This window comes from Methylibium rhizosphaerae (genome assembly GCF_006386545.1).
In the GTDB taxonomy this organism is placed as follows: Bacteria; Pseudomonadota; Gammaproteobacteria; order Burkholderiales; family Burkholderiaceae_C; genus Pseudorivibacter; species Pseudorivibacter rhizosphaerae.
In genome coordinates this window covers 56,285-167,502 of record NZ_SWAR01000006.1, presented here as the reverse complement: position 1 = coordinate 167,502, position 111,218 = coordinate 56,285, and the positions used below count along the sequence as shown (strand labels likewise).

General features: G+C 69.8%; 107 protein-coding genes (2 of these 107 running past the window's edge). 38 read left to right on the top strand and 69 right to left on the bottom strand.

Going from position 1 to position 111,218, the window contains the following annotated elements; all coding sequences use genetic code 11:
- The 3 genes from bla to ahpF form a co-directional block, all read left to right on the top strand.
- Positions 1–378: the end of a class A beta-lactamase gene (bla, locus tag E8D38_RS07305; RefSeq protein ID WP_140627366.1), read on the top strand. 510 nt of this gene lie to the left of the window's left edge; the window shows 378 of its 888 coding nt (coding positions 511–888); its start codon lies off the left edge, out of view; it ends in the stop codon at positions 376–378.
- A 164-nt stretch (positions 379–542) separates the two neighbouring features.
- Positions 543–1,106: an alkyl hydroperoxide reductase subunit C gene (ahpC, locus tag E8D38_RS07300; protein ID WP_140627364.1), complete on the top strand. Its 564-nt coding sequence runs from the start codon at positions 543–545 to the stop codon at positions 1,104–1,106.
- Positions 1,107–1,285: 179 nt separating this feature from the next.
- Complete coding sequence (gene ahpF / locus E8D38_RS07295) at positions 1,286–2,857, top strand: alkyl hydroperoxide reductase subunit F (protein ID WP_140627362.1); 1,572 nt, start codon at positions 1,286–1,288, stop codon at positions 2,855–2,857.
- 118 nt (positions 2,858–2,975) lie between these two features.
- Here ahpF and E8D38_RS07290 read toward each other — a convergent pair whose 3' ends face one another.
- From E8D38_RS07290 to E8D38_RS07275, 4 genes are all read right to left on the bottom strand, one after another.
- Complete coding sequence (locus E8D38_RS07290; RefSeq protein ID WP_342779516.1) at positions 2,976–3,821, bottom strand: tetratricopeptide repeat protein; 846 nt, start codon at positions 3,819–3,821, stop codon at positions 2,976–2,978.
- Complete coding sequence (gene ku, locus E8D38_RS07285; RefSeq protein WP_140627360.1) at positions 3,818–4,741, bottom strand: non-homologous end joining protein Ku; 924 nt, start codon at positions 4,739–4,741, stop codon at positions 3,818–3,820. The genes E8D38_RS07290 and ku overlap by 4 nt, the downstream gene beginning before the upstream one ends.
- Before the next feature lie 93 nt (positions 4,742–4,834).
- Positions 4,835–7,381 carry a DNA ligase D gene (gene ligD, locus E8D38_RS07280; RefSeq protein ID WP_246099388.1) on the bottom strand — a complete coding sequence of 849 codons (2,547 nt, stop codon included), beginning with the start codon at positions 7,379–7,381 and terminating at the stop codon, positions 4,835–4,837.
- A 62-nt stretch (positions 7,382–7,443) separates the two neighbouring features.
- Entirely contained in the window at positions 7,444–8,130 is a 687-nt protein-coding gene (locus tag E8D38_RS07275; protein ID WP_140627356.1) for an alpha/beta hydrolase family protein, read from the bottom strand.
- A gap of 105 nt (positions 8,131–8,235) precedes the next feature.
- Between E8D38_RS07275 and lhpI the strand changes: the two genes are divergently transcribed.
- Positions 8,236–9,210, top strand: coding sequence for a bifunctional Delta(1)-pyrroline-2-carboxylate/Delta(1)-piperideine-2-carboxylate reductase (lhpI, locus tag E8D38_RS07270; RefSeq protein WP_246099387.1), 975 nt, complete (start codon positions 8,236–8,238; stop codon positions 9,208–9,210).
- A 158-nt stretch (positions 9,211–9,368) separates the two neighbouring features.
- Positions 9,369–10,037, top strand: a complete 669-nt coding sequence (locus E8D38_RS07265) for a response regulator transcription factor (protein WP_140627355.1) — start codon at positions 9,369–9,371, stop codon at positions 10,035–10,037.
- A 12-nt stretch (positions 10,038–10,049) separates the two neighbouring features.
- Here E8D38_RS07265 and E8D38_RS07260 read toward each other — a convergent pair whose 3' ends face one another.
- The 5 genes from E8D38_RS07260 to phnC form a co-directional block, all read right to left on the bottom strand.
- A complete protein-coding gene (locus tag E8D38_RS07260; protein ID WP_181178969.1) occupies positions 10,050–11,063 on the bottom strand; it encodes a lysyl oxidase family protein in 1,014 nt (337 codons plus the stop codon).
- A gap of 93 nt (positions 11,064–11,156) precedes the next feature.
- Entirely contained in the window at positions 11,157–11,534 is a 378-nt protein-coding gene (locus tag E8D38_RS07255; RefSeq protein WP_140627351.1) for a hypothetical protein, read from the bottom strand.
- A gap of 231 nt (positions 11,535–11,765) precedes the next feature.
- A complete protein-coding gene (phnE, locus tag E8D38_RS07250) occupies positions 11,766–12,575 on the bottom strand; it encodes a phosphonate ABC transporter, permease protein PhnE (RefSeq protein ID WP_140627349.1) in 810 nt (269 codons plus the stop codon).
- Between the two features lie 17 nt (positions 12,576–12,592).
- Positions 12,593–13,573: a phosphonate ABC transporter substrate-binding protein gene (phnD, locus tag E8D38_RS07245; protein WP_140627347.1), complete on the bottom strand. Its 981-nt coding sequence runs from the start codon at positions 13,571–13,573 to the stop codon at positions 12,593–12,595.
- Between the two features lie 42 nt (positions 13,574–13,615).
- The gene (phnC, locus tag E8D38_RS07240; RefSeq protein ID WP_140627344.1) at positions 13,616–14,467 is read right to left on the bottom strand and encodes a phosphonate ABC transporter ATP-binding protein; all 852 of its coding nucleotides are present in this window, start codon (positions 14,465–14,467) and stop codon (positions 13,616–13,618) included.
- Between the two features lie 297 nt (positions 14,468–14,764).
- On the opposite strand from phnC, the gene E8D38_RS07235 reads away from it, so the two are divergent.
- The 4 genes from E8D38_RS07235 (at position 14,765) to E8D38_RS07220 (ending at position 17,673) form a co-directional block, all read left to right on the top strand.
- Complete coding sequence (locus E8D38_RS07235) at positions 14,765–15,634, top strand: NUDIX hydrolase (RefSeq protein WP_140627343.1); 870 nt, start codon at positions 14,765–14,767, stop codon at positions 15,632–15,634.
- A 222-nt stretch (positions 15,635–15,856) separates the two neighbouring features.
- The gene (locus tag E8D38_RS07230; protein ID WP_140627341.1) at positions 15,857–16,423 is read left to right on the top strand and encodes a cytochrome b; all 567 of its coding nucleotides are present in this window, start codon (positions 15,857–15,859) and stop codon (positions 16,421–16,423) included.
- A gap of 34 nt (positions 16,424–16,457) precedes the next feature.
- The gene (locus E8D38_RS07225; RefSeq protein WP_140627339.1) at positions 16,458–17,039 is read left to right on the top strand and encodes a YceI family protein; all 582 of its coding nucleotides are present in this window, start codon (positions 16,458–16,460) and stop codon (positions 17,037–17,039) included.
- Between the two features lie 70 nt (positions 17,040–17,109).
- Complete coding sequence (locus tag E8D38_RS07220; protein ID WP_140627467.1) at positions 17,110–17,673, top strand: YceI family protein; 564 nt, start codon at positions 17,110–17,112, stop codon at positions 17,671–17,673.
- Between the two features lie 43 nt (positions 17,674–17,716).
- Here E8D38_RS07220 and E8D38_RS07215 read toward each other — a convergent pair whose 3' ends face one another.
- Entirely contained in the window at positions 17,717–18,121 is a 405-nt protein-coding gene (locus E8D38_RS07215; RefSeq protein ID WP_140627337.1) for a hypothetical protein, read from the bottom strand.
- 188 nt (positions 18,122–18,309) lie between these two features.
- Here E8D38_RS07215 and E8D38_RS07210 point away from each other — a divergent pair, with 188 nt between their 5' ends.
- Together E8D38_RS07210 and E8D38_RS07205 are read left to right on the top strand one after the other, a co-directional pair.
- A complete protein-coding gene (locus tag E8D38_RS07210; RefSeq protein WP_140627335.1) occupies positions 18,310–18,915 on the top strand; it encodes a YceI family protein in 606 nt (201 codons plus the stop codon).
- Positions 18,912–19,832, top strand: a complete 921-nt coding sequence (locus tag E8D38_RS07205) for an MBL fold metallo-hydrolase (protein ID WP_140627333.1) — start codon at positions 18,912–18,914, stop codon at positions 19,830–19,832. Before E8D38_RS07210 ends, E8D38_RS07205 begins: the two co-directional genes overlap by 4 nt.
- A 10-nt stretch (positions 19,833–19,842) precedes the next feature.
- Here the strand turns inward: E8D38_RS07205 and E8D38_RS07200 are convergent, their stop codons facing one another.
- From E8D38_RS07200 to E8D38_RS07190, 3 genes are read right to left on the bottom strand one after another with little or no spacing between them, the layout of a single operon-like run.
- Complete coding sequence (locus E8D38_RS07200) at positions 19,843–20,931, bottom strand: hypothetical protein (protein ID WP_140627331.1); 1,089 nt, start codon at positions 20,929–20,931, stop codon at positions 19,843–19,845.
- An 18-nt stretch (positions 20,932–20,949) separates the two neighbouring features.
- Positions 20,950–21,444, bottom strand: coding sequence for a hypothetical protein (locus E8D38_RS07195; protein ID WP_140627329.1), 495 nt, complete (start codon positions 21,442–21,444; stop codon positions 20,950–20,952).
- Positions 21,441–22,046, bottom strand: a complete 606-nt coding sequence (locus E8D38_RS07190; RefSeq protein ID WP_140627327.1) for an RNA polymerase sigma factor — start codon at positions 22,044–22,046, stop codon at positions 21,441–21,443. The genes E8D38_RS07195 and E8D38_RS07190 overlap by 4 nt, the downstream gene beginning before the upstream one ends.
- Before the next feature lie 820 nt (positions 22,047–22,866).
- On the opposite strand from E8D38_RS07190, the gene E8D38_RS07185 reads away from it, so the two are divergent.
- The gene (locus E8D38_RS07185; RefSeq protein ID WP_246099386.1) at positions 22,867–24,498 is read left to right on the top strand and encodes a DUF1800 domain-containing protein; all 1,632 of its coding nucleotides are present in this window, start codon (positions 22,867–22,869) and stop codon (positions 24,496–24,498) included.
- Positions 24,499–24,639: 141 nt separating this feature from the next.
- A complete protein-coding gene (locus tag E8D38_RS07180; RefSeq protein ID WP_140627323.1) occupies positions 24,640–26,070 on the top strand; it encodes a DUF1501 domain-containing protein in 1,431 nt (476 codons plus the stop codon).
- Between the two features lie 77 nt (positions 26,071–26,147).
- On the opposite strand, the gene E8D38_RS07175 is transcribed toward E8D38_RS07180, so the two are convergent.
- Positions 26,148–26,993, bottom strand: coding sequence for an SDR family oxidoreductase (locus E8D38_RS07175; RefSeq protein ID WP_140627321.1), 846 nt, complete (start codon positions 26,991–26,993; stop codon positions 26,148–26,150).
- Between the two features lie 76 nt (positions 26,994–27,069).
- Between E8D38_RS07175 and E8D38_RS07170 the strand changes: the two genes are divergently transcribed.
- The gene (locus E8D38_RS07170; protein WP_140627319.1) at positions 27,070–27,507 is read left to right on the top strand and encodes a winged helix-turn-helix transcriptional regulator; all 438 of its coding nucleotides are present in this window, start codon (positions 27,070–27,072) and stop codon (positions 27,505–27,507) included.
- Here the strand turns inward: E8D38_RS07170 and E8D38_RS07165 are convergent.
- The 4 genes from E8D38_RS07165 to E8D38_RS07150 form a co-directional block, all read right to left on the bottom strand.
- Complete coding sequence (locus tag E8D38_RS07165; protein ID WP_140627317.1) at positions 27,419–28,675, bottom strand: acyltransferase family protein; 1,257 nt, start codon at positions 28,673–28,675, stop codon at positions 27,419–27,421. The genes E8D38_RS07170 and E8D38_RS07165 overlap by 89 nt on opposite strands.
- A gap of 76 nt (positions 28,676–28,751) precedes the next feature.
- On the bottom strand, positions 28,752–29,459 hold the full coding sequence (locus E8D38_RS07160; protein ID WP_140627315.1) for a LytR/AlgR family response regulator transcription factor: 708 nt from the start codon (positions 29,457–29,459) through the stop codon (positions 28,752–28,754).
- Positions 29,447–30,571 carry a sensor histidine kinase gene (locus E8D38_RS07155; RefSeq protein ID WP_181178968.1) on the bottom strand — a complete coding sequence of 375 codons (1,125 nt, stop codon included), beginning with the start codon at positions 30,569–30,571 and terminating at the stop codon, positions 29,447–29,449. The genes E8D38_RS07160 and E8D38_RS07155 overlap by 13 nt, the downstream gene beginning before the upstream one ends.
- A 106-nt stretch (positions 30,572–30,677) precedes the next feature.
- On the bottom strand, positions 30,678–30,983 hold the full coding sequence (locus E8D38_RS07150) for an NIPSNAP family protein (RefSeq protein ID WP_140627310.1): 306 nt from the start codon (positions 30,981–30,983) through the stop codon (positions 30,678–30,680).
- 136 nt (positions 30,984–31,119) lie between these two features.
- On the opposite strand from E8D38_RS07150, the gene E8D38_RS07145 reads away from it, so the two are divergent.
- The gene (locus tag E8D38_RS07145) at positions 31,120–31,533 is read left to right on the top strand and encodes a TraR/DksA family transcriptional regulator (RefSeq protein ID WP_140627308.1); all 414 of its coding nucleotides are present in this window, start codon (positions 31,120–31,122) and stop codon (positions 31,531–31,533) included.
- A gap of 6 nt (positions 31,534–31,539) precedes the next feature.
- Here E8D38_RS07145 and E8D38_RS07140 read toward each other — a convergent pair whose 3' ends face one another.
- Together E8D38_RS07140 and metE are read right to left on the bottom strand one after the other, a co-directional pair.
- Complete coding sequence (locus E8D38_RS07140; protein WP_140627306.1) at positions 31,540–31,989, bottom strand: response regulator; 450 nt, start codon at positions 31,987–31,989, stop codon at positions 31,540–31,542.
- Between the two features lie 107 nt (positions 31,990–32,096).
- Entirely contained in the window at positions 32,097–34,424 is a 2,328-nt protein-coding gene (gene metE / locus E8D38_RS07135; RefSeq protein WP_140627304.1) for a 5-methyltetrahydropteroyltriglutamate--homocysteine S-methyltransferase, read from the bottom strand.
- 98 nt (positions 34,425–34,522) lie between these two features.
- Here metE and E8D38_RS07130 point away from each other — a divergent pair, with 98 nt between their 5' ends.
- From E8D38_RS07130 to E8D38_RS07120, 3 genes are all read left to right on the top strand, one after another.
- Positions 34,523–35,434 carry a LysR substrate-binding domain-containing protein gene (locus E8D38_RS07130; RefSeq protein ID WP_140627302.1) on the top strand — a complete coding sequence of 304 codons (912 nt, stop codon included), beginning with the start codon at positions 34,523–34,525 and terminating at the stop codon, positions 35,432–35,434.
- 120 nt (positions 35,435–35,554) lie between these two features.
- On the top strand, positions 35,555–36,991 hold the full coding sequence (locus tag E8D38_RS07125) for a sensor histidine kinase (protein ID WP_140627301.1): 1,437 nt from the start codon (positions 35,555–35,557) through the stop codon (positions 36,989–36,991).
- Between the two features lie 56 nt (positions 36,992–37,047).
- Positions 37,048–37,893, top strand: coding sequence for a LytR/AlgR family response regulator transcription factor (locus E8D38_RS07120; RefSeq protein ID WP_140627299.1), 846 nt, complete (start codon positions 37,048–37,050; stop codon positions 37,891–37,893).
- Between the two features lie 33 nt (positions 37,894–37,926).
- Here E8D38_RS07120 and E8D38_RS07115 read toward each other — a convergent pair whose 3' ends face one another.
- The 13 genes from E8D38_RS07115 to E8D38_RS07055 all read right to left on the bottom strand — a co-directional run bounded on the left by E8D38_RS07115 (position 37,927) and on the right by E8D38_RS07055 (position 53,424).
- Positions 37,927–39,834, bottom strand: a complete 1,908-nt coding sequence (locus E8D38_RS07115; protein ID WP_140627297.1) for a putative bifunctional diguanylate cyclase/phosphodiesterase — start codon at positions 39,832–39,834, stop codon at positions 37,927–37,929.
- Positions 39,831–40,406, bottom strand: a complete 576-nt coding sequence (locus E8D38_RS07110; RefSeq protein ID WP_181178967.1) for a YfiR family protein — start codon at positions 40,404–40,406, stop codon at positions 39,831–39,833. Before E8D38_RS07110 ends, E8D38_RS07115 begins: the two co-directional genes overlap by 4 nt.
- Positions 40,407–40,413: 7 nt before the next feature.
- Entirely contained in the window at positions 40,414–42,438 is a 2,025-nt protein-coding gene (locus E8D38_RS07105) for a TonB-dependent receptor plug domain-containing protein (protein ID WP_140627293.1), read from the bottom strand.
- 168 nt (positions 42,439–42,606) lie between these two features.
- On the bottom strand, positions 42,607–43,752 hold the full coding sequence (locus E8D38_RS07100) for a Gfo/Idh/MocA family protein (RefSeq protein ID WP_246099385.1): 1,146 nt from the start codon (positions 43,750–43,752) through the stop codon (positions 42,607–42,609).
- Positions 43,753–43,756: 4 nt separating this feature from the next.
- The gene (locus E8D38_RS07095) at positions 43,757–44,764 is read right to left on the bottom strand and encodes a sugar phosphate isomerase/epimerase family protein (protein ID WP_140627291.1); all 1,008 of its coding nucleotides are present in this window, start codon (positions 44,762–44,764) and stop codon (positions 43,757–43,759) included.
- 31 nt (positions 44,765–44,795) lie between these two features.
- Entirely contained in the window at positions 44,796–45,761 is a 966-nt protein-coding gene (locus tag E8D38_RS07090) for a substrate-binding domain-containing protein (protein ID WP_140627289.1), read from the bottom strand.
- A gap of 61 nt (positions 45,762–45,822) precedes the next feature.
- Positions 45,823–46,839: an ABC transporter permease gene (locus E8D38_RS07085; RefSeq protein ID WP_140627287.1), complete on the bottom strand. Its 1,017-nt coding sequence runs from the start codon at positions 46,837–46,839 to the stop codon at positions 45,823–45,825.
- Positions 46,817–48,307, bottom strand: coding sequence for a sugar ABC transporter ATP-binding protein (locus tag E8D38_RS07080; RefSeq protein WP_140627285.1), 1,491 nt, complete (start codon positions 48,305–48,307; stop codon positions 46,817–46,819). Before E8D38_RS07080 ends, E8D38_RS07085 begins: the two co-directional genes overlap by 23 nt.
- Positions 48,308–48,326: 19 nt before the next feature.
- Positions 48,327–49,559 carry an ROK family transcriptional regulator gene (locus E8D38_RS07075; protein ID WP_140627464.1) on the bottom strand — a complete coding sequence of 411 codons (1,233 nt, stop codon included), beginning with the start codon at positions 49,557–49,559 and terminating at the stop codon, positions 48,327–48,329.
- A 135-nt stretch (positions 49,560–49,694) separates the two neighbouring features.
- Positions 49,695–50,402: a lysoplasmalogenase gene (locus tag E8D38_RS07070; protein WP_181178966.1), complete on the bottom strand. Its 708-nt coding sequence runs from the start codon at positions 50,400–50,402 to the stop codon at positions 49,695–49,697.
- Between the two features lie 331 nt (positions 50,403–50,733).
- Complete coding sequence (locus E8D38_RS07065; protein ID WP_140627281.1) at positions 50,734–52,008, bottom strand: ABC transporter substrate-binding protein; 1,275 nt, start codon at positions 52,006–52,008, stop codon at positions 50,734–50,736.
- Positions 52,009–52,135: 127 nt separating this feature from the next.
- Positions 52,136–52,441 carry a hypothetical protein gene (locus E8D38_RS07060; RefSeq protein ID WP_140627279.1) on the bottom strand — a complete coding sequence of 102 codons (306 nt, stop codon included), beginning with the start codon at positions 52,439–52,441 and terminating at the stop codon, positions 52,136–52,138.
- Positions 52,442–52,446: 5 nt separating this feature from the next.
- Entirely contained in the window at positions 52,447–53,424 is a 978-nt protein-coding gene (locus E8D38_RS07055; RefSeq protein ID WP_140627277.1) for an AraC family transcriptional regulator, read from the bottom strand.
- A gap of 77 nt (positions 53,425–53,501) precedes the next feature.
- Between E8D38_RS07055 and E8D38_RS07050 the strand changes: the two genes are divergently transcribed.
- Complete coding sequence (locus E8D38_RS07050; protein WP_140627275.1) at positions 53,502–54,716, top strand: MFS transporter; 1,215 nt, start codon at positions 53,502–53,504, stop codon at positions 54,714–54,716.
- 23 nt (positions 54,717–54,739) lie between these two features.
- Positions 54,740–55,771: an NADP-dependent oxidoreductase gene (locus E8D38_RS07045; RefSeq protein ID WP_140627273.1), complete on the top strand. Its 1,032-nt coding sequence runs from the start codon at positions 54,740–54,742 to the stop codon at positions 55,769–55,771.
- A gap of 86 nt (positions 55,772–55,857) precedes the next feature.
- Here E8D38_RS07045 and cspE read toward each other — a convergent pair whose 3' ends face one another.
- The 5 genes from cspE to E8D38_RS07020 form a co-directional block, all read right to left on the bottom strand.
- Positions 55,858–56,067 carry a transcription antiterminator/RNA stability regulator CspE gene (cspE, locus tag E8D38_RS07040; protein WP_140627462.1) on the bottom strand — a complete coding sequence of 70 codons (210 nt, stop codon included), beginning with the start codon at positions 56,065–56,067 and terminating at the stop codon, positions 55,858–55,860.
- A 119-nt stretch (positions 56,068–56,186) separates the two neighbouring features.
- Positions 56,187–56,453 carry a translation initiation factor IF-1 gene (infA, locus tag E8D38_RS07035; protein ID WP_140627271.1) on the bottom strand — a complete coding sequence of 89 codons (267 nt, stop codon included), beginning with the start codon at positions 56,451–56,453 and terminating at the stop codon, positions 56,187–56,189.
- A 4-nt stretch (positions 56,454–56,457) separates the two neighbouring features.
- Positions 56,458–56,823 carry a hypothetical protein gene (locus tag E8D38_RS07030; protein ID WP_425462758.1) on the bottom strand — a complete coding sequence of 122 codons (366 nt, stop codon included), beginning with the start codon at positions 56,821–56,823 and terminating at the stop codon, positions 56,458–56,460.
- Positions 56,824–56,990: 167 nt separating this feature from the next.
- Positions 56,991–59,039 carry an ATP-dependent helicase gene (locus E8D38_RS07025; protein WP_140627269.1) on the bottom strand — a complete coding sequence of 683 codons (2,049 nt, stop codon included), beginning with the start codon at positions 59,037–59,039 and terminating at the stop codon, positions 56,991–56,993.
- Between the two features lie 159 nt (positions 59,040–59,198).
- Positions 59,199–60,029, bottom strand: coding sequence for a M90 family metallopeptidase (locus E8D38_RS07020; RefSeq protein WP_140627266.1), 831 nt, complete (start codon positions 60,027–60,029; stop codon positions 59,199–59,201).
- Between the two features lie 235 nt (positions 60,030–60,264).
- Here E8D38_RS07020 and E8D38_RS07015 point away from each other — a divergent pair, with 235 nt between their 5' ends.
- The 7 genes from E8D38_RS07015 (at position 60,265) to E8D38_RS06985 (ending at position 68,181) form a co-directional block, all read left to right on the top strand.
- The gene (locus E8D38_RS07015; protein WP_140627264.1) at positions 60,265–61,434 is read left to right on the top strand and encodes a hypothetical protein; all 1,170 of its coding nucleotides are present in this window, start codon (positions 60,265–60,267) and stop codon (positions 61,432–61,434) included.
- Positions 61,435–61,556: 122 nt separating this feature from the next.
- Positions 61,557–62,003: a hypothetical protein gene (locus E8D38_RS07010; protein WP_140627263.1), complete on the top strand. Its 447-nt coding sequence runs from the start codon at positions 61,557–61,559 to the stop codon at positions 62,001–62,003.
- A 93-nt stretch (positions 62,004–62,096) separates the two neighbouring features.
- A complete protein-coding gene (locus E8D38_RS07005) occupies positions 62,097–62,312 on the top strand; it encodes a hypothetical protein (RefSeq protein WP_140627261.1) in 216 nt (71 codons plus the stop codon).
- 13 nt (positions 62,313–62,325) lie between these two features.
- On the top strand, positions 62,326–63,861 hold the full coding sequence (locus E8D38_RS07000; protein ID WP_140627259.1) for an alkaline phosphatase D family protein: 1,536 nt from the start codon (positions 62,326–62,328) through the stop codon (positions 63,859–63,861).
- Between the two features lie 50 nt (positions 63,862–63,911).
- Positions 63,912–64,883, top strand: a complete 972-nt coding sequence (locus E8D38_RS06995) for an AEC family transporter (RefSeq protein WP_140627257.1) — start codon at positions 63,912–63,914, stop codon at positions 64,881–64,883.
- Positions 64,850–66,295, top strand: a complete 1,446-nt coding sequence (locus tag E8D38_RS06990) for a hypothetical protein (protein WP_140627254.1) — start codon at positions 64,850–64,852, stop codon at positions 66,293–66,295. Before E8D38_RS06995 ends, E8D38_RS06990 begins: the two co-directional genes overlap by 34 nt.
- 269 nt (positions 66,296–66,564) lie before the next feature.
- Positions 66,565–68,181 (top strand): hypothetical protein, encoded by a 1,617-nt coding sequence (locus E8D38_RS06985; RefSeq protein ID WP_140627252.1) that lies wholly within the window; start codon positions 66,565–66,567, stop codon positions 68,179–68,181.
- Between the two features lie 30 nt (positions 68,182–68,211).
- Here the strand turns inward: E8D38_RS06985 and E8D38_RS06980 are convergent, their stop codons facing one another.
- Positions 68,212–69,822: a peptide chain release factor 3 gene (locus E8D38_RS06980; RefSeq protein ID WP_140627250.1), complete on the bottom strand. Its 1,611-nt coding sequence runs from the start codon at positions 69,820–69,822 to the stop codon at positions 68,212–68,214.
- Positions 69,823–69,938: 116 nt separating this feature from the next.
- Here E8D38_RS06980 and E8D38_RS06975 point away from each other — a divergent pair, with 116 nt between their 5' ends.
- On the top strand, positions 69,939–70,325 hold the full coding sequence (locus E8D38_RS06975) for a DUF488 domain-containing protein (protein WP_140627248.1): 387 nt from the start codon (positions 69,939–69,941) through the stop codon (positions 70,323–70,325).
- A gap of 99 nt (positions 70,326–70,424) precedes the next feature.
- On the opposite strand, the gene E8D38_RS06970 is transcribed toward E8D38_RS06975, so the two are convergent.
- The 3 genes from E8D38_RS06970 to E8D38_RS06960 form a co-directional block, all read right to left on the bottom strand.
- Entirely contained in the window at positions 70,425–72,500 is a 2,076-nt protein-coding gene (locus E8D38_RS06970) for a primosomal protein N' (RefSeq protein WP_246099384.1), read from the bottom strand.
- Between the two features lie 345 nt (positions 72,501–72,845).
- Positions 72,846–73,949 (bottom strand): uroporphyrinogen decarboxylase, encoded by a 1,104-nt coding sequence (gene hemE, locus E8D38_RS06965; protein ID WP_140627246.1) that lies wholly within the window; start codon positions 73,947–73,949, stop codon positions 72,846–72,848.
- A gap of 12 nt (positions 73,950–73,961) precedes the next feature.
- Positions 73,962–74,741, bottom strand: coding sequence for a hypothetical protein (locus E8D38_RS06960; RefSeq protein ID WP_140627245.1), 780 nt, complete (start codon positions 74,739–74,741; stop codon positions 73,962–73,964).
- A 135-nt stretch (positions 74,742–74,876) separates the two neighbouring features.
- Between E8D38_RS06960 and E8D38_RS06955 the strand changes: the two genes are divergently transcribed.
- From E8D38_RS06955 to E8D38_RS06940, 4 genes are all read left to right on the top strand, one after another.
- Positions 74,877–75,479, top strand: coding sequence for a LemA family protein (locus tag E8D38_RS06955; protein WP_140627244.1), 603 nt, complete (start codon positions 74,877–74,879; stop codon positions 75,477–75,479).
- Between the two features lie 36 nt (positions 75,480–75,515).
- Positions 75,516–76,412 (top strand): TPM domain-containing protein, encoded by an 897-nt coding sequence (locus E8D38_RS06950; protein WP_219851672.1) that lies wholly within the window; start codon positions 75,516–75,518, stop codon positions 76,410–76,412.
- 2 nt (positions 76,413–76,414) lie between these two features.
- Positions 76,415–76,918 carry a TPM domain-containing protein gene (locus E8D38_RS06945; RefSeq protein WP_140627242.1) on the top strand — a complete coding sequence of 168 codons (504 nt, stop codon included), beginning with the start codon at positions 76,415–76,417 and terminating at the stop codon, positions 76,916–76,918.
- Positions 76,919–77,031: 113 nt separating this feature from the next.
- A complete protein-coding gene (locus E8D38_RS06940; protein WP_140627240.1) occupies positions 77,032–77,613 on the top strand; it encodes a DUF3617 domain-containing protein in 582 nt (193 codons plus the stop codon).
- 90 nt (positions 77,614–77,703) lie between these two features.
- On the opposite strand, the gene E8D38_RS06935 is transcribed toward E8D38_RS06940, so the two are convergent.
- The 14 genes from E8D38_RS06935 to E8D38_RS06870 form a co-directional block, all read right to left on the bottom strand.
- On the bottom strand, positions 77,704–78,120 hold the full coding sequence (locus tag E8D38_RS06935; protein WP_140627238.1) for a F0F1 ATP synthase subunit epsilon: 417 nt from the start codon (positions 78,118–78,120) through the stop codon (positions 77,704–77,706).
- 99 nt (positions 78,121–78,219) lie between these two features.
- Positions 78,220–79,632 (bottom strand): F0F1 ATP synthase subunit beta, encoded by a 1,413-nt coding sequence (gene atpD / locus E8D38_RS06930; protein ID WP_140627236.1) that lies wholly within the window; start codon positions 79,630–79,632, stop codon positions 78,220–78,222.
- Between the two features lie 69 nt (positions 79,633–79,701).
- Positions 79,702–80,583: a F0F1 ATP synthase subunit gamma gene (gene atpG / locus E8D38_RS06925; RefSeq protein ID WP_140627234.1), complete on the bottom strand. Its 882-nt coding sequence runs from the start codon at positions 80,581–80,583 to the stop codon at positions 79,702–79,704.
- 29 nt (positions 80,584–80,612) lie between these two features.
- Positions 80,613–82,166: a F0F1 ATP synthase subunit alpha gene (gene atpA / locus E8D38_RS06920; protein WP_140627232.1), complete on the bottom strand. Its 1,554-nt coding sequence runs from the start codon at positions 82,164–82,166 to the stop codon at positions 80,613–80,615.
- 95 nt (positions 82,167–82,261) lie between these two features.
- Positions 82,262–82,795, bottom strand: a complete 534-nt coding sequence (locus E8D38_RS06915) for a F0F1 ATP synthase subunit delta (RefSeq protein WP_140627230.1) — start codon at positions 82,793–82,795, stop codon at positions 82,262–82,264.
- Positions 82,796–82,797: 2 nt separating this feature from the next.
- Positions 82,798–83,268: a F0F1 ATP synthase subunit B gene (locus E8D38_RS06910; RefSeq protein ID WP_140627228.1), complete on the bottom strand. Its 471-nt coding sequence runs from the start codon at positions 83,266–83,268 to the stop codon at positions 82,798–82,800.
- A 53-nt stretch (positions 83,269–83,321) separates the two neighbouring features.
- Entirely contained in the window at positions 83,322–83,570 is a 249-nt protein-coding gene (gene atpE, locus E8D38_RS06905) for a F0F1 ATP synthase subunit C (protein WP_140627225.1), read from the bottom strand.
- Between the two features lie 55 nt (positions 83,571–83,625).
- Complete coding sequence (gene atpB / locus E8D38_RS06900) at positions 83,626–84,510, bottom strand: F0F1 ATP synthase subunit A (protein WP_140627223.1); 885 nt, start codon at positions 84,508–84,510, stop codon at positions 83,626–83,628.
- A 12-nt stretch (positions 84,511–84,522) separates the two neighbouring features.
- On the bottom strand, positions 84,523–85,041 hold the full coding sequence (locus E8D38_RS06895; protein ID WP_140627221.1) for an ATP synthase subunit I: 519 nt from the start codon (positions 85,039–85,041) through the stop codon (positions 84,523–84,525).
- Positions 85,042–85,164: 123 nt separating this feature from the next.
- Complete coding sequence (locus E8D38_RS06890) at positions 85,165–86,076, bottom strand: SMP-30/gluconolactonase/LRE family protein (protein WP_140627219.1); 912 nt, start codon at positions 86,074–86,076, stop codon at positions 85,165–85,167.
- Entirely contained in the window at positions 86,073–86,930 is an 858-nt protein-coding gene (locus E8D38_RS06885; protein WP_140627217.1) for an aldose epimerase family protein, read from the bottom strand. Before E8D38_RS06885 ends, E8D38_RS06890 begins: the two co-directional genes overlap by 4 nt.
- A 54-nt stretch (positions 86,931–86,984) precedes the next feature.
- Complete coding sequence (locus E8D38_RS06880; protein WP_140627215.1) at positions 86,985–87,791, bottom strand: HpcH/HpaI aldolase family protein; 807 nt, start codon at positions 87,789–87,791, stop codon at positions 86,985–86,987.
- A 12-nt stretch (positions 87,792–87,803) separates the two neighbouring features.
- Positions 87,804–88,313, bottom strand: coding sequence for a GNAT family N-acetyltransferase (locus tag E8D38_RS06875; RefSeq protein WP_140627212.1), 510 nt, complete (start codon positions 88,311–88,313; stop codon positions 87,804–87,806).
- 70 nt (positions 88,314–88,383) lie between these two features.
- Entirely contained in the window at positions 88,384–89,064 is a 681-nt protein-coding gene (locus tag E8D38_RS06870) for a cytochrome b/b6 domain-containing protein (RefSeq protein ID WP_181178965.1), read from the bottom strand.
- 216 nt (positions 89,065–89,280) lie between these two features.
- Here E8D38_RS06870 and E8D38_RS06865 point away from each other — a divergent pair, with 216 nt between their 5' ends.
- Positions 89,281–89,739, top strand: coding sequence for a c-type cytochrome (locus E8D38_RS06865; RefSeq protein WP_181178964.1), 459 nt, complete (start codon positions 89,281–89,283; stop codon positions 89,737–89,739).
- A gap of 101 nt (positions 89,740–89,840) precedes the next feature.
- Here E8D38_RS06865 and E8D38_RS06860 read toward each other — a convergent pair whose 3' ends face one another.
- From E8D38_RS06860 to E8D38_RS06850, 3 genes are all read right to left on the bottom strand, one after another.
- Positions 89,841–90,455 carry a thioredoxin family protein gene (locus E8D38_RS06860; protein WP_140627210.1) on the bottom strand — a complete coding sequence of 205 codons (615 nt, stop codon included), beginning with the start codon at positions 90,453–90,455 and terminating at the stop codon, positions 89,841–89,843.
- 28 nt (positions 90,456–90,483) lie between these two features.
- On the bottom strand, positions 90,484–92,619 hold the full coding sequence (locus tag E8D38_RS06855) for a protein-disulfide reductase DsbD family protein (protein ID WP_140627208.1): 2,136 nt from the start codon (positions 92,617–92,619) through the stop codon (positions 90,484–90,486).
- Between the two features lie 100 nt (positions 92,620–92,719).
- A complete protein-coding gene (locus E8D38_RS06850; protein WP_140627206.1) occupies positions 92,720–93,439 on the bottom strand; it encodes an alanyl-tRNA editing protein in 720 nt (239 codons plus the stop codon).
- 247 nt (positions 93,440–93,686) lie between these two features.
- Between E8D38_RS06850 and E8D38_RS06845 the strand changes: the two genes are divergently transcribed.
- Together E8D38_RS06845 and E8D38_RS06840 are read left to right on the top strand one after the other, a co-directional pair.
- On the top strand, positions 93,687–96,185 hold the full coding sequence (locus E8D38_RS06845; protein ID WP_181178963.1) for a polysaccharide biosynthesis/export family protein: 2,499 nt from the start codon (positions 93,687–93,689) through the stop codon (positions 96,183–96,185).
- Between the two features lie 12 nt (positions 96,186–96,197).
- Positions 96,198–97,406, top strand: a complete 1,209-nt coding sequence (locus E8D38_RS06840; protein ID WP_140627202.1) for a GumC family protein — start codon at positions 96,198–96,200, stop codon at positions 97,404–97,406.
- 19 nt (positions 97,407–97,425) lie between these two features.
- Here the strand turns inward: E8D38_RS06840 and E8D38_RS06835 are convergent, their stop codons facing one another.
- From E8D38_RS06835 to E8D38_RS06810, 6 genes are read right to left on the bottom strand one after another with little or no spacing between them, the layout of a single operon-like run.
- Entirely contained in the window at positions 97,426–98,103 is a 678-nt protein-coding gene (locus E8D38_RS06835; protein ID WP_140627200.1) for a VOC family protein, read from the bottom strand.
- Positions 98,104–98,114: 11 nt separating this feature from the next.
- Positions 98,115–98,954 (bottom strand): PhzF family phenazine biosynthesis protein, encoded by an 840-nt coding sequence (locus E8D38_RS06830; protein ID WP_140627198.1) that lies wholly within the window; start codon positions 98,952–98,954, stop codon positions 98,115–98,117.
- A gap of 1 nt (position 98,955) precedes the next feature.
- Complete coding sequence (locus E8D38_RS06825) at positions 98,956–100,134, bottom strand: aminotransferase-like domain-containing protein (RefSeq protein WP_140627196.1); 1,179 nt, start codon at positions 100,132–100,134, stop codon at positions 98,956–98,958.
- Positions 100,131–100,850, bottom strand: a complete 720-nt coding sequence (locus E8D38_RS06820; RefSeq protein ID WP_140627193.1) for an aspartate/glutamate racemase family protein — start codon at positions 100,848–100,850, stop codon at positions 100,131–100,133. Before E8D38_RS06820 ends, E8D38_RS06825 begins: the two co-directional genes overlap by 4 nt.
- Complete coding sequence (locus tag E8D38_RS06815) at positions 100,850–101,803, bottom strand: DMT family transporter (protein WP_140627191.1); 954 nt, start codon at positions 101,801–101,803, stop codon at positions 100,850–100,852. Before E8D38_RS06815 ends, E8D38_RS06820 begins: the two co-directional genes overlap by 1 nt.
- Positions 101,800–102,411 (bottom strand): LysE family translocator, encoded by a 612-nt coding sequence (locus E8D38_RS06810; RefSeq protein WP_140627449.1) that lies wholly within the window; start codon positions 102,409–102,411, stop codon positions 101,800–101,802. Before E8D38_RS06810 ends, E8D38_RS06815 begins: the two co-directional genes overlap by 4 nt.
- A 141-nt stretch (positions 102,412–102,552) precedes the next feature.
- Here E8D38_RS06810 and E8D38_RS06805 point away from each other — a divergent pair, with 141 nt between their 5' ends.
- Together E8D38_RS06805 and E8D38_RS06800 are read left to right on the top strand one after the other, a co-directional pair.
- The gene (locus tag E8D38_RS06805) at positions 102,553–104,004 is read left to right on the top strand and encodes an aminotransferase-like domain-containing protein (RefSeq protein ID WP_140627189.1); all 1,452 of its coding nucleotides are present in this window, start codon (positions 102,553–102,555) and stop codon (positions 104,002–104,004) included.
- Positions 104,005–104,079: 75 nt separating this feature from the next.
- Complete coding sequence (locus tag E8D38_RS06800; RefSeq protein WP_140627187.1) at positions 104,080–104,850, top strand: hypothetical protein; 771 nt, start codon at positions 104,080–104,082, stop codon at positions 104,848–104,850.
- Between the two features lie 100 nt (positions 104,851–104,950).
- On the opposite strand, the gene E8D38_RS06795 is transcribed toward E8D38_RS06800, so the two are convergent.
- On the bottom strand, positions 104,951–106,831 hold the full coding sequence (locus tag E8D38_RS06795; RefSeq protein WP_140627185.1) for an ATP-binding cassette domain-containing protein: 1,881 nt from the start codon (positions 106,829–106,831) through the stop codon (positions 104,951–104,953).
- 53 nt (positions 106,832–106,884) lie between these two features.
- Here E8D38_RS06795 and E8D38_RS06790 point away from each other — a divergent pair, with 53 nt between their 5' ends.
- Positions 106,885–107,247: a DUF805 domain-containing protein gene (locus E8D38_RS06790; RefSeq protein ID WP_181178961.1), complete on the top strand. Its 363-nt coding sequence runs from the start codon at positions 106,885–106,887 to the stop codon at positions 107,245–107,247.
- A gap of 7 nt (positions 107,248–107,254) precedes the next feature.
- On the opposite strand, the gene gshB is transcribed toward E8D38_RS06790, so the two are convergent.
- From gshB to E8D38_RS06775, 3 genes are all read right to left on the bottom strand, one after another.
- Entirely contained in the window at positions 107,255–108,199 is a 945-nt protein-coding gene (gene gshB, locus E8D38_RS06785) for a glutathione synthase (RefSeq protein ID WP_140627180.1), read from the bottom strand.
- A gap of 20 nt (positions 108,200–108,219) precedes the next feature.
- Complete coding sequence (locus tag E8D38_RS06780; RefSeq protein WP_140627178.1) at positions 108,220–109,398, bottom strand: benzoate/H(+) symporter BenE family transporter; 1,179 nt, start codon at positions 109,396–109,398, stop codon at positions 108,220–108,222.
- Between the two features lie 95 nt (positions 109,399–109,493).
- Positions 109,494–111,218: the 3' portion of a potassium transporter Kup gene (locus tag E8D38_RS06775; protein WP_140627176.1), read on the bottom strand. 162 nt of this gene lie beyond the right edge of the window; only the last 1,725 of its 1,887 coding nucleotides appear in the window; the start codon falls outside the window, past its right edge — the gene reads right to left on this strand; the stop codon is at positions 109,494–109,496.

Below are 111,218 nucleotides of genomic sequence, written 5' to 3'. Positions count from 1 at the left end.
GAGCCGGCGCTCAACAGCAACATCGCAGGCGACCCGCGCGACACCTCCAGCCCGCGCGCAATGGCCAGCACCACCGCCCGGCTGTTTGCCGCCGATTCGCCGCTGACGGATGCATCCCGCGAGCAGTTGCGCCGGTGGATCGAGGCCGCCAGCACCGGGTACCGCCGCCTGCGCGCCGGCCTGCCGGCCGACTGGCGGGTGGGCGACAAGACCGGCACCGGCGCCAACGGCTCGGTCAACGACGTCGCGGTGGCCTGGCCCGCCGGGCGGCAGCCGCTGGTGCTGGCCGTCTATCTGAGCGGGTCGAGCCGGCCGATGGCCGAACTGGAGGCGGCGCATGCCGAGGTGGCGCGGCAGGTGGCGGTCACCCTGGGTTGAACCGGCGCCGGCCGGCACTCACCTTGCCGGTCACGGATCCAGGGGCCATAGAAGCTGCCAATCGGTGCGACCTGCGATTCCAATCGCCAGGCCGCCGGTTGATGGGCACAATGGCACCCGTTGTTTCCATCGCTTTCCGCAATCAACCCAACGAGAGAAGCCACATGTCGCTGATCAATACCCAAGTCCAGCCGTTCAAAGCCCAAGCCTTCCACAACGGCAAGTTCGTCGAAGTGACCGAGCAGACCCTGAAGGGCAAGTGGTCCGTGCTGATCTTCATGCCGGCCGCCTTCACCTTCAACTGCCCGACCGAAGTGGAAGACGCCGCCGAGCACTACGCCGAGTTCCAGAAGGCTGAAGCCGAGGTCTACATCGTCACGACCGACACGCACTTCTCGCACAAGGTGTGGCACGAGACCTCCCCGGCCGTGGGCAAGGCCAAGTTCCCGCTGGTGGGCGACCCGACCCACGCGCTGACCAACGCCTTCGGCGTGCACATCCCCGAAGAGGGCCTGGCGCTGCGCGGCACGTTCGTGATCAACCCCGAAGGCGTGATCAAGACCGCCGAGATCCACGACAACGCGATCGCCCGTGACGTGAAGGAAACCCTGCGCAAGCTGAAGGCTGCCCAGTACGTCGCCAAGAACCCCGGCCAGGTGTGCCCGGCCAAGTGGAACGAAGGCGCCAAGACCATCGCTCCGTCGCTGGACCTCGTCGGCAAGATCTGATCGAGCAGTGACGCAAACCCGGGCCGGCTTGATGCCGGCCTCGCCGAAAGCCCTGCCCCGGCCGCACCGGGGCAGGCCTCTCAGGCCTCGTTGAAAGCGCCCGCGGCCGTGCCGGCGGGTGCTTTCGAGGGGGTCGGAACGACCTCGCCCGAATAGAAGCACCGAAAGGACACGACGCCATGTTGGACGCCGCCACCAAGACCCAGCTCCAGGCCTACTTCGAGCGCATCAGCCAGCCGATCGAGCTGGTGGCCAGCCTCGATGATCGTCCGGCCTCGCAGGAAATGCGCGAGCTGCTGGAAGAGATTGCCGCCATCGCGCCGGCCAGGATCAGCGCGCGCTTCGACGGCGATGACACCCGCCGCCCCTCGTTCAGCATCAGCCGCGCCGGCGCCGGCATGGGCGTGCGCTTCGCCGCCATCCCGATGGGCCACGAGTTCACCTCGCTCGTGCTCGCGCTGCTGCAGGCCGGCGGCCACCCGCCCAAGGTCGAGGCCGACGTGATCGAGCAGATCAAGGCGCTCGACGGCGACTTCGTCTTCGAGACCTACATGTCGCTGACCTGCCACAACTGCCCCGACGTCGTGCAGGCCTTGAACCTGATGGCGGTGCTCAACCCGCGCGTGCGCCATGTCGCCATCGACGGCGGCCTGTTCCAGGCCGAGGTCGAGGAGCGCCAGATCATGGCCGTGCCGAGCGTCTATCTGAACGGCCAGCCGTTCGCCTCCGGCCGCATGGAGCTGGCCGAGATCCTGGCCAAGGTGGACACCGGCGCCGCCAGGCGCGAGGCCGCGAAGCTCTCCACCAAGGAGCCGTTCGACGTGCTGATCGTGGGCGCTGGCCCCGCTGGCGCCGCGGCCGCGGTGTATGCCGCGCGCAAGGGCATCCGCACCGGCATCGTGGCCGAGCGTTTCGGCGGCCAGACGCTGGACACGCTGGGCATCGAGAACTTCATCTCGGTGAAGGAAACCGAAGGCCCGAAGTTCGCTGCGGCGCTGGAGGCGCACGTGCGCGCCTACGAGGTCGACGTGATGAACAACCAGCGCGTGGCCGGCCTCGAAGCCGCGCCGGAGCCCGGCGGCTATGCCACCGTGAAGCTGGCCAACGGCGGCGAGTTGAAGGGCCGCTCGGTCGTGCTGGCCACCGGTGCGCGCTGGCGCAACGTCAACGTGCCGGGCGAGCAGGAATACAAGACCAAGGGCGTGGCCTATTGCCCGCACTGCGACGGCCCGCTGTTCAAGGGCAAGAAGGTGGCGGTGATCGGCGGCGGCAACTCCGGCGTCGAGGCAGCCATCGACCTGGCCGGCATCGTGGAGCACGTGACGCTGATCGAGTTCGCCGACCAGCTGAAGGCGGACGCGGTGCTGGTGAAGAAGCTGCACAGCCTGCCGAACGTGAAGGTGCACGTGAACGCGCAGACCACCGAGATCGTCGGCGACGGCCAGAAGGTCACCGGCCTGCGCTTCAAGGACCGGGTCACCGGCACCGAGCAGCAGATCGAGCTGGCCGGCGTGTTCGTGCAGATCGGCCTGGTGCCCAACACCGAATGGCTCAAGGGCACGCTCGAACTCAGCAAGCACGGCGAGATCGTGGTCGATGCGCGCGGCGCCACCAGCCTGCCCGGCGTGTTTGCCGCCGGCGACGTGACCACGGTGCCCTACAAGCAGATCATCGTGGCCAGCGGCGAGGGCTCGAAGGCGGCGCTGTCGGCGTTCGACCACCTCATCCGCACGCCGGCGCCGGTGCAGTAAGCCGAGGACCCGGCACCGCTCCCGGACGGCCCACCCTGCGCGGGCCGTTCCCCTTGCAGCCCGGTAGCACTCACCTGGTCTCGCATGACGCGGCTGAGGCCAACGCACCAGCGCCGCCCTACCGCTGCAACCTCCGGTATTCCGAGTAGTGCCGGATCGCCTTCGTGGCATGCCCCAGCTGCTCATGCAACCGCGCGGCATTGAAATGCGCGTCGGCGAAGTCGCGCTGCAGCCGCAGGCACTGCTCGTAGGCGGCCAGCGCCTCGTCGAAACGCTTCGCGTCCTCCAGCGCCACCGCCAGGTTGAAGTGCAGCAGCGGCTCGCCGGGGTGGTGGCGCAGTGCCTGTTCGTTCAACCCGATCGCGTCCTTGCAGCGGCCGGCGTCGCACAGCATCACGCCCAGGTTGAGCACCGGGTCCACGTCGGCCGGGTCGGCCTCGATGGCGCAACGGTAGGCACGCTCTGCGCCTGCGAGATCGCCCCGGCCTTCGAGCGCGACGCCGTCGTCGAACCAGTCTCGCGCGGACCTCGGTGCCGCGGCTGATTCGCGAGACAGGAAGCTCACCGCCGCGGCGCCGTCCTTCGGCGACGCAGGCTTCACCTCGAAGTCCATCAGCAGCTGGCCGGAATCGGCCCGCCACTGGGCACCGCCTTCGCGCACCGCCACCTCGCTGCCGACCGCGCTGATGCGCAGGCCGGTCAGCGGCAGCTCGGCCGGCAGCGTGCTGCGCAGCCGCTTCAGGGCGCTCACGATCTTGCGTGGAGCGATCTGCGCGCTCTGCAGGCTGTGCGCGGTGCGCAGCAGCACCACGTCCTGGAAGGTGAAGCGGTACTCGCGCCGCGGGCCGCGGCTGGGGGTCACGAAACCTGCGTCGATGAGGCCGCCGATCACGGCCTTGGAGATGCCGAGCATCGACTGGATGTCGCGCAGGCTGTAGGTCTCCATCCGCTGGGGCGGCGTCACTTCCTGGCACGGGCGCGCGCGGGCGCGGCTTCAGCGGCGGCAGGCGCGCCAGCGGTGGCGCGCTTGGCGCCCTTGCGCTCCTTTGGCGCCTCGGCCACGACCTCCGGCTCCCTGGCCTTGGCCGGCGCCGGCGCGGCGGCCTTCTTGCCCTTGAGGCTGGCCCGCAGCGCTTCGGTCAGGTCGATGATCTGGCCGCCACCGCCCTCGTCGGCACGCGGCTCCGCCTCGACGATGGCCTTGCCCTCGATCTTCTTGTCGATGGCGGCGAGCACGCGCTGCTTCTCGTCGTCCTTGAATTCCTCGGGCTCGTAGGTGTCGGCCGAGATCTGGTCGATGAGCTGCAGCGCGAGCTGCAGCTCGGGCTTGGCGATGTCGGCCTTCTCGATGTCGAGCTCCTTCATCGAGCGCACCTCATCGGCATAGAGCAGCTGCTGCAGGATCAGGCCGTCTTCACCCGGGCGCACCTGCACCACGTACTGCTTGCCCTTCCACACCCACCGCGCCAGTGCGCAGCGGCCGCTCTCGCGCATGGCCTGCATCAGCAGGCCATAGGGCTTGGCGCCGCGCTTGTCGGGCGCGAGGTAATAGGCCTTGTCGTAGTAGATCGGGTCCACCGCCGCCAGCGGAATGAACGAGATGATGTCGATGGTGTGACGCGCGGATTCCTCCAGCGCCTTCAGCTCGTCGGAGGTGAAGGTGACGTAGCGGTCCTTGTCGAACTCGTAGCCCTTGATCATCTCGGCACGCTCGACCACCACGCCTTCCTTGAGGCACACGTACTGCTGCTTGAGCCGCGAGCCGCAGTTGTGCAGCAGGTTGAAGTGCACGCCGCCCGAACTCTCGGTGGCCGAATACACCTTCACGGGAATCGACACGAGGCCGAAGCTGAGCGACAGCGTTGCAATGGAGCGAGCAGCCATGGGCGCGACCTTCCTTGCGGGCAAACCGACCGGCGGGGGGACCGAGATTACGCCTCTCGCAGGGCAATTGCCAAGCCGGGTCGGGCCGGCAGCCTACGGCCTGTTGCTGAAATCCAGCAGCGCCATGGCCTTGGCCAGCGTCTGCCGCGACCGCCAGTAGTCGGCCCACGGGTCGCTCTTCTGGAACGACAGGTATTCCCGCGCATTGCCGATGTTCCACTGCGCGCCGCTCTTCAGGCCGCCCAGCTGGTCCCAGGCGATGGGCATCGAAACGCCCAGGCCGGGGCGTGCCCGGGCCGAGAACGCGGCCACCGTCGTGGCACCGTGGTTGTTGCGCAGGTAGTCGACGAACACCTTGCCCACCCGGTTGGCCGCACCGGCCTTGGCCACGAAACGCGAGGGTACGGTGCGCGCGAGATGCTGCACGACCGCCTGCGAGAACGCCTTCACCGTGTCGTAGTCGAGCTTGGGCGCGATCGGCACCACCACATGCAGGCCCTTGCCGCCGCTGGTCTTGAGCCAGGCCTTGAGCCCCAGCTCGGTGAGTAGCGTGTGCGTCAGCACCGCCGCCTCCTGCACGCGCTGCCAGGGCACGCCTTCGCCGGGGTCGAGGTCGAACACCATGCGATCGGGCTCGCCGATGCGCCGGGCCGTCGAGTTCCAGGTGTGGAACTCGATCACGTTCATCTGCGCCGCGTTCACCAGCGCTTCGGCCTCCGGCACTTCGAGCAGCCCCGCATGGCCGGGCCACAGGCCGGGGTCGAGCTCGCGCAAGCCGGGGATGCTCAGTTTGTCATCGTGCTTCTGGAAAAAGAGCTCGCCGCCCACGCCGGTGGGGCCGCGCAGCAGCGAGCAGGGCCTCCCCTTCAGGTGCGGCAGCATCCACTCGGCGATGCTTTCGTAGTAGCGCACGAGGTCGAGCTTCTTCAGGCCGGTGGCGGCGTCGATCACGCGCTCCGGGTTGGTGACCTTCACGCCGCTCACCCGGTGCTTCGCCGCACCGAGCGCCGCCAGCACCGGCTTCGTGTGCTCGCGCCGCACCTGCCGCGCCGGCTTGTCGATGCGCAGCCCCTGGAACACCGCATGGCGCACGCTGCCGTCGGGGGTCCAGCCCGAGAAGCTGACCTCGGCCACCAGCTCGGGCGTCACCCAGCGTTCCTTGCCCAGCGTGCGGCGCGGCCAGCGGCCCGGCTCCACGCTGCCGGCCGGAAAGGGCGACTGCTTAGACTCCAGCCGGACCAGGCGCTTGTGCAGGTCGGCCGAGACGCTGGCCGTCCAGCCGCTGCCCACATTGCCGGCGTACTGCAGCAACTGGCCGGTGTCGTCGTAGTAGCCCAGCAGCAGCGACCCCACTTCGCGCGAGCCGCCCTCCCGGTCGACGAAGCCGCCGATCACGAACTCCTGCCGCTCGTGTGTCTTGAGCTTGAGCCAGGTCTCGCTGCGGCCGCAGGTGTACGGCGCGTCGGCGCGCTTGGCCATGAGTCCTTCGAGGCCGAGCTTGGCGGCCGACTGCAGCAGGCTGGCCGGGTCGGCCGCGAAGTCGGCCGAAAAGCGCAGGCGCGCAACGTCGTTCGCATCGAGCCACTGCCGCAGCCAGGCGCGCCGGGCACGCAGCGGCGTGTCGCGCAGGTCCTGCCCGTCGAAGAACGGCGCGTCGAACAGGAAGTACTCGATGGATTCGGTGCGCGAGCGGTCGAAGGCGTTCTGCAGTGCGTTGAAGTCGGGCGTGCCGTCGTCTCGCAGCACGGTGATCTCGCCGTCGAGCCAGCTCGAGCGCAGGCCCAGCGACTCGAGCGTCGCGGCCAGCGGCTTCATCTTCGCGGTCCAGTCGTTGCCGTTGCGCGTGTACAGCTTGACGCGGCCGCGCGCATCGAAACGCGCGAGCAGCCGGTAGCCGTCGAGCTTGAGCTCGTAGATCCAGTCGCCACGCTCGGGCGGTGACTTGGCCAGCGTGGCGAGTTGCGGCTCCAGGGTCTCGGGCAGCGTGTCCATCGGCCGCGCGCCGGGCAGCTCGGTGGCCGAGGCGACCTGAAGCGCAGGCGGCGCGGCATCGCCCCCGCTGCCGCGCGGCTCGCGGGCCTCCAGCAAGCCGAGCGGCTTTTCGATCACGCTGTCGGGCAGGGCCGCGATCACGTCGTACTCGGCCAGCGGCCGCGCCCACGCGTCTCGCTTCTTGAAGAGCATCCACGGGTCCTGGCGGTCGCCGGGCTTGGCAATGCGCACCAGCTCCCACAGCCCGGCGAGCTTTTCGCCATGCAGCCTGAAGACCAGCTTGCCGGCGCGCAGGCCTTCGCGAGGGTCGCCCACCGGCTCCCAGGTACCGCGGTCCCACACGATGACCGTGCCGGCACCGTACTGCCGCGGCGGGATGGTGCCCTCGAAACCACCGTAGGCCACCGGGTGGTCTTCCACGTGGATGGCCATGCGCTTTTCCTTAGGGTCGAAACACGGCCCCTTGGGCACCGCCCAGCTCAGCAGCACGCCGTCGAGCTCGAGACGGAAGTCGTAGTGCAGCCGCGAGGCCCAGTGCTTCTGGATCACGTAGCCGAGGGCACCGTCGGTGCGGGCCGAGGTGTCGGCCCGGGGCTCGGGCGTCACCTCGAAATTGCGCTTCGCGTTGTAGCGCAGCAGCGCATCCATGTCGGGCTTGGGCCGCGCGCGGCTTGCGGGCGTCTTGCGGGGCGCGGTGGCCGGCATGCGGGTCAGGCGCGCGGCAGCTGGTCGATCCAGCGCACCAGCGCATCGAGGCCGTCGTTCAGCACGTCGGCGTCGTTGCGGCCGGTCCTGGCCGGCACATGGAAGGAATGGTCGGCCTCGGGCGCCACCTCGAGCGTGGCCCGCGGCGCGAGCCGCTCGACCAGCGCGGTGACCAGAGCAAAGTCCGCCAGCTCGTCGCGTGTGCCCTGCCAGAACCACATCGGGCAGGACACCTGCTGCAGGTGGTCGGCGCGTTCGGTGGCGGGCTTCTTCGCCGGGTGCAGCGGAAAGCCGAGGAAGGCCAGGCCGATCACACCCGGCAGCGGCGCTTGCGCCTGGGCCTGCGAGGTCATGCGGGCCCCGAACGACTTGCCGCCGGCTACCAGCGGCAACCCCGGCAGCAGGCGCTGCGCTTCGCTCACTGCGGCACGCACGGCGGCATGCGCCAGCGCGGGCGTGTCGGGACGCTTCGAGCCGCGTTCCATGTAGACGAACTGGTAGCGCAGCGTGGCCACCCCGCGCGCCGCGAGCCCTCGGGCCGCCGCCTCCATGAAGGCGTGGGTCATGCCGGCACCGGCACCGTGGGCCAGCACGTAGCCGGCGCGGGCTTGCGGCGGATGCATCAGCAGTGCCGAGACCTGCTGCGTTGCATCGACTTGCAGGCGCAGGGGCTGCGCGACGATCGAGGACATGGGCGTGCGGCGGGCAAGAGACAGGGCGAGGACGGGCGTTGAAGTCTGGATGCAAATCGCCTTTCGGTCTACCCTGCCTGCCCAGCACAACCCCGCGAGGCGGCCGTGAGCTCACCCCTGTTCATCGATGCCCGGGCCGTGGCGGCCGCCCTGCCCTGGGGCCGCCTGATCGACGCGCTGTGGTCGGCCTTCCGGAACGCGGACGACACCACCGTGCCGCAGCGCCTGCACTACTCTTTGCGCGACCCATCGGAACAGCCTGCGGTGCTGCTGCTGATGCCGGCGTGGCATGCGAGCCTGGGCGTCGGGACCAAGCTGATGTCGGTGTTCCCCGGCAATGCGCGGCTGGGCCTGCCTTCGGTGCAAGGCCTGTACGTGCTGATGGACCCTCGCAACGGCCGCCCGCTCGCGGTACTGGACGGCGGCGAGCTCACCGCACGACGCACCGCTGCAGCATCGGCGCTGGCCAGCCGCTACCTCTCGCGGCCCGACAGCCGCTGCCTGCTGATGGTGGGCACCGGCCGGCTCGCGCGCCACCTGCCGCTGGCGCATGCGCAAACGCGCCCCATCGAGCGCGTGCTGGTGTGGGGTCGCTCTGCGCTGCAAGCCGAGGCCACCGCCCAGGCACTGACGGCGCAGGGCCTGCGCGCGCAGGCGGTGCGCTCCCTGGCCGAGGCGGTGCCGCAGGCCGACATCGTGAGCTGCGCCACCCTGGCGGCCGAGCCGCTGGTGCGCGGCGAATGGCTGCGGCCCGGCACCCACCTGGACCTGGTGGGCGCGTTCACGCCGGCCATGCACGAGACCGACACGCGGGTGTTCGCCCGGGCCGACGCGGTGTGGTGCGACACGCGCGAGGGCGTGCTGTCCGAAGCCGGCGACCTGCTGCTGGCCATCGCGGCGGGCAGCTTCAGCCCCGACCGCATCACGGGGGACCTCGCCCGGCTGTGCCGCGGGCACGTCGCCGCACGCACGGACGCGGCGCACATCACCGTGTTCAAGTCGGTCGGCATGGCCCTCGAAGACCTCGCGGCCGCCCGCCTCGTGGTCGACAACCACACCACCGATACCGCCACGCCCTGAGCGCCCCGCGAAGGCGCCCCCCTGAACCGACGTTGACAGGCTGCCGCCCCGGGCTTAGAACCGTACCCAGTTCGTGGGTATCCTTCCCATTTCCCGACCCTGGCTCATCCGGCCGACGTGCCGGCGGATGCGGCTGTTTGCCTCCTGGGTGGTGCTGGATGAACGCAGAAAGAGAAGCCAAGCCGTATCAGGTGCTGCTGGCCTCGGCGCGGCCCGAGCTTGCGGCCGCGTGGCGCCGGCAGCTGGACGCCGAGCCGGGCATCACGCTGCAGGCTGCGTCTGCCGGCGACGGCCGCGCACTGGTGCACCACCTCGCCAACGGCAGCTGCCCGGACGTGCTGCTGCTCGACCACACCCTGCTCGGCCAGCTGGGGCCGGCCGAGCTCGACGCCATGCAGCGCCGCCTCGAGACCCTGCGCGTGCTGCTGCTGTGCGACGAACCCGGCGTCGCCTGCGCGGCCACGGTGCTGCGCCACCGCTTCCATGGCTACCTGCCGACCGAATGCCCGCCCGGGCTGTGCGCGAAGGCGATCCGCACGGTGCGCCACGGCGACATCTGGCTGCCGCGCGCGCTGCTGGCCCAGGCGCTTGCCGAGCTGCTGCACCTGCACCCGGCTCCCCAGCCGCAGCAGCCCGACGACGGGCCGCTGCGCAGCCTCACCCGGCGCGAGCGCGAGATCGTCGAGCACCTGCGCCGAGGCTGCACCAACAAGGAGATCGCGCTGGCGCTCGGCATCATGGAAGACACCGTGAAGAAGCACCTGCAGAGCGTGTTCTCCAAGCTGGGCGTGCACCGCCGCACGCTGGTGGCGATGGGCTCGCAGTAGCCTTTGGCGGCGTCATGGCTGCACTGTGAATGCATCGGGCAGCACACTGGTGCCCACGCGCAGGTTCCACACCGGGTCGCGCCCGCCCTTGCGCTTGGCAGGCACCGTCACCGTGGCGGTGATCAGGTCCACCGTGTCGGAGTCCGAAGCCAGCACGACATTGCTCACCTCCGGCCGCGGCCCGTTGCCGCCCTCGAAGCTGACCGCCATGCCTTGCGCAAAGCCGTAGCCCGAGATGGTGACCTGCACCGTCTGGCCGATGCGCGCGGCATTCGGCGAGATCGAAGTCACGGCGGAGCAGCTGCCGCTCGCATCGAGCACGGTCACGCTCGAGGGCTTGCGGATGTTGAGCAGCACGCACGACACGTTGTCGTTCTCGTTGCTCTCGACGATCAGCTTCTTCGGGTCGAGCTCGATGCGCAGCCGGTACACGCCGTCGGCGTTGTCGGTGAAGTCGATCTCCTGGCCGGCGAGGTGGGCGCCATAGGTGTCGCCCCAGCCGACCGAGATGCCCTGGATCTGGTTGCCGCAGGTGGTGTAGACGGCACTCGAGGGCGCCCCCGGCAGCGAGCCGTTGATCTTGGTCGTGTCCATCACGCAGAAGGTGGTCTTGGTGCCCAGCCGTTCAGAGCCGCCTGGCGCGTTGACGGGCTGCAGCGAATAGGTCGCGTAGTCGTCGAAATGGATGTGGTTGTGCCCGGCGTGGTAGGTGAAGGAGCCGGCATAGCTCAGCACCGGGGCACCGCCGTTCACGTACACCCGCTGGTAGACCTTCTGCTTGGGCGGGTCCGAGCCGGTGACCACTTCACCGGCCACCAGTTCCAGAGGGCCGGTGCCGGCGTTCCAGCCGGTGGTGGCCAGCCGCAGCAGCGTCTGGCCCGCGCCGTCGGTGACCAGCGAGATGTTGGACGCCGGCAGCGGGATGAGATTGGGCGGCATCGTGACGCCGGTTTGCGCCAGGGCGCCGGAGGCAAGGCAGGCGGCTGCGGCGGCAAGGGCCGCGTCGCGCATCCAGGACGCTTTCATGCAGGGTTCCCTCTCCTTTGGACTTCCGTGCCGGCGCGGCGATGACGCCTGTGCAGGCTCCATCGCTGCGCCGGGTTGCAAGCGCGACCGCGGCTACTTGCAGACTTCCTTCTTCGGATCGCAGGGCGGCGGGGGCGGCGGCTCGGTGGTCTCGCAGGTGAAGTGCGACAGCACCAGCTTGCCCGGCAGGTTGGTCGAGGCGCCCAGCAGCGTGCCGGAGGCGGTGCAGTAGAAGTGCTGCATGTTCGCGTTGACCGCCGATGCCGACGTGGTGCAGGTGTTGCCCGAAGACCAGGTCGCGTTCAAGGTGCCCGGCGCGGCACCGCCGGTCTGGTTGTTCACGAAGTGCCAGGTCCCGGTGAAGCCGCCACAAGACTGGCCGCTCAGGTTGCTCAAGTTCGCAGCTCCCGCTGTGCTGGCGGCACCTACCGCCGCCACAGCCGAGAAGAGCCAGTACAGGTTCTTCCTCATGCCCTCTCTCCTGATGCTGTGTCGGCCCGGCCTCATGAAGGTGCCGGAGCCGATCAGTCCAAGGCAGCGCGCGCCGCTGCCGAACGACCCGCGCTGCGCTCTGTCGAGTCGCTGGCGCCTGGTTGTTACAAGATGTCAGGGCAAGGGTGTGCGGGCAATTCCACTAAAGGGGAACACCCTCCGGATGCGGGGTGCGCATCAGGTCGGCCAGCAGGCCTAGGGCAGTGGCGCTCACACCAGCCGCTTGCGCAGCCATGCCGACCCGATGTCGATGAGCGACACGCTCACCACCAGCATCAGCAGCACCGCGGCCGTTTGCGCGTATTCGAAGCCGCGGATCACTTCCCACAACACCATGCCGATGCCGCCGGCGCCGACCATGCCCACCACCGAGGCCGAGCGCACATTGGCCTCGAAGCGGTAGAGCGCATAAGAGATCCACAGCGGCAGCACCTGCGGGATCACGCCGTAGACGATCTCCTCGAGCGGATGCGCGCCGGTGGCCCGTATGCCCTCGACCGGCTGCGGATCGATGGCCTCCACCGCCTCACTGAACAGCTTGGCCAGCGTGCCGGTCGTGTGCACCCACAGCGCCAGCACGCCGGCGAACGGCCCGAGCCCCACCGCCACGACGAACAGCAGCGCGAACACCATCTCGTTGATGGCGCGGCAGCCGTCGAGCAGGCGGCGCACCGGCTGATGCACCCACCACGGCGTGATGTTCCCGGAGGCCAGCAGCGCCAGCGGCACCGAGCACAGGATGGCCAGTGCGGTGCCCCACAACGCGATCTGCAAGGTGACCACCAGCTCGGCCAGGTGGTGGCGCCAGTCGCGGAAGTCGGGCGGGAAGAAGCCGTGGGCGTATTGCGCCATGTTGCCGGCGTCGCGCCACAGGTCGAGCGGGCGCATGTCAGCGCCTTGCCAGGAGGCGGCGAGCAGCGCCAGCAGGAGGCCCCAGGCGAGCAGCGTCGCGACCGGCGTGCGCGGCGGCGACGCCACCGCGGTCGCCGTCGCGGGCGAGGTCGGAGTCGATGCGTTCACGGCCTGGCCAGCGGTGATCACTGCGACCTGGGCGCCTGCCGCGCAAGCTCGGCCAGGCGCGCGTCGATCTCGGCGAGCTTCTGCGACTTCTCGGCGGCGGCGAGTGCCGCATCGGCCTCCACCTTGCTGCGCTCACGGGCCAGCTCGAGCTGGCGGATCGCGAACAGCTGGCCGTTGTCCGACGCGGTGAAGCCGGAGTAGGTGAGCGTCTTCAGGATCTCCTTCTCGCGCGCGTCCTTGCCATAGGCCAGCAGGAAGTCGCGCAGCTTGCGCTTCACCTCGACGTCGAGATCGCGGCGCCACACCAGCGGATCGCTCGCGATGAGCGGGCTGCGCCACACCTCGCGCAGCTCGGCCGCCTTCTCGGGCATCTTCATCTTCATCCGCTCGACGCCGTCGCTGGCCACCGTGGCCACGTCGACCTGCCGGTTGGCCACCGCCAGGATGTTGGTCTCGTGGTTGGCCCGGACCATGCGCTTGAAGTCGCGCGTGGCGTCCACCTTGTTCGCACTGAAGGCGTAGAAGCCCGGCACCAGCGTGCCGCTGGTGGAGTTGGGATCGCCGAAGCCGAGCGTCAGCTCCTTGCGGCTCCTGATCACGTCGTCCAGCGACTTCAGCGGGCTGTCCTTGTGCACGATCATGAGGCTCCAGTAGCCCAACGATCCGTCCACGTTCACCACCTTGGCGAACACCTCGCCCTGCGCACGGTCCACCGCTTCCATGGCCGACTTGTTGCCCATCCAGGCCAGCTGGACCTTGTTGAAGCGCATCGCCTCGATGACGCCGGCATAGTCGGGCGCGAAGAAGGTGTTGACCTTGAGGCCGGTCGCCTTGTGCATGTCGTCGAGCAGCGGCTGCCATGCGCTCTTCAAGTTGGACGACGACTCGGTGGCGATGATGCCGAAGTTGACTTCGCGCACCAGGGCCGCGGCGGGCGGGATGGCCCAGGTCGCGGCGGTGACGGCCAGCACATGGGCGATGACGGAACGGCGGTTCATGAAGGCTCCTTCGAGGCAACGACGGAAAGGGCAGGCCGCAGGTCAGGCGGCATGCAGCAGGGGCGCGGCAGCCGGCGGTCCGGCTTCGGCGCCATCGGCGCCGCTGGTGTCGTGGCTGCCGAACAGCTCGTCGCTGCGCGTGCCGTACAGCGCGCGCAGCCGCTCGGCGGACAAGGCCTGCGTGGGTCCGTCGAAGACCACCTCGCCAGCGCGCAGGGCGATGGTGCGCGGGCAGTAGGCGAACGCGTAGTCCACCTGGTGCAGCGACACCAGCACGGTGACGACCAGCTCCCGGTTCACTTCGGCCAGCAGGGACATCACCCGGCGGCTCGCCTCGGGGTCGAGCGAGGCGATCGGCTCGTCGGCCAGGACCACCCTGGCGCCTTGGACCAGCGCGCGCGAGATGGCGGCACGCTGCTGCTGGCCGCCGGACAGCGTGGAAGCGCGCTGCCATGCGCAGCCTTCGATGCCCACCCGCTGCAGCGCCTCGAAGGCGCGCCGTCGTTCGGCCGCGGGGAAACGCTGCGCCAGCGTGCGCCACAGCGGCAGGCGGTGCAGGGCGCCGGCCAGCACGTTGGTCATGACGGGCAGGCGATCGACCAGGTTGAACTGCTGGAAGATCGTGGCCACCTCGGCCCGCAGGGCGCGCACTTCGCGCGAGAGCTGGCCCCCGGCCTGCACCGGCCGGCCGAGCACCTCGATGCGCGAGACGCTGCCCGCATCGGCGCGGTGCAGCCCGCTCAGGTGACGCAGCAGGGTGGACTTGCCGGAGCCCGAGGCCCCCAGCAGCGCCACCATCTCGCCCGCCCGCACCGAAAACGACACGTCGCGCAGCGCTGCCCGGGCGCCGAAATGCTTGCGCAGCGCATCGACCTGGATCACGGCATCGCTCATGACAGCCCCTCGTCCGGCCGGTACGCCGGCCGATCCCCCGGGGGGATGCGGGCCGGCTTGGGAGCGGCCCGGCGCTCGGCCCGTGATGTCCAGGTTGACACAGGGTGTCTCATGTCGGTTCGCCTCCAGCCACCATCCGGCAAATCATCTAGATGACGCGTGACGTCGCCGTGACGTCGCCGTGACGTCGCCGTGACGTCGCCGTGACGTCGCCGTGACCCGTCCATGACGCGGGCATGACGCCGGCGCGAGATCGGCCGCCCATGCAGAATGACCGCCCCGATGGAGCGCCAACCGATGCCGACAACGAAGACCCGCTGGCCCGCCCTTGCGGCCGCCCGATCGCATGACAGGACCCGGCTGCCCTTCGTGATGGGCGGGACGGTGGTCGGCTCGGTGGCACGTGCACAGGTGCAGGCGCTGGCTGCCTTCGCACAATGGCTGCACATCGAGCCCGACCGCATCACGCTCGCCTGCACCGCCGAGACACGCGACGAGACGCTGGCCGGCATCAACCTGGCGCTGCGCGACGCCGGCCACATCGTCGCGTGGCGCGACGAGACCTATGCGGTCGTCCTGCAGCATGGCGAGCCGCCGCGCGCCCTCGTCGAACGTGCGGCGTCGCGCTTCTGGGGCATGCTCACCTTCGGAGCGCACTGCAACGGCTACGTGGCCGGCGAAGGCGGCCGCCCCACGCACCTGTGGATCGCCCGCCGGTCCTTCGACAAGCCCACCGACCCGGGCCTGCTCGACAACCTGGTGGGCGGCGGCGTGCCGTGGAACCAGACGCCCTTCGAGACGCTGGTGCGCGAGGGCTGGGAAGAAGCTGGGCTCTCCCCAGCGCAGATGCGCGAAGCGCGTCCCGGCAGCGTGCTCGAGCTGCTGCGCGACATCCCCGAAGGGCTGCAGCACGAGCACCTGTTTGCCTTCGACCTCCGCATGCCGCCCGAGGTGCGACCGGTCAACCAGGACGGCGAGGTGTGCGAGTTGCACCGCATGCCGGTGGACGAGGCGATCGAGCGCGCCGCCGGCGGCGAAATGACGGTGGACGCCGCGCTCGTGACGCTCGACTTCGCATTGCGGCATCGGCTGCTGCCGCCCGACGAGCATGAGGCGCTGCATGCCGCGCTGCAGCCACTGCACCTGCGCCCTGCGTCGTCCGGCTGACCGAGTCGCTCGATGCCGCCGACCGCCGGCGGTCGCGTTTTGAACGCCGTTCGTCCGCGACGTTCAAGCCGTTTGAACAATCGCCTCAAGCCGGCTGAACTCTCCGCACCGACCTCAACACTAAAGTGCCGCTTTACGGGACTGCGTCCGTCTCGCGGCGGCCCTCGTAGATGCAGTCGACCCGCACAGCGGCCTTGCAACAACTTTCAACAACCGACTCCGATGGCTTCCATCCCGACCCAGAGCAGCAAGCGCTACGGCGGCATCGCGATCGCCTTCCACTGGCTGCTCGCCCTGGCCATCATCGGAGCGTTCGGCGTCGGTCTGTACATGACCGGGCTGCCGTTTTCGCCGGCGCGGCTGAAGCTCTACAACTGGCACAAGTGGGCCGGTGTCACCATCCTGGCCCTGTCGGCGGCGCGCCTGCTGTGGCGCCTGGCCAACCGGCCGCCCGCGCTGCCGGCGCATGTGGCAGCCGGCATGCCGGCCTGGCAGCGCAATGCCCATCACGGCACCCACTTGCTGCTGTACCTGTTCTTCTTCGCGGTGCCGCTTTCCGGCTGGGCCTACAGCTCGGCCGCAGGCTTCCCGATCGTGTGGTTCGGCATGTTGCCGCTGCCCGACTTCGTGTCGCCCGACAAGGCGCTGGCCGAGGTGCTGAAGCTTGCGCACCACTACACCGCCTATGGCCTGGCGGCCCTGGTGGTGCTGCACGTGGCGGCCGCACTCAAGCACCAGTTCGTCGACCGCGACGGCCTGCTGCTGCGCATGTGGCCCGCCCGCGGCTGACTCGACCAACCGAAACCTGCCTCCAAGGATTCCGATGAAAACCCTCTCGACCGCGTTTGCCTCCGTTGCCGCAGCCGCCGTGCTGGTGGCCGCCGGCCCTGCCTGCGCCCAGACCCCCGCCAGGCTGGTGCCGGCCCAGAGCGAGATCGTCTTCGTGAGCAAGCAGATGGGTGTGCCGGTCGAAGGCCGCTTCAAGAAGTTCGATGCGCAGATCGCCTTCGACCCGAAGAAGCCCGAGACCGGCAAGGTGGCGTTTTCCATCGACCTCGGCAGCGCGGCGCTGGGCGCTCCCGAGACCGAAGCCGAACTGGTGAAGCCCACCTGGTTCAACGTCCCCAAGTTCCCGCAGGCCACCTTCCAGTCCACCGCCATCAAGAGCGTGGGCCCGGGCAAGTTCGAAGTGGCCGGCAAGCTCAGCATCAAGGGCAATGCGCGCGACCTGGTGGTGCCTGTGGCCCTGACGCAGGCCAATGGCGGCAGCACGGCGGTCGGCAGCTTCGCCATCAAGCGGCTCGATTTCAAGATCGGTGAAGGCGAATGGGCCGACACCTCGATGGTGGCCAACGACGTGCAGGTGAAGTTCAAGCTTGCGCTGACCGGCCTGGGTCCGTTGTGACCCGTTTCGTTCCTGCTGTTCCCCTCAACCCGAGTCACTCAACCAGCACTCACCCAAGGAGCCCCCAGTGATCCGTACCCTCGCCGTCTCCGCCGCACTCGTCGCCACGTTCGGCAGCGCCCAGGCCAGCACCTATGCCATCGACCCGACGCATACCTTCGTGACCTTCGAAGTGCCGCACTTCGGCACGTCCACCAACCGCGGCCGCTTCGACAAGAAGGAAGGCACGGTGCAGTTCGACCGCGCCGCCAAGACCGGCAAGGTGGAGCTCACGCTCGACACCACCTCCATCAACACCGGCACCGGCCCGTTCGACGGTCACCTGAAGAGCAAGGACTTCTTCAACGTCGCCGAATACCCGACCGCCAAGTTCGTGGCCGACAAGTTCGTCTTCAGCGGCGACAAGGTCAGCGAAGTGACCGGCATGCTCACCCTGCTGGGCAAGACCAACCCGGTCACGCTGAAGGCCAGCAACTTCAACTGCTACCAGAACCCGATGCTCAAGCGCGAGGTCTGCGGCGGCGACTTCGAGACCACCATCGCCCGCAGCCAGTGGGGCATGGGCTGGGGCCTGAACATGGGCATGCCCGACGCCGTGAAGCTGATCGTGCAGGTCGAGGCGGTCAAGCAGTAACGCCAGTCGCCCCCCGGTCGCCCGTCGGCCGGGGGATGCATCCTCAGCGGTTCGTCAGCAACGCGAGGTATTCCGGGTATTGCGGCGACGGCAGCGTGTCGGCAAAGCCGTCCGGCGGCAGTCGCCGCGCTGCGGTGGCCTCGGCCGCCTCATCGAGCGTGCGCTGCAAGGCGGCGCGGGCGCTGGCCTGCTGCTGCACGATGACGGCATGGCTGGACACCCGCTTGAGCTGCAGCCGTGCGGCGGCCAGGTCGTGCTGCAACTGCTCAATCTGGCGCTTGGCCTGGTCGAGGTTGCGGCTCACGTTCTGAAGCTGCTGCACATGCCGGTGCTGCTGACGCGAGAGGCTGCGGCCGTGCGTGCGGCGCTGCCACCACCATTGCAGGACCATCAGGGCCAGGCAGGCCAGACCCAACAGGGTGGCCCACTCGATCGATAAGCGAGACATCGTGCAGCCCTCCTCGAAAAACCGCCGCGGCGCAGCAATTGCATCCAAATGTATCTGCGGACCGGCTCGGGGTCCTGGTGCTTTGTCACGCTTGCCGCCCCTGCGCGGGGCATGACACCCGACCGAGGGGGCGACGCCTGCGCGCGGAGCGCCCCGTCATGCGCCATCCACCCGTGAAAATGCCGCCCATGCCTGCTGCCGCCCGACGACGCTTCACCCTCCCCGCCGCCTGGGCCCTCGCGCTGCTGGGCGTGGCCCCGCAGGTCCATGCAGAGCCGGTGAGCTACGGCCTGGACCTGACCCACACCTTCGTGCATTGGGAGGTGCTGCACATGGCCACCTCCACGTCGCGCGGCCGCTTCGACAAGCTCGAAGGCACCGTGAGCTTCGATCCGAAGGAAAAGTCCCTCGACATCGGCATCACCGTCGCCACCGATTCCATCAGCACCGGCTCGGCGCCGTTCGACGCGGTGCTCAAGGGCGCGAGCCTGCTGAACACCAAGGAACACCCGCAGGCCTGGTTCGTGGCGCGCCGCGCCACCTTTGAAGGCGAGATGCCGAAGCAGGTGCACGGCGAATTCACGCTGCGCGGCGTGAGCCAGCCGCTCACCCTGCGCGCCACCCGCTGGCGCTGCGGCCTGAACCCGCTGTTCCAGCGCGAGGTGTGCGGCGGCGACTTCGAGGCCACGCTCAAGCGCAGCGACTTCGGCATGACGCTCGCGCTGCCGCTGGTGGCCGACGAGGTGAAGCTGCTGGTGCAGGTGGAAGGCATACGCGGGGGTGTGCCGCAGTGAACGTTCCGGCGTTCCAGGGGCTTGCGGTCTTCGAGCGCGGCTGGCTGTCCTCGAACAACCTGCTGGTGCATGACGACGACGCAGGCGCCCTGCTCGTCGACACCGGCCATTGCGTGCACGCCGCGCAGACGATCGAGCTGCTGCGCCGCGCCCTTGGCGACCGGCCGCTCGGCCGCGTGGTCAACACCCACCTCCACTCCGACCACTGCGGCGGCAATGCGGCGATCGAGCGGGCCTTCGGCGTGTCGGCCCACGTACCGCGCGCCTCATGGGAAGCGGCCAGCCGCTGGGACGAGAACGCCCTCTCCTACCGCGCCACCGGGCAGCTCTGCGAGCGCTTCTCGCCGTGCGCCGGCATCGCGCCGGGCGACATGCTGCAGGCCGGCACCCGTCGCTTCGAGGTGATCGCCGCTCCCGGCCACGACCCCGAGTCGGTGATGCTCTTCGATGCGCAACACGGCCTGCTGGTTTCGGCCGACGCGCTGTGGGAGAACGGCTTCGGCGTCGTGTTCCCCGAGCTCGAGGGCGAACCGGCCTTCGACGACGTGGCCGCGGTGCTCGACCTGATCGAGCGCCTGCCGGTCCAGTGGGTCGTGCCGGGCCACGGTGCGCCGTTCTCCGACGTGGCCGGCGCCCTGCAGCGCGCCCGGGCGCGCCTGGCCGCACTGCGCGCCGACCCGGCGCGGCATGCCCGCCATGCGGTGAAGGTGCTCATCAAGTACCACCTGATGGAAGTGCGCGAGCAAGCGCTGGCCGAGCTGCTCGACTGGTGCGCAGGCACGCCGCTGCTGCTGGGGGTGCATGAGCGGCAGGGCCCGCGGGAAGCGCCGCGCGACTGGAGCCGGCGTTTCGTCGACGAACTGGTGCAGGGCGGCGCGCTGGCCTCCGACGGCCGGATCGTCCGCGACGCCGCCTGAGGCGAGCGCTTCAGCCCTTCGGCGCCGGCGCCGCGGGCGCCTTCGGGCCCGTCCTGCGAGCGCCGCGCACGTCGTAGTCGGCCGGCACGCGCATCAGCGCCGCATCGGGCTCGCCCCGCCTGAGTTTCGTCAGCCGGTACACCACCTCGGCGCTGCGCGGATCGAAGTCGCGCGAATACACGGTGAGCATCAGCTCCGGCGAGGTCCACACCTCCCGGGTGATGACGATGGGCTTTTCATTGCCGAGCTTGCCGGCCTCGATGGTCCAGGTGGTTCGCTCTCCGTTGACGCGCACGCCTTCCATGTCCTTGCTGCCCAGCGACGTGCTGACCCCGGGTCCGCGCGGCGCCAGTATCTGCGAACGCAGCGCGATGCCTTGCGGCAGCGGCAGGCTCCACGCAGGGCCCCCGGGGGGGACCGCGGCTTCGCCGCCGTCGAGCCGGAGCACCCGCACCTGCAACTCGCCGTCGTGCGGCAGCCGGCCCGGCCCGATCCAGGCTGGCGCGGGTGGCTGGGGTGGCAGGGGCGCACTCATGTCCGAAGGTTCCGCTTCGCCGTGCGGCAGGCTGCGCCCCCATTCGCGCATGCGACCGCCGAACTCGCGGCCCCATTCACGCATGTGCTCGGCGAATTCGCGCATGCGTTCGCTGTACTCGCGCCAGGTCGACGCATCGGGCAGCGGCGGCAGCAGCTCGCCCGGGCCGCGCGAACCCAGGCGGGTGGCGGTCCTGCGCTCGGGGTCGAGCAGCCAGCGCTCGCGCGCCACCGGGTCGTTGAGGTACACCCGCTTGCTGCCGTCGCGTTCGGTGTCCTGGCGGGTGCGCCCTTCGCCGTCGCGGCAGAGCCTGGTGACCTGGCGCCGCACGATGCGGTTGCCATCGGCCAGCGTCTGGATGTGCTCGTGCATCGCGTCGGCGCAATAGGGTGCGCCCTTCACGATGCGTTCGGCGCCCATCTCGCTGGCCGCGAAGGTGAAGGTGTCTTCCACCGGAGCGGGCGCTTGCGCGAGGAGCACGTCGTGCTCCTGCCCCGCGGCGGCGGCACTCCACAGCAGGCCGGCCATCAGCGCCAGCGGCGGCAGCAAGGTGCGGTTGTTCATCGTCGGCTCCTTCACGGTTCATTCACTGACGAAGCGCACCGCGAGCACGTCGCCCGCCGGGTGCAGCAGCAGTTCGGCGCGCACCGGCTCGGCCGCGCGGGCAGGGTCGTAGGGCAGGCCCATGCCGGCCAGGCTGGCGCGCGGCAGTTCGGCGTCCACCACCCAGGCGGCGCGCTGCACGTCGGGCGCTTCGCTGAACTCGCGCCAGCGTTCCGGCGCGGCCACCGGCAGGAAGGTCGTGGCGATGGCGCGCGTGGTGTCCGCCTCGGGTGGGCGCGGGTCGACCAGCAGCGCGGCCACCGAGGCCATCGCCAATGCGGCGCCCAGCGTCCAGCCGCAGGCCGCGGCGATGCGAGGCCCGCGCCGCGGCGCAAGGACCGGCGACAGGCGCGCATCGAAGGCCGACCACATGGCTTGCGCGACGGCAGGCGGCGGCTCGTGTCGCGCCAACGCGTCCCTGGCCTCGCCCAGCAACGAGGCGAGCGATACGTCTTGCGGGTTCATTGGCTTCATCGGGAGGCTCCGTCGGGCGCCGGCCCCTGGTCGAGCAGCACGGCCAGCCGCGCGCGCGCCCGGTACAGGCGGGTGCGCAAGGTGTTGAGTTCGATGCCGGCGATGCGGGCAGCTTCCACATAGGGCCGCTCCTGCAGGTCCACCAGCACCAGGGCTTCACGGAACGGCCAGGGCAGCGCCTGGATGGCGCCATGCAGGGCGGCCTCGTCCTGCCGCCGCACCAGCAGCGCCTGCGGGTCTTCTGCCGCCGGCACGTCGGGTCCATCGTCGGCCATGGCCTCGTCTTCGGGCACCAGCCGCCCCGCGCCCCGCCACAGGCCCAGCAAGGTGTGGCGCGCCATGCCGGCCAGGTAGGCGCCCAGCGGGCCGGCCGCCGCGTCATAGCCGAGCGGGCGCGAGGCGAAGCCGACGAAGGCGTCCTGCGTGGCGTCGGCCGCCCAGGACGCATTGCCGCACACCGCCAGCGCGTAGCGGTACACCGGGCCGGCATGCCGGGCATAGACGGTGGCCAGCGCGTCGCGGTCGCCCCGCGCCACCCGGTGCGCGAGCGTCGGATCGTCTGCGGCAAGGGTCTGGCGACTCCAGGGCACGAAGGGCAGCATCGTTACAAATTCAGCCTGTGATGCTCATTGGCCCGAAGCCGCCTGGAAGTTCCCGATGCGGTTCCACCGGGTCGGTGCCGCGTTCAGAACCGGTCCGCAGTGGCAAAAAGTGTGCGCTGCGGGGGACACATTCTGTTGACGAAATAAGAGAGTACGCGCACACATTGTCGACACTGACAAAAAATGCGAGCGCCCACTGACGGTCAATCATGACGAAGGCCGCAGGGGCCGCCGCCACAAAGTGTCAGGACCGATAGCCTGCAGATTTGTAACGGTGGGGACCGGACGCCGCCACCACCCTCCCGCTCGTCCGCCGGTCTTGGCGCAAAGCCGCATGAATGCTGGTTTTCCGCGGCAGTGCAGCACGGCTTGCAGCAAGTGCATCAGTGGCCGGTAAAAAATGCAAAGTGGGCGCCCGCTCACCGTTACACACACTTGGGCCTGCGGGGCTGTTTCGACGCGTAAGAGCTGCCCCAGCCGGCACGCACCCTGCATTTTTTTCGGCACAGGCGATTGACCGCATCCGCAGCGGTCCGCGGTGACCTCTTGCGACACCCCATGTCAGCTCCCCGGTCCCGCCGGATGGCCTTCCTCCAGTTTCTTTCAGGACTTGACCATGACCCGGTTGGATTTGGCGCGTTGCTCGCCGCAGCGCACTTTCTCTGCACTGTTGCTCGCGACCCTGGCCGCTTGTGGCGGCGGCGGTGGGAGCAATTCCGAGGGCCCTCAAGGCAGCAACCTCGGTTCGACCCCGGCCGCGGGGGCATCTGCCCCGGCCACCACTGCCGAAACGTCGGCGACCGTCGGCACGACGCCGACGGTGACTTCGCAAGCCACCACCAATTCGGCTGGTGAAGTGACGTGGATGACCACGGGCGAAGCCGCGCGCCTGGCCGGCCATGCCACCTTCGGCGCCACCGAGGCGGTGGTCAAGGAGATCGAAAGCTACGGCGCGACCGACTGGATCGAAGGCCAGATGCTCAAGAAGAGCTCGCGCTACACCCTGGGCGGCGACAGCCGCATCCACACCCACACCTCCACCATCAGCCTGTGCGAGCAGGACGCCTACAAGGGCGCCAACTGCTGGCGCGACTGGTACTCGACGCAGCCGCTGCTGTGGGACTTCTACCGCAACGCGATGACGCAGCCGGACCAGCTGCGCCAGCGCGTGGCCTATGCGCTGTCGCAGATCGTGGTGATCAGCGCGCTCGAAGTCTCCGGCACCTACGGCTGGCGCAATTACCACAACAGCCTGCTGGACAACGCCTTCGGCAACTACCGCACGGTGCTCAAGAAGGCCACGCTGTCGCCGCTGATGGGTGACTTCCTGAACAACGTCAACAACGACAAGGCGGCGCCCAACGAGAACTACGCACGCGAGTTGCTCCAGCTGTTCTCGATCGGCACCTGCGAGCTCAACATGGACGGCTCCCTCAAGGGCGGCAAGTGCATCCCCACGTACGACAACGTGATGGTGCGCAACTACGCCTACGCGCTCACCGGCTGGACCTACCCCGCCGGCGGCCAGAACGCGTGGAACCTGTGCCTGCCGCAGGGCGCCAACTGCCGTTACTACGGCGGCGACATGGTGGGCATCCAGAAGTACCACGACATCACCCAGCGTTCGCTGCTTTCCGGCGTCACCGTGCCGGCCAGCAGCACGCCCGATTCGGCGCTCGAGAAGGTGCTCGACAGCGTGATGAACCATCCGAACATCGCGCCCTTCGTCGGCCGCCAGCTGATTCAGCGCCTGGTGATGAGCAACCCGTCGCCCGCCTACACCCAGCGCGTGGCGCAGGCGTTTGCCGCCGGCAAGTTCCAGAACTTCGGCACGGGCCAGCGCGGCGACCTGGCCGCCACCGTGGCCGCGGTGCTGCTCGACCCGGAAGCGCTCAGCATGACCCCCGCGGCCAGCGGCGGCAAGCTGCGCGAGCCGGTGCTGATGTTCACCGGCCTGCTGCGCCTGCTCGGTGGCTACACCGACGGTGAGCCGTTCGCATGGTGGTGGGGCGAGACGCTGCAGCAGCACGTGTTCCGTCCGCCTTCGGTCTTCAACTACTACCCGCCCGACTACCCGGTCGCCGGCACCTCGCTGCGCGGCCCCGAGTTCGGCATCCACAACGCCAGCACGCACATCTCGCGCCTGAACTTCCTCAACTACGTGCTGTGGTGGGGCGGCTCCGCGCCCGTGGACACCGTGCCCGGCGCCACCGGCACCAAGCTGTCGAGCCTGGCGGTGTGGGAAGCCGACTCCGACAACGTGCCCAAGCTGGTGGACCGCATGTCGGTCATCGCCACCGGCCGCACGCTGCCGGCCGGCACGCGGGAATCGGTGATCAAGGCGGTCGAGGCGTTCACGCCGACCAACAGCCCGACGCACTACAAGACCAGCCGCGTCAAGCAGGCGGCCTGGCTCGTGTTTGCATCGCCCCAGTACCAGATCCAGCGCTAGTGATGACGCCCACCCCCGTAGCGCCTGCGGCGCTCCCCCTCAAGGGGGCGACGCTGCCGGACCGGCAAAGCCGGATCCGCGGCGTCCGCGCGGCAACACCTCATTCGTGCGCCTAAGCGCACAACGCAATGGAGCAATGACATGAATTCGAATCTCAACCGCCGCCGCTGGCTGCAGATGGCCGGCACCGCTGCCGGCGCCCTGGGCACCGGCTCGCTGGGCAACCTGCTGCTGGCCACGCAGGAGGCGCGTGCCGCTGGTGACTACAAGGCGCTGGTGTGCGTGTTCCTGTACGGCGGCAACGACGGCCTCAACAGCATCGTCCCGACCGACGCCACCCGCTACAACCAGTACAGCTCGGTGCGCGGCGCCCTGGCGCTGCCGCAGGGCAGCCTGGTGGGGCTGGCGAACAGCGACTACGGCTTGCATCCGTCGCTGGCCCGGCTGGAGCCGGTCTGGCGTGCCGGCCACCTGGCGCCGGTGTTCAACGTGGGCCCGCTGTATGCGCCGGTCACCAAGGCCGAGTTCATGGCGGCGCCGGCTTCGTCGCCGCTGCGGCCCGACGCACTGTTCTCGCATTCCGACCAGCAGACGCTGTGGGAGACCGGCGGCACCAACGCGCTGTGGCGCACCGGCTGGGGCGGCCGTGCCTCGGTGACGATGGGCACCGCCAACCCGGTCATCTCGGTGGGCGGCAACGGCCGCTTCGGCCTGTCGCTGCAGGCAGCACCCCTGGTGCTGCCCGCCCCCGGCTCGACGCTCGGCGTCATCGGCATCCAGGGCGCCGACCTCACCTACGGCCCGGCCGCGCGCCGCAAGGAAGCGCTCGAGGCGATGTATGCGCAATCGCAGAACCTCAACCTCGCCACCGCCCTGTCGGCTCAGCATGCCAAGGCCAACGAGGCCGCGGCGCGCCTGTCCAACGTGGTGAAGGTGCAGCCGGGCGACGCCAATGCCTCGGCCGGCATCAACGCCGGCTTCGCCAACGTCATCAGCGGCGGCCAGCTCACCAGCGGCCTTGCCAAGCAGATGTACCAGATCGCCAAGCTGGTGGAAGCCAACGCCACCGTGGGCGGCAACCGCCAGATCTTCTTTGCCACGCTGGGCGGCTTCGACACCCACGCGGGCCAGATCGGCACGGCCGTCACCAACGGCCTGCATGCCAACCTGCTGAAGGAACTGGGCGATGCGCTGGCGGCCTTCAACGCGGCCATGGCCAACATCGGCATGGGCCAGCAGGTCACCACCTTCACGCAGAGCGACTTCGGCCGCACCTTCAAGCCCAACAACAGCAAGGGCACCGACCATGCGTGGGGCAACATGCACTTCGTGATGGGCGGCGCGGTGAAGGGCGGCATGACCTACGGCGCCTACCCCGAGCTGGTGCTCGGCGGCCCGAACGACGCCGGCGACAGCGGCTGGGAGAAGCAGGGCCGCTGGATCCCGACCGCCAGCGTGGACCAGTACGCCGCCACGCTGCTGCGCTGGTTCGGCGCGGGCGAGGCGCAGCTCGACGAGATCCTGCCGAACCTGCGCAACTTCGGCACCAAGCGTTCGCTCGGTTTCGTCTGAGCCTTCGGGCCCTTTTTCTGCCTTTTCGGCCGGCAGCCGCTGCGGTGACGCAGCGGCTGCTTTTCTTTCCGGTCGGACTACGCCAGCGCGGCGGCCACCACCTGCGACAGCGGCGTGGTGGGACGCCCGATCAGCCGCGAAAGCACACGGCCGTCGTCGAACAGCGCCCCATTCGACGCGTCGACGTCCCATGAAGCGATCGCCTGCGCCAGCGCGGGCGGCAGGCCGAAGCCGGCCAGCGCCCCCGCATAGTCGGCGGGCGGCAGGTTGTTGTAGGCGACGGCCTTGCCGGCCTGGCGGGACACCTCGGCCGCCAGGTCGGCCAGCGTGCAGGCATCGTCGCCGGCCAGCTCGTACACCCGCCCCTCGTGGCCAGGCGTGGTGAGCACCACCGCCGCCGCCTCGGCGAAGTCGGCGCGCGCGGCCCACGAGATGCGGCCCTCCCCCGCGCTGCCGATCAGGGCCCCATGGGCCACCGCCGCGGCCAGCGACCCGGTGTAGTTCTCGGTGTACCAGCCGTTGCGCAGCACGGTGAACGCCAGGCCGCTGGCCTTCACCATGGCCTCGGTCTCCAGATGCTCGGCCGCCAGGCTCAGCGGCGACACATCGGCATGCAGCAGGCTGGTGTAGACGATGCGGCCCACGCCGGCGGCGCGCGCTGCGTCGATCACGTTGCGGTGCTGAGCCACGCGCTGCCCCACTTCGCTGGAAGAGATGAGCAGCAGCGTCTCGACTCCCGCCAGCGCCGGAGCCAGCGTCTCGGGGCGGTCGTAGTCGGCTGCGCGAGCGGTCACGCCAAGGCCGGCCGCCTTGGCCGGGTCGCGCACCAGCGCCAGCAGCGCGCCGGCGCCCACGCGCGACTTGAGTTGTTCGATGACGAGGCGGCCGAGCTGGCCGGTCGCGCCGGTGACGGCAATGGTCATGGTGGAGTCCTTGGCAGTGAGAAAGCGGAACAAGGCGCGACTGTAGGATTGGCACTTACTTTTCGGAAGTACGCACATGAAGGTAAGTACCACGGCCCCGCGCGCACCCGCCGGCACGCCCCGTCGCAAGCCCCCGCTGGTGCGCGGCGACCTGCGCGCCGAGATGTGCCCTTCGCGGCAGGTGCTGCAGCACATGACCAGCCGCTGGGGCGTGCTGGTCCTCATGGTGCTGGCCGAGCGCACGCATCGCTTCGCCGAGCTGCGGCGCGCCGTGGGCGGCGTGAGCGAACGCATGCTGGCGCAGACGCTGCAATGCCTGGAGTCCGACGGCCTCGTGCTGCGGGTCGCGCACGACGTGGTGCCGCCCCACGTGGACTACAGCCTCACGCCGCTGGGCCGCGGCGCTGCGGCGCACGTGGTGGGACTCACCGACTGGATCGAGACCCACATGCCGCAGGTGATGGCGGCTCGCGCCCGCTACCAGGCGAGGCCTGCACAACGCCGGGCCGCCTGAGCGGCTGGCCTGGAGGGCCGGCCAGCCCGAAGCACGGCCGCAGCCACCCGACCCGCCGCACCGCTTCGTAGCCGGCGAAGCTCAGCACGAAGGTACCCACCACCAGCAGCGGCCCTTCGAGCGCCGGCTGCCAGCCGAGCGGCAGCAGCGCCTGCGAAAGCAGCACGGTCACCGTCTGGTGAAGGATGTAGATCGGGAACACCGCCTCGGTGAGGTAGGGCCGCCAGGCATGGTCGCGGTTGAAGTGCAGCACCGCGAAGCCGAGCACGGCCACGATGGCGCACCACTGCACGCAGGCGTACACCGAGCGGGCCACCATGCGCAGCGGCTCGGGCGCCGGCACCTGCGGCGTGTAGGCCGCCGCAAAGGCCACCAGCAGGGCCCAGCCGGTCAGCGCGACCAGCAGGGCGAACCAGCGCCAGGGCACGAACTGCCGCCACAGGTCCGGCGCACGGGCCAGCGCCGCACCGAGCAGGAAGACGCTCAGGTAGGTGGCATGGTTGAACCAGTCGTCCAGCAGGGCATGGGTGGACGGGAAGCGCGGCGCGAGCGACAGCCGCAGCAGCGCCAGCACGGCGATGGGCACGATGATGAGCCGCGCGCCGCCCAGCGCCTGCGGCAGCCGGCGGCCCATCGCGTCGAGCAGGCCCGGCGCCAGCCGCAGCAGCGTCCACAGCGCCGCGGTGTAGCACCACAGGTAGGCCACGAACCACAGGTGGTTCCAGGTCGGCAGGATGAGGCACTGCCCGGGCTTGGCGCAGAAGCCGCCGTAGCCGGTGAAGTACAGCCGCAGGAAGTCGAGGTAGCCGCCCGCGTAGCCGTGCTTGTGCAGCACCTCGAAGTACGCCTGCGGCGGCACGATCACCGCCATGCCGAACAGCAGCGGCCACAGCAGGCGCTTGGAGCGGCTGCCCATGAAGCCGGCTCGCCCGCGCTGCAGCAGCAGCGACGTGGCGGCACCCGACACCAGGAAGAGCAGCGACAAACGCCACGGCGAGCTCAGCCGCATCCACGGCTCGAGCGCGCCGTCGGCGAACGGGCTCTTCACGTGCCAGTCCCAGCTCACGTAGTACATGCCCACGTGATAGACGATGAGCAGCGCGAACGCGCCGATGCGCAGCCAGTCGAGGAAGTACAGCCGCGAGGTGGAGGTGTGGGGTGCATTCATGCCGCAAGCCTAGGAAGGCCACGGCGCACTCGCCAGCGCGTTGGGGCGAAACGGGCCTCGCGTGTGGCGATCCGGATCAGCCGTGGCGCTGCAGCCGCGACATCACCTCGGTGCGGTACTGCCGGCTGCACGGCACTTCGGCGCCGCCGCGCAGGCGCAGCGTGGCATCGCCCTTGTCACGCGGCAGCACTTCGGCCACCTGCGCCAGCGCCACCGCGGCGCTGCGGTGGGTGCGCACGAAGGCCTCGCCGAGGTCGGCCAGCAGGCCGGCCAGGGTGCGCCGCATCAGCAGGGCCCGGCCGCCGGCATGCACGGTCACGTAGTTGTCGGCCGCCTCCAGCCAGTCGATGTCGCGGCACGGCACCACGTGGGTCCGGCCGCGGTCGGCGATCAGCAGCTGCGCCGGCACCGCCGCAGCGGCACGAGGGAGCGCCTCGCGTGCCTGCAGCTTGGCCACCGCCCGCGCCAAGCGTTCCGGCTCCACCGGCTTGAGCAGGTAGTCGATCGCGTCGGCCTCGAAGGCCTGCAGCGCGTACTGGTCGTAGGCGGTGACGAACACCACCACCGGCCGCGGGTCGGGCAGCGAGGCGGCCACGTCGAGCCCGCCGACCTCGGGCATCTGCACGTCGAGGAACAAGGCATCGGGATTCAGCTGCGCGGCCATTTGCAGGGCCATCGCACCGTCGGAGGCTTCGCCGGCCACCTCGACCTGCGGCAGCGCGGCCAGCAGGCGCCGCAGGCGCGCGCGGGCCGGGGCTTCGTCGTCGACGATCAGGACACGCATGGCAGCTCCACCGTGGCCACGACGCCGGGTGCACCGTCGCGCTGCCGCACTTCCAGGCGGGCCTCGTCGCCATGCAGCACCGCCAGACGCTGCCGCAGGTTGCCCAGGCCCACGCCGTCGGGCGGCGGCGAGGTGGCGAGCACGCCGGCATCGTCTTCCACCACGATGCGCAGGCGCTGTGCCGAGGCGTCGAGCTGCGCCGACACCTTGATGCTGGTCGGCGCGATGCGCCGCTCGACCCCATGGCAGAAGCAGTTCTCGAGCAGCGGCTGCAGCCCCAGTGTGGGCACGAGGCAGGCGCGGGCACGCGGGTCGATGTCCCACTGCAGCCGCACCCGGTCGGCAAAGCGCTCGCACATGATGGCCGCATAACCTTCGAGCAGCGCCAGCTCCTCGGCCAGCGGCTGCTGCGGACGCCGGCTCACGTCCGTGGCGGCCCGCAGCAGCGCGGCCAGCCGCATCAGCAGCGTGTCGGCCAGCTGCGGGTCGGTGTGGATCAGCGACGACACCGTGTTGAGCGCGTTGAACAGGAAGTGCGGCTGCAGCTGCTGCGTGAGCTGCGCCAGCTGGGCCTGCTGCGACAGCCGCGCGAGGCGCTCGGCGCGCAGGCGTTCGGCATGCCAGGCGAGGTAGGAGCGCAGGCCGAACTGCAGCCCGCTGAAGAGCAGGTAGAAGATCGAGAACTTGAGCGCCTCGTAGAAGAAGGCCGCGCCCAGCGATTCGCGCCCGTGCGGCAGCCCGGCCAGTTCGCGCACGCCCCAGCGCAGGCCGAAGATGGCGAGCACGAAACCGGCCGCCAGCAGCGGCAGCCACACCAGCACGCGGGCGAACCAGCGCGCCGGACTCGCGAGCAGCGGGTCGAGCCGCTGCACGAGGCGCCATTGCGCCACCGCGATCGCGGTGGCCACCAGGGCCGAGCTGCCCTCGCCCAGCACCGGTCGCCACCACCAATGGCGCGAGCCGTCGCGCCATTCCTCCTGCACCCCCACCAGCAGCATCAGCAGCCAGAACGCGGCCCATGCGAGCAGCAGGCCGTTGCGCAGGCGCGGCAGCACGGGGTCGAGGATGTCGGACGCCCGAACGTGCCGCTCGACGGACGGGTCAAGTTTCATGGGCACGAAACCTGACATCGGCATGAAAGGCAACCCCTGCATCGAGCAGCGTGATGGCGGATGCGCGAGGCGGTCGGCTCATCTGAGCTGCGAATCGAACGAGCGGTCAGCCGAACACAGGACGGAAGAAGCTTCGCTCGTAGCTGACGATGCACTTCGTCTCGTCGGCGTACCTGAATGCAGCCTGGCACTCAGGATCCTGGAAGGACCTGGTTCGGTATTCCTCGTAGAGCGCGAGGGAGGGGAACGTGAAGATGGCGAGCGCAACGTTGTTCGCCCCCTCGGCGGGAAGGAAGTAACCGAGGTGCTTTCCGCCGAACTTCTCGACAAGCGGAATCCACAGCTTGCCGTAGTGCTCGAACTCCTTGAGCTTCGATGCGTCGACGATGTAGCGGAGATAGCAGGCGATCATGAGGGCTGGCCCCTTGAGGGGCATTGAACTGGAGCGCAATCGTAGCGCTCGGTTGATGCCGGCAGCCCGCAACGAGCTCCGGGCTGAGGGCACATCGCTTGCCGCCCAGGAGCAATACCCTCACCAGGAGATCAAGATGAGCGAACTTGCCGAAGCAGACCTGCGCGATCTGCAGCGACGGCTCGACCAGCGAGAGGCGCAGCTGCAGGCAGAGGTCCGCAGCGGCCGGGCGGCTGCGGGCGACAAGCCGAGTGCCGTGCCCCACAGCCATGTGCAGGACGACGGCGAGGTGGCCGAGGAGCGCATCCGTGGTGCGGTGCGTCATGCCGACGAGGAGCGCGACATCGAGGAGTTGCGCCAGATCGAGGCGGCGCGGGAGCGCATGGCCCAGGACCGCTACGGCCGCTGCGTGGACTGCGATGCCGACATTCCGCTGGCGCGCCTGCAGGCGCAGCCGGCTGCCGAACGCTGCCTGGGCTGCCAGGAAGCCTACGAACAGGCCCACCCGGCCAAGCCCCGGCTGCCGCCGGAACTCGGCTCGCGTCCTTAGGGCCGGTCAACGATACGGGTAGGCGTGGGCCGGGTCGGCCTTGCGGCCGGTGAGCGCGCGCCGCAGGCCGTTCTCCAGCACGTCCATCTGCAGCGGCTTCACCCAGCATTCGAAGGCGCCGAGGCTCATGGCCTTCAGGATGTCCATGGTGAGCCGGTCGCCGGTGAGGATGTTGATGCGCGGCTTGTAGAAGTCGAAGTCGGCGCTGAGCATGCGCACCACCTCGAGGCCGCCGGTGTCGGGCAGGTGCATGTCGAGCAGGATCAGATCGGGCCGCTCTTCACGGGCGACCTTCACGCCCTCCACCCCCGAACCGGCCTGCAGCAGCGTCACGCCAGGAAACCGCGTCAGCATCGCCTCGACCATGGCCATGCTGGTCGGATCGTCCTCGATGTACAGGACCTTGCCCGTGATCGCTTCTTCGCTGGACGGGCTGTCTGCCTCGACTGGCGCCATGTTGTTCCTCCACTGTGCGTGCGCCCCGCCGGGCAGCTTATCCCTGCGGAGCGCGCGACGCACATGGGGTTTTGGCTAGGTTTCCGCAAGGCCCCCGCAGCCGCCGGTTACAACCTCGCGCTCAGGGGCGCCGGCGCCGTCTCCTGCTGCTGCGCTCGTGCCGGGAACAGGCGCTCGCGCAGGGCCCGGGCGGCCTGCACCATCCGCCGCAAGGCTTCCTCGGTTTCCGGCCAGCCACGGGTCTTGAGGCCGCAGTCCGGGTTGACCCACAGCCGCTCGGGCGGGATCACGCCGGCCGCCCGGTCCAGCAGCGCCAGCATTTCCTCCGGCGACGGCAGCCGGGGCGAATGGATGTCGTAGACGCCGGGGCCGATCTCGTTCGGGTAGGCGAAGCGGCCGAAGCCGTCGAGCAGCTTCATGCGCGAACGCGAGGTCTCGATCGTGATCACGTCGGCATCCATCGCGGCGATCGACGGCAGGATGTCGTTGAACTCCGAATAGCACATGTGGGTGTGGATCTGCGTCGCGTCGGCCACGGTGCACGAGGCCAGCTTGAAGGCGCGCACCGCCCAGGCGAGGTAGGCGTCCCAGTCGGCCCGGGCCAGCGGCAGCCCTTCGCGGAAGGCCGGCTCGTCGATCTGGATGATGCGGATGCCGGCCGCCTCGAGGTCCTTGACCTCGTCGCGGATGGCCAGCGCGATCTGCAGCGCCGTCTGCTCGCGCGGCTGGTCGTCGCGCACGAAGGACCACTGCAGCATCGTCACCGGACCGGTGAGCATGCCCTTCATCGGCCGCTCGGTGAGCGACTGCGCATAGCGCGCGGTGTCGACCGTCATCGGCTCCGGGCGGAACACGTCGCCGTAGATGATGGGCGGCTTGACGCAGCGCGAGCCGTAGCTCTGCACCCAGCCGTTGTCGCTGAAGGCGAAGCCCCACAGCCGCTCGCCGAAGTACTCGACCATGTCGTTGCGCTCGGCCTCGCCGTGCACCAGCACGTCCAGGCCCAGCGCTTCCTGGCGGGCCACCGCGTCGGCGATTTCGGCGCGCATGCGCTGCAGGTAGTCGAACGCCCCGAGCTCGCCGCGCTTGTGCGCCGCACGCACGGCACGGATGGCCGGCGTCTGCGGGAACGAGCCGATGGTGGTGGTGGGCAGCGGCGGCAGCTGCAGCGCGGCACGCTGCAGCTCGGCGCGCCGGGCATAGGGGCTGTTGCGCTGCGTCATCGACTCGTCGACACCGGCGAGGCGGCGGCGCACCCAGGCGTTGTGCACGCGCGGCGCTTCGCGCCGGGCAGCGATCGCGGCGTCGGCCTCGGCCAGCTCCTCGCGCACGACGGCCGTGCCCTCGTTGAGCGCGCGGCCCAGCACGGCGAGTTCCTGCAGCTTCTCGTGGGCGAAGGCGAGCCAGCCGCGCACGTCGGCCGGCAGCGACGGCCCCTCGAAGGCCAGCGACACCGGCACGTGCAGCAGCGAACAGGAAGGCGCGACCCACAACCGGTCGCCCAGCGCCTGCTGCAGCGGCTGCAGGCGCGAGAGTTCGCGGCGCAGGTCGCAGCGCCAGATGTTGCGGCCGTCGATCACGCCCGCCGACAGCACCCAGTGCGACGGCAGGTGCGCGAGCCACGTGTCGAGCTGGCGCGGGGCACGCACGAGGTCGAGGTGGATGCCTTGCACCGGCCATTGCGCGATGCGCTCGGCGTGCTGGTCCACCCGCTCGAAATAGGTGGCCAGCAGCAGCCGGGGTGCATCGGCCGCGGCCACCTGCAGCATCGTTCCGGCGGCATCCAGCCAGGCGGGCGGCAGGTCGAGCGCGAGCGCGGGTTCGTCCAGCTGCACCCATTCGACGCCCTGTGCCTTCAGCCGCTTGAGCACCGCGGCATAGGCCGTCGCCAGCGCGGGCGCGAGGCCCAGGCGGTCGAAAGCCGGGTCGGCCGAACGCGCCAGCCACAGGAAGGTGAGCGGTCCCACCAGCACCGGCTTGGCCGCGAAGCCTTCGGCCTGCGTCTCGGCCACCGCCTCGTACAGCCACTCGACACCCTCGCCGAACTGCGTGCCCGGCCCCACCTCGGGCACCAGCACGTGGTAGTTGGTGTCGAACCACTTGGTCATGGCCATGGCCGGCTGCGACGGCGTGCCGCGCGCGAGCTTGAAGCTGTCGGCGAGCGTCATGCGACGCGCATCGAGTCCGAACCGCTCCGGCACCGCGCCCAGCAGCAGCGCCGTGTCGAGCAGGTGGTCGTACCAGGCGAAGTCGCCCGCGGTGACCCTGGCCAGCCCGGCGGCCGCCTGCAGGGCGCGGTTGCGCCGGCGCAGGGCCAGCCCGGTCTCTTGCAGCGCGGCTTCGCCGCTCTCGCCGCGCCAGAAGCTCTCGACGGCGAACTTCAACTCGCGCTGCGCGCCGATGCGCGGCAGGCCGAGGACATGTGTTTGGGCCATGGCTGGTGCATTTCCGTGATGACAGAGCCCGGCAGTCTCGGGAACCGGCCCCCTACAATCAAGCGAAAGTTTTTCGGCTCGAGTTGAATCGGATTCATATGCTGGAGATCCGCCACCTGCGCTCGCTGCTTGCCATCGAAGCCTCGGCCACGCTGGCCGCCGCGGCGGAGAGGGTGCACCTCACCCAGAGCGCGCTGTCGCACCAGGTGCGCGCGCTCGAGGAGCACTACGACGTGTCGCTGTTCCAGCGCACCGGTGCCGGCCTGCGCTTCACGCCGGCAGGGCAGCGGCTGCTCGCGCTGGCGCACATGGTGCTGCCCGGGCTCGAAGCCGCCGAGCGCGACCTGCAGCGCCTGCGCAGCGACACGCGAGGCGAGCTGCGCATCGCCCTCGAATGCCACACCTGCTTCGACTGGCTGATGCCGGTGATGGACGACTTCCGCCAGCGCTGGCCCGAGGTGGAGCTCGACCTGGTGGCCGGGTTCCACCCCGACCCGCTCGCGCTCATCAAGGCCGGCCGGGCCGACCTGGTGATCGCCGGCAAGCCGCCGCGCGACCGGGCGTTGCGCTCGATGCCGCTGTTCCGCTTCGAGATCCTGGTGGTGATGGCCCTGGAACATCGCCTGCGCGGCAAGCGCCGGCTGGCCGCGCAGGACCTCCTCGGGGAAACCCTCATCACCTACCCGGTGCCGGAGGAGCGCATCGACCTGATCCGCGAAGTGCTCAAGCCGGCGGGCATCACCCTGGCGCGCCGCACCGCCGAGCTCACCGTCGCGGTGCTGCAGCTGGTGGCCAGCCGGCGCGGCATCGCCGCCCTGCCCAACTGGGGCGTCAAGAACTACGTCGAGCACGACTACGTGCTCGCCAAGCGCCTGGCCGCGCCGGGCCTGTGGAGCGAGCTGCATGCGGTGGTGCCCAAGGCCCTGGCCGAGCGGCCGTTCGTCACCGACTTCGTGGCCACGGTGCGCCAGACCTGCGCCCGGGAGCTCGACGGCATCGAACTCCTGTAGGGCGAAAGGCGGCGCCGCTGCTCCGCTTCGTCGCCCGCTGCTGCAGCCTGTCCTCCGCCCGGGCCGGTGTGTCACATGCCCGTGGCTGCACCCGGCGGCGCCCCCGTACAGTGCGCCCCCATGGACCCGAAGACCCACTCCATCTCCCCCAGCGGCTGGCAGCGTTTTGCCGCCGGCACGCTGGGCGCCTTCCACACCTATGCCAGCTGGCTGGTCAGCATCAGCTGGAAGCGCTTCTTCCTGCTCTCGGTGCTGCTGCTGGTGACGGCGTCGCTGCTGGAGTCGATCCCGCCGTTCAACATCAAGATCACCGAGGTGCTGCCGCACGACGGGCAGGAGACGCGCACGGCCGGCAACCAGGTGCCCAAGCCGCCCAAGCCGCCGGCGCCGAACCGCGACGAGCCGCTGGTGAAGATCGAACAGCCGGCCACCGCCGACAAGGACGGCGTGGACATCTCGATCGATCACCGGGGCGTGCGCATCACCAAGCGGGTAGCCAAGGCGGAGCAGGCGGCTTCGGCGGCGTCGGCCGCACAGGCCGAAGCGGTCGAGGCAGCCCAGGCGGCCGCCTCCGCCGCGTCGAGCGTGGAAGAGCTGGAGCGCACCATCGAGATCCGCCTGCCGCCCGGCGTGGCCAGCGAGGTCAGGAGTGCCGTCGAGGAAGCCCGGCGCGAAGTGGCGGAGGCCATGGCCGAAGCCGAGGAGGCCAAGCGCGAAGCCCGGGAAGCCCAGATCGAAGCGGCAGAGGCCGCGCGCGAAGGCGTGCCGCGCCTGCGCACCCGCACGCGGCGGCTCGGCGAATTCCTGCCCGACCTCGCGTTGCTGTGGATCTTCGCGTCGGCCATCATCAAGATCACCTACAAGGGCCAACTGCAGGCCGAGGTGAAGGCGGCGCATGCCACCGAGGTGGCCGAGGCCGAGTCGCTCAAGCGCCAGGTGGTGGAGGCGCGCATGGCCGCGATGCAGGCGCAGGTGGAACCGCACTTCCTGTTCAACACGCTGGCGTCGATCGACCACCTGATCGAGACCGACCCGCCGCGGGCCAGCAAGATGCAGAAGAACCTGATCGCGCTGCTGCGCGCCAGCATGCCGACGATGCGCGAGGCCAATGCCAACGGCACGCGCGACCTGGGCCGCGAACTGGGCGTCATCAAGCCCTATCTCGAGATCCTGAAGGTGCGCATGGAGGACCGGCTGATGACCGAGATCGACGTGCCCGAAGGGCTGCTGAGCGCCGAGTTCCCGCCGATGATGCTGCAGTCGCTGGTGGAAAACGCCATCAAGCACGGCCTGGAGCCCAAGCCCGAAGGCGGGCTGCTGCGGGTCGGCGCCGAGATCGTGCACGGCAAGCTGGTGGTCACCGTGGCCGACACCGGACTGGGCTTCGGCAAGGCGGCCACCGCCGGCACCGGCACCGGCCTGGCCAACATCCGCGAGCGGCTGTCGCTGCTGTACGGCACGCGCGGCCAGCTCAGGATCGCCGAGAACACGCCCAGCGGCACGGTGGTCACGATCACCGTGCCCTACCAGACCCGCGTGGGCGACCACGAAGCCTGACGGACCGCGGTGCATTCGTCGCCCGCGCGGGGGCGGACGCACTACCATGGCGCCCCATGAACCCGACCCCTCCTGCCGAGCCCGTGCGCGCGGTCATTGCCGACGATGAACGCCTGATGCGCGAGCAGCTGCGCGCGCGCCTGGCCGAAGTCTGGCCCGAGCTCGACATCGTGGCCGAAGCCCGCCACGGCGCCGAGGCGGTGACCCTGGTGGCCGAGCACCGGCCCGACCTCGTGTTCCTCGACATCCGCATGCCCGGCATGACCGGCGTGGAGGCGGCCCGCGAGATCGCGCGGCTCGAGCCGGTCGACGGATGGAGCGGCTGCGAGATCGTCTTCATCACCGCCTACGACCAGTACGCGATCGAGGCCTTCGAGCAGGGCGTGGTGGACTACGTGCTGAAGCCGGCCGAGAAGGAACGCCTGCAGCTCACGGTGCAGCGCCTGCAAAAGCGCCTGGTGCAGCGGGGTGGCCAGGCGCCGGAGGCTGCGGCAGGGCCCGACAACGCCTCGCTGCAGGACCTGCTCGCCAGGCTCACGACGCAGCTGCAGGGCGGCGGCGGCGCCGCCGCCCCGGCCCGGCTGCGCTGGATCCAGGCCACCGTGGGCCAGAGCATCCAGATGATCCCGGTCGCCGACGTGCTGTTCTTCATCTCCGACGAAAAATACACGCGGGTGCAGACCGCCACGCTGGAGGCCCTGATCCGCAAGCCGATCAAGGAGCTGATCGACGAGCTCGACCCGCACGAGTTCTGGCAGATCCACCGCTCGACGCTGGTCAACGCGCGCGCGATCGCCGGCGTGACCCGAGACCTGCGCGGCCGCCAGCTGGTGTCGGTGAAGGGCCACCCCGAAAAGCTCGAGGTGAGCCGCAGCTACACGCACCTCTTCAAGGGCATGTAGTGGTGCGCGCGGTGCACCGCGCGCCGCTGGCGCTCAGGTCTGCTGCCTGTGCGCCGGCTCTGCGGGCGCCGCGGCGGCGATGCTGGCGTACTCGCCCAGCGCCTGCCGCCTCATGAGCGCGGCGGCATCCTCGGGCGTGAGCGGCCGGGCCAGCCCGAAGCCCTGGTAGTAGTCGCAGCCGAGTGCGCGCAGGTGGGCATGGTCGCGTTCGGTCTCGATGCCCTCGGCCACCACCACCATCTGCAGCGCATGGGCCACGTCGATCATCGACTGCACCAGCATCGACGCCTCCTCGGACCCCGACACGCCCTTGATGAACAGCCGGTCGATCTTGAGCTTGCGGCAGCGCATGCGCCGCAGGTAGCCCAGCGAGCTGTAGCCGGTGCCGAAGTCGTCGATGGCCAGCGGATAGCCCAGGCTCTGCAGCGCCACCACCACCGAGTGCGGCGAATCCATGTCCTCGAAGACGTTCGACTCGGTGAGCTCGAACTCCACCGTGGCCGGCCCCAGCGACAGCTCGCGCAAGGCGTCGAGATAGCCCTGCCGGTGCGCGTCGCGGCGGAACTGGCGTGACGACAGGTTGAGCGCCACCGGCGGCACCTCCAGGCCGGCGTGCTGCCAGGCGTCGAGGTCGGCGCGCAGGCGGCGCAGCACCGACAGCCCGAGCGGCACGATGAGCTCGGAGCTTTCGGCCACAGGAATGAACTCGGCCGGCGACACCGGCCCGATGCCGGGCCGGTGCCAGCGCGACAGCGCCTCGAACGAGACCAGCCGGCCCTGGCCGTCGAAGATGGGCTGGTAGGCCAGCGAGATCTCGCACCGCGGGATGCCGGCGCGCAGGTCGGTCTCGAGCGTGAGGCGCGCCTTCATCTCATCGCCGAGCTGCGACGAGTAGAAGTGGTAGCCGTCCTTGCCGGTGCGCTTGGCCTGGTACATGGCGGCGTCGGCGCAGCGCATCGCTTCCTCGGGCGTGCGCGCATCGGCCGGCAGCAGCGCCACCCCGACCGACACCGACACGCGCAGCTCGTTGCCCTCGACCTGCATCGGCTGCGGCAGCGTGCGCACCAGCTCGGCCGCCACCCGGGTGGCCACGTTGGCGTTGATCGACTCGAGCAGCAGCGCGAACTCGTCGCCCGCCAGGCGCGCCACCACGTCGCCTTCGCGCACGGAGGCGCGCAGGCGCACGGCCACCTGCCTGAGCACGGCATCGCCGGCGGCATGGCCCATGCGATCGTTGATCTGCTTGAAGTTGTCGAGGTCCACGAACAGCAGCGCGTCGGTGCGCGCATGGCGGTCCCAGTGGCCCTTCGCGTGATGCATCAGGGTCTGGAAGGTGCTGCGGTTGGGCAGGCCGGTCAACGCGTCGTGGGTGGCCAGGAAACGCGTGCGCGCCTCGCTTTCACGCACCTTGGCGCGCATGCGGCGCGACACCACGGCCGCCAGCGCGAGCGCCACCAGCATCACCGACAGCGCGCCGCCGGCGAACTTGAACAGGGCCGTCCACACGCCGGTGCGTTCGGCCGACATCTGCAGCCGCCCGATCGCCATGCCGTTGGCGACGATGGTGTGCTCCACCTCTTCGGTGCCGGCGTGACGGGCCCACCAGTGCGGCGCCGGCGTCGCACGGCGGTAGGCCGCGAGGCTGGTGCGGTCGGCGCGGAACAGGCGGGCCGACTCCACCAGCGGCGAGCCGCTCAGCGACGCGAGGATCTCGCGCGCGTCGGCCTCGCTGTCGAACAGCACGGCCGCATTGACGGTGCGCCCCACGATCTCGGCCTGGGTGAGCAGCTCCTCGCGCAGCCGCTCGCGCAAGGCGCCGTACTGCAGCACGGTGAGTGCCACCACCAGCAGCAGCATCGCAGCCGCGGCCAGCAGCCCTTCGCCTGGAGTGCCCTGCGCCAGCAGCGGCGGTTCGGCATCGAAGCCTTGCCAGCGCATCATGATTCCTTCACGTAGCGGGCCAGCCGCAGCACCTTGGCGCTGATGTCCAGCCCCTGGCGCCGCAGCGCGCCCAGGCCGACGTCGAACACGACTCGCCCGCCGTCGACCTGCAGGTTGAGCATCACGCCGCGTTCGAGCAGCCCCAGCTCGTCGCCGACCCAGAAGATGCCCTGCACGTCGTTGCGCGCGAGCGCGGCGAGGCCGGACGCACCGCCCGCATAGGCCACCTGGCAGGTGGCCAGCTGCTCCACGCCGACGCGGCGCCACTGCAGCATGCGGTCGTTGACGCGGCGGCCGTCGAAGTCGCGCAGCGCAAGGGCCAGCGGCGACTCGTCGAACACGCAGAAGCGCAGCGGTCCGTCGGCAGCGGCCGTGCGCGGCCACTGGACGAACAGCAGCGCGCGAAAGACGATCTGCGCCTTCAGCTGCGGCTCGCTGCGTGGGTTGTCCTGCGCCCGCGCCGGGCCCGGCGCCGAGCCTGCCGCGGCGGTCACCGCGATCAGCCATGCGGCACCGAGCCGCCGCAGCTGCGGCAGGCGGGCCGAAAGGCTTGGGGAACTGCTGCGCGTCATCGCCGGATCAGAAGGCAGCCTGCCAGTCCAGCGTGAAGGCCCGGCGCGCGCGCGGCACGCGGTCGACCGAAAGACCCGGCGTGGGCACGTCGTAGGCTGCCGCATCGCCGAGGTTGGTGACCCGCAGCGCCAGCTCCTGGCGCGTGCCGATCGCATGGCGCAGCACGCCGTTCACGATGATGCAGGCCTCCACCGGCTGCGGTCCGCGCCGCGCGCCCAGCGCATCGAGCTCGGCGCCCAGCCACCAGCCGGTGGCCAGCGGCGCCAGTGCATGGCCCTTCATCAGCCAGCGCGGCGAGTTGTGCGGCCGCTCGCCGTTGATGCGGGCGCGCACCACCGAGGCGCTGGCGCGCCAGCGCCAGCCGGTCGAGGCCGAATGCTCGACCTCGGTGTCGATGCCGGTGGTGCCGGCACGGCTGATGTTCTGGTACTGGCCGATGTCTTCGCCCTCGGGCAGCACGAAATCGATCATGTTGCTCAGGCTGTAGCGATACACGCTGGCCGACACCCGGGTGTGCGCATCGAGCGCATGCTCCCAGGCCAGCTCGACGGTGCGGATGGATTCGGAGCGCAAGCCCGGGTTGGCCACCTGCGACACGCCGTCCTCGTAGTAGCGCTCCGACAGGTTCGGTGAACGGAAGGCACGGCCGGCGCTCAGCTTCCAAGCCTGCGCAGCGCCGGGGCGCCACACGAGTGCGAGGCGCGGCGAGAACTCCGCGTTGTGGGTCGGCGCATGGTCGAGCCGCGCGCCCAGCGTGAGCGACCACCGCTCCGACAGGCGCATCTGGTCCTGGGCGAAGAAGCCGTAGCCGGTCGAACTGACACGAACGTCCTGCACCACCGCGGGCGGTTCCTCGTCGAAGTTGTGCAGGCGGGCGTTGAGCGTGCGGCGCAGGTCCATGCCGGCGACCACCGCATGGTTGGTCCAGCGCCGCCACTGCAGGCGCCATTCGGCGCCGAGCCAGCGTCCGCGCAGGTCGTCGTGGTTGATCAGGTAGGCAGGCTCGCCCTCGTCGAGCACGTAGCGGCCGCGGTAGCGGTAGGTCGACACGCTGATGCGCGCGCTGGTGCGCAGGTCGGCGCGCCATGCGCCGTCCCATGCGAGCTCGCCGAAGGCGTAGCCGTCGACGTAGCGGGTGCCGTCGGCGCCGAACACGGTGCCGAACTCGCCGGTGGCGATGTTCTTGTCGCGTTCGCTGGCCGCCAGCGTGACGCGCCAGCGCCCCAGGCGCGCCTTGGCCAGCAGGCCGTGCTGGCGGGTGCCGTCGAGACCGCGTGCCACGCCATCGGGTGCGGCCGGCGAAGCCAGCTCGGGAAAGCTCAGGTCTTCGCCGCGCGATCGCAGGCCCATGACGCCGATGAACACGTCGGTCGAGTACCCGTCGGCCTGGCCGCTGCTGTAGCCGTATTGCGCCATCGCGCGCCGGGTACCGAAGCTGCCGAAGCTCACCCGGGCGGCCGCGCCCGGCGCGTCGGCGCCGTCTAGCGTGACGAAGTTGGCCACCCCGAACAGCGCATTGCCGCCGTAGACGGACGACGCCGAACCGTAGATCAGCTCGGTGCGCTTGACCCAGTCGGCCGGCAGCGGGAAGGTGTTGTCGGGGAGTGCCTGGTCGTAGATGACGTCGTTGACCCGATAGCCGTCGATCGTCATCAGGGTGCGCGAGTTGTAGTCACCCGGGCGGTTGAAGCCCCGCAGACCGAACGAGGTGTAGCTGCGGTCGCTGGTCAGGTAGCCGCCCGGCAGCCGCTGCAGCATCTCGCCGACGGTGGTGTGGCCCAGCAGCCGCGCGTCCTCGCGCGGGAACACCCGCACCACCGCGGGCGCATCGAGGGTGCTCTCGGCATAGCGGGAAACACTCTCGACCTGCGCCTCGAGCAGCCGTGCGAGGTCTTCGTCCGGGTCGTCCTGCCCGTGATCGGCCTGCGCCAGCGCGGGCACCAGCAGCAGCAGCAGCAACGACAGGCTGTTCAGGAACAGTCGACGGCAACGCAGGAAGCGCGCGGGCAGGGCACCGGAAGACTCGTGCATGTGGATACCTCGGCCGCAAATACGGCACTCGACCGGAGGCAAGAAAGCGATGCACGGACTATCGGCCCGCGCGCACCGATGTTGAACAGGGCCACGTGCAAAACATCACGGCCCGCGCCGCAGCGGTGCAACCGTTACATCAGGCAGGAGCGGCGGGCGCCGCGCGCACTACGAACAGGCGGTCCATTTGGCCTCGGAGCGGGCCGACGCCACCGTCTTCTCGATGAAGCGCACGCCGCGAGCACCTTCGGCCACCGTGGGGAAGTCTGCTTCGTGGAGCGCCGGCGCCCGGCCGGCCCTGACCGCCGCCATGGCTTCGGCGACGCCCAGGTACACGTTCGCAAAGGCTTCGATGAAGGCTTCGGGGTGGCCGCTGGGCAGGCGCGTGGCGCGGCGGGCCGCTTCGCCCAGCCAGGGCGAGCCGCGGGTGAGCTCCTGGCGCGGGCCGTCCAGCGGCGCGAACTCCAGGCGGTTGGGCTCTTCCTGGCGCCACATCAGCGTGCCGAGGGTGCCCGACACGCGCAAGCGCAGGTCGTTCTCGCAGCCGGCTTCGACCTGCGACGCGAGCATCGCGCCGCGCGCGCCGCCGGCGAAGCGCAGCAGCAGCGAGGCATCGTCGTCGAGAATGCGGCCGGCACCGAAGCTGGTGAGGTCGGCGCACAGGCTTTCGAGCTGCAGCCCCGTCACCGTGGCGACCAGGTTCTCGGCATGCGAGCCGATGTCGCCCATGGCGCCGGCAATGCCGCTGCGCTGCGGGTCGAGCCGCCACGCGGCCTGCTTGCTGGATTCCACGTTGCGGGCGAGCCAGCCCTGGTGGTACTCGACCACCACCTTGCGCAGCGTGCCGAGCGCGCCGCTTGCGACCATCTCGCGTGCCTGGCGCACCATCGGATAGCCGGTGTAGTTGTAGGTCACGCCGAACACCGTGCCATGCCGGCGCGACAGCTGCACCAGCTCTTCGGCCTGCTCGCTGGTGTGGCACAGCGGCTTGTCGCACACCACATGGAAGCCGGCCTCGGTGAAGGCACGCGCCACCTCGTAGTGCAGGTGGTTGGGCGTGACGATGCACACCATGTCGATGCGCTCTTCGCGCGGGCGCCTGAGTTCGTCCTCGAGCAGGTCCTGCCAGCGGGCGTGGCTGCGGTCGTCGGCCAGGCCCAGCTCGCGGCCGGACGCGCGTGCCCGTTCGGCGTCGGACGACAGGGCGCCGGCCACCAGCCGGTAGCGCCCGTCGAGCGCCATCGCCATGCGGTGCACACCGCCGATGAAGGCGCCCTGGCCGCCGCCCACCATTGCGTACCGGAAGGCTTGCATCGGCTCAGCCCCCCTTGCCTTCGAAGGCCGCATCGAAGGCCTGCGCCGCCGGCTTGAAGTCGAGCCGCTTGCAGAACGCCGCGCTTTCGGTGGCACCGTGCACACGGTCCATGCGGCTGTCTTCCCACTCGACGCTCAACGGCCCCTGGTAGCCGATGTCGTTGAGCGCCACGATGATGGATTCGAAGTCGATCATGCCGCGGCCCACGCTGCGGAAGTCCCAGCTGCGACGCGCGTCGCCGAAGCTGGTGTGGCCGCCGAAGGTGCCCACCGTGCCGTCGCCCTTGCCCCACCACACGTCCTTCATGTGGCAGTTGTGGATGCGGCTCGCGAAGGTGCGGACGAACTTCACATAGTCCACGCCCTGGTAGGCGAGATGGCTCGGGTCGAAGTTGAAGCCGAAGCGCTGGTGGCCTCCCACGGCGTCGATCGCACGCTGCGTCGACGCGATGTCGAAGGCGATTTCGGTGGGGTGCACCTCGAGCGCGAAGTCGACGCCCTCCTTGTCGAAGACGTCGAGGATGGGAGTCCAGCGCTGCGCGAAGTCCTCGAAGCCGGCATCCCAGTAGGCCTGGGTGGTCGGCGGGAAGGCATAGATCGAATGCCAGATCGACGAGCCGGTGAAGCCGGTGACGGTAGGCACGCCGAAGCGGCGGGCGGCACGCGCGGTGTCCTGCATCTCCTGCGCGGCACGGCGCCGCACGCCTTCGGGGTCGCCGTCGCCCCACACATGCGCCGGCACGATGGCCTTGTGGCGTTCGTCGATCCGGTCGCACACCGCCTGGCCGGTGAGGTGGTTGCCGATGGCGAAACACTGCAGGCCGTGCGAGGCGAGCAGCCGGCGCTGCCGCTCGCAATAGCCGTCGTCGCGCAGCGCCTGCTGCACGTTGAAGTGGTCGCCCCAGCAGGCGAGCTCCAGGCCGTCGTAGCCCATCTGCCTGGCCAGCGGCGCCAGTTCGGCCAACGGAAGGTCGGCCCACTGGCCGGTGAACAAGGTGACGGGTCTGGCCATGGAGATCTCCTGCTGAGCGGCACCGTGAGGGTCAGAACGGCGAGTCGGGGAAGTAGAACTGCCGGGCGTTCTCCTTCGTGATCAGCACCGAAGGAATGATGGTCGTCGGCGGCAGCTTCTCGCCCTTCAGGCGCGCCTCGGCGGTGAGCTTGATCGCGTCGTACATGAACTTCGGCGAGTACGACACGTTGGCCTGGATGCGCGGGTCGTTGCCGTCGATCAGCGTCTTGACCATGCCCTTCGCGCCGGCGCCGCCGAAGACGATCCGGATGTCCTTGCGCCTGGCCTGGTCGATGGCCTTCAGCACGCCCACCGCCATGTCGTCGTCTGCGGCCCACACCGCGTCGATCTGCTTGAAGCGGGTCAGGAAGTCCTGCATCACCTTGAACGCGTCGTCGCGGTTCCAGTTGCCGTGCTTGGCGTCGAGCAGCTTGATGCCGGGGTGGTTCTTCATCACCGCGTTGAAGGCATCCATGCGCTCGTTGTCGAGCGTGGTGGGGATGCCGCGCAGCGCCACGATGTTGCCCTTGCCGCCCAGCGCCTGGGCCAGGTACTCGGCCGGCACCTTGCCGAAGGCGGTGTTGTCGCCGGCGACATAGGCATCCTGTGCCGAGGTGTCGGTGAGCCCGCGGTCGACCACCGTCACGTAGACGCCCTTGTTCTTCACCTGGGCCACCGGCTGGGTGAGCGAGGCGGACTCGAACGGGAACACCACGAGCGCGTTGATCTTGTTGACCGTCACTAGGTCCTGCAGCTGGTTGGCCTGCTCGGGCGCGCCGCTGGCGGTCTTGATGGTGACCTTGAGGTCGGGGTGCTTCTTCTCGAGCTCCCTCTTCGCCTCGTTGGCCCACCACACGATGCCGGCGGTGAAGCTGTGCGTCGCCGCCGGGATGGCCACGCCGAGGTTGACCTTGTTCTGGGCGAAGGCGGTGCCGGTGGTACCGAGCGCCGCCATCGCTGCGGCCGCGAGGCCCAGGGTGCGTCTTGTGAACTTCATCGCTGTTGTCTCCTGTCGTGTGGTCGTCAGAGGAATGGGCAGCACGGGCTGCCCGAGAGAACTACCGCCGTCGTCGCTGGAGGAATGCGACGGCGATGATCACGAGGCCCTGCACCGCCGCGTTGAGGTACACGCTGATGATGCTGGTGAGGTTGAGGATGTTGCTGATGACCGAGAGCAGCACCGCGCCCACCACGGTGCCGGCGATGCGGCCTTCGCCGCCCTTGAGTGCCGTGCCGCCGACGATGACCGCGGCAATCGCCTCCAGCTCCCACAGCAGCCCGGTGGTCGGCGTGGCCGAGCCCAGGCGCGGCACATACAGCAAGGTGGCGATGCCTACGCAGACGCCCAGCAGGGCATAGGTGAGCGTCTTGATGCGGTCCACGTCGACCGCGGCATAACGCGCCACCTGCTCGTTCGAGCCGATGGCCTGCACATAGCGGCCGAACCGCGTGCGGTTCAGGATCACCGCTCCGGCGATCGCCACCGCCGCGAAGACCCAGATCGGCACCGGCACGCCCAGCAGGCTGCCGTAGTACACCGGGCCGTAGGCCTCGGACAGTTCGTTGTCGAGCGTGATCGCGCCGCCGTCGGCAAACCAGGTGAGCAGCGCCCTGAAGATGCCCAGCGTGCCCAGCGTCACGATGAAGGGCTCGATGCGGCCCTTGGTGATGAGCAGGCCGTGGGCGAAGCCGAACAGCGCTCCCAGCACCAGCGCGAACAGCACGCCCGCGGCCACCACCCACACCGGCGAGGCGCCCAGCGGGCCGAGCTTGTTCATCACGATGATCATGCTGCCGGCAATCAGCGCGGCCATCGAGCCCACCGACAGGTCGATGCCGCCGGAGGTGATGACGAAACACATGCCCACCGCGATGATGCCGATGAAGGCGGTGCGGGTGAGCACGTTCATCGCGTTGTCCCAGGTCGCGAAATCCGGGTTGAGCACGGTGCCCGCGATGCACAGCAGCACCAGGCCGAGCACCGGGCCCAGGCCTTCGGCGCGGCGCCAGGCCGGCCGGCGCGAGGGGGCGGCGGGCGTGGTCGCCGCCGCGTCAGTGGTGGGTGCCGGTGGCATGGGCGATCAGCTCCTCTTCGCTCAGTTGGTCGGCGGCCAGCGTGGCCATGACACGGCCGTTGCGCATGACGACCACCCGGTGCGCCAGGCCGATCAGCTCGATCAGCTCCGACGAGATCACGATGACGGCACGGCCTTCGCCGGCCAGCTGCCGGATCAGGAAGTAGATGTCGCGCTTGGCCCCCACGTCGACGCCGCGGGTCGGCTCGTCGAGCACCACCACCTGCGGCTTCGGCTGCAGCACCCGCGCGATCGCCAGCTTCTGCTGGTTGCCGCCCGACAGCGACGACGCCTTGTTGTAGAGGTCGCCGGTGCGGATGCCGAAGTCGGTCACCGCCTGCTGCAGCGCACGGTGTTCGGCCGCGGGGTCGAGCAGCGGCTTCGCATACCGCTCGAGCGACATCAGCGTGAGGTTCTCGGCCAGGCCCATGCTCACATGCAGGCCCTTGCCCTTGCGGTCTTCGCTCAGGTAGGTGAGGCCCTGTTCGGCCGCCTGCCGCGGGCTTTGCAGCGCCACCTCGCGCCCCAGCAGCTCGACGCGGCCGTGGCCGCCCTCGCGCAGGCCGAGCAGCCCTTCGAACAGCTCGGTGCGCCCGGCGCCCACCAGGCCGGCGAAACCCAGCACCTCGCCGGGCCGGACCTCGAAGCTCACGTCGTCGGCCCAGCCGGGCACCGTGTAGTGCTCGACCTTCATCAACGGCAAGGCATCGGTGCGCGGCAGCTGCTTCGGCGGGAACATGTCGGACAGCTCGCGGCCCACCATGAGGTTGGCCATCTGCTGGCGCGACAGGCCGGCGGTGGGCGCCCGGGTGACGAACCGGCCGTCGCGCATGACCACCACCTCGTCGGTGATGCGCTCCACTTCGTCGAGCTTGTGCGAGATGTAGACGATGGTGACGCCGGCGGCCCTGAGCTGCGCGATGAGGCCGAACAGGCGCTGCGTCTCCGAAGGCGTGAGCGTCGCGGTGGGCTCGTCCATGATCAGCAGCCGCGCGCGGCGCTGCAGGGCCTTCGCGATCTCGACCAGCTGCTTCTCGGCCACGATCAGGTGGCGCACCGGCGTGTCGGGGTCGGCGTCGAGCCCCACCTGCTGCAGCAGGCCGCGGGTGGCCTGGCGCATGGCGGCGTCGTCGAGCAGCCAGCCGCTGCGCAGCTCGTGGCCGAGGAAGATGTTCTGCGCGATGGTGAGGTGTTCAGCGAGGTTGAACTCCTGGTGGATCAGCACGATGCCGGCCGCCTCGGCCTCGCGCGAGCCGTTGAAGCTGCGCGGCGTGCCGTCGACCAGCACCTCGCCGCCGCTGGCGGCTTCGTAGCCGCAGAGGATCTTCATCAGCGTGGACTTGCCCGCACCGTTTTCGCCGAGCAGGCCGACCACGCGGCCCGGTTCGAGCGCGAAGCTGACGCCGTGCAGCACCTGCACCGGGCCGAAGCGCTTGACCACCTCGTTGAATCGGACTGAGACGCTCATCGGGGTTCGGCGTTTGAATTCATTCACCGCGCAGGCGCAGAGGTGCCACCGCCTCCACGCGCCCGCGGCGGCGCATCGTCTCCTGCAGCGCCAGCACGCCGGCGCCGATGACGCCCGCCCGTTCGCCGAGCGGCGCGTACTGGATCTCGAGGTGCCGTGTCGACAGGGCCAGCGAGCGGTGGTAGACGCTCTGGCGGATGGACGCCAGCAGCAGCGGCCCCATGCGCGAGACGCCGCCGCCGATGAACACGTGCGACGGGTTGAAGAAGTTCACCACCGACGCGAGCATCTGGCCGATGTAGCCGCCGGCGCGCTGGATGATCGCGTTGGCCGCCGCGTCGCCGGTGCGGCTCGCCTGGTCCACGTCGAGCGGCGTGAGCTGGCCCTGCTCGGCCAGCATCTTCGCCAGCAGGCGGCTTTCACCGGCCTGTGCGGCCTCGGTCGCCATGCTGGCGATGGCGGGGCCGGCGGCCAGGGCCTCCACGCAGCCCAGGTTGCCGCAGCGGCAGCGCGGGCCGTGCGGGTCCACGCAGATGTGGCCCACGTCGCCGGCGGAGCCGTCGGCTCCCCGGTACACCTCGCCGTGGCAGACGATGCCGCAGCCGATGCCGGTGCCCACCTTGAACACCAGGAAGTTGGGCAGCCCGCGGTGCAGCCGCCAAAGCTCGCCCAGCGCCATGAGGTTCACGTCGTTGTCGATGAAGGCCGGCGCCGCGTATTCGTCGCGCAGGTAGTCGCGGATCGAGAAGCCTTCCCAGCCGGGCATGAGCGGCGGGTTCACCAGCAGGCCGCTTTCGAATTCCACCGGGCCGGGCACACCCATGCCGATGCCCAGCACCCGCTCGCGGCCGACGCCGCAGCGCTTGAGCAGGTCGCGCAGCACTTCGCGCACGCGGGAGAGCATCACACCCGGGCCGGCCAGCACGTCGGCCGGCTCGCCATGGTGGGCCAGCACGGTGAGGTCGGGCGCGAGCACCGCCACGTCCATGCTGGTGGCGCCCAGGTCCACGCCGACCAGCACGCCCATGCTGCGGGCCAGGCGCAACGTCTCGGGGCGACGCCCGCCGGAAGAGGCCTGCGGGCCGGTCTCGTCGAGCAGGCCGCGCTCGACCAGGCCTGCCACGGCGCCGTTGGCCTTGCTCTTGGAAAAGGCGGATCGTTCAGCCAGCTCCGAACGCGACGCGCCGGACGACCAGAACACGGCCTCCAGCACGGCGAGCTCGCCCGGCGACAAGTCGTCCCAGCGGATCACCACGGTTGTTGTCTCCTGCGCCTGGCCGTCTGCGCGGCTCGGGCGACGCCATCGTAGGAAGCCGACTTCGGCTGCTCAAGACTGATCTTCGACCAATTGCAGGCCGAAGCAGGAGGCGGGGAAATTGAAGCTCGGTCAGCGGCGCGGTGGCGCTGCGAGGCTGCTGGCGATCAGCCACTGCGCCAGCCAATAGGTGGACAGGACCCAGACCGATGCATGCGGCAGCGGCCCCTGGAACTTGTCGGTCGCCAGCAGTGCGTCGGACAGCACGAACAGCGCACCGCCCAGGGCAGCCAGCCGCGCCCGTGCATCCAGACCGCTGCCGCGGGCGTGCCACCACCAGCAGGCGGCCTGGGCCGCCATCGCCGCGAGTGCCACCACATATGCCAGCACCGGCAGTTGCAGCGGAGCCGGCACGCCGGGCCACAGGAAGCTCAGCACGGCGCCGGCCACCAGCGCGTAGGCGGCGAAGGCCAGCGGCTGGGCGGCCAGGCGCACGCCGCGGGTGAACGCGACCAGGTAGCACAAGTGCGCCAGCAGGAAGGCCACGAGCCCGGGCAGGAACCCCTGCTGCGGCCACAGCAGGGCCACGTCGCCGGCCAGCGAAAGCACCAGGCCGGCCAGCACCCAGCGGCGCCGCACGCCGGTGTCGCCGGTGCTGCCAGCGGCATGGGCGATCACCAGCACGGTGGCCAGCGGCTTGAAGACGAAGGCGAGCCAGCGGGCGCCGGTTTCATTGCCCAGCACGGTGAGCGAGGCGCAGGTGATGGTGGCAACGGCCAGCCACACCGCGGCACGGGTGCTGCCCATGCGCGACGCCGGCAAGGTGGTGGATTCGTTCATGCGCCGGCATTGTGGTGAGCGCATGACGCGCTGCCAGCGGGCAAGCCCTGAGCAGGGTGAGGGAGGAAGCAGGGACGGTCGTGCAGCTTGCACTGCACGACCGCCCGCCCCATTGTCACGCCCCCTCAGGCGCAGCAAAACGCAGGCGCATCCCCCAGGGTCCCTCTCTCTCCGATCGAACCGGCTCCCCAATCGAGCCGGCGCCCTCGGCGTCTGCGATCAGGAACACTCTAGAGACAAAGGCCTGGGCGCGGGTGCGTGTTAGCCCGGGGTCCCCCATCACGGCGAGCGCCGGCGTGCAGGACTGCTCAGCTGCGGGGCTGCGGACGGGTCACTTCTTCCGTGCGGCCGCCGCGACGAAGCGGCTCATCGTGTCGGCGCTGGTGGTGCGGTCGTCGTTCCAGAACGCGGCCACCGCATCCTTCATCGCGTCTTCCACGGCGGCCGGCTGGACCATCTTGTGGGCAATGGAAGGCACCAGCGCGTTGATCATGGCGGTGGCCACGAAGTAGGCGCTCGACTCCTGGCCGCACAGGTCGAAGCGTTTCATGTCGACGCCGCTCACTGCCGGGATGGAGCCCTTGTTGAGGTTGAACACCTCCTGGAAGGCCGGGCTCATGATCGAGCGCACCAGCGCGCGCTGCGCCTGCTGCGCCGCCTCGCCCTTCAGCTGGAACATCGCGAAGCTGTCGATGTTGAAGATGTAGGCGCGTTCTGTGCCGGGCGCCGAGGTGCACAGGAAGTCGCGACCCGGCGCCTTGCCGGCGGCCAGGAACTCGCCCTTGGCCCAGTCGCCCATGAACTGCATCGCCGCCTCGCCGCGGATGACCATCGCGGTGGCCTGGTTCCAGTCGCGCCCGGGCGCGTTCCGGTCGGTGTAGCCCTTGATGCGGCGGAAGGTGGTGAGCGCACTCTCCATCGTGGCGCTCTGCAGCGCCTTGGCATCGAGCTGCACGAAGGCACGGCGGTAGAAGTCGGCGCCGCCCACGCCCAGCACCACCGTCTCGAAGGTGGTGAATTCCTGCCACGGCTGGCCGCCATGGGCCACCGGCGTGATGCCGGCCTTCTGCAGCTTTTCGGCCAGCGAGAAGAACTCGTCCCAGGTCTGCGGCGCGCGCTGGCTCACCCGGCGCAGCGCGTCGCGGTTGATCCACAGCCAGTTGACCCGGTGCACGTTCACCGGCACCGCGACGTAGTGGCCGTTCACCTTCATCACGTCGGCCACCACCTTGGGCAGCTGCGAGTCCCATTTCTGCTGCTGGGCCACGTCGTCGAGGTTGGCCAGCACGCCCAGGCGGCCCCATTCCTGGATGGCCGGCCCCTTGATCTGCGCCGCCGCCGGCGGGTTGCCGTTGGCCACCCGCGAGCGCAGCACGCTCATCGCCGTGTCGCCGCCGCCGCCCTGCACCGCGAAGTCGCGCCAGCCGTGGCCCTGCTCGCCGAGCGTGCGCTTGAGCTCGCCCACCGCCCGGGCTTCGCCGCCCGAGGTCCACCAGTGCAGCACCTCCACTTCGCCGGCGGCGGCGGCCGCGGTCGCCGCGGCAAGTCCGACGGCGCACCACCACTGTCGCGCCCTGCCCCACACCCGAGGGATCCGCTTGTCCATGCCTTGTCTCCTCCGCCGGCTGATGCGCCGGCTGTGTCGTTCATTCAGACGACTTTAAGGAGACTTAATCTTTCCTTACATAGGGTCGGCCCTGGTTCATGCTTCATAAAGGTTGTCGCGGCGTGAACTAGTCGTGCTCGTCGCCGCCGAATGCCGCCAGGAACGCCTCGACGAAACGCGGCGAGCCGGTCAAGGTGAGCGTCACCGTGTGCCAGCGCCCCTCGCCTTCGACACCGACCTGCAGGTCGTGATCCCAGTCCATGCCCTCGTCCACCGGTCCGTGGCTGTGCGGGAAGTGCTGCCAGGCCCAGTCGAGCACCTGCTGCGCCTCGGCCATCGCCGCGGCGTGCTGCGTGGCGGAGGTCGAGGCCATGGCATCGAGGGTGCTGACGCCGTCGGAGCCTTCGATGAGGTCGAAGCTGAGGTAGTGCATGAACGCTAGGGCCTGAGCGCCCGCGCCGCGCTCGGCGGGTGGCCGAGGATGCGCTTGAAGGCGCGGCTGAAGGAGGCCTCCGAGTCATAGCCGAGCCGGTTGGCAGCCACCGAGACGCGCACGCCCTCGCGCTCGATCCAGCGGCGAGCCTGGAACATCTTCACCTTGGCCACATACTTTGCCGGGCTCTCGCCGACCGTGCGGGTGAAGGCCTCGGCAAAGGTCGAGCGCGAGGCGCCCATCAACTCGGCCAGCGCCGGAACGCTCCAGTCGCGCGACGGGTCGGCATGGATGGCTGCCAGCACCTTGCCGACCCTGGGGCAGCGCACCGCCGCCACCCAGCCGGTCGAGTCGCTGCAGCCGCATTCGACCCAGGCGCGGATGATGCTCGCGGCCAGCACGTCGGCCAGCCGCGCGAGGATGCCGCAGGCACCCACCCGGTCGAGCGCCATCTCACGCTCCATGGCCTCCAGCAACGCCGGCACGGTGGCATCGCGCTGGGCCAGCTCTCCGGCGCGCATCACCTCCGGCATCATCGCCACCAGCGGGTGCATCGGGTCGAGGTTGAAGCGCAGCGCGCCGCAGAACATCACGTCGGCCACCTCGCCCTCAGCCACGGCAGCCCGGTCGCCACTGCCCACCAGGTAGATGTTGTCGGACACCGCCACCCGCGCGAGCGAGTCGATGTCCACCGCCGGCACGTCCGGCTCGCTGGCCATGATGTGGAAGCTGCCCCGCGGCAGCAGCACCGCATCGCCGGGGTTCAGGCGCAGCCAGTCGGCCGACTGCTGGGTGCGCAGCCAGCTCACGCCGTGCGCCACGAAGTGGAAACGGGCCGAGCGCTGCGCCGGAAAGGCGACCGCCCAGGGCCTGGGCAGCCGGCAGCGGCCGTATTCGACGCCATCGAGCCGCAGGCCCAGCAGGATCTGGGTCAGGGCATCGGGGCCGCGGGAGATGGGATCTTCGGACGAATGGTCAAGCATTTCGGCTCTTCCAACATGGAAACGCCGGCATCTTATCCATAAGCTGCCCGCTCCGATTCACTTTCCCTACGCCCAAAGTGTCTGCCACCTCCTGCTCCCAAAGCCTCGACGCCGCGGCCTCGGCCGCCTGCGCGCCCGCCAACCCGGCGCGCTGGCCGGCCGTCGTGTCGCTTGCGCTCGGCGTCTTCGGCCTGGTCACGGCCGAGTTCCTGCCGGCCAGCCTGCTCACCGCCATGGCCACCGACCTCGGCATCTCCGCCGGTGCCGCGGGCCAGGCGGTGACGGCCACCGCACTGGTGGGCGCGGTGGCCGCGCCCTCGATTCCGCTGCTCACCCGGCGCTTCGACCGCAAGGCGGTGCTGCTCGCCCTCACGCTGCTGCTGGTGCTGTCCAACCTGATGGCGGCCACTGCCGACAGCTTTGCGGTACTGCTGGCAGCGCGGGTGATGCTCGGCGTGGCGCTCGGCGGCTTCTGGTCGATGGCCGCGGCGCTGGCAATGCGGCTGGTGCCCGAGACGCTGTTCGCGCGGGCGATGTCGGTGGTGCTCACCGGCGTGTCGGTGGCCACCGTCTGCGCCGCACCCGTGGGCGCGTGGATGGGCGACCTGTGGGGCTGGCGCAGCGCCTTCGTGGCCGCCGGGGTGGTGAGCGTGCTGACGCTGGTCTTCCAGTGGCTCACGCTGCCCGCGCTGCCGCCGCGCGACAACCCGGACCTGCGCGTGCTGGGCCGGCTGCTGGCCCGCCCGGGCGTGCGCGTGGCGCTGCTGGCGGTGCTGCTCGTCATCTCGGGCCACTTCGCCGGCTTCACCTACATCCGCCCACTGATGGAAGACGTGACCCACCTGTCGGTGAGCGCGATCTCGGCTGTGCTGCTGGGCTACGGCATCGGCGGCTTCTTCGGCAACTTCGCCGGCGGGCTGATCGCCGAACGCAGCGAGCGCCACGCCATCGTCGCGGGCGGCGCGGTGATCGCGGTGCTGGCGGCCAGCCTGCTGGTCGCGGGCAGCTCGGCGGTGGTGACGGCGGTGGCCGTGGCCCTGTGGGGCTTTGCGTTCGGCGCCTTCCCGGTCGGCTTCCAGACCTGGATCGTGCGGGCCGCGCCCGACCAGGCCGAAGGCGCCGGCGGGCTGCTGGTGGCGGCGTTCCAGGTGGCCATCGCCAGCGGCGCAGTGGGCGGCGGCCTGCTGGTCGATCACATCGGCGCCCTCGGCGGACCCGCCTTTGCGGCGGCCGCCCTCGCGCTCGGCACCGTGCTCACGCTGCGCTACGGGCCGCGCCCGGCGCGGGCCTGAACCTGCCCAGGAAGGAGACCCCCATGTCCACGGCCGATACCCTCAACCGCCGCATCGTGCTGGCCGCGCACCCGCAGGGCCTGCCCGCGCTGCAGGACTTCCGCCTCGAAACCCAGCCGGCCCCGACACCGGCCGACGGGCAGGTGCTGCTGCGCACGCTGCACCTGTCGCTCGACCCCTACATGCGCAACCTGATGGAGCCCACCGGCCCCGGCTATGCGCCGCCGGTGCCGCTGGGCGCCGCCATGGTGGGCGGCACGGTGAGCCGCGTGGCCGCCTCGCGCCACACCCGCTGGCGCGAGGGCGACCTCGTGCTCGCCAACGCGGGCTGGCAGGACTACGCGCTGTCCGATGGCACCGACCTGCTGCCGCTGGGCGACATGGCGCAACCGTCGCTCGCGCTCGGCGCGCTGGGCATGCCCGGATTCACCGCCTGGGTCGGCCTGCACGACATCGGCCAGCCGAAGCCCGGCGAGACGGTGGTGGTGGCCGCCGCCACCGGCGCGGTGGGCTCGGTGGTCGGGCAGATCGCGAAGCTGAAGGGCGCGCGCGTGGTGGGCATTGCCGGCGGCGCCGACAAATGCCGCCATGCCATCGAAGTGCTCGGCTTCGATGCCTGCATCGACCGCCATGCGCCCGACTTCGAGCAGCAGCTCGGCGCCGCCTGCCCGCAAGGCATCGACGTGTACTTCGAGAACGTGGGCGGCGCGGTGCTCGAGGCGGTGCTGCCGCGGCTCAACCTCGGCGCGCGGGTGCCGGTGTGCGGCTTCATCGCGCACTACAACGAGAGCGTGCTGCCCGGAGGCCCCAACCGGCTGCCGCAGCTGCTGGCCGCCGTGCTGCAGAAGCGGGTGCGCCTGCAGGGCTTCATCATCCTCGACCACTACGGCGAGCGTTTCGAAGCGTTCCGCCGCGAGATGAGCCGCTGGCTCGAGGCCGGCCTCGTGAAGCCGCGCGAAGACCGGGTCGAAGGGCTGGAGAACGCACCGCAGGCCTTCATCGGCCTGCTGCAGGGACGCAACTTCGGCAAGCTGGTGGTGCAGGTGGCGGCCTGAAAGCAAAACACCCTGCGGTGTGAGCGCAGGGTGTTCTTCTCATCTGGCAGCACGAACGGGGCGCGAGGCCCCGGCGTGCGTCAGAGTCAGAGGGCGCGGATGCGCGAGGCCTGGGGGCCTTTTTGGCCCTGGGTCACCTCGAACTCCACGCGCTGGTTTTCAGTCAGCACCTTGAAGCCCGTGCCCTGGATCTCCTTGAAGTGGGCGAACAGGTCCTTGCCGCCGTTGTCGGGGGCAATGAAGCCGAAGCCCTTGCTTTCGTTGAACCATTTCACAGTGCCGGTTTCAGTCGTCATGTCGTCGATCCTTGCTGGATGCGTTGAAAAAATGCCCCAGCTTTGGCCGGTGCGGGTCAGCAGCCTCCTGACAGGGAGGCTGAATGCGGGAAATGAATGGGCGTCGTCGCGATGCAGGTTCATCGGCGCGGTGCCCGCGGGGTGGAGGGCGCAGCAGCGCTTCGCCGGTCGAGATGGCGGAAGGTGATGCGGCCCTTGGTGAGGTCGTAGGGCGAGAGTTCCAGCGACACGCTGTCGCCGGCCAGGATGCGGATGTGGTGCTTGCGCATCTTGCCGCCGGTGTAGGCGACCAGCTGATGCCCGTTTTCGAGCGTCACGCGAAAGCGCGAGTCCGGCAGGATCTCGTTCACGACGCCGTGCATCTCGATGAGTTCTTCCTTGGCCATGCGGTCACTCCAGAGTGAAGGTGGATGGGGCTTGGGCAGGCGCGCGCTGGCCGATCCAGGTGAGGGCCTGGGACGTGGCAAAACGGGCCGCCTGCTCGCGTGAGGCGAAAACGGGCACGAAACGCATCACGCGGTCGTGGGTCATGCTTCCTCGACCGCTGCGGATCGACACGGAAGCCGTGTAGCGTCCGCCGTCGTCGCGGCGGATCAGGGGAGAAACGAGGTACTTCCCGACCTGTAGGGCGGTATGAATGCTGAATCCTTTGGTGGCCGGCCCTCTGAATACGGGGGCCGCCGGGTCTGACTGGAAAGCGCGCGGTGCGCGCATGCGGCGGATGAGCTCTGTCCGGCGGCTGGCACGCAGGGTCACTCGCCGCGGGCCAGGGGCAGCCAGAACACGGGGACCGCCGAAGCAATCAGAAGGTCTGGCAAGGGAGGGAGATCAACTCTTGATCTCGGCGAGCCTGAGGCATCAGGGGGTGATGCCGCTCGCGCGAAGGCTGGAGTGTACCAGCAATCGGGCTGCCTGCGCGAGAGTCAAACCGCCTGCGGCTTGGCGGCCGCGGCCCGTGCCGCGAATTCAGCCCGCAGCGCCTTCAACTTCTCGCGCGGGTCTTCGCGGCGCGTCTGCTCGTTGAGCTTCATCTCGCCGATGAAGCGACTCGGGATGCCCTGCACCGTGTCGCGGCCCTTCTTGCGGCGGCGCAGCGTGCTGACCACGAGCGTGGTGCGCGCGCGGGTGATGCCTACGTACATGAGGCGGCGCTCCTCCTCGAGCCGCTGCGCCGTCATGTCCTCGTCGTCGGTCTTGAACGGCAGCAGCCCTTCGTTGACGCCCGCCAGCACCACGTGCGGCCACTCCAGGCCCTTGGACGCATGCAGCGTCGACAGCGTGACCACGTTCTGCTCGTCGCCGCGTTCGGCCAGGCTGATGATGACGCTGATGGTCTGGGCCACGTCGAGCACCGTCTTGCGCTCGGTCTCGAAGGTGCCGCCCTCGTTGGTGATCTCGCCGCCGCAGCGCTTGGCGATCCAGTCGACGAAGTCCATCACGTTCGACCAGCGCGAGGCCGCGAGCTTCTCGCTGTCTTCGCCGTCGTACAGGTGCTGCTCGTAGCCGATGTCCTTCAGCCATTCGAGGAGCAGCGCCTTGGCGTCCTCGGCGCCGCTGGTGTGGCGCGCGCGGTGCTCCAGGTCGGTGACGTAGCGGCCGAACTCGTGCAGCGAGCCGATGGCGCGTGCGCTCACCGCGGTGCCGAGCGAGTCGGCGAACAGCGCCTCGTACAGCGACACCTTCCACTTCGCCGCGAACTCGCCCAGCTGTCCGAGCGTCTGGTGGCCGATGCCGCGCTTGGGCGTGGTGACGGCGCGCAGGAAGGCCGGGTCGTCGTCCTGGTTCACCAGCAGGCGCAGCCAGGCGCACAGGTCCTTGATCTCGGCGCGGTCGAAGAAGCTCTGGCCGCCGGACACCTTGTACGGGATCTCGGCCTTGCGCAGCGCCTTCTCGAACACGCGCGCCTGGTGGTTGGCGCGGTAGAGGATCGCGAAGTCCTTCCACTCCACCTGGCCGCCCTGCCCGCGCACGCTCTGGATGCGGGCCACCGCGCGCTCGGCCTCGTGCTCCTCGCCGTCGCATTCGTTGAGCCGCACGGGCTCGCCGTCGCCGTATTCGCTCCACAGCTTCTTCTCGAAGAGCTTGGGATTCAGCGCGATCACGTTGTTGGCGGCCCGCAGGATGGAGCCGGTGGAGCGGTAGTTCTGCTCCAGCGGAATGACCTTGAGGTCGGGGTAGTCCTGCGGCAGGCGCTTGAGGTTCTCGATGGTGGCGCCGCGCCAGCCGTAGATGCTCTGGTCGTCGTCGCCCACCGCGGTGAACATCGCCGGGCGCTCGCGGCCCTCGCCCACCAGCAGCTTGAGGAACTCGTACTGCTGCGCGTTGGTGTCCTGGTATTCGTCGACCAGCACGTGGCGCAGCTGTGTCTGCCACTTGTTGCGGGTCTCCTCGTCGCGCTCGAGCAGCTTCACCGGCAGGCCGATCAGGTCGTCGAAGTCCACCGCCTGGTAGGCCGCCAGCCGCTCTTCATAACGCGCCATCACCCGCGCGGCCACCCGTTCATCGTCGTCCTGCGCGGCGGCCTCGGCACGGGCCGAGTCGAGCCCGTTGTTCTTCCACAGGCTGATGGTCCACTGCCAGCGCCGCGCCAGCGCGGCATCGGTGGTGCCGCCTGCATCGCGCAGGATGGACAGCACGTCGTCGCTGTCGAGGATGGAAAACTGCGGCTTGAGGCCGAGCTTGCCGCCGTCTTCACGCAGCAGGCGCACGCCCAGCGAGTGGAAGGTGCTGATGAGCAGGTCCTTCGCGGCGCGGCCCACCAGGTGCTTGGCGCGCTCGCGCATCTCGGCCGACGCCTTGTTGGTGAAGGTGATGGCCGCCACCTGCTTCGGCGCCAGACCCGACTGCAGCAGCCGCGCGATCTTGTGCGTGATGACGCGCGTCTTGCCCGAGCCGGCGCCGGCCAGCACGAGGCAGGGCCCCGACGCGTGATAGACGGCTTCGAGCTGGGCGGGGTTGAGGGTGTCGGCCATGGTGCGCGCAAACGAGCCGCGCATGATATCGGGGTGCCGGCGCGCCCCGGCCGCAGCCGGCGGGGCAGCGCCGCAAACTCAGGGCCGCCGTGGCGCAATGCTCAGGTCCGGCGGCCTGATGCGCCAGGCGCCCGCACAACGCAGGGCCGGGCGCTGCCGCTACCAGTTGATCGGATTCACCCGGTAGAACCGCGCGAGTTCGCGGTAAAGCTCGGGCGCTTCCCAGGCCATCTGCTGCGGCTGCTCGAAGAACACTTCGGATGCCACCGCAAAGAACTCGGCCGGGCTGGTGGCACCGTAGTCACTGAACAGGGACGGCTCGCCTCGGGCCGCCTGCGCCTGCAATTCGGCGAATGCCTCGTTCCACACCCGCGACCACCGCCGCCGGTCGCGGGTGGTGGGCAGCAGCGGCGCGCCGTTGGCCGGGCCGTTGGCCTGGTCGATCTGGTGGGCGAATTCGTGGATCACCACGTTGCGCCCGTCGTCGGCCACCGCCGCGCCTTCCAGCGCGTCCTGCCACGACAGGATCACCTGCCCCTGCTGCCACGATTCGCCGGCCAGCACCTGCCGCTGGTCCTGCACCACGGCGCCGTCGCTGTGCACGCGGCTCACCGCAAAGGCGCCAGGGTAGACCAGCACCTGGCGCAGATTCGGAAAGTAGTCCGGCCGGGGGTGGTTGAGCAGCAGCAGACAGGCCTGCGCCGCGATGGTGACGCGCATCTCGTCGGTCACCTGCAGCCCCGCGCAGCCGATGAAGGGCTTTTCGGCGAGGAACACCTGCATGTGCTTTTTCAGCTGCAGTTGCAGGTCGACCGGCAGGCGGCGAAACACCGGCACCCGGCGCTTGAGGATGCGCCGCCATCCGGCGGGAAAGGGCTGGCGGCGCACGCGCGCGCGGCGCCACTCGGCGAGCCGAGGCTGCCCCACCAGCCACAACAGGAACAGCGCGGCCAGGCCGAGTGTGATGAGCAGAGGCACGAGCAGCTCCATGCGGAAGGTCCTGCCCACATGGGCACGCGGCGGGCAGTTTCAATGGGCGCGCCACGCAGCCGCGACCAGCGTGATGCAGTTCATGGCACGACGCCACGGCTGAGCCGTTTGGTCGATGGCATCGCAGCGCCGTCTTGCAATACTGCCCGCGCACGCCGCACGCAAACAGGCACAAATGAATCCGACAGTCACAAGGAAGGCCCCCATGAAAGCAGCCGCACGGTCAGTGAGTGTGATGAGCGCGACGGTCCTGGCCGTCGCCACCCTCGCCGCCTGCTCCAGCAGCCCCAAGCTCGCGCCCGAGCTGGCCATGCCGCAGTTGCCGGCCGAACAGCGCGAGGTGATCGACGTGCGCCTGGAGTTCCGCAGCAAGCAGAACCTGAGCGACAACGTGGTCCAGCTGCCGAGCCACAGCGTCAAGCGCGGCAGCTCGGTGGTCATCAACGTGCCGGCCAGCCTCATCGAAGCTGGTGCCAGCAAGGGTGAGAAGGGGCAGGACTTCAAGACCAAGGACTTCTTCAACGAAGCTGAGCAGCAGATCGAGAAGGTCTTCATCGGCAACAACTTCCGCGTCATCAGCCGCTCGAAGTTCGAAGCCAAGCTGCGCGACCTGCGCGACGCGGCGCGCTGCGACCTCGCGAACTACCGCTGCCTGCTCGACCAGGTGGCGCCCGAGGCCCGCCCGGTCCTCGAAGACCTGAAAGCCAAGTTCGACGCCGGCAAGATCAATGCGGTCGACTACACCACGCAGATCGCGCTGTTCAAGGAAAAGATGCAGACGGCCTCGGCCGGCCGCACCCGCAGCGAGGACCAGCGCGAGCTGACCGACATCTCCGAGGTGATCCGCGCCGCACAGTCGGGCGACATCCAGGCCGACTACATCCTGCAGATCAATGTGTTCGACACCAAGAAGCGCGTGCGCGCCGTGGCCGACCTGCGCCGCGAAACCAAGGTGCGCACCTTCATCAGCGGCTACCCGTCACTGCAGGCGGCACTCGAGACCGGCGGCAAGCACGAGGTGACCTGCGCGATCGTCGGCACCGAACTCAATGCCAAGCTGATCCATGTGAAGACCGGCGAGATCGTCTGGATCGGCAGCCACGAGCTCAATGAATTCAGCTCCGGCGTCCAGTCGATCGGCGTGGAGCTGGGCCAGCGCACCTATGTGGCCAATGCCAACGACATCCGCAACTTCGTGGTCTCGCAGAACGAGCCCTACATGCGGCAGCTGCGCTACAACCAGCCGGTGCAGGTGCCCTCGCCGGTGATGCGCACCGACCTGATCGGGCCCATGGTCAACGTCGGCCGCTGCGAAAAGGACTGGAAGTTCGACGACGAGACCCGCTCGCAGCTCGCCCGCAAGGTGGCGCACGATCTCATCAGCACCATCCGTTCGGGCTCCTAAGCGCGCCCACGCGGGGCCGAGCGCCGGGCCGCTCCCAAGCCGGCCGAGGGGCCAGACATCCTCGCCGCGCGTGGAACAATCCTGCCTCCTTTGACATGAAACGGTGAGCCGCAGGAATCCGCATGGGCGAGGCCAAACGCAGAAACAAGCAGGGCAGGCAGCTGGAGCAGCAGCTGCTGGAGCGCATCGCCGCCGGCGAATTCGGCGCAGCCGGTCAGCCGCTGCGCTATTGCGTGGTGGTGGACAAGTCACCGCGCGGCAAGGACCTGCTGCTCACGCTGCGCGCGATGCCCGCCTTCGCCGAGCTGCTGCCGGTGCTCGACGACCCGGCCTTCGAGCTGTGGGACGCCTCTGCGCTGTTCCAGTTCGCGGTGCTGCGCAGCGGCGCCGGACGGCCGCATGAGCGCGTCACCGTGGCCGCCCACCTCGACAAGCTGCTGGCCGACGCGCTGCCGCGTGTGCTGAAGGCGCAGCGCGCAACGCCGGGCACGCTGGGGCTGCTGGTCGGCGTGAACGCCGAGGCGGAGCCGGCGGTTATGCAGCGCGCCGAGGCGCTGCTGCGCGGCTGAGCCGGTTCGCGAGCCTGTGCGCCGCGATCCCGCACAATCGTCCGCTCGATGACGGGCCGAGGGACCGTCCGCGCCACGAGAAGGAGATATTCGATGGGATTCAAACGCATCGTCGGCATCGTGCTGATCGCCGCCGGCGTGCTGGGCCTGCTGTACGGCGGCTTCAGCTTCACCAAGGAAACCCACACGGCCAAGCTCGGTCCGCTGGAGCTGTCGGTCGACGAGAAGGAACGCGTCAACGTGCCGGTCTGGCTGTCGGTCGGCAGCGTGGTCGCGGGCGTGGTGCTGCTGGCCTTCGGGCGCAAGTAGCGGGCCGCCGGCCTTGGCCGCCCTGTCCCGCCGCGATTGGCTTGCCGTCGCCGCCGGCGGCTTGTCCGCACCGTGGTTCGTCCGCCATGCGCGCGCCGCCGACACCGAACGTTTCGCGCTGGGCATCGCTTCCGGCTGCCCGCGCGAACGCACGGTGGTGCTCTGGACGCGCCTCACCGGCGAAGCCCTGCCCGAAACGGTGAAGGTGGACTGGCAGCTGGCCGAGGACGAAGGCTTCGAGCGCATCGTCGCGCGCGGCAGCGAGGAGGCCACCGCCGCCTGGGGCCACAGCGTGCATGCCGAGCCGCAGGGGTTGGCGCCGGGCCGCTGGTACTGGTATCGCTTCAGCGCGCTGGGCCAGCGCAGCATCGCCGGGCGCACCCGCACGCTGCCCGCGGCCGGCGCGGTCGAGCCGCTGAGGTTCTCCATCGCCTCCTGCCAGCGCTGGGACCACGGCCACTGGGCCGCCTGGCGGCAGATGGCCGAGGACGAACTCGACCTCGTGCTCTTCCTCGGTGACTACATCTACGAGTACCCGCCGGTGCCCGGGCGGGTGCGCGCCCACGAAGGCATCGGCCTCGTGCGCACGCTGGCCGACTATCGCAACCGCTACGCCCAGTACAAGAGCGACCCGGCGCTGCAGCGCATGCATGCGCGGGCGCCCTGGATCAGCGTGTGGGACGACCACGAGGTCGACAACGACTACGCGGCCCTGCAGTCCCAGACGCTCGAGGACGGCTTCGCTTTCCGCCGCGCCGCCGCCTACCAGGCCTGGTGGGAACACATGCCGTTCCCGAAGCGCCTGCGGCCGCGAGGCGCCGACATGCGCATCCACGAACACTACGACTGGGGCGCACTGGCACGGGTGCTGGCAGTCGACGACCGGCAGCACCGCGACCCGCAGGCCTGCCCCAAGCCCGGCCGCGGCGGCTCCAGCACGGTGCTGGCCAGCCAGTGCGCCGAGCTGTTCGACCCGAAGCGCAGCCTGCTCGGCACGGCCCAGGAGCGCTGGCTGAGCGAGAGCTGGCGCAGCGCCACGCCGGGCGCACCGCGCCCCTGGAACCTGCTCGCCCAGCAGACGCTGATGGCCCGCTTCAACTGGCGAGACCCGGCCAGCGGCGACCGCAGCCACTGGACCGACGGCTGGGACGGCTACCCGGCGGCGCGCTCGCGCTTGCTGGGCGAAGTGGCTCGGCGCGATCTGCCCAATGTGGTGGTGCTGGGCGGCGACGTGCACGCGCACTACGTGTGCGACCTGCACGACGACTTCGACAAGCCGGACTCGCCGGTGGTGGCCACCGAGTTCTGCGGCAGCTCGATCAGCAGCCACGGCACCGAGCAGGCCCGCCTGAACCGCGCGCTGCCCTTCAACCCGCACATCCGCTACGGCCGCAGCGACCAGCGCGGCTACATGCGGTTCGCTCTCGACGAGCGGCAGCTGCAGGCCGAGCTGCTGGCGGTCGATTCGCCCGACGACGCGAACAGCACGGTGACCGTGGCGGCCCGCTTCACGGTGGAGTCCGGACGCGCCGGGGCGCAGCCCGCATAACGCCCGTCCCGCCGCTGCAGGCCGCGCGCGGCTTGCGATACTGCGCGCCCATGCAGGCCATCCTGGCGGTCACCGTTCCCTTCTTCGCGCTGGTGCTGTGCGGCTACCTGGCCGCACGGCGGCACGTGCTGCCCGAATCGGCCATCCCCGGCCTCAATGCCTTCGTGCTGTTCTTCGCGCTGCCCTGCATGCTGTTCCGCTTCGGCGCCAGCATGCCGGTACTCGAGCTGCTGAACCCGGTGGTGCTGGCGGTGTACCTGGCTGCCGCGCTGCTGGTCGTCTTCTTCACCATCGCCGTCACGCTGTCGCGGCATGTGCACCTGAAGGACGCGGCGTTCGGTGCGCTCGTGGCCGCGTTCCCGAACACCGGCTTCATGGGCGTGCCGCTGCTGGCCGCGCTGATGGGGCCGCTCGCGGCCGGCCCGGTGATCGCGACCGTGCTGGCCGACCTGTTCGTGACCAGCTCGCTGTGCATCGCGCTGGCGCAGCTGCACGGCACGGCCGGCCAGGGCGCAGGCCCGGCGGCGAAACGAGCCTTGCGGGGCGCCCTGAGCAACCCGCTGCCGTGGTCCATTGCCCTGGGCGCACTGGCCTCGGCCACCGGGCTCCAACTGCCGGGGCCGCTGCACCAGATCGTCAGGATGCTGGGCGACGCGGCCACGCCGGTGGCGCTGTTCACCATCGGCGCAGTGCTGTGGCGCGCCAGCCAGCATGCGCACACGCGCACCCCGGTGTCGCGCTTCCTGCCGGTGGCGCTGGTGAAGCTGCTGCTGCACCCGCTGCTGGTGTTTGCGCTGTGCGCGGGCGCGGTCGCGCTGGGCGCGCCGCTCTCGAACTTCCAGCTCACGGTGCTGACCCTGGCGGCCGCCCTCCCCTCGGCCAGCAATGTGTCGCTGCTGGCCGAACGCTATGGCGCCGACAACGGCCGCATCGCCCGCATCATCATGGCGTCCACCGCACTGGCTTTCGTGAGCTTTTCGCTGCTGGCATGGGGGTTTGGCGTACAGCCCGGGGGGGGCTGACCGTCACTGGGGGCACGGACAACCCACCCTCGGTCACGTCGCCCGGCTCCCCGTCACCCTCGCCTGCGAAATACCGCCTGTGGGGCACGGCCACCTCCGACGCCGGCCTCTCGCGGCGCCTCGTCATCGTCGACCCGCGCCAGCCGGAACATCCGCTGCACAGCCTGCTGCTCACCGACGTGGAAGGCAAGCCCGCGGTCGCTGTACCGGTGACCGCGACGCGGATCGACCCGGCGAACGGTCGGGTCACGGCTCTCGGTCAGCCGCGGCTGTACTTCCTGCAGGAGGGCAAGGTTCTGACCCAGGACCTCGGCATTGAGAGCATCGCCGAACCCCGTCGGCTTTCGACCGTGGACAACGCATGCACGATCGACTCGGTCCATCCGCTGACAGCGGCAGCCGAGGAATCGTGGGCGCTGGTCACCACGGGCGGACCGGACCGCGCGTGCGGAACGACGGCGGACAACACGCGGGCCCTCGTACGCAACTCGATGGCTGCCGACGAGCCGGCCGTCACGCTTGGCATCCACCGGTCGTTTATTCCGCTGGTGGACGAGGCAGGTACCGCCCTTGCGTTCCTGGCGAACTCGAATTCCGGACTGCGCCGATACACCGCCGATCTCACCCGCTACACGCAGGTGAGCTCCTTCGGTGGCTCGCTGATCGGGAGCTTTCCGGCACAACGCAGGCTGTTCCTCCGCTCCAATGGCTTGCAGGTGCTGGACTATTCCGGGCCGCCCTCCATCGGGCCATCGCTCCTGGAGATTCCAGCGCTCAGCAGCTTCGAGAGTGCGGGCGGCGGTGAGGCTGCGTATTTCTCGGTCGGCCGATCGCTCTACCGAGTGACCGCCGACGGTCGCAACGCCCTCATCAAGACTTTCGAGCTGGGAGAGGTCTGGCGCATCATGCCGGCGGCCAACCACGTCGTCGTGATGCTCAGCGGCGATTCGACAGTGGGCTACCAGCACATCTGGTCGATCCCTCGCAACGGCGGCGAACCACTGGACCTGCAGGTGCCCGTACGCGATGTCGGCTCGAGCCAGTACGTGCAGCACCTCTACGCGACCGCAGGAGACAGCTACTTCTATCTGACGCACGGAGGCAGCGGCACCGGAGTGCTCTGGTCGGTCAATGCCGACGGCTCCGGCAAGCGACAACTGGCCGCCCCGGCGCGACATGTCGGGATCCTGTGGCAACCGGGCCTGAATGCAAGTCAGCAGCCGGAGGTGGCCGCGCTGCTCTTCTGCCAGCCGCAGGCGGGACACAGCGACTGCGATGGCGCGCCGTTGATGCAGCTCGATGTCCCTTCGGGGCAGACCACGCAGCTCGGAACACTGCCGGGCACGGGCTCGGCCTCCCGCAGCTGGCAGCTCCTGTCTGCGCAGGGCCTCATCACGTCGCCGTTCATGTAGCAGGCCACCTTGGTCGACCGCAGTCAGGAAACGACACGGCAGATCGTCGACCTGTTCCAGGCGGACCCGCGCATTGCGGGCTCGTTGCGCAGGGTCACCGCCAACGCCCTGGCCCCCTGAGAAGCGGGTCGCGCGGCGCACGAGCGGCCGCGACCGCTACCGTCCGTTACTTATTCACGTCACAAACCACTCATCGACGGGGGTTCGCCACAGGAAGGCAATCCCTAAACTGCCTCGCAAACTTTCGGGGCTTGCGGGTGGATCGAGCAGTGGGGAACCGGGTGGCGGCGCGCCTGCTGGCCGTGCTGTGGGCCACGTTGTGGCTGACCGCCTGCGGCGGCGGCAGCGACAACGAAGCCGCGCCGGCCGGCGAGGCCCCGTCCGACTACTACCTCTGGAACGTCGCCAGCTCCAACTGGGGCTACTGGCACTGGCTGGCGGTGGTGGACCCGGCCCGGCCGGGCATGCCCAGGCACAGCATCCTGATGACCGCGGCAGACGGCTCGCCCGCCATGCCGCGCGGCGTGGGCGGCACGCGGCTGGACCCGGTGGGCCAGCGCGTCACGCAGCTGGGCACGACGCGGCTGTTCTATCTGCAGCAGGGCCGGGTGCACACGCTCGACCTCGCCATCCGCCGCGACGCTGCACCGAAGCAGCTGTCCAGCATCACCGACGGCTGCTGGATCTGGAACACCTACCCGCTGGACGCCGCGGGTGACGACGCCTGGGCCGTGGTGGAAACCGCAGGACCTGACGGCCGCTGCGACGACTACCTCGACAACACCTATGCCGGCGTGCGCACCACGATGAATGCCGCCACGCCCGCCATGGCGCTGCCCGGCGGGCTGCCGCACGCCATGCTTGCGCTTCCCGACGAGCACGGCCGGGCGCTCGGGCTGCTGGTGCACACAGGCAACCAGCTGCGCCTGTACGACACCGACCTGGCCCACGGCACCGAGGTCGCCGGCGGAGAGGCCATCACCGCAATCTGGCAGGTCGGCCTGCTCGCCGGGGAGCGCAAGCTGTACCTCGGCGTCTGGGCCGACGGCGGCAACCAGCGCAGCCTGCGCGTGCTGTCCTACTCGGGGCAGGCTGCCGCCCTGGGTGCCGGGGTGATGACGTTCGAGGCGCCGCAGGCCGCGTCGGCGCGGGGCGACTGGGGCACCCACTACTTTGCCGACGGTCGCAAGCTCTACCAGCTCACGGCTGGAGGCCATGCCCTGCTGGCCTCCTTCGGCGCCGGCGAGATCCAGCAGATCACCCCGACCGAGCGACACGTGGTGGTGCGGCTGCGCGATGCAGCCTCATCGACCTGGAGCACCTGGTCGGTCGCCAAGGCCGGCGGCACCCCCATCGACCTGGCCACCCCTGAAAGCGGCATGAACGGCAGCGCCTATGAGAGCGTTGTCCATTGGGGCACCGTGGCAGGCGACCGCTACTTCTTTTTCTCGCAGGACGCCCATGGGCTGGGTTCGATCTACTCGGTCGACGCCGACGGCCGCAACGCGCAGACCTGGGCCAGCGGGGTGGCCTATGCCGGCGTCCTGGCCCGCGCCACGCCGCCCGCCGGCCAATGGTGGGAACAGATCAGCGACGTCATCTACTGCGTGCCGCAGGCCGGCCGCACTGATTGCGACGGCGGCACGATGAAGCAGCTGAATGCCGCCACACAGGCCACCACGACGCTCGGCACCCTGCCGCGATCGGGCAAGGCCTCGCGGACGCTGCAGTACACCTTCGCCTGGGGTTTCGCCGGCGGCCCCTTCAGCATCGGCGCGCAGCTGTACGACAGCGAGGCCGACACCCACGCCTACGACCTCTTCACCGCCACGGCCGACCGGGCCGGCTCGCTGCAGGCTTCCACCTACAACTACGGCGCCCCGTGATGCCGATGCCGATGCCGATGCGATGCCGGCTCAGTGGTTGTGCGAATCGAAGACCAGGCCCGAGTGCTCGCGCATCGAGTGGAACCTGATCTTGGGTGCGCGCTCCTCCGCCACCCGCAGCTCGGTCGGGTAGGCCGCCAGGAAGGCCGGCGCGCCCACCACGTCGTAGGCGATGCGAAACGCTTCTGCGTCGATGAACTTCTGCAGCTCCTGTTCGTCGTCGCTGGTGATCCAGCGCGCCAGCGTGTAGCGGCTGGGCTCCAGGCGCGCCTCGCAGCCGTATTCGCTCTTCAGCCGGTGCAGCACCACCTCGAACTGCAGCTGGCCGACGGCGCCCAGCAGCATCGGACCGTGCGAATGCGGGCGGAACACCTGGATGGCGCCTTCCTCGCCCAGCTGCTGCAGCCCCTGGCGCAGCTGCTTGGTGCGCAGCGGATCTTTCACTTCGACCGCCCGGAAGCTCTCTGGCGCAAAGAACGGCAGGCCGGTGAAGTGCAGCGCCTCGCCCTCGGTGAGCGTGTCGCCCAGTTGCAGCGTGCCGTGGTTCGGGATGCCGATGATGTCGCCGGCCACCGCCTGCTCCACCAGCTCGCGCCGCTGCGACATGAAGGTCACCACCGTCTGCGGCCGCATCTCCTTGCCGGAGCGGGTGACCTTCAGGCGCATGCCGCGCTGGAACTGGCCTGAGCTCACCCGCACGAAGGCGATGCGGTCGCGGTGCGCCGGGTCCATGTTGGCCTGCACCTTGAACACCACCCCGGTGAGCTTGTCCTCCGCAGGCTCGACCACCCGCTCCTGCGCCGGGCGCGAGCCGGGCGGCGGCGCCAGGTCCACCAGCGCGTCAAGCACCTCGCGCACGCCGAAGTTGTTGACCGCCGAGCCGAAGAACAGCGGACTCTGGTGGCCGTCGAGGAAGGCCTGGCGGTCCAGCGGCGGCGTGGCTTCGCGCAGCAGCTCCAGCTCGCCGGCGGCCTGCTCGTATTCGGTGCCGAAACGGTCCTTCAGCGCATCGCTCTGCAGGCCCTGGACCAGTTCGTCGTCACCCACCCGGTCTTCGCCGGGCGTGAACACGCGCATGCGGTCCTTGTGGATGTCCATCACGCCGCGGAACACCTTGCCCATGCCCACCGGCCAGGTCATCGGCACGAGGCTCATGCCGAGCGTGCGCTCGATCTCGTCCATGAGCTCGAGCGGCTGCTTCACCTCACGGTCCATCTTGTTGACGAAGGTGAGGATGGGCGTGTTGCGCGCGCGGCAGACCTTGAGCAGACGCAGCGTCTGCTCTTCGACGCCGTTGGCCGCGTCCACCACCATCAGGGCCGCGTCCACCGCGGTGAGCACGCGGTAGGTGTCCTCGGAGAAGTCCTGGTGGCCCGGGGTATCGAGCAGGTTGATGACGCAGTCGCGGTATTCCATCTGCATCACCGAGCTGGCCACCGAGATGCCGCGCTGCTTCTCGATCTCCATCCAGTCGGACGTGGCATGCCGGCTCGCCTTGCGCGCCTTCACCGAGCCCGCGATCTGGATGGCGCCCGAGAACAGCAGCAGCTTTTCGGTCAGCGTGGTCTTGCCGGCGTCGGGGTGCGAAATGATCGCGAAGGTGCGGCGGCGGTTGATTTCTTGCAGCAGGGCGGCGGACATGGCGAAGCGGGGGCGCGGGCGACGGGAAAACCCGGGATTGTCGCGGATCACGCCTGCCCGGGGCGCTGTTGAGCGAAGATGGCGCCCGCAAGGAGAGCCGGCCGGAGGGATTTTTCATGACAGTACGCATCGTGCGCCTGGGCAGCGAACGCCTGCCCGACGAAGGATTGCGCATCGGTACCGTGCGCCGCCCGCCGCGCGGCGTGGCCAAGGCGGACTTCGCGTCACAGAACTGGTACGACGTGTGGCTGCCCAACCTGTCGCCCAGCGCCGAGCTGGTGAAGCTGGCCCAGGCCGCCGAGAACCCGGCCGCCTGGGCCACGTTCGTGAAGCGCTACCGGGCCGAGATGTCGGTGCCCGAAGTCAGCCGCGTGCTGGAACTGCTGGCGGCGCTGTCGCACACGACGAACTTCTCGGTGGGCTGCTACTGCGAAGACGAGAAGCACTGCCACCGCTCGGTGCTGCGCACGTTGCTGCTCGAGCATCAAGCCAAGGTGGAGTAGGGCTCCGGTTCGCCCAAGCGGGCGCCGCGGATCCGGCTTTGCCGGTCCGCCGGCGCCGCCCCCTTGAGGGGGTGCGCCGCAGGCGCTACGGGGGTGTACTCATATCGCGAGGGGGTCGATGTCCACCGCCCAGCGCAGCACGGCCTTGTGCTGGCTGCGCAGGCCCTGCAGCTGCGGCAGCCAGCCCGCGAGGAAGCGCTGCAGCAGCGGCCGCGAGGCCGACTCCACCAGCATCTGGGCCCGCTCCACGTTCGCCACCCGCTGCACCGGCGTGGGCACCGGCGGGTAGATCAGCAGCTCCTGCGCGGCCTCCGCGGCGGCGTCGGAGGCTGCCTGCAGGAAGGCCTGGGCCGCCTCCTGGGTGCGCGCATCGGCGCGCAGCAGCGCGAGGTGCGCAAACGGCGGCAGCCCGGCCATGCGGCGCTCGGCCAGCTGGCCGGCGGCGAAGCTTTCGTAGTCATGCTTCTGCAGCGCCTGGTACAGCGGGTGGGCCGGGTTCCAGGTCTGCACCCACATCTCGCTGCGCGAGGCCTGGCCCGCGTCGCGCCCGGCCCGGCCGGCGGCCTGCATCAGCAGGGCGAACAGGCGCTCGGGCGCGCGGAAGTCTGAGCTGAAGAGGCCGGAATCGGGGTTCACCGCGGCGACCAGCGTCATGCGGCGGAAGTCGTGGCCCTTGGCCACCATCTGCGTGCCCACCAGCACGTCGACCTCGCCGGCATGCACGCTGGCAAGCTGGCTTTCGAGCGAGCCCCGGGCCTTGGTGGTGTCGGCGTCGATGCGGCCGATACGCGCCCCCGGCAACAGCGCGGCCAACTGCTCCTCGAGGCGCTCGGTGCCGCGGCCCACCGGCTGGATGTCGGCATTGCCGCACTCCGGGCAGGCACGCGGCACCCGCTCGGTGAAGCCGCAATGGTGGCAGCGCAGCGTGCGGTCGCTCTTGTGGAAGACGCGCCAGGCGCTGCAGTGGGGGCAGCCGCTCTTCCAGGCGCAGTCGGGGCAATGCAGCACCGGTGCATAGCCGCGCCGGTTGAGCAGCAGCAGGCTTTGTTCGCCCGCCTCCAGGCGCTTGCGCACCGCATCGAGCAGCGGCGGCGCGATCGCGCTGTCGCTCATCGTGCCCTTCGGAAAGCGCGAGAGGTCCAGCACCCGCACCGCGGGCAGCACGCCGCCGCCGATGCGGGCCGGCAGCGCGAGCCGGCGGTAGCGGCCTTCTGCGGCGTTGTGCCAGGTCTCGAGTGACGGGGTGGCCGAGCCCAGCAGCACCGGCACGCCTTCCAGCCGGCCGCGATAGACGGCCAGGTCGCGGGCCGAGTAGCGCGCGCCCTCCTGCTGCTTGTAGGAAGGGTCGTGCTCCTCATCGACGACGATGAGCCCGGGCCGCGGCAGCGACGCGAAGATCGCCATGCGGGTGCCCAGCACCAGGTCGGCCTCGCCCAGGTGGGCCGCGAGCCAGTGCTGCAGCCGCTGCGCCGGTGTGAGCCCGCTGTGCAGCGACACCAGCCGCCGGCCCGGGAAGCGCTGCGCGAAACGTGCCTCGAGCTGCGGCGTCAGGTTGATCTCGGGTACCAGCACCAGCGCCTGCCGGCCCTGCTGCAACACCCGCTCGGCCTCGCGCAGGTAGACCTCGGTCTTGCCGCTGCCGGTGACGCCGTGCAGCAGGGCCACGCCGGGGCCGCCGGCCGAGAGCTGCTGCAGCGCGCCGGCCTGGTCGGCACTCAGGTCCGGCGACGCGGGGGCCTCCGCCGGCGCGACCGGCCCCGATGCCGCGAGCTGCTTGCGCAGCCGCTTCAGGCGTCGCGCGAGCTGGGTGGCATCCAGCTGCCGCAGCTCCGGCGGCAGCACTGCCAGCGCCAGCTCGCCAAGGCCGCGCTGGTAGTAGCCCGCGGCGAACGACACCAGCTGGCGCCACGCGGCCGGCAGCGGCGGCAACTCCGACAGCACCTCGGCCACCGGCCGCAGTTCGGCATCGGCCGGCGCCGACGTCGCGTCGCCTGCGCCGTCCCACACCAGCCCGGCCACCACCCGGCGGCCCAGCGGGACCCGCACCAGACTGCCCGGCAACGGCCGGCTGTCGCACAGGTAGTCGAGCGGCTCGCCGAGGCCGCTGTGCTGCGGCGTATCGACCGCCACGCGGACCGTGGGCAGGGCTTGCAGGTTCGGGGTCGAGTTACGCACAGAATTTCAAAGCTGCTTCAACGATGCGCCGTAAGTCACTGATTCTTCAGCGCTTTTGAGCTATCCACTCCAGCTGTGGAAAACTTTGTGGGAAACCTGCGCATACGCGTGCTAAATGCTTGCCCCGCTTGCGGTTGAGGTTCATTGCTGCCTGCTTAGGCAACCGGCCGATCCCTTATGAATCAACAACTTAGCGTTGTGCGCCGAATCGGTGCCGCTGCAGCGCGGGAGCCGGCGATTGCCCGCCTCGCTTGCCTACTTTTGGGGATAAGTCAATCCCTGCTGGCAATATTTCCCAGGGAAAACACGGGTTGTGACGCAGTGCACAGCGGCCACTCAGCGGCCTCAGCCGCGCAGCCGGCGTGAGTACTCGTGCACCGCTTCGACCAGCACCGAGACGCTGTCCGGCGGGGTGTGCTGGCTGATGCCGTGGCCCAGGTTGAACACATGGCCGGCGGTGGAACCGTCGGCTTGACGGGGCGGGCCGAAGCTGTCGAGCGCCTGCGCCACTTCGGCCCGGATCTGCTCTGGCTGGGCGAACAGCACCATCGGGTCGAGGTTGCCCTGGATCGCCACCCGGTCGCCCACCCGGGCGCGCGCCTGGGCGAGGCTCACCGTCCAGTCGATGCCCACCACGTCGCAGCCGGTGTCGGCGATCGCCTCCAGCCAGCCGCCGCCGCCCTTGGTGAACACGATGCTCGGGATGCGGAAGCCGTCGTGTTCCTTCTTCAGCTGCTGCAGCACACGCGCGGTGTAGGCCAGGCTGAAGCGACGGAAGGCCGCATCGGCCAGCACCCCGCCCCAGCTGTCGAAGATCATCACCGCCTGCGCGCCGGCTTCGATCTGCGCATTGAGGTAGGCAGCCACCGCGTCGGCATTGATGGCCAGGATGCGGTGCATCAGGTCAGGCCGGCGGTAGAGCATGGTTTTCACCAGCCGGTAGTCGTCGGAGCCGGCGCCTTCGACCATGTAGCAGGCCAGCGTCCAGGGGCTGCCGGAAAAGCCGATCAGCGGCACGCGCCCGTCGAGCGCCTGCCTGATCGAACGCACCGCGTCGAACACGTAGCGCAGCTTGTCGAGGTCGGGCGCGGCCAGCGTGGCCACGTCGGCCTCGTCGCGGATCGGCGTGGCGAACCGCGGGCCCTCGCCGGCGGCGAAGCTCAGGCCCAGGCCCATGGCGTCGGGCACGGTGAGGATGTCGCTGAACAGGATGGCCGCATCGAGCGGATAGCGCTCCAGCGGCTGCAGCGTCACCTCGGTGGCGAAGGCCGGGCTGGTGGCCAGCCCCATGAAGCTGCCGGCGCGCAAACGCGTGGCGTTGTACTCGGGCAGGTAGCGGCCGGCCTGGCGCATCAGCCACACCGGCGCGTAGTCGGTGGGCAGGCGAAGGCAGGCGCGCAGGAAGGTGTCGTTGGCCAGCGGCGGCAGGGAGATGGGAGCGGAGGGCATCGCGGGATTGTCTCAAACGGTGGCATCGGCGCGCGCCGGGCCGAGCCAGCGGGCCGCGGCGGCGGCCGGCCCTTCCGGCTTGGCCGCGTCGCACACCACCTCGGCGCTCGCCACCCGCGTGCCGGACTCCTGGGCAGGCCACTGCTGCAGCACTTCGAACACGAACGCGGCCACGGTGGCGGCGCGCACCGGCCGCTCGCGGCTGGGCAGCATGAGCTGCAGCTGCGACAGCCACCAGGCGGCGAAACGCTGCAGCCGCGTCAGCGCGCCTTCGTCGACGCGGCTGAACTGCGTGGGCCGCACGAACAGCAGGCGTCGAAAGCCGAGCATCGCCACTTCCTGCTCGGCCAGCGTGGCCAGGCCGTGGCGCAGCGCGTCGGGCAGCATCGCCGGCGCATGCGGCAGCACCACCGCCAGCGTGTCCACCCCGCCCGCCTTCAGCCAGCGGGCCAGCTCGATCAGCTGGGCCGGCTCGGTGTCGAAGAAGGCTTCCTCGCGGCCGGTGCGCCCGCGGGCACGGTCGAACACCACCACCGCCGCGGCCACTGACGGCACCGGCGGTCGGACCGGGGCCGCGAGGTTCAGCGGCACGAGGCCCCGCATCGCCGTCTGCAGCGGGCCGGTAGTGGCCACATGCACGCTGGCATGGCGGCCGCTCGACAGGGCCTGCTCCAGCACGGCCGAGCCCAGCGGGCCGGCGGCGCCGATGACGAGCAGGCTGCGGGTGGCGGCGCTCGCCGCGGGGGCCGGGCGCGAAGCGGCCTGCAGCGCAGTCATGGGATCGATGGGCATGCGGCGATGGTACGCAAGCAACGGGGCGCAACGGCGCTACAGTCGCCCCCAGCCGTTCTTGAGGCTGCGGCCTTGAAGCCGCGCCCTCAGCGCCCCATCTCGCCGTCGTCCGGACTCCCGCTTGAAAGGAATGCCATGACCCGACGTTTGTTCGCCCTGCTTGCTGCCGTCCTGCTGAGCGCTTCGCTGGCCGGCTGCGGCTACAACGACTTCCAGCGCCTGGATGAGCAGACCAAGGCGGCCTGGTCCGAGGTGCTGAACCAGTACCAGCGGCGTGCCGACCTCATTCCCAACATCGTGGCCACGGTGAAGGGCGAGGCCAGCTTCGAGCAGGAAACGCTGACCAAGGTGGTGGAGGCGCGCGCCAAGGCGACTTCCATCCAGGTGTCGCCCGAGACGCTCAACAACCCCGAAGCCTTCAACCGCTTCCAGCAGGCCCAGGGCGAACTGTCCGGCGCGCTGTCGCGCCTGATCGCGGTGAGCGAGAACTACCCGAGCCTGAAGGCCAACCAGGGCTTCCAGGATCTGCGCGTGCAGCTCGAAGGCACCGAGAACCGCATCACCGTGGCGCGCAATCGCTACATCAAGGCGGTGGCCGACTACAACGTGCTGGCGCGAAGCTTTCCGAGCAACCTGACCGCCATGGTGTTCGGCTACCAGCCCAAGCCCAACTTCACCGTGCAGGACGAAGCCGCGATCAGCGCGCCGCCGAAGGTGGACTTCGGCGCGTCGAAGTAAGCGGCGGCCGACGCACCGCAACTGCTGGGCGCTCACGTGACCCGTCTCATCGTCGCGCTCTGGCTCGCGCTGCTGGGGCTGTGCGCCGCCGCGCAAGACGTGCAGCCGGTGCCGCCGCTGTCAGGGCGGGTGATCGACCAGACCGGCACGCTGAGCGCGGGCCAGCGCGACGCACTGGAGGCCAAGCTGGCCGCGTTCGAGCGCGAGGCCGGGCCGCAGATGGTGGTGGTGATCGTCGCCACCGCGCGGCCGGAAGACATCGCCAGCTACACCCAGCGGCTGGGCGATGCCTGGAAGATCGGCCGCCGCGAGGTCGGCGACGGCCTGCTCATCGTGGTGGCCAAGGACGACCGGCAGGTGCGCATTGCACCGGCCAAGGCGCTCGAGGGTGCGGTGCCCGACCTCGCGGCGCGGCAGATCATCGAGCGCTCGATCCGGCCGGCCTTCCGCGCCGGCGACTACGCCGGCGGCCTGAATGCCGCGGTGGACGAGCTGATCGCACGCATCCGCGGCGAACAGCTGCCGGCCCCGTCGCAACGCGGCGGCAGCGCCTCGACCGACCGCGGCCCCGACTGGGAAGAGCTGGCCATGTTCTTCTTCGTGGGCGTGCCGATCCTGGGCGCGGTGCTCACCGGCGTGATGGGCCGCAAGCTGGGCTCGCTGGCCACCGCCGCGGCCGCCGGCGGCCTCGGCTGGTGGGTCACCACCAGCGCACTGCTGGCCGGCGTGGCCGGGGTGCTGACGCTGGTGCTGGTGGGCATCATGGGTATCGGTGCATCTCGCGGCGGCCATCGTCGCGGCCGCGGTGGCGACGTGCCGATCATCTGGGGCGGCGGGGGTGGTGGCGGCTGGGGCGGCGGCGGCGACGGCGGCGGCTTCTCGTCCGGCGGCGGCGGCGACTTCGGCGGCGGCGGCGCTTCGGGGGACTGGTGATCATGAACCTCAAGCGCCTCCTCAAGCATCGCTGGCTCGACGAGAGCGACACGCGCCGCGCCCTCGGGCCGGCCGCCCTGGCCAACCTCGAAGCGCGCGTGCGCGCCAGCGAGGCCCGGCACAGCGGCGAGATCCGCCTGTGCGTGGAAGCAGGCCTGCCACTCAGCTACCTGTGGCGCGACGCCACGGCGCGTGAGCGGGCCATCACCCTGTTCGGCAAGCTGCGCGTGTGGGACACCGAGCTCAACAACGGCGTGCTCATCTACCTGCTGCTGGCCGAACATCGCATCGAGATCGTGGCCGACCGGGGCGTGGACCGGCATGTGCCGCACTCGCAATGGGAAGCCGTCGTGGCCCGGATGTCCGCCGACTTCGCCGCGCGGCGGTACGAAGCCGGGCTGGCAGCGGCGATCGACGCGGTGACGGCGCTGCTGGAGCGGCACTTCCCGCTGGCGGCCGGCCAGGCCAACCCCAACGAGCTGCCCGACGCGCCGCACCTGCGGTGAGCCGCGGCCGGGAGCCGCAGCGCACGCCGCTTGCCTGTTCCACCGATTGAGCCCCGGCGCCCGCGCGTGCATCATGGGCAGCCGCTGCCCGCTACCACCCACTGGAGGCAAAGATGGCCACGACTGCCCGCCTGTTGTCGATTCCCGCGCTGCTGCTCCTGGCTGCTGCGCACGGCGCCGCGCCGGCGCAGAGCCGCCCGCCCATCAAGGCCGGCCTGTGGGAGGTGAAGCAGACGCGCGAGATGAACGGCCAGAAGATGCCCGACATGGGCGAGCACCTGAAGAACATGCCGCCCGAAGCGCGCAAGCGCATGGAAGAGCAGATGCGCCAGCGCGGGGTCGAGATGGGCGGCGGCAGCACCACCGCCAAGCTGTGCCTGAGCGAAGAGTCGCTGTCGCGTGACGACTGGACTTCGGCCGGGGCCGAACACGGCTGCAAGACCGAGATCCTGAGCCGCAGCGCCACCGCATGGAAGTGGCGCTCCACCTGCGGTGGCCAGCCGCCCACCGTGGCCGAAGGGGAGACCCGCTTCCAGGGCGACACCGGCTACACGACCGTGATCGACGCTACGTCGAACCGGCAGGGGCAGCCGCACAGGATGCACATGGAGATGCAGGGCAAGTGGCTGGGTGCCGACTGCGGCAAGCTCAAGCCCATCGTGCCGCCCAAGGCGGGCGGCACCAACAAGCCCTGACGGCTCGCTCAAGCGCCCGCCTGAAAGCAAACAGCCCGCCGGCGTTGGCCGGCGGGCTGTTTCTCGTTGCAGCGCTGGCGCGCGGCCTGCTTACTTCTTGCGGAAGCGGCGCAGCGCGGCGATCTGCGCCGCCATGGCGGCGAACTCGCTCTGGGCCTTGGCCAGGTCGATGTCGCTCTTGGCATTGCGCATGGCTTCTTCGGCGAGGCGCTTGGCTTCGGTGGCCTTGGCTTCGTCGAGGTCCTTGCCGCGGATGGCGGTGTCGGCCAGCACCGTGACCGAGTTCGGCTGCACTTCAAGAATGCCGCCGGCCACGAACACGAATTCTTCCTCGCCGTTGTCGGCCCGCTCGATGCGCACGGCGCCCGGGCGGATGCGGGTGATCAGCGGCGTGTGCTTGGGCAGGATGCCCAGCTCGCCGCCTTCACCCGGCAGCGCGACGAACTTCGCCTCGCCCGAGAAGATGGACTCTTCTGCGGAGACGACGTCGACATGAATGGTTGCCATTGAATTTCCAGTGACTCGTGACTAGTGACGAGTGACCTTGATGCAGTGACGGTACCAGGCGCATGCCCGGTCACCGGTCACTGGTCGCCGGTCACTGCCTTACTGCAGCGTCTTGGCTTTCTCGAAGGCTTCGTCGATCGTGCCCACCATGTAGAAGGCCTGTTCCGGCAGGCTGTCGCACTCGCCGTTGACGATCATCTTGAAGCCGCGGATGGTTTCCTTCAGCGGCACGTACTTGCCCGGCGTGCCGGTGAACACTTCGGCCACGTGGAAGGGCTGCGACAGGAAGCGCTGGATCTTGCGGGCGCGGGCCACGGCCAGCTTGTCTTCGGGAGACAGCTCGTCCATGCCCAGGATCGCGATGATGTCGCGCAGTTCCTTGTAGCGCTGCAGCACGGCCTGCACCGCGCGCGTGGTGCCGTAGTGCTCCTCGCCCACGACGTTGGGGTCGACCTGGCGCGAGGTGGAGTCCAGCGGGTCCACCGCGGGGTAGATGCCCAGCGCGGCGATGTCGCGCGACAGCACCACGGTGGCGTCCAGGTGGGCGAAGGTGGTGGCCGGCGACGGGTCGGTCAGGTCGTCCGCGGGCACGTACACGGCCTGGATCGAGGTGATCGAGCCGACCTTGGTGGAGGTGATGCGCTCCTGCAGGCGGCCCATTTCCTCGGCCAGCGTCGGCTGATAGCCCACGGCCGAAGGCATGCGGCCCAGCAGTGCGGACACTTCGGTGCCGGCCAGCGTGTAGCGGTAGATGTTGTCCACGAAGAACAGCACGTCACGGCCTTCGTCGCGGAACGACTCGGCGATGGTGAGGCCGGTCAGGGCCACGCGCAGGCGGTTGCCCGGGGGCTCGTTCATCTGGCCGTAGACCATCGACACCTTCGACTCGGCCAGGTTGTCGAGCTTCACGACGCCCGACTCGGCCATCTCGTGATAGAAGTCGTTGCCCTCGCGGGTGCGCTCACCGACGCCTGCGAACACCGACAGACCCGAGTGGGCCTTGGCGATGTTGTTGATGAGCTCCATCATGTTCACGGTCTTGCCCACGCCGGCGCCGCCGAACAGACCCACCTTGCCGCCCTTGGCGAACGGGCAGATCAGGTCGATCACCTTGATGCCGGTCTCGAGCAGTTCCTGCGAAGGCGACAGCTCGTCGTAGGCCGGGGCCTTGCGGTGGATGGAAGCCGCCAGTTCGTTGCTGACCGGGCCGCGCTCGTCGATCGGGTTGCCCAGCACGTCCATGATGCGGCCCAGCGTGGCGGGGCCGACCGGCACGGTGATGGGGTTGCCGGTGTTCTTGACCACGATGCCGCGGCGCAGGCCGTCGGACGAGCCCAGCGCGATGGTGCGCACCACGCCGTCACCGAGCTGCTGCTGCACTTCGAGGGTCAGCGCCGAGCCGTCGAGCTTCAGGGCGTCGTACACCTTGGGCATGGCGTCGCGCGGGAACTCCACGTCCACCACGGCGCCAATGCACTGGACGATCTTGCCTTCTGCTTGAGTGTTGGCCATTTTTCGATCCTTCAAACAATATTCGTTGCGATGCGCGAGGGCGGGTTGTCTGCTTCAGCGGCGGCTCGATCAGCCCACCGCGGCAGCACCGCCCACGATCTCGGAGAGTTCCTTGGTGATCGCGGCCTGGCGGGTCTTGTTGTAGACCAGCTTCAGCTCGTTGATCAGGTTGCCGGCGTTGTCGGTCGCGGCCTTCATGGCCACCATGCGGGCCGACTGCTCGGACGCCATGTTCTCGGCCACCGCCTGGTAGATCAGGGCCTCGACATAGCGCACCAGCAGCTCGTCGATCACGCTCTTCGCATCGGGTTCGTAGAGATAGTCCCAGCCGTAGGCCTGCTTCTCTTCCGCGGTCTGCGCAAGCCGTGCCTGCGACAGCGGCAGCAGCTGTTCGACCACCGGCTCCTGCTTCATCGTGTTGATGAAGCGGGTGTAGCAAAGGTAGACCGCGTCCAGCTTGCCTTCGGCGTACTGGTCGAGCAGCACCTTCACCGGGCCGATCAGCTTCTCGAGGTGCGGCGTGTCACCCAGTTGGGTGACCTGCGACACCACCTTGGCGCCGATGCGGTTGAGAAAGCCCAGGCCCTTGTTGCCGATGGCCACTGCCTGCGTCTTGACGTTCTGACCTTCGAGCTCCTTGAGCTTGGCGGTCATGGCGCGCAGGACGTTGGTGTTCAGGCCGCCGCATAGCCCCTTGTCGGTGGTCACCACGATCACGCCGGCGCCGCCGGTGCCGGCGCGCGTCTGCATGAAGGGGTGCACGTACTCGGGGTTCGCCTCGCCCAGGTGGGCGGCGATGTTGCGGATCTTGTCGGCGTACGGACGGGCGTGGCGCATGCGCTCCTGCGCCTTGCGCATCTTGGAGGCGGCGACCATCTCCATGGCCTTGGTGATCTTCTTGGTGTTCTCCACCGATTTGATCTTGCCGCGTATTTCCTTGCCTGCCGCCATGACGGTGCTCCTGTAGGTTCAGCCGGCCGTCAGGCGAAGGACTTCTTGAACGCGGCGATGGCGGCTTGCAGCTCGGCTTCGGCGTCCTTGTCCATGGCCTTGTTGTCGTCCAGCTTCTTCAGCAGGGCGGCGTGGCTGGTCTTCAGGAACTGGTGCAGGCCGTGTTCGAAGGCGAGCACCTTCTTCACGTCCACGTCGTCCAGGAAGCCCTTGTTCACCGCGTACAGCGTGGCACCCATCAGGCTGATGGACAGCGGCGAGTACTGGGCCTGCTTGAGCAGTTCGGTCACGCGTGCGCCGCGGTCGAGCTGCTTGCGGGTCGCTTCGTCGAGGTCGGAGGCGAACTGCGCGAAGGCAGCCAGCTCACGGTACTGCGCGAGGTCGGTACGGATACCGCCGGACAGGCCCTTGATCAGCTTGGTCTGGGCGGCGCCGCCCACGCGCGACACCGAGATGCCCGCGTTGATGGCGGGGCGGATGCCGGCGTTGAACAGGTTGGTTTCCAGGAAGATCTGGCCGTCGGTGATCGAGATCACGTTGGTCGGCACGAAGGCGGACACGTCGCCGGCCTGGGTTTCGATCACGGGCAGCGCGGTCAGCGAACCGGTCTTGCCCTTGACCTCGCCCTTGGTGAAGGCTTCGACGTAGTCGGCGTTCACGCGGGCGGCGCGCTCGAGCAGGCGGCTGTGGAGATAGAACACGTCGCCGGGGAAGGCTTCGCGGCCCGGCGGGCGACGCAGCAGCAGCGAGACCTGGCGGTAGGCGACGGCCTGCTTGGACAGGTCGTCATAGATGATCAGGGCGTCCTGGCCGCGGTCGCGGAAGTACTCGCCCATCGTGCAGCCGGAGTAGGCCGACACGTACTGCATGGCGGCGGACTCGGAAGCCGACGCGGCCACGACGATGGTGTAGTCCATCGCGCCGTTGGCTTCGAGCGAGCGCACCACGTTCTTGATCGACGACGCCTTCTGGCCGATGGCGACGTAGATGCAGGTGACGCCCTGGCCCTTCTGGTTGATGATCGTGTCGATCGCCACCGCGGTCTTGCCGGTCTGGCGGTCGCCGATGATCAGCTCGCGCTGGCCGCGGCCGATCGGCACCATCGAGTCGATGGACTTCAGGCCGGTCTGCAGCGGCTGCGACACCGACTGGCGCGCGATCACGCCCGGGGCGACCTTCTCGATCACGTCGGTCATCTTGGCGTTGATCGGGCCCTTGCCGTCGATGGGCTGGCCCAGCGCGTTGACCACGCGGCCGATGAGCTCGGGGCCGACCGGCACTTCGAGAATGCGGCCGGTGCACTTGACGGTGTTGCCCTCGGAGATGTGCTCGTAGGCACCCAGGATCACCGCGCCGACGGAGTCGCGCTCGAGGTTGAGCGCGAGGCCGAAGGTGGGCTGGCCGTCCGGGCCGGCCGGGAATTCGAGCATCTCGCCCTGCATCACATCGGACAGGCCGTGGATGCGGCAGATGCCGTCGGTCACGGACACCACCGTGCCCTGGTTGCGGATGTCGGCCGCGGCGCCCAGGCCTTCGATGCGGCTCTTGATCAGTTCGGAAATTTCTGCGGGATTCAGTTGCATGGCTTGCTCCCAGTCGGATCAGACGCCTAGCGCGGCATTCACGACCGAGCCGGGATCACCTTGCGGCGAAGCCCGGCGGATTGATTCAAAAGACCTCAGGCAGTCAGCACGACCTTCATGCGTTCGAGCCTGGCCTTGACCGAGGTGTCGAGCACTTCGTCGCCCACCACCACGCGGATGCCGCCGATCAGCTCCGGGTCCACCTGCACCGTGGCGGCCAGCTTGCGGCCGAAGCGCTTCTCCAGCGCGGCGACCACGTCGTTGAGCTGGGCGCCGTCGATCGGGAAGGCGCTGAACACGGTGGCATCGGACACACCCGAGCTGGCATTCGCCAGCGCATGGAACTGCGCGGCGACGTCCGGCAGCGCCGCGAGGCGGCCGTTGTCGATCACGGTGCGCAGCAGGTTCGCAACGCCCTGCGCCAGCGGCTGCTTGAGCACGCCGGCGATGACGTCGAACACCTGCGCAGCCTCGACCTTGGGGTTGTCGGCGAACTGGCGCAGCTGCGGATGGGCGGCCACTTCGGCCAGGGCCGAGAGCTGCTCGCCCCAGGCCTTTGCGTCCTGGCCGCGGGCAGCCGCGAAGGCCGCCTCGGCATAGGGGCGCGCGATGGTTGCGAGCTCGGCCATGGTCAGAGCTCCGTCTTCAGGCGGTTCAGCAGCTCGGCGTGCACGCCGGCGTTGACCTCGCGACGCAGGATCTGCTCGGCACCCTTGACGGCCAGCGCGGCCACCTGCTCGCGCAGGGCTTCGCGCGCGGCGATCGTCTGCTGGTCGGCCTCGGCCTTCGCAGCAGCAACGATCTTCGCGGCCTCTTCATCGGCACGCTTCTTGGCGTCCTCGATGATGGCCTGGGCATGCTTCTCGGCATCGGCCAGGCGCTTGGCGCTTTCGTCGCGGGTTTGCGCGAGCTGCTCCTCGACACGCTTGTTCGCGGCGGAGAGCTCCAGCTTGGCCTTGTCAGCCGCGGCCAGACCGTCCGAGATCTTCTTGGCGCGCTCGTCGAGCGCCTTCGTGATGGGTGGCCACACGAACTTCATCGTGAACCACCACAGGATCGCGAAGACGACGATCTGCGCAATCAGCGTTGCGTTCAGATTCACGGCTCGGACCTTTCTCGATTGGGGAAAAAACTACCGGGGTCGAGAAAGACCGATCAGCGCAGCACGAACGGGTTGGCGAAGGCGAACAGCATCGCGATACCGACGCCGATCAGGAAGGCGGCGTCGATCAGGCCGGCCAGCAGGAACATCTTGGTCTGAAGCTCGTTCATCAGCTCGGGCTGACGGGCAGAGGCTTCGAGGTACTTGCCGCCCATCAGCGCGATGCCGATACAGGCACCGATGGCGCCCAGACCGATGATCAGACCGCAGGCCAGAGCGACGAGACCCAACACGTTTTCCATGATTGCTCCTAGTAGGGAAGTGAGTTGTTGAACGAAAAGGGGAAGAAAAGCTTGATCAGTGCTTGTCGTGCGCCTGACCGACATACACCAGCGTCAGCATCATGAAGATGAAGGCCTGCAGGGTGATGATCAGGATGTGGAAGATGGCCCAGGCGGCGCCGGCCACCACATGACCCAGCCACAGGGCCACGCCGCCCAGCGACGCGAAGCCCACCGCGCCCATCAGCGCGATCAGCATGAACACCAGCTCGCCGGCGAACATGTTGCCGAACAGCCGCATGCCGTGGGAGATGGTCTTGGCCGCGAACTCGATGAGCTGGAGGATGAAGTTGATCGGGGCCAGCACGATGGCGGCCACGCCGTGGGCATGGAACGGGGCCGAGAACAGCTCCTTGATCCAGCCGCCCAGGCCCTTGATCTTGATGTTGTAGTACAGGCAGGTCAGCAGCACCGTGATCGACAGGCCCAGCGTGATGGACAGGTCGGCGGTGGGCACGATGCGCATGTAGGCATGGTGCGGATCACCGCCCGCGGCGCCGTAGATGGATTCCCAGATGCGCGGGACCAGGTCCAGCGGCAGCAGGTCCATCGCGTTCATCAGGAACACCCACACGAAGGCGGTGAGCGCCAGCGGGGCCACGGCCTTGCGCGAGGTTTCGTTGTGGATGATGCCGCGGGCCTGGGTGTCGACCATCTCGACCAGGAACTCGATGGCGGCCTGCAGGCGACCCGGCACGCCGGACGTCACGCTCTTGGCCACGCGCCACAGCAGGAAGCAGCCCAGCACGCCCAGCAGGATGGACCAGAACAGCGAGTCCAGCTTGAACACCGGCTCGGACAGCGAGAAGTTGGCAATGCCTTCTTGCGTGCGGTTCTGAAGGTGTTGGAGGTGGTGCTGGATGTACTCACCCGCGGTCGGTCCGTGTCCTTCGGCAGCCATCGTCAGTTCTCGTCAACGCTTGCGAACAAGCGACTGTTGGTTCTTCTTGCGACCCCACCAGAGCAGGGTCAGCCAGTTCACTTTCAGGCACACGATCATCGTGACCAGCAATGCCGGCCAGCTCAGATCGGGCACAACTCTTGCGGCAGCCGCCAACATGGCAACCGCCACCATGATCTTCAGCAACTCCCAGAGCAGGAACCTCGCCGCAGCAGCGGCCGGGTTCGCTCCGGTCAGCCGGGTCGTGATGCCGCGCGCCAACAAGGCGCCCGGAAGCACCACGGCAGCCGCGCCATACAGCGCCGACCAGCCGGCCCCGCCCTGCCGGTTCAGGCTCCACCACAGTGTTGCCATCACCAGCCCCACCACGGCCTGGACCGCGATGACCCGCCACGGCGAGAGCGGCGGATGTTGCGCCCGCAGGGCCTCGGCTTCTTCTCGCGTCAGGCTCTTGAAAGGCGCTTCGTCTGCCTCATCTGCCCCGTTCATCGCCTCGCGCTGATCGATCGAATCGGTGATCGGATCGGTCATGACAGGCAAACCCCGGGCTGTTGCGGCAAAACCCAATGATTATACGTGGTAACCCGCAGGGCTCCGCCATGGCCCGGTGTGGCGCCGACGCAGCGCCGCGCGAAGGTGCGTGAACGCGCTGCGTCAGCCCATGCTGCAGCTGTTGGCCGGAAGCCCCGGCACATCGACCCGCAAGGCCAGCACGCATCCGGCCATTGGCTGCTGCGCCAGCTCCTCGGCAGGGCGCTTCTCGCGTGAGGTCGTGATGTACAGCGTGCGCATGTCGGCGCCGCCGAAACACGGCATGGTCGGACAGCGCACTGACAGCTTCACCTCCCGCAGCACCTCGCCCGCAGGCGACAGCCGCAGCACCCGCTGCCCCTCGAACATCGCAACCCAGTAGCAGCCCTCGGCATCGACCGCCGCGCCGTCAGGCCGGCCGCCGTAGACGGCGAGATCCTGGTCAGGCTGCTTGGGCGCAAAGCTCGCGAACACGCGCCGGTTCGACAGCGAGCCGGAGGCTGCGTCGAAATCGAATGCATGGATGGTGTGGGCCTTGGTGTCGGACCAGTACATGGTGCGGCCGTCAGGGCTCCAGGCCAGCCCGTTCGACACGGTGATGCCGTCGGCCATGCGCACGAGTTCGCCGCCGCCATAGCGGTACAGCGCGGCCAGTGCCGGATCACGCGGCTCGTAGATCGTTCCGACCCAGAAGCGGCCTTGCGGATCGCACTTGCCGTCGTTGAATCGCTCCTCGCGCGGGTCGTAGGGCGGCGGCGCCAGCGTTTCGCGCCGGCCGCTGGACGGATCGAAGCGCCACAGCCCGTCGCGCATCGCCAGCACCAGGTCGTTCGAACCTGCGATCGGCGCGCAGCTGGCCACGTCGGACTCGAACTGCCACGAGTGCGCCGCGCCGCTCGCGGGATCGAGACGGTGCAGGCGCCGGCCCGGGATGTCGCAGTAGTACAGCACCTGCTGCTGCGGATGCCACAGCGGTGATTCGCCCAGCAGCGCGGGCGGCGTCACGGCCTGGATGTCGGTGGTGTGAGGGTTCATCTTTGGGGTCGGATCTCGAGTGTCATCCAGGCGCTCGCGGCCGCTCCGGGCGCGAGCGCCACAAGGCCCAGCGCTGCCGGCTCGGCCTGGTTGATGGCGTTGTTGACGTGGCTCACCGGCTCGACGGCGTAGTCGCCCTTGTCGCGCGGCGTGTAGACGACCAGGTGGCGCAACGAAGAGCTCAGCGTCAGCGCCAGCAGTTCGTCATGCAGGTGAGCCTGGCCGGACCAGCCGTCGAAGCAGTGGTCCAGGTCCAGCTGCGCGATGTCGGCGTCGAGGCCGCTCACCGGCACGCGGGCGCACGGCAGCTTGCGGCCGTCCATCTCCCAGCGCCCCGCCACCTCGGCCCGCAGGTGGCTGCGCCTGCGCTTCGGGAAGAACGGATGCCAGCCCAGGCCCACCGGCGCTTCGTGCACCGCGCGATTGACCACGCTCATCTCGCATCGCAAGGCATCGGGGCTCAGCACGAAGCGCTGGCGCGCCTCGAACGCGAATGGCCACGCCTCGCCCGCGGGCTGCTCCAGCAGCAGGCGAACCTCGGATTCATCCGCCTGCTCGATGCGCCAGGGCGCGGCCAGCCCCACGCCGTGCAGCGCATGGGGCGGGTCATTGAGCGGCAGCTGGTACTGCTGCCCGCGCCAGCCGAAGCGGCCGTCGGCGATGCGGTTGGAATACGGCAGCAGCGGATAGCTACCCGCAAGCCGCGCGCTTTGCAGCCCGGCCGGCTCGACCGAACGCAGCACCGGCATCGTGTCGAACCACAGCCCGGCGATGCAGCCGCCCAGGTCGGGTCGCAGGGCCAGGCGCAATGCGCCCGAGCGCAGTTCGACGGCAGGCGGGACAACGAGGCTCATGCGCCGATCCTAGTGCGGTACTTCGCTGTAACCGCCGCGGCGCCGAGGCCGGGCTCAGTAGCCGTGGGTGCCGGTCGTGAGCGAGTGGACGATCGACGTCTCCTGCGTGCGCAAGGCCGAGATCGCCAGCTGCGCGCTGCGCACCAGCAGGCTGAGGTCGGACGAGATCGCGACGAAGTCGAAGCCGATGGCGCGGTACTGCGCCACGATCTCCGGCGTGGCGCCCAGCGTGCCGATCGGCTTGCCGGCGTCCTTGGCGCGCTTGACGGCACGACTCATCTGCTCGAGCACGGCCGGATGGGTGAGCTGGCCCAGGTGGCCCATCGCCGCCGACAGGTCGGCCGGACCGATGAACAGCGCATCCACGCCCTCGACCGCCGCGATGGCTTCGAGCTGCTGCAGGGCCTGGGGCGTCTCGAGCTGGACGATCACGCCCATGTCGGCATTGGCATGCTGCAGGTAGTTGTGCGCCGCGCCGAAACGCGATGCCCGCGTCATGCCGGCCACGCCGCGCACGCCCTGCGGCGGATACCGCGTGGCCGCCACCGCGTGGCGCGCCTCGTCGGCGTTCTGCACCAGCGGCACCAGCAGCGTGGTGGCACCGGCGTCCAGCACCCGCTTGATCGTCACCACATCGTTCCAGGGCACCCGCACCACCGGCACCATCTTGGTGGACGAGACCGCCTGCAGCATGTGGATGACTTCCATCATGTCGGCCGGCGCATGCTCCATGTCGAGCACGCCCCAGTCGAAGCCGGCATGCCCCACTGCCTCGGCCACCATCGGGCTGGCCGACATGATCCACGTACCCACCGGCGGGTGTGCCCCCGCGGCCTTGAGCAGGTGTCTGAACGCGTTCATGTGGGGCTCCAGTCAGTAGCGGGAAACGACCGAATCCAGGTCGGCCTTCAGATAGTGCGCACCCGGCAGCGGGTTGTAGTAATACGGCGGCACGTTCTCGAAACCCAGCGTTTCGTACAGGCCGCGAGCGGCCTCCATGTCATCCAGCGTGTCGAGGAGCATGGTCGAGTAGCCGGCCTCCCGTGCACGGTCGATGAGCGCCTGCGCCAGCAGCCGGCCGATGCCGAAGCGGCGGAACGCCTTGCGCACGTACAGGCGCTTCATCTCGCAGGCATTGGGGTAGTCGGCCTCGTGCAGCGGCCGGAAGCCGCCGCAGCCGGCCAGCTCGCCGTCCAGGAAGGCCAGCAGCAGCAACCCGTGCGGTGCGGCGTACTGGCCCGGCAGCGTCGCGAGCTCCTGCTCGAAGTTCTGGAAGCACAGGTCGACGCCGAGCGCCTGGGCGTACTCGCGAAAGATCGCGCGGGTGGCTTCGATCAGTTCCGGCGCGTCGGGGCTGACAAGCGAAATGGCGGGAGCTTCCATGCGTGCAGGAGGAGGCGGGCGGCAGGGCTGCAGCGCAGTGTAGGACTTGAGCCGCGACTGTGCTGCCGCCTCAGCCCCCCAGTCCCACGATCCAGCCCACCCCGGCAGCGCAGGCGGCGATCAGCGCCAGCGCCAGCACGCGCGTGAGGGCCGTGTCCTTCGACGCCGGCAGGCCGGCGTGCAACTGCTTGTCACCGCTGAACATCGGGCCGATCAGGTTGCGCCTCTTGGCGAGCAGGTAGTACAGCACCGCCGCGATGTGCAGCACCACCAGGCCGATGATGACCCACTGCCCGATCACCTTGTGATAGCTGGTGAGCTGCAGGCTCGTTTCGGTGCTGATGAACTTGGCCAGCGGGCCGACGTTGGCGATCTCGTCGTCGGCGAACAGGCCGCTGCCCACCTGGAAGGCCAGGAACAGCAGCAGGGCGAACACCGACAGCGCGCCGGTCGGGCTGTGGCCGACCTCATGCGCCGCTTCGCCCTGCCCGCGCAGGTAGCGCAGCAACGCTCGGGGCCCGTAGAAGAAGCTCGAGAAGCGCGACCAGCGACCGCCGACGATGCCCCACAGCAGCCGGAAGGCCAGCAGCGCGAACACCGCATAACCGAGTCGGAAGTGCCACTCCATTGCATTGCCACCGACCTTGCCGGTGATCACCAGGCCGATCACGCACAGCACCAGGGCCCAATGAAACAGGCGGGTGGGCAGGTCCCACACACGCACGCGGGTGGCGGAAGGGCTGGCAGACATCGACGACAACGACACAACGGACTCCGAAGTTGGTAACAAGGCGTGCATCGTGGCACGGCGGCGCCGCTTCGGGAAGGCTGCGGCAGGCATCCGGGATTACCCGTGTGTCCGCGCCCAAGCGGGTTCCGTACCTGGACTGCTGCGCGTTCGCATGCCGCCGTTGCGGGCAGCGGACCGCCGCTCCCTGCCAACCTACCTCAGCCAGGAGAGATCCGAATGAAACACCGTCTGGTTCTGTGCGCCACGCTGCTGGCCGCCGCCGCACTGTCGTTGCCCGCCGCCGCCCAGTTCGCCAAGCCCGAGGACGCCATCAAGTACCGGCAAAGCGGCATGGCGCTGATGGGCGCCCATTTCGGCCGGCTCGGCGCCATGGCGTCGGGCCGTGCGCCGTTCGATGCGAAGGCCGCGGCCGAGAACGCCGAGATCGTGGCTTTCGTGTCGAAGCTGCCGTTCGCCGGCTTCGTGGACGGCACCGACAAGGGCGGCAACACCAAGGCCAAGCCCGAGATCTGGTCCCAGATGGACAAGTTCCGCGCCAATGCAACGAAGATGCAGGAAGAAGTGGCCAAGCTGAACGTGGCCGCCAAGGGCGGCAACCTCGACCAGATCAAGGCCGCCTTCGGCGAAGCGGCCAAGACCTGCAAGGCCTGCCACGACGACTTCCGGCAGCAATGACAACCCCTCGTCCGGCGGGTACGCCGGACACTCCCCCGAGGGGAGGCGGGCCTTGCTTGGGGCGGCCCGTGGCCGGCCTCCAGGCCACTCCCGTTCGCGGCTCAGCTCGCGTACTTGACGCTGCAGCCGTAGGCCTGCGTCACCGCGACCGACACCGGCTTGCCGCCCAGGGCTTCTCCGAGCGCCTGGCGCACGTAGTTGGTGGCGGTCTTGATGTCGTCGGCCCGGGCGGTGGCCTTGCTGTCGATGGCGCCGGCATAGATGAGCTTGCCCGCCGGGTCGATCACGTACATGTGCGGCGTCGTGCGTGCGTTGTAGGCGCGGCCGACCTTGCCGTCGGCGTCCATCAGCGTGGCGGTGGCGGCGGCGTTCTGCTGCTTCATCCAGGCCGCCAGTTCGGCCGGGGCCTTGTAGTCGCCGGCGTCCGCGGCCGTGCTGTTGACGGTGAGCCAGACGGCGCCCTTGCCCACCGCTTCTTTCTGCGTCGCCTGCATGTTGGCGGCGTTGTAGTGCTTCTGCACATACGGGCAGCCCGGGTTGACCCACTCGAGCACCACGTACTTGCCCTTGAACTCGGCCAGCGAGCGGGTCTTGCCGTCGGTGTCTTGCGTGCTGAAGGCGGGGGCGGCCTGGCCGACGATGGCCTGTGCATGGGCAGCCATGCCGAAGCCGAAGGAGCAGGTGGCGAAAGCGGCCACGGCGAGCAACGATTTCATTCGCGATTCCTTGCCTGATGCGGGTCCACTACAAGGACGCCAGCGCCGAACGCACCTCGTCCACCGAAAGGATCTCCGACAGCAGCCGCGGCGTGTTGGTTCCCGGTGCGTACAGCGCATACACCGGCACGCCGCTGCGGCCGAGCCGCTGCAGCTCGGCGGCGATGGTGGCGTCACGGGCGGTCCAGTCGGCCCGCAGCAGCACCACGCCGCGCTGCTCGAAGTCGGCCAGCAGGCCGGCGTTCGACAGGGTAGTGCGCTTGTTGAACTGGCAGCTCACGCACCAGGCAGCGGTGAAGTCGACGAACACCGGCCGGCCCTGCGCGGTGGCCTCGGCCACCTTCTGCGGCGACCAGGGCTGCCAACGTTCGCCGGCCGCGCTGCCGCCGGGCGGTGCAGCGACGGCACGGCCGTGCAGCTGCGGCAGGGCCCAGCTCAGCGCCACGGCGAGCAGCCCCACGGCCACCGCGCCCCAGCCCAGCCGGCCGGTCCGCCCGAAACCTGCATTGCCGAACACCCATGCGACGAAGGCCAGCACCACCAGAGCGCCCAGCCAGGCGGCGGCGGCATCGAGGCTGGTCTGCTGGCCCAGCACCCACAGCAGCCACACCACGGTGGCGAACATCGGGAAGGCCATGGCCACCTTGAAGTGCACCATCCAGGCCCCCGGCCGCGGCAGCCAGCCGGCCACCCGAGGCAGCGTGGTGACCAGCAGGTAGGGCAAGGCCATGCCCAGGCCCAGAGCCGCGAAGACCGCCAGCGCCTGCGCGGCCGGCATCGACAGCGCCACGCCGAGCGCCACGCCCATGAAGGGCGCGGTGCAGGGCGAGGCCACGCCCACGGCCAGCACGCCGGTGAGGAAGGAGTCGACCACCGGGTGGCGGGCACGCAGGGTGGCCAGCCCGCTGGGCAGCAGCGTCGAGAACTCGAAGACGCCGGCAAGGTTGAGGCCGATCAGCGTGAACAGCAGCGCCAGCGCCGCCACGAACCCGGGCGACTGCAGCTGGAAGCCCCAGCCCAGCTGTTCGCCGGCCGCCCGCAGCGCCAGCAGCAGCCCGGCGAGCGCCACGAAGCTCAGCACCACGCCGGCGGTGTAGGCCAGCCCGCCCGACCAGAGCTTGCGGTGTTCGCCGGCATGCTGGGCAAAGCCCATCACCTTGAGCGACAGCACCGGGAAGACACACGGCATCAGGTTGAGCAAGGCGCCGCCCAGCAAGGCGAGCAGCAGCGCAGCTCCCAGCGAGGCAGGCGCCGCGGCGGCGGCCTGCAGGCCGGGCTCGGGCGAACTCTGCAGGTCTGCCGCGGCCGGCACGGCGGCCGGCCAGGCCCCCTGCACTGCCGCCTCGACGCGCAGCGCCGTCTTGCCGTCGCCGAACACCATGACGACCGGCAGCAGCGCCGGGCTTTCACTGCGCTGCGGCGACAGCGCGAGCCGCGCTTCATAAGTGGAGCCCTGCCACCGCTGCTGCACCGGCGCCGCATGGTCCACCACGCCGGCCAGTTCGCTGAACACTTCGGCCTGACTACCCTGCACCGCGGCCGGCAGGCCATCGACTTGCACCACCAGGCTGCCCGCTGGGGCGCCCTGGCTCGTCGGCTCGGCCTTGGCGGCCACCCCGGCCGGCTGCTGCGGGCGCGCCGCCAGCGCCGCCTCGAAGTCGGCGGCATGGGTAGCGACCGAGGCCTGCGTCGGCAGGCTCAGCGAGAAGCGGCCGCTCTCGGGAATGCAGACCTCCTTGCACACCAGCCAGTCGGCCTGCAGCTGAACCTCGAGCTTGGCCGCGTTGAACTGCGGCGGCACCGACAGCGGCACCGGCAGCACGACCGTGCCTTCGTAGCCGTGGTTCATCAGTGGCCCGATCGGCAGGCGCCGGGGAGCCGGCCAGTCGATTTCGCCGGCGGTGACGCCGGCCGGCAGCGTCCAGGCCAGCGTGGTGGGCAGGCCGGAGTCGCCCGGGTTCTTCCAGTAGGTGTGCCAGTGCGGCTGGTGGGTGAGCTTCAGGCCCAGCCACATCGGCTTGCCGGCGGCAATGCCTTCGGGGGCATGCGCCACCAGCTCCGCGCGCACCTGGGGCGTCGTGACGACGTTCGAGGCAAGGGCGGCAAAGGCGGCGGAGGAAGACGTCGCGACGGCGAGCGACAGCAGCAGGGCACGGGTCAGCATGGCGGCTTGGAAGCTACCACGCTCGCCAGGTTCCCGGGGGCAGAAGCTTATTCGGCGGCGGCCGCCAGGGCGACGGACGGTCGAGAACGCCGGTGCTCGATCAATCAGCGAGGCCGAGCACGACCCTGCGCGTACTGGCCGACTTCTTCTCGATCTTCGTCACCACCACGCGGCCGACTTCCGACGTGTTGCCCACGTGGGTGCCACCACAGGGCTGCAGGTCCACACCTTCGATCTCGAGCAGCCGCACCCGCCCGCTGCCCCGCGGCGGCTGCACGCTCATGCTGCGCACGAGCTGCGGGCTGGCGTCCAGCTCGGCATCGCTGATCCAGCGGTGCCGCACCGGGTGGCTTGCGGCCACCAGGCGTGCCAGCCCGGCGTTGAGCGCCTCCTTGTCGAGCGGCTCGGTCATGTGGAAATCGAGCCGCGCATAGGCGGCGGTGATCGAGCAGCCATCCACCGGGTGCGGCACCAGCGCGCACAACAGATGCGTCGCCGTGTGGAAGCGCATGTGCCTCTGCCGGCGCTCCCAGTCGATCACTGCGGTGATCGCCATGCCGGGCTGCAGCCGCCCGGCATCGGCCGGGTCGGCCAGCAGGTGCACCACGGTGCCGGGCGTGCTGCCCTTGCGGGTGTCGGCCACCGCCACCAGGCTGCCGTCGGCCAGCCGCAGATGGCCGGCATCACCGGCCTGGCCGCCGCCTTGCGGATAGAACACCGTGCGGTCGAGCTGAACGCCGACCGGCTGGGCGTCCACGACCATCACGCGGGCTGCGCACTCCCGCATCCGGGCATCTTCTCGAAACAGCTCTTCAGTCATTCAGGCTCATCCGGCTCGCAGTGGAGGCGGCCCATGATAGGCACCCGCCCTTCGAACCGGACAGTACAGATGGCAGCGGGGCGAGCGGGCCTGTAGCGGCCGGCACGACGGAGCAGCCGGCCCGGCGGGCGCCAGGGGCCTTTCCATTAACATGCCGGGCTGGCCGGGCGGGCAAGCCGCCTCCGCAGTTCGCACCAGATCCGCAACGCCTCTCTCCGCTGCGCGGCTTCAACACAACACGGCGACCATGAGCTTGTCTCACAACGACACTTTGAACCTGCGCAGTGCCTTGCGTGTTTTCGGAATGGTGCTGGCCTGGGCCGCGCTGACGGTGTCCGCCGTCGCTGCGCCCGAGGACGATGCGCGTGCGCGCGGCACCGGCAGCGGTGGCGTGTTCAATGCACCCGGCTACCCGGTGCCGGCGCGCCCCGGCGAGTCGGAGGCCGACCGCTCGCGCGCACCCGGCGGAACCGGCGCGGCAGGGGCCCAGCGCGATGCTGACGGCAGGCTGCGCGACCCGCGCAACCTGCAAGGCCCGCGGCAGGACCGCGAACGCGAACCGTCGGTCCGCCAGGGCCAGACGCTGCAGCCGCCCGCGCGGCCCAGCGAATTCCAGCGTTTCGTCGAAACGGCCACCGGCCGCCAGCTGCCGGTGTTCGGCGCCGATTTCTTCGCCGATGCGGCCGGCAGCTTTGCACCGGTGGACAACGTGCCGGTGCCGTCCGACTACGCTGTGGGTCCGGGCGACGAGGTGCTCATCCGCGCCTGGGGCGCCATCGACGTCGACTACCGTGCCACGGTGGACCGCAACGGCCTGATCAACCTGCCGCGGGTCGGCAGCTTCCCGGTGGCGGGCGTTCGTGCCTCCGAACTCGAGCGGCACCTGCGTGCCCAGATCGGCCGGCTCTACACCAACTTCAACCTGAGCGTCACCCTGGGTCAGCTGCGTGCCGTGAAGGTCTACGTGGTCGGACAGGCACAACGGCCCGGCGTCTACACACTGAGCAGCCAGTCGAGCCTGCTGTCGGCGGTGGTGGCCAGCGGCGGCCCGGGCGTCAACGGCTCCATGCGCAAGATCAGCCTGAAGCGCGATGGCCGCATCGTCTCCGAACTCGACGTCTACGAATTCCTGGTCCAGGGCGACCGCACGAAGGACGTGCAGCTGCTGCCGGGCGACGTGGTGGTGTTCCACCCCGTGGGACCGCGCGTCGCCCTCACCGGCGCGATCGATACGCCGGCCGTCTACGAGCTCAGGAGCAAGGAAGAGCCGCTGCGCGACGTGCTGCGCTACGCCGGCGGCACCTCGGTGCTGGCGAACCCGCACCAGGTGCAGATCGAACGCATCGACCCGGCAGCCCGGCGCGCGGCAAGGCTGGTCGAGGAGTTCAAGCTCGACGACACCGGGCTCGCCAAGAACCTGCGCGACGGCGACATCCTGACGCTGCTGGCGATCTCGCCCCAGTTCGGCAATGCGGTGACGCTGAAGGGACATGTGGCCCAGCCGCTGCGCTACCCGCACCGGCCGGGCATGCGCGTGAGCGACCTGATACCGGACAAGGAGGCGCTCATCTCGCCGGAGTTCTACCGGCGCAAGAACCTGCTGGTGCAGGTGGAGCTGCTCGATGCCAATGGCGACGAGGACACCGGCCGATCGGGCGCCGAGGACACGATCCCGCGCAACGGCGCCTTCCCGCAGATGCAGGGCAGCAACCGCCGGCAGACGCGTGCCGATCAGCAGGCTGCAGAGCGTGCCAAGAAGGCACCGGCCGCGCTGTTCGACGAGATCAACTGGGACTATGCGGTCATCGAGCGGCTCAAGCGCGAAGACCTGTCGACGCAGCTCATCACCTTCAACCTGCGCGCCGCCCTGGCCGGCGACGGCGGCCACAACGTCGAGCTGCAGCCGGGCGACGTGGTGACCGTGTTCAGCCAGAAGGACATGCGCGTGCCGGTGTCCAAGCAGATCCGGCTGGTGACGGTGGAAGGCGAAGTGGGCGCACCCGGCGTGTACCAGCTGCTGCCGGGCGAAACGCTCAGGCAGCTGCTGGGGCGTGCCGGCGGCTTCACCCAGCAGGCCTATGTGTACGGCATCGAGTTCTCCCGCGAGGAGACCCGCGTGCGTCAACGGGAAAACCTGCAGGCCGCGATCCAGCGGCTGGAGTCGCTGGCCGCCACGCAGGCTGCCCGTGAGGCGGCCAACCAGCGCGCCGACGAAGCCGGCCGCAGCTCGCAGGTGAGCGCCGCGGCCACGCAGGCCCAGCTGCAGCGGCTGCGCACCCTGCAGCCCAACGGGCGCATCGCGCTGGAGCTCGACTACGCAAGAAGCAGCATCGACACCCTGCCCGACGTGCCGCTGGACAACGGCGACCGCATCCTGGTGCCGGCACGCCCCGGCTTCGTGACGGTCTCGGGCGCGGTGGCCAACAACAACGCCTACCTGTGGAAGCCCGGCCGCACGGCAGGCGACTATGTGAAGCTGGCCGGCACCGAGGAGGCGGCCGACACCTCGCAGATGTTCATCCTGCGTGCCGACGGCACCGTGATGCACGGCAACGACCGTCGCGGGTTGTTCACCAGCGGCGTCGCTTCGGCGGAGCTGCACCCAGGCGACGCGGTGATCATCCCCAATCAGCTCGACTACGAAACATGGGGCCGCGCGCTGGTGCGCAACCTGAAGGACTGGTCGGCCATCTTCTACCAGTTCGGCCTGGGCGCCGCGGCGATCCAGACGCTGCGCAACAACTGAACAGCACACGGCATGGAAACATCGGATCGAGGGATGGAAGGCGAAGGCCCCGAAGTCAGCCCGCTGGACCTGCTGACGTGGATCGGCGAAGGCAAGCGCCTGATTGCAGCGGTGACCGGCGCGGCGATCGTGGGGTCGGTCGTGGTGTCGCTGCTGCTGCCCAACGAATACACGGCGAGGACGACCTTGTTGCCGCCGGCCCAGCAGCAGTCCAGCGGCGCAGCGGCGGCGCTCGCCGCACTCGGGGCGTTGGGCGGGGCCGCCGGCGCGCTGGGGGCCAAGACGCCCGATGAGCTCTACGTGAACCTGCTCAGGAGCGATTCGGTCCTGCGTGCTCTCGATGAACAGTTCAAGCTGCGCGAGCGCTACGACATCGAAACCTTCGAGGTGCTGCGCAAGGCGATGCCGAAGGTGACGCGTGTGAGCAGCGACAAGAAGTCCGGCGTCATCACCGTCGAGGTCGACGACAAGGACCCGCAGTTCGCGGCCCAGCTCGCCAATGGCTATGCGGCCGAGGTGGGCAAGCTGCTCGACCGCCTGGCCGTCACCGAGGCGCAGCAGCGGCGCAAGTTCTACGAGAAGCAGCTGCAGGACACCAAGAACAACCTGATCAAGGCCGATCAGGACATGCAGAAGACGCAGGAAAAGAGCGGCATGGTCGTGCTGGACAAGCAGGCCGAGGCCATCCTCACCAACATGGCCAAGCTGCGGGTCGAGATCGCCGAGCGTGAAGTGCAGCTGCGGGTGCTGCGTACCGCCGCCACGGCCGAGAACCCCGACGTCACCCGGCTCAGCAGCGAGGTGGCCGGGCTACGGGCCGAACTGCGGCGCATGGAGTCGGCGCAGAACGCCAGCGGCAGCATGGTCGACATGCCGGCCGGCAAGCTGCCCGAGGCGGCAGCCGACTGGATCCGGGCGCGCCGCGAGGTGAAGTTCCAGGAGACGCTGCTCGAAAGCATGCTGCGTCAGTACGAGGTCGCCAAGCTCGACGAAGCCAAGGAAGGTCCCGCCCTGCAGCAGATCGACTCGGCCGTGCCGCCGGACCGCAAGTCCAAGCCTGGCAGAGGCGTGATCGTCATGGCGACCACCTTGCTGGCGCTGCTGGGCAGCAGCCTGTTCGTCGTGGGGCGCCGCTACCTGGCCATCGAGCGGGAACGCGCCCCGAATGGCGGCGCCGCCTGGGAAGGCCTGCGGCAGGCATGGCGCCTGCGCCGCGGCTGACGCCACGCCTCACGTCGATTCAGGCAACGCGGCTGTTCAGGCGAACACGCCCTCGTGGCGTGTTCAGCACCGCGACGATGGCCGCAGGGCCGTCGACACACTGGACGCCAGCCGGCGCTCCCAGCGTGCTCAGCGCGGCTGCCAGGTCCGCCGGCTGCGGCTGCTGGAGCTGCAGCGACTGCAGTTCGACGCCGCTGTCCGGCAGGCGGTCGGTGGGGTGCTCCTCGCCCCATTCGATCAGTGTCGGCAGCGCGCCGCCCAGCGACAGCCGCCCGTCGTCGCGCACGCCGATCCGCCAGCGCAGTTCGCCGGTCGGCGTCGGGCGCGAGGCAGCGAGCACGCGGCCGGCCTGCAGTCCGAGCGCCGACCAGGTCGACGCGGCCTGCTCGATGTCCAGGCACCGGGCCACCCAGTGGACCAGCCGCGGCTGCCGTGCGATCGATGCCTGCAGGTCGGCGTCGTCGAGACCGAACCAGCGCGCCCGGCCGGGCGCCGGTGCGTCGCGGTCGATGGCGATGATCTCGAAGTAGGCGCGCGGGAACACCGCGCCATCGAGCGCGAACACCCGGTTGTGCGTGCCCATCAGTGCATGCCTGCCGCCCGGCCCCGGCGTGATGCCCAGCGTCGCCTCGCACCAGGCCACGCCCTCGTCGAGCGTGGCCGCGGCCACCACCAGGTGATCGAGTTGCAGCGCCATCGCCGGCGAGCTCACAGGGTCAGGCGGCCTTCGACGCAGGTCACGCTGTGCCCGCCGATCCAGACGTCGCTGCCGATGCGCTCGACGAACACCCGGCCCGCCCGCCCCAGCGCCGTGCCCTGGCTCGCCACATAGCGCTCGGGCGCGAGGCCGGCGCCGATGAGCCATTGCGCGAGGCCGGCGTTCAGGCTGCCGGTCACCGGGTCCTCGGGCACACCCAGGGTGGGCACGAAGCCCCGCACCTCGAAGGCACATTCGCCGCCCGGCGGGCAGGCGCCCACCACACCCAGCTTGAGCGGCTGCATCGCCGCAAAGTCGGGCTGCAGCGCCAGCACGGCCTGCGCCGAATCGAGCAGCGCGGCCACCCAGCCCGGCCCGTTGTCCACCCACTGCACGGCACGCAGCGCCGAACGCGGCAGCTGCAGGCAGCGGGCAATCTGCTCGCAGGTGGCGTCGTCGGCCGGCCCGCTGCGGCGCAGCGGCGGCGCGGCGAATGCCAGCCGCTCGCCGTCGCGGCGGATCTTCACCAGGCCGACTTCGCATTGCTGGATCACCAGCTGGCTGTCTCGCGGCTTTCCGCCGGCGGCGAGCCAGGCGTGGCAGCTGCCGAGCGTGGGATGGCCGGCAAACGGCAGCTCGCCGCCCGGCGTGAAGATGCGCACCCGGTAGTCGGCACCGGGAATGGTGGGCTGCAGCAGGAAGGTGGTTTCCGACAGGTTGGTCCAGCGTGCGAACTCGGCCATCTGCTCGTCGGACAGGCCGTCGGCGTCGAACACCACCGCGAGCGCGTTGCCCTTGAGGGCACGGTCGGTGAAGACGTCGACTTCGGTGTAGCGATGTTGCGTGGCCATGCTAGGCAGCCTTCCTGTGAGCCAGCTCCAGCGTGCGGGCCAGTGCAGCCACGCCCTGCTCGATGCGCTCGGGCGACACCGTCACGAAGCTGAGCCGCAGCGTGCTGGCCTGCGGCACATCGGCATAGAACGCGGCGCCCGGCACGAAGGCCATGCCCTGCTCCACCGCCTGCGGCAGCAGCGCCATCGCATCGAAGCCGGCCGGCAGCGTGACCCAGAAGAACATGCCGCCGGCCGGCACCTGCCAGCGGCAGCCCGGCGGCATGTGGCGATCGAGCGCGGCGGCCATCGCGTCGCGCTGGGCCTTGTAGCGCGCGCGGATGGTCGGCACGTGGGTGGCGAGGAAGCCGTCCTTGATGACCTCGTGCACCACCCGCTGGTTGAACACCGGCGTGTGCAGGTCGGCCGCCTGCTTGGCCTGCAGCAGCTTGGGGCCGAGCGCCTTGGGCGCGACCACGTAGCCCAGGCGCAGGCCGGGCGCCAGCACCTTGGAGAAGGAGCCCAGGTAGACCACGCCTTCGGCCCAGCGCGAGGCCAGCGGCGCCGGCGGCGGCGTGTCGAACCACAGGTCGCCGTAGGGGTTGTCTTCGAGCAGCGGCACGCCGGCCGCCTGTGCGGCGGCCACCAGGGCTGCGCGGCGCGCTTCACCCAGCGTGCGGCCGCTCGGGTTCTGGAAGTTGGGCAGCAGGTAGGCGAAACGCACGCCGCCCGCCGCGCGCAGCGCCTCGGGCGTGGGGCCTTCGTCGTCGGTGGCCAGCGATTCGATGGCCGGCTCGTAGGGCGTGAAGGCCTGCAGCGCGCCGAGGTAGGTGGGCGTTTCCACTGCCACGCGCGCGCCCGCATCGATGAGCACCTTGGCGCACAGGTCCAGCCCCTGCTGCGAGCCGGTGGTGATGAGCACCTGGCTGGCGTCGGCGCGGATGCCGGACTCGCCCAGATGCTGCGCCACCCATTCGCGCAGCGGGCCGTAGCCTTCGCTGGCGGCGTATTGCAGCGCCTCGCGCGGCGCGTCGCGCAGCACGCGGTCGGCTGCCTCGCGCATGGCCTCGACCGGGAACGTCTCGGGCGATGGCAGGCCGCCCGCCAGCGAGATGATCCCGGGCCGCTCGGTCACCTTGAGGATCTCGCGGATGATCGACGGGTTCATGCGTTCGGCGCGGCGCGCCAGGGTCCAGGTCATCGGGTATCTCCGGTTTCTGTCGTCGTGTCCAGCATCCATTCCACGGCGCGCTGCACGTGCAGCGCGGTGGTGTCGAAGCCCGGCACGGGCAGCTTCGACGCATCGATCAGCAGCATGATCTCGGTGCAGCCGAGGATCACGCCTTCGCAGCCGCGGGCCGCCAGCCGGTCGATCACCGCGAGATAAGCCTCGCGCGATGCCGGCTCGATGCGACCCTTGCACAGCTCGTCGTAGATCACGCGGTGCACCAGCTCGCGGTCGTCGGCCTGCGGCGTCAGCACGTCGAGGTCGAACCGCTCGCCGAGCCGGCGCGTATAGAAGTCCTGCTCCATGGTGAAGCGGGTGCCCAGCAGGCCCACGCGCCGCGCGCGGGCGGCTCGGATGGCGGCACCGGTCGCGTCGGCGATGTGCAGCAGCGGAATGCCCATGCGCGCCTCGAGAAGCGGTGCGAGCTTGTGCATGGTGTTGGTGGCCAGCACCAGCGCCTGGGCGCCGCCCTGCTGCAGCTGAACCGCAGCGTCGCCGAGCGCTGTGGCCGCCTCGTCCCAACGGCCGCCGCGCTGCAGCGCCTCGATGGGGGCGAAGTCGAAGCTGCGCAGCAGCAGCGAGGCACTGTGGTGGCCGCCCAGACGGCGCTGCACGCCACGGTTGAGCTCGCGGTAGTACACCAGCGTGGATTCCCAGCTCATGCCGCCGAGGATGCCGAGCGTCTTCATCAGCGTGCCCCGGCCGGCAAGCGCTTGCCGACGAACACGGTGGCGATCACCGCCAGCGCAAAGCCGACCGTGAGCAGGTCGAGCCGCTCGCCGAGCAGCGGCACGGCCGCCAGCATCGAGGCGAACGGCTGCACCAGCTGCACCTGGCTCACCCGCAGCGTGCCGCCCAGGGCGAGGCCGCGGTACCAGGCAAAGAAGCCCAGCCACATCGACACGGTGGACACGTAGGCGAAGCCGGCCCACGACGCGAGCCGCACCGGGCCGCCCGGTGCCATCTGCTCCCAGTGCGCCGTCAGCTGCCAGGCGGTCAGCGGCAGCGTGAGCGGCAGGCACAGCACCAGCATCCAGCAGATGACCTGCGGGCCGTTCGGGCCGTCGCCGGTGAGGCGCGCACCGCCCACGTAGCCGACTGCCGCACTCAGCACCGCCAGCAGCAGCAGGCCGTCGGCCAGGTGGAAGCCGCCGCCGCCCTTGAGCCATGCATAGGCCGCCACCAGCGCACAGCCGAACAGCGCGCAGATCCAGAAGGCCACCGGCGGGCGTTGCCGCAGCCACCAGGCGCCCACCACCGCGGTGGCCAGCGGCAGGAAGCCGGTGATCACCGCGGCATGCACTGCCTCGACATGGCGCACCGCCCAGCCCGAGAACAGCGGGAAACCGAACACCACGCCGGCGGCCGACAGGGCCAGCAGGCCCCACTGGTCTCGCCGGGGCCAGGGCGCCCGCGTGAAGAGCAGCCAGGCGACCGACAGCAGCCCGGCCACCGCGGCGCGGCCGACGGCAACGAAGGTGGGCGGCAGCTGCGGGTCGTCCGCCGGCCCGCCGGCCAGCCGCGTCATCGGGATGCTGAGCGCGAACATCAGCACGCCGGCAAGGCCCAGCCAGAAGCCGCGCCGCTCCTGCGACGCCGCCGCTTCCGGCAGCGGCAGGCTGGCACTGCCGGCCCGGCTCATACCCTCACCATCCAGGCGGCGGTCAGCACCAGCACGAGGGCCATGCCGCGGTTGAACCACAGGAGCCGCCTGCCCTGGGCGAGCCAGCCGCGCAGCAGCGAACCGACGAGCGCATAGCTGAAGTTGGAGACGAAGGCGAACACCACCATCACCGCCAGCACCTGGCCGAGGCGCGCCATGGTGGCGGACACGTCGCCGCCCGCCGGCGCCACCCATCCGGCGGCAATGGTGAGCGCGAGCATCCAGGCCTTGATGTTCACGAACTGCAGCGCCATGCCCTGCGGGAAGCTGACGTTCAGCCGCTTCGCATCGGCCTGGCCGAGCACACCGGTGTTGGCCAGTTTCCAGGCCAGCCACAACAGGTAGGCCACGCCCACCGCCTTGACCGCCCAGCGCAGTGCCGGCACGGCCAGCACCAGAACGCCGAGGCCCGCGCCGCACAGCAGCATCAGCAGCGACCAGCCCACCGGCACGGCGAGGCAGAACGGCAGGGCCCGCCTGAGGCCGAAGTTGGCCGCAAGCGCGGTCGACAGCGTGGTGTTGGGGCCCGGGCTGAAGGACATCGCGGAGGCGAAGAACAGCAGCGCGCCGAACTCCTGCGCCGTCATTGCGGCACCCGCGATGAATGGCAAGGGGTGAAGAACATAAGGCGATCCAGTGTATGGACATCACCAGCACAGTACCAATACACTGAACCCGCGCAGCCGAATTTCTGTATCGGTCCCGCGCCCAACACAAATCCCACCGCCATGAACGCTCCGATCGCCTCTGCCTTGCTCGCGGCTCCGCTGGCCCGCGATGCCGGCGCCACGCTCACCGATCAGCTGGCCAACCGGTTCGCCGAACGCATCCGCCAGCGACTGCTGCCGCCGGGCACCCGGCTGCCGTCGGTGCGCGAATGCGCCAAGCGCCATGGCATCAGCGCCTACACGGTGGTTGCCGCCTACGACCAGTTGCTGGCACAGGGGCTGATCGAAGCGCGCAAGCAGCGCGGCTTCTTCGTGCGCGAGATCCGCTCGGCGGCGCCGGCCGCCGCGGTGGGCCATGTGAAGCCGCGCCCGGAGGTGCGGCCCAGCGCGCCGGTGGATGCCGCCGCGCTGATCCGCGGCATGTTCAACCAGCCGGGCGTGCGCGCCATGCCGGGCCTGGGCACCCTGCCCGCCGAGTGGCTGGACCTGCCCATCCTGAGCGCCGCGTTGCGCCGCGTGACCGCCGGCGAGCGCCTCGCCCCGCTGGCGCTGCACTACGGCGAGCCGGCCGGCGACACGCGCCTGCGCACCGCGCTGGCCATGAAGCTGGCCGACTTCGGCGTGAAGACGGTGCCCGAGCAGATCGTCACCACCGCGGGCGCCACGCAGGGGCTGGACATCATCTCGCGCACGCTGCTGCAGCCCGGCGACGCGGTGCTGGTCGACGAGCCCGGCTGGGCGGTGGAATACGCGCGGCTCAGCCAGCTGGGCGTGCGCATCCTGCCGGTGCCGCGCGGGCCCGATGGGCCCGATCTCGCCACCATGCGGGCGCTGGCCGAGGCGCACCGGCCGCGCCTGTATGCCACCGTGTCGGTGCTGCACAACCCGACCGGCTGCACGCTGTCGCTCGCGTCGGCCCACCAGGTGCTCAAGCTGGCAGAGACCCACGACTTCCACATCACCGAGGACGACACCTACGCCCACCTGGCGCCTGCCCACGCGCCGCGCCTGTCGGCGCTCGACGGCCTGCAGCGCACCATCTACGTGTCGGGCTTCTCGAAGATCCTCACGCCGGCCTGGCGGGTCGGCTTCATCGCGGCGCCGCGCAAGCTGGTCGAGCGTTTCGTCGATGTGAAGCTGCTCACCACCCTCACCACCCCGGCCGTGCTGGAACAGGCCGTTGCGCTGTGCCTCGAGCAGGGCCAGCTGCGCCGCCACGCCGAGCGCGTGGTGCAGAAGCTCGACGCGGCGCGCGCCCGCAGCGTGGCCCTCGCGCAGGAAGCCGGCGTGCGTTTCGTCACCGAGCCGGCCGGGCTGTTCGGCTGGGTGGACGTGGGCGTGGACACCGACCGCCTGGCCGCCACCATGCTCGACGAAGGCTGGCTGCTCGCCCCGGGCTCGCTGTTCCACGCCTCGCACCGGCCCACCACGCTCATGCGCATCAACTTCGCGACCTCGCAGGACGCGCGGCTGTGGCGCGCGGTGCAGCAGGCGCGCCGGCACCTGGGCTGACGTTTCGGGATGCACCGCGTGTAACGCCCGTACGAATGCCGGAAACCGGGTTGTTTCAGACCTAAAGTCTTGCCCATGGACGAGCCGACCATCCCCTTTGGCGAACCGGAGCTGTGGCGCGTGAGCGCCTTCCAGCGCGCCATGAGCGAGCTCGCCGCCATGCCCGACCCGGCTTCCGGTCTGGGCACGCGCCTGTCTTCGCTCAGCCCTTCCCTGCTGGCCGACCTGCAGCGCTTCGAGCACACGCCCCACGGCGCCGAAGTGCTGGAGGTCATGGCCGCCTGCCTGCGCCACTCGCAGAACGTGGCGATCCACCTCGACCGCGAAGGTTTCGTGGTGCCGGTGACGGTGTTTCCGCGCGAACGCCTGTTCCACTCGCCGCTGCCGATGGCTTCGCTGCTGGAGCCCAGCATGGCCAACCTGCGGCTTTTGCAGGTGGAGCCGGCGGTGCTCAAGCCGCCGGGCCACAAGCACAGCGAGCTGGTGGGCGCTGCGCACATGTACCACCCGCTGGGCACGCTGCTGTGGCTGCTGGCGCTGTACGGGCCGCGCCGCGAGCTGCTGCCCGAGATCGCCGGCCCCGCCGTCTACCGTGTCGCACCCGGGCTGGACCTGCGCAACCTCGAGATCAGCGGTGCGCTGGCGTCGGCCATTGCGCGGCTGCGGCGCGAAGCGGTGCCGTTGCGTGCGCTGGCCGATTGGCCGGGGCTCGACATGGAGCGGGCCAGCCGGCTGCTCAATGCGCTGTACCTGCAGTCGGGCCTGATGATCAGCCGCACCCACCCGGCCGCGCTGTCGGGCGGCTGGCTGGCATCGCTGACGCGCGGGCGGCGCGAAGAGGGCTAGGAGGCTGGGCGGCTTCTGCCGCGCAGCCTCCTAGCCTTCGGCTTTACGCACGGCTCCCCCGAGCCCCCTCCGCGAGGGAGCTCCAGCTTGCGGCGACGGTTCAGCGCGCGGACAGCGCTTCCCAGCGCTCGAGCAGCTGCATCAGCTCGTCTTCGATCTGCGCATAGCGGGCCTGCACCTGCGGCACACGCTGGGGTGTGGCGGTGTAGAGCTCGGTGCCGGCGAGTTCGTCCGACAGCGCCTTCTGCTCGGCTTCGAGCGCCTCTATGCGTGCCGGCAGCTCGTCGAGCTCGCGCTGCTCCTTGTAGCTGAGCTTGGTGCGCCGGGCGGGCGCCTCTGCCGCAGGCCTGGGCGGCGGTGGCTCCTGGGCCTTGCCCTCGCGCGCAGCCGCCGGCGGGGGCTGCAGGCCCCGCGCGCGTTGCGACTGCGCGAGCCAGTCTTCCACGCCGCCTTCGTATTCGCGCCAGCGCCCCTCGCCTTCGGCCACGATGGTGCTGGTGACCACGTTGTCGAGGAAACGCCGGTCGTGGCTCACCAGGAACACGGTGCCCTCGTAGTTCTGCAGCAGGTCCTCGAGCAGCTCCAGCGTGTCGATGTCGAGGTCGTTGGTCGGCTCGTCGAGCACCAGCACGTTGGCCGGCCGCGCGAACAGGCGGGCCAGCAGCAGGCGGTTGCGTTCGCCGCCCGACAGGCTCTTCACCGGCGAGTTGGCGCGCTCGGGCGCAAACAGGAAGTCGCCGAGATAGCTCATCACATGCTTGCGCTGCGAGCCGATCTCGATCCATTCGCTGCCGGGGCTGATGAAGTCGGCCAGCGTCGCGTCGGGCTTGAGCGTCTCGCGCATCTGGTCGAAGTAGGCCACCTGCAGGTTGCTGCCCTGGCGGATGCGGCCGCCGTCGGGCGGCAGCTCGCCGAGGATGAGCTTCAGCAAGGTGGTCTTGCCGGCGCCGTTGGGGCCGATCACGCCGACCTTGTCGCCGCGCAGGATGGTGGCGCTGAAGTCGCGCACGATCGGGCGGCCGCCGAAGCTCTTGGACACGCCGTCGAGCTCGGCCACGATCTTGCCGCTGGGCAGTCCGGCGTCGACGTCGAGCCGGACCCGGCCCACCGCCTCGCGCCGGGCGGCACGCCTGGCGCGCAAGGCGAGCAGGCGGTTGACCCGGCTCACGCTGCGCGTGCGGCGCGCCTCCACGCCCTTGCGCACCCACACCTCTTCCTGAGCCAGCAGCTTGTCGGCACGGGCATTGGCCAGCGCCTCGGCCTCCAGCTCGCGCTGCTTGGTGGCCTCGTAGGCCGCGAAGTTGCCGGGGTAGGAGCGCAGCACGCCGCGGTCGAGCTCGACGATGCGGGTGGCCACCGCGTCGAGGAAGGCGCGGTCGTGGGTGATGAGCACCACCGCGCCGCGGTAGGCGCCCAGCAGGTCCTGCAGCCACACGATGGCGTCCAGGTCGAGGTGGTTGGTGGGTTCGTCGAGCAGCAGCACGTCGGGCGCGGCCACCAGGGCCTGGGCCAGCGCGACGCGCTTCTTCGTGCCGCCGGACAGGGCCTCGACCTTCGCCTGCGCGTCGAGATGCAGGCGCTGCAGCGTTTCGCCGACGCGCTGTTCCCAGGTCCAGCCGTCGAGCGCCTCGATGCGGGTCTGCAGGGCATCGAGGTCTTCGCCCTCGGCATGGGCTTCATAGCGGGCGCGCAGCGCCTTCGCTTCGGCGATCCCCTCGCTCACCACGTCGAAGACGCTGGCGCCGGCCGCGAACGCCGGCTCCTGCGGCACGTAGAAGCGGCGCAGGCCCTGCTGCAGCTGCAGCAGGCCGTCGTCGGCCTTCTCGAGGCCGGCCAGGATCTTCAGCAGCGAGGACTTGCCGGCGCCGTTGCGGCCGATGAGGCCCAGGCGCTCGCCGGGTTCGAGCGAAAGGTCGGCGCCGTCGAGCAGCGCGACGTGCCCGAAGGCGAGATGGGCGTTGGAAAGCGTGATGAGGGCCATGCGCGGATTGTCGTTGCTAGCATCGCACCCGCTCCGGCCTCATGGACCCGCACATGCCTTTCGAGCTGATCCCGTTCAACCGCTACTTCGACTTCGCCGGCCGCATCGGCCGGCGCAGCTATCTGCGGCGCCTGCTGTTTGCCATGGCACTGGCCTGGGTCGCGCCGTGGCTGATGACCGACGCGCTGGGCGCAAAGGGCAACGTGCTGGCCGCGCTGGTGTGGATCGCCGCCCTGGGCGCAGCGTTCTGCCTGGTGCTGTCGGCCACGGCGAAGCGGCTGAAGGACACCGGCTTCAACCCGGTGTGGTGTGCGCTGATGTTCTTTCCGCCGCTCGCGCTGGCGGTCGCCATCGGGCTTGCCTTGCTGCCGCCGAACAACAACGCGGGGCGCTACGGCGCCCCGCACTCGGGCTGAGCCGCCTTCAGGCGAGTGCCGCCTCGAGCGCGTCGACGAACATCTTCGGCACGTCGAAGCCGGCCTGCTGGGTGATTTCCTGGAAGCAGGTCGGGCTGGTGACGTTGATCTCGGTGAGGTAGTCGCCGATCACGTCGAGCCCCACCAGCAGCAGCCCACGCGCGGCGAGCGTGGGGCCCAGCGCCTCGGCGATCTCGCGGTCGCGCGCCGACAGCGGCTGGGCCACGCCCTTGCCGCCGGCTGCCAGGTTGCCGCGCACCTCCGTGCCCTGCGGAATGCGGGCCAGCGAAAAAGGCACCGGCTTGCCGCCGATGACCAGGATGCGCTTGTCGCCCTGGGTGATCTCGGGCACGAAGCGCTGCACCATCAGTGTGGTGGCGCCGTGGTGGTTGAGCGTCTCGATGATGCTGCCCAGGTTCAGCCCGTCGTCCCGGACGCGGAAGATGCCCATGCCGCCCATGCCGTCGAGCGGCTTGAGGATGACGTCGCGGTGTTCGGCATGGAAGTCGCGCACCTCGCCCGCTTCGCGGGTCACCAGCGTCGGCGAGCAGAACCGGGCGAACTCCATCACCGCGAGCTTTTCCGGGTGGTCGCGCAGCGAGGCCGGCCTGTTGAAGACCCGTGCGCCTTCGCGCTCGGCCTGCTCGAGCAGGTGGGTGGCGTAGAAGTATTCGCTGTCGAAGGGCGGGTCCTTGCGCATCAGCACCGCATCGACGTCGGCCAGCGCCAGCTTGGGTTCGCCGCGCACCACGTACCAGTCGTGCGCATCGCCGGTCAGCTCGATCTGCCGGCATGCCGCGGCCACCTTGCCGCCGCTCTTCCAGCTGATGTGCCGGGGCTCGCAGGCGAGCAGCTCATGCCCGCGGCGGGCTGCCTCCCGCATCATCGAGAAGGTGGTGTCCTTGTAGGTCTTGAAGTGATCGAGCGGATCGGCGACGAACAGCAGCTTCATGGTGATGAGGGCGCGAGGGGTCAGCGGGGAAAACGCGAGCGTCCGTACTGTTGCACAAGCCACGCGATCGTGCCGGCCACCACACCCCAGAACGCGGAGCCGATGCCGGCGATCGCCACGCCCGACAGCGTGACGAGGAAGGCGATGAGGGCGGCCTCGCGATGGTCATCGTCCTTGAGGGCCACATGCAGGCCGCTGCCGATGGTGCCCAGCAGCGCGAGGCCGGCAATCGCCGCGACCAGCTCCCGCGGGAAGGCGGTGAGCACCCCGGTGACGGCCGCGCCGAACAGGCCGATCACCACATAGATGGCGCCGCAGGAGGCGGCCGCCATGTAGCGCCGCTCGGGGTCGGGGTGGGCCTCGCGTCCCATGCAGATGGCCGCGGTGATGGCCGACAGGTTGAGCGCGAAGGCGCCGAAAGGGGCCAGCACCAGCGTGGCCAGCCCGGTGAGCGTGATGATGCGGGAGACCGGCATCTCGTAGCCGGCCGCCTGGATGGCAGCCACCCCCGGCAGGTTCTGCGAGGCCATGGTCACGATGAACAGCGGCAGGGCCAGGCTCACCGCCGCCTCGACCGAGAAGCGCGGCGCGGTGAACACCGGCATGGTCCAGCTCCAGGCAATGGCCTCGGTGCGCAGCTGCCCCTGCCATGCGACGAAGGCGGTGCCCGCCGCCAGCACGACGACCACCGCGTAGCGCGGCCACCAGCGCCGCCCGACGAGATAGGCAGCCAGCATCAGCAACACCAGCGGCAGGGCGGTGCGGGCCGCGGTGAAGGCCTCGACGCCGAAACGTGCCAGCACGCCGGCCAGCAGGGCCGAAGCCAGCGGCATGGGAATGCGCTTCATGACCCGCTCGAACCAGCCGGTGGCCCCCGCCAGCGTGATGAGCAGTCCGCACAGCAGGAAGGCGCCCACCGCGTCGGCCATGGAGAAGCCCGCCCCCGTCGTGGCCAGCACCGCCGCCCCCGGCGTGGACCAGGCCACCATGACCGGCTTGCGCCACCACAGCGAGGGCAGCAGCGAACACAAGCCCATGCCGATGCCCAGGGCCCACATCCAGGAGCTGATCTGCGCGGGCGTGGCACCGAACGCGAGCGCCGCCTGGAACACGATCGCCACCGAGCTGGTGAAGCCGACCAGCACGGCAACGAAGCCGGCCACGAAGGCGGACAGGGAGAGGTCTTGCAGCACACGCATGGGAGACGGCGGCGACGAAAGCGCGCAATGCTGCCCGAGAAACGGGAAGCCCGCCGCGAACACAGAATTCAGCGGACGCCGCCCCGGGAGGCGGCCTATATCTCGAGCTTCGAGCCCAGTTCGACGACCCGGTTGGTCGGCAGATAGAGGAAGTCCGCCGCGGCAGCCGCGTTGCGGTGCATGCTGACGAACAGCTTCTCGCGCCAGTGCGCCATGCCGGAGCCGATGGTGGGCGTCACGATGTCGCGCGACAGGAAGTAGCTGGTTTCCATGTCGTCGAGCTGCACGCCGCGGCTGGCCAGCAGCTGCAGCGCCTCGGGTACGTCGGGCTCGTTCTTGAAGCCGAAGTGCAGCGTGACCTGCCAGCAGTTGTGGCCCAGCGGCTCGATCTCGCAGCGCCTGTTGAAGCCGATCCACGGCAGCTCGTGATGCTGCACGGTGACGAACAGGTTCTGCTCGTGCAGCACCTTGTTGTGCTTCAGGTTGTGCAGCAGGGCGTTGGGCGTGCTGCCCTTCTCGGACGACAGGAACACGGCCGTGCCGGGCACCCGGGTGGGTGGGCTCAGGAACACCGAGTCGAGGAAGGCCTTGAGCTCGATGGCCTCGTCGCGCAGGCGTTCACCCATCAGGTGGCGGCCCTGCTTCCAGGTCATCATGAGCGTGAACACCGCCGCGCCGATCAGCAGCGGGAACCAGCCGCCCTCGAAGATCTTGATGACGTTGGCCGAGAAGAAGAGGATGTCCACCACGAAGAAGAAGCCGGTGGCCGCGATGCACAGCGCCCACGGGTACTTCCAGCCGTAGTGGATGACGAAGAAGGTCATCGTCGTGGTGATCAGCATGTCGGTGGTGACCGTGATGCCGTAGGCCGAGGCCAGCTTGCTGCTGGAGCCGAAGGCCACCACTGCCAGCACGATGCTGATGTACAGCGCCCAGTTGATGAAGGGCACGTAGATCTGGCCCGTCTCACGCACCGAGGTGTGCTGGATGCGCAGGCGCGGCAGGTAGCCCAGCTGGATGGCCTGCTTGGTGACCGAGAAGGCCGCCGAGATCAGCGCCTGCGAGGCGATCACAGTGGCGGCCGTGGCCAGCCCGATCAGGGGCACCACGGCCCACGACGGCGCCATTTCGTAGAAAGGGTTGCTGACCTTCTCGGGGTAGGCCAGCAGCATCGCGCCCTGGCCGAAATAGTTGAGCACCAGCGCCGGCATCACCAGCCCGAACCAGGCCAGGCGGATGGGGCGCTTGCCGAAGTGGCCCATGTCGGCATACAGCGCTTCGGCGCCGGTCACGCACAGCACCACGGCGCCGAGCGAGATGAAGGCGAGCACCGGGTGGTTGAACATGAACAGCAGCCCGTAGTGCGGGCTGAGTGCGGCCAGCACGGCGGGGTTCTGCACGATGTGCACGAGCCCGAGCACCGCCAGCGCCAGGAACCAAACCACGGTGATCGGCCCGAAAAAGCGACCGATGCCGCCGGTACCGTGCCGTTGCACGGCAAACAGCAGGGTGAGCACGACCAGCGTGACCGGCACCACATAGGGCTTCAGGCCGGGCGCTGCCACCTCCAGGCCCTCGACGGCCGACAGCACCGAGATGGCCGGGGTGATGACGCCGTCGCCGAAGAAGATGGCGGTGCCGAAGATGCCGAGGACCAGCAGCCGCCGGCGCAGCACCGGCCGCTCCTTCACCGCCTGCGACGCCAGCGCCAGCATCGCGATCAGGCCGCCCTCGCCGTGGTTGTCGGCCCGCAGGATCAGCAGCACGTACTTCAGCGAGACGATGACCGTGAGCGTCCAGAACACCATCGACAGGATGCC

Excerpts from the sequence above, each read along its gene's own strand:
- E8D38_RS07100 (WP_246099385.1), bottom strand. The coding sequence starts at position 43,752 with ATGCAAGCCTTCCGGTACGCAATGGTGGGCGGCGGCCAGGGCGCCTTC.
- E8D38_RS07155 (WP_181178968.1), bottom strand. The coding sequence starts at position 30,571 with ATGAAACTTGACCCGTCCGTCGAGCGGCACGTTCGGGCGTCCGACATC.
- E8D38_RS07115 (WP_140627297.1), bottom strand. The coding sequence starts at position 39,834 with ATGATGCGCTGGCAAGGCTTCGATGCCGAACCGCCGCTGCTGGCGCAG.
- E8D38_RS06780 (WP_140627178.1), bottom strand. The coding sequence starts at position 109,398 with ATGCGTGTGCTGCAAGACCTCTCCCTGTCCGCCTTCGTGGCCGGCTTC.
- E8D38_RS07265 (WP_140627355.1), top strand. The coding sequence starts at position 9,369 with ATGAACGCAGAAAGAGAAGCCAAGCCGTATCAGGTGCTGCTGGCCTCG.
- E8D38_RS07150 (WP_140627310.1), bottom strand. The coding sequence starts at position 30,983 with ATGATCGCCTGCTATCTCCGCTACATCGTCGACGCATCGAAGCTCAAG.
- E8D38_RS07225 (WP_140627339.1), top strand. The coding sequence starts at position 16,458 with ATGAAAACCCTCTCGACCGCGTTTGCCTCCGTTGCCGCAGCCGCCGTG.
- E8D38_RS07190 (WP_140627327.1), bottom strand. The coding sequence starts at position 22,046 with ATGCTGCCCTTCGTGCCCTGGAGTCGCCAGACCCTTGCCGCAGACGAT.
- E8D38_RS07025 (WP_140627269.1), bottom strand. The coding sequence starts at position 59,039 with ATGGCCGACACCCTCAACCCCGCCCAGCTCGAAGCCGTCTATCACGCG.
- E8D38_RS07170 (WP_140627319.1), top strand. The coding sequence starts at position 27,070 with ATGAAGGTAAGTACCACGGCCCCGCGCGCACCCGCCGGCACGCCCCGT.
- atpD (WP_140627236.1), bottom strand. The coding sequence starts at position 79,632 with ATGGCCAACACTCAAGCAGAAGGCAAGATCGTCCAGTGCATTGGCGCC.
- E8D38_RS06935 (WP_140627238.1), bottom strand. The coding sequence starts at position 78,120 with ATGGCAACCATTCATGTCGACGTCGTCTCCGCAGAAGAGTCCATCTTC.
- E8D38_RS06805 (WP_140627189.1), top strand. The coding sequence starts at position 102,553 with ATGAACGCTCCGATCGCCTCTGCCTTGCTCGCGGCTCCGCTGGCCCGC.
- ku (WP_140627360.1), bottom strand. The coding sequence starts at position 4,741 with ATGGCTGCTCGCTCCATTGCAACGCTGTCGCTCAGCTTCGGCCTCGTG.
- E8D38_RS06990 (WP_140627254.1), top strand. The coding sequence starts at position 64,850 with ATGGGGGTTTGGCGTACAGCCCGGGGGGGGCTGACCGTCACTGGGGGC.
- E8D38_RS06790 (WP_181178961.1), top strand. The coding sequence starts at position 106,885 with ATGCCTTTCGAGCTGATCCCGTTCAACCGCTACTTCGACTTCGCCGGC.
- E8D38_RS06940 (WP_140627240.1), top strand. The coding sequence starts at position 77,032 with ATGGCCACGACTGCCCGCCTGTTGTCGATTCCCGCGCTGCTGCTCCTG.
- E8D38_RS07060 (WP_140627279.1), bottom strand. The coding sequence starts at position 52,441 with ATGCACTACCTCAGCTTCGACCTCATCGAAGGCTCCGACGGCGTCAGC.
- phnD (WP_140627347.1), bottom strand. The coding sequence starts at position 13,573 with ATGAACCGCCGTTCCGTCATCGCCCATGTGCTGGCCGTCACCGCCGCG.
- E8D38_RS06960 (WP_140627245.1), bottom strand. The coding sequence starts at position 74,741 with ATGCCCATCGATCCCATGACTGCGCTGCAGGCCGCTTCGCGCCCGGCC.
- atpE (WP_140627225.1), bottom strand. The coding sequence starts at position 83,570 with ATGGAAAACGTGTTGGGTCTCGTCGCTCTGGCCTGCGGTCTGATCATC.
- E8D38_RS06915 (WP_140627230.1), bottom strand. The coding sequence starts at position 82,795 with ATGGCCGAGCTCGCAACCATCGCGCGCCCCTATGCCGAGGCGGCCTTC.
- hemE (WP_140627246.1), bottom strand. The coding sequence starts at position 73,949 with ATGCCCTCCGCTCCCATCTCCCTGCCGCCGCTGGCCAACGACACCTTC.
- E8D38_RS06795 (WP_140627185.1), bottom strand. The coding sequence starts at position 106,831 with ATGGCCCTCATCACGCTTTCCAACGCCCATCTCGCCTTCGGGCACGTC.
- E8D38_RS07130 (WP_140627302.1), top strand. The coding sequence starts at position 34,523 with ATGCTGGAGATCCGCCACCTGCGCTCGCTGCTTGCCATCGAAGCCTCG.
- E8D38_RS06885 (WP_140627217.1), bottom strand. The coding sequence starts at position 86,930 with ATGAGCCTCGTTGTCCCGCCTGCCGTCGAACTGCGCTCGGGCGCATTG.
- E8D38_RS06825 (WP_140627196.1), bottom strand. The coding sequence starts at position 100,134 with ATGACCTGGACCCTGGCGCGCCGCGCCGAACGCATGAACCCGTCGATC.
- E8D38_RS06870 (WP_181178965.1), bottom strand. The coding sequence starts at position 89,064 with ATGTCTGCCAGCCCTTCCGCCACCCGCGTGCGTGTGTGGGACCTGCCC.
- E8D38_RS07200 (WP_140627331.1), bottom strand. The coding sequence starts at position 20,931 with ATGAACAACCGCACCTTGCTGCCGCCGCTGGCGCTGATGGCCGGCCTG.
- E8D38_RS06830 (WP_140627198.1), bottom strand. The coding sequence starts at position 98,954 with ATGGCCACGCAACATCGCTACACCGAAGTCGACGTCTTCACCGACCGT.
- E8D38_RS07010 (WP_140627263.1), top strand. The coding sequence starts at position 61,557 with ATGGGCGAGGCCAAACGCAGAAACAAGCAGGGCAGGCAGCTGGAGCAG.
- E8D38_RS06975 (WP_140627248.1), top strand. The coding sequence starts at position 69,939 with ATGACAGTACGCATCGTGCGCCTGGGCAGCGAACGCCTGCCCGACGAA.
- E8D38_RS06810 (WP_140627449.1), bottom strand. The coding sequence starts at position 102,411 with ATGACGGCGCAGGAGTTCGGCGCGCTGCTGTTCTTCGCCTCCGCGATG.
- E8D38_RS06835 (WP_140627200.1), bottom strand. The coding sequence starts at position 98,103 with ATGGCGCTGCAACTCGATCACCTGGTGGTGGCCGCGGCCACGCTCGAC.
- gshB (WP_140627180.1), bottom strand. The coding sequence starts at position 108,199 with ATGAAGCTGCTGTTCGTCGCCGATCCGCTCGATCACTTCAAGACCTAC.
- ligD (WP_246099388.1), bottom strand. The coding sequence starts at position 7,381 with ATGGATGCGCTGCTGCGCTACAACGCGAAGCGCAATTTCGAGGTGACG.
- atpB (WP_140627223.1), bottom strand. The coding sequence starts at position 84,510 with ATGGCTGCCGAAGGACACGGACCGACCGCGGGTGAGTACATCCAGCAC.
- E8D38_RS07160 (WP_140627315.1), bottom strand. The coding sequence starts at position 29,459 with ATGCGTGTCCTGATCGTCGACGACGAAGCCCCGGCCCGCGCGCGCCTG.
- E8D38_RS07140 (WP_140627306.1), bottom strand. The coding sequence starts at position 31,989 with ATGGCGCCAGTCGAGGCAGACAGCCCGTCCAGCGAAGAAGCGATCACG.
- E8D38_RS07090 (WP_140627289.1), bottom strand. The coding sequence starts at position 45,761 with ATGAAGTTCACAAGACGCACCCTGGGCCTCGCGGCCGCAGCGATGGCG.
- phnC (WP_140627344.1), bottom strand. The coding sequence starts at position 14,467 with ATGAGCGATGCCGTGATCCAGGTCGATGCGCTGCGCAAGCATTTCGGC.
- E8D38_RS07145 (WP_140627308.1), top strand. The coding sequence starts at position 31,120 with ATGAGCGAACTTGCCGAAGCAGACCTGCGCGATCTGCAGCGACGGCTC.
- E8D38_RS07120 (WP_140627299.1), top strand. The coding sequence starts at position 37,048 with ATGAACCCGACCCCTCCTGCCGAGCCCGTGCGCGCGGTCATTGCCGAC.
- E8D38_RS07005 (WP_140627261.1), top strand. The coding sequence starts at position 62,097 with ATGGGATTCAAACGCATCGTCGGCATCGTGCTGATCGCCGCCGGCGTG.
- E8D38_RS07275 (WP_140627356.1), bottom strand. The coding sequence starts at position 8,130 with ATGTCCTCGATCGTCGCGCAGCCCCTGCGCCTGCAAGTCGATGCAACG.
- ahpF (WP_140627362.1), top strand. The coding sequence starts at position 1,286 with ATGTTGGACGCCGCCACCAAGACCCAGCTCCAGGCCTACTTCGAGCGC.
- E8D38_RS07065 (WP_140627281.1), bottom strand. The coding sequence starts at position 52,008 with ATGGACAAGCGGATCCCTCGGGTGTGGGGCAGGGCGCGACAGTGGTGG.
- E8D38_RS06890 (WP_140627219.1), bottom strand. The coding sequence starts at position 86,076 with ATGAACCCTCACACCACCGACATCCAGGCCGTGACGCCGCCCGCGCTG.
- E8D38_RS06955 (WP_140627244.1), top strand. The coding sequence starts at position 74,877 with ATGACCCGACGTTTGTTCGCCCTGCTTGCTGCCGTCCTGCTGAGCGCT.
- E8D38_RS06845 (WP_181178963.1), top strand. The coding sequence starts at position 93,687 with ATGAGCTTGTCTCACAACGACACTTTGAACCTGCGCAGTGCCTTGCGT.
- E8D38_RS06820 (WP_140627193.1), bottom strand. The coding sequence starts at position 100,850 with ATGAAGACGCTCGGCATCCTCGGCGGCATGAGCTGGGAATCCACGCTG.
- E8D38_RS07020 (WP_140627266.1), bottom strand. The coding sequence starts at position 60,029 with ATGGAGCTGCTCGTGCCTCTGCTCATCACACTCGGCCTGGCCGCGCTG.
- E8D38_RS06945 (WP_140627242.1), top strand. The coding sequence starts at position 76,415 with ATGAACCTCAAGCGCCTCCTCAAGCATCGCTGGCTCGACGAGAGCGAC.
- E8D38_RS06850 (WP_140627206.1), bottom strand. The coding sequence starts at position 93,439 with ATGACTGAAGAGCTGTTTCGAGAAGATGCCCGGATGCGGGAGTGCGCA.
- E8D38_RS06865 (WP_181178964.1), top strand. The coding sequence starts at position 89,281 with ATGAAACACCGTCTGGTTCTGTGCGCCACGCTGCTGGCCGCCGCCGCA.
- E8D38_RS07125 (WP_140627301.1), top strand. The coding sequence starts at position 35,555 with ATGGACCCGAAGACCCACTCCATCTCCCCCAGCGGCTGGCAGCGTTTT.
- infA (WP_140627271.1), bottom strand. The coding sequence starts at position 56,453 with ATGGCCAAGGAAGAACTCATCGAGATGCACGGCGTCGTGAACGAGATC.
- E8D38_RS06815 (WP_140627191.1), bottom strand. The coding sequence starts at position 101,803 with ATGAGCCGGGCCGGCAGTGCCAGCCTGCCGCTGCCGGAAGCGGCGGCG.
- E8D38_RS07165 (WP_140627317.1), bottom strand. The coding sequence starts at position 28,675 with ATGAATGCACCCCACACCTCCACCTCGCGGCTGTACTTCCTCGACTGG.
- E8D38_RS06840 (WP_140627202.1), top strand. The coding sequence starts at position 96,198 with ATGGAAACATCGGATCGAGGGATGGAAGGCGAAGGCCCCGAAGTCAGC.
- E8D38_RS07080 (WP_140627285.1), bottom strand. The coding sequence starts at position 48,307 with ATGAGCGTCTCAGTCCGATTCAACGAGGTGGTCAAGCGCTTCGGCCCG.
- E8D38_RS07110 (WP_181178967.1), bottom strand. The coding sequence starts at position 40,406 with ATGACGCGCAGCAGTTCCCCAAGCCTTTCGGCCCGCCTGCCGCAGCTG.
- E8D38_RS07045 (WP_140627273.1), top strand. The coding sequence starts at position 54,740 with ATGTCCACGGCCGATACCCTCAACCGCCGCATCGTGCTGGCCGCGCAC.
- E8D38_RS07230 (WP_140627341.1), top strand. The coding sequence starts at position 15,857 with ATGGCTTCCATCCCGACCCAGAGCAGCAAGCGCTACGGCGGCATCGCG.
- E8D38_RS07235 (WP_140627343.1), top strand. The coding sequence starts at position 14,765 with ATGCCGACAACGAAGACCCGCTGGCCCGCCCTTGCGGCCGCCCGATCG.
- E8D38_RS07055 (WP_140627277.1), bottom strand. The coding sequence starts at position 53,424 with ATGCTTGACCATTCGTCCGAAGATCCCATCTCCCGCGGCCCCGATGCC.
- E8D38_RS07260 (WP_181178969.1), bottom strand. The coding sequence starts at position 11,063 with ATGAAAGCGTCCTGGATGCGCGACGCGGCCCTTGCCGCCGCAGCCGCC.
- E8D38_RS06855 (WP_140627208.1), bottom strand. The coding sequence starts at position 92,619 with ATGCTGACCCGTGCCCTGCTGCTGTCGCTCGCCGTCGCGACGTCTTCC.
- E8D38_RS07195 (WP_140627329.1), bottom strand. The coding sequence starts at position 21,444 with ATGAAGCCAATGAACCCGCAAGACGTATCGCTCGCCTCGTTGCTGGGC.
- E8D38_RS07175 (WP_140627321.1), bottom strand. The coding sequence starts at position 26,993 with ATGACCATTGCCGTCACCGGCGCGACCGGCCAGCTCGGCCGCCTCGTC.
- E8D38_RS07015 (WP_140627264.1), top strand. The coding sequence starts at position 60,265 with ATGAGCGCGACGGTCCTGGCCGTCGCCACCCTCGCCGCCTGCTCCAGC.
- ahpC (WP_140627364.1), top strand. The coding sequence starts at position 543 with ATGTCGCTGATCAATACCCAAGTCCAGCCGTTCAAAGCCCAAGCCTTC.
- E8D38_RS06980 (WP_140627250.1), bottom strand. The coding sequence starts at position 69,822 with ATGTCCGCCGCCCTGCTGCAAGAAATCAACCGCCGCCGCACCTTCGCG.
- E8D38_RS07085 (WP_140627287.1), bottom strand. The coding sequence starts at position 46,839 with ATGCCACCGGCACCCACCACTGACGCGGCGGCGACCACGCCCGCCGCC.
- E8D38_RS06860 (WP_140627210.1), bottom strand. The coding sequence starts at position 90,455 with ATGAAATCGTTGCTCGCCGTGGCCGCTTTCGCCACCTGCTCCTTCGGC.
- E8D38_RS07095 (WP_140627291.1), bottom strand. The coding sequence starts at position 44,764 with ATGGCCAGACCCGTCACCTTGTTCACCGGCCAGTGGGCCGACCTTCCG.
- E8D38_RS06800 (WP_140627187.1), top strand. The coding sequence starts at position 104,080 with ATGGACGAGCCGACCATCCCCTTTGGCGAACCGGAGCTGTGGCGCGTG.
- E8D38_RS07070 (WP_181178966.1), bottom strand. The coding sequence starts at position 50,402 with ATGAACGAATCCACCACCTTGCCGGCGTCGCGCATGGGCAGCACCCGT.
- E8D38_RS06880 (WP_140627215.1), bottom strand. The coding sequence starts at position 87,791 with ATGAACGCGTTCAGACACCTGCTCAAGGCCGCGGGGGCACACCCGCCG.
- metE (WP_140627304.1), bottom strand. The coding sequence starts at position 34,424 with ATGGCCCAAACACATGTCCTCGGCCTGCCGCGCATCGGCGCGCAGCGC.
- atpA (WP_140627232.1), bottom strand. The coding sequence starts at position 82,166 with ATGCAACTGAATCCCGCAGAAATTTCCGAACTGATCAAGAGCCGCATC.
- cspE (WP_140627462.1), bottom strand. The coding sequence starts at position 56,067 with ATGACGACTGAAACCGGCACTGTGAAATGGTTCAACGAAAGCAAGGGC.
- E8D38_RS07215 (WP_140627337.1), bottom strand. The coding sequence starts at position 18,121 with ATGTCTCGCTTATCGATCGAGTGGGCCACCCTGTTGGGTCTGGCCTGC.
- E8D38_RS07105 (WP_140627293.1), bottom strand. The coding sequence starts at position 42,438 with ATGCACGAGTCTTCCGGTGCCCTGCCCGCGCGCTTCCTGCGTTGCCGT.
- E8D38_RS07180 (WP_140627323.1), top strand. The coding sequence starts at position 24,640 with ATGAATTCGAATCTCAACCGCCGCCGCTGGCTGCAGATGGCCGGCACC.
- E8D38_RS07210 (WP_140627335.1), top strand. The coding sequence starts at position 18,310 with ATGCCTGCTGCCGCCCGACGACGCTTCACCCTCCCCGCCGCCTGGGCC.
- E8D38_RS06895 (WP_140627221.1), bottom strand. The coding sequence starts at position 85,041 with ATGACCGATCCGATCACCGATTCGATCGATCAGCGCGAGGCGATGAAC.
- E8D38_RS07255 (WP_140627351.1), bottom strand. The coding sequence starts at position 11,534 with ATGAGGAAGAACCTGTACTGGCTCTTCTCGGCTGTGGCGGCGGTAGGT.
- atpG (WP_140627234.1), bottom strand. The coding sequence starts at position 80,583 with ATGGCGGCAGGCAAGGAAATACGCGGCAAGATCAAATCGGTGGAGAAC.
- E8D38_RS06995 (WP_140627257.1), top strand. The coding sequence starts at position 63,912 with ATGCAGGCCATCCTGGCGGTCACCGTTCCCTTCTTCGCGCTGGTGCTG.
- E8D38_RS06875 (WP_140627212.1), bottom strand. The coding sequence starts at position 88,313 with ATGGAAGCTCCCGCCATTTCGCTTGTCAGCCCCGACGCGCCGGAACTG.